Consider the following 115,343-nt stretch of genomic DNA (forward strand, 5'->3'; position numbering starts at 1 on the left):
GCGATGCGCTCATCGTTGCCACCGGCGCATCCGCCAAATATTTAGGTTTGCCAAGCGAAGAAACCTTTGCCGGGAAAGGCGTTTCCGCCTGCGCAACTTGCGATGGTTTCTTCTACAAAAAACAAGATGTTGCCGTAGTAGGCGGTGGCAATACCGCTGTGGAAGAAGCCCTCTACCTTGCCAATATCGCCAACACCGTTACCCTGATTCACCGCCGCGACAGTTTCCGTGCCGAAAAAATCATGGTGGATAAACTGATGCAACGCGTCGAAGAAGGCAAAATCATCCTCAAGCTCAACAGCTCGGTTGATGAAATCTTGGGCGACGAAAGTGGCGTTACCGGTGCACGCCTGAAACACAATGACGGCAGCACTGAAGAAATCGCTGTAAAAGGCGTTTTCATCGCCATCGGCCACAAACCCAACACCGATATCTTCAAAGGCCAACTCGATATGGATGAAACTGGCTACCTGAAAACCAAAGGCGGCACCGGTGACAATGTCGGCGCAACCAATATCGAAGGCGTATGGGCGGCAGGCGACGTCAAAGACCATACCTACCGTCAAGCCATCACCAGCGCAGCTTCCGGCTGCCAAGCCGCACTTGATGCCGAACGTTGGCTCGACCGCCACGGCGTATAAGCCTCTAAGCTACGCCCTATTCTTTAAAACATAATAAAAGGCCGTCTGAAATCTCAGACGGCCTATAATCTATCTACCACACTCAAATATTCATTTTAAAAGCAAATTTATATCAAATAAGAACTTTTGCTTTATAATAACGACAAATACCCAACAAACAGGGAACAAACATGAAAAAAACACTAATGACACTTATCCTTTGCGCACTGACTCCTGCCGCCCTGGCTGCCGATACTTACGGCTACCTGGCCATGTGGCAAAACCCTGCCGACAGCAATGAAGTGCTGCAAATCAAAACCACCAAAGAAAATGCCACCCAACTGGATGCGACAGCCGAACTCGAAACATTCTGTAAAGGCCAAGATGCCTTAGCCGGTATCAGCGCAGGCCAAGCAACAGGCTGTAAAACGGTTGTCCCTCTGCACAACACCTGTATCGCTGTTGCCTATCCTAAAGCCATGGGCAAATTGACTGCTCAAAACGTAGTAGCCATTACCTCCCCTCGTTTCAAAACCGTGCATCAAATTGCCTTGAACCAATGTATCAAAAAATACGGCTCACAAGGACAATGTGCTTTAGAAACAGTCTATTGCACTTCCGAAACCTACTATCAAGGTACGGTCAAAACCCTTTGGGAAAAAATCAAATCCATTTAAGGCCGTCTGAAAATAAAACCGGCTTGCCCGATATTCTCTATCACGGCAAGCCGGTTTTTTATTCTGGCTTTTATTTGCTGTTTTTTTCCAACAATTTGGCCACAACGCCTTCAGCCTGTTTCACCAAATCAGGATTGGTTCGGAAGTGGTTTTCATCATTCAAAGAGTAGCTGACAGTCGAAACCGCGTACTTCGTGCTTCTCAACACAAATACACCTTTACGCAAGATTTCATTATTGCCTTTGGTTTTATAACGTAGATTATACGGGCAAGAAGAATCATACAGTTTGCCACGGTTATCCGCTGTCACAATCGTGCTGCCGATACCGCGTTTTGCCAAAGCTTTAGACAAAGCACGATCCAAATCATGCGGCCTTACTTTTGCATTTTGAATGATGCAGACATGTTTGATGCTGGTCAGCTCTTCAGGTTTCAATACTCGTTGTTCCGTAGTGGAACACGCACCCAACAACAATACGGCAGAAGCCACCGCTAAAATCATAGTTTTCATCTGTTTTCCTTTTTAAAATTTTCAAACAATAAATATTCAGACGGCCTTTATAAAAAGGCCGTCTGAAAAAATCAACGTACGTTTTTCATTAAACGCTGTTTCTCACGCTTCCAATCCGCTTCTTTCAGGCTTTGGCGTTTGTCATGCTGTTTCTTACCCTTAGCCAAACCGATTTCCACTTTGATTCTACCTCGGGTGTAATGCAGGTTTAAGGGCACAATCGTATAACCGGCACGTTCGGTTTTGCCGATTAACTTGTTGATTTCCGATTGTTTCAACAACAACTTACGCGGACGGACAGGATCGGGTTTGACGTGTGTCGAGGCAGTGGGCAATGCGGTAATGTGGCAACCCACCAAATAGAATGCGTCTTTTTTCCAGTAGATATAGCTTTCTTTTAATTGAACGCGTGCAGCGCGGATGGCTTTGACTTCCCATCCCTCCAATACTATACCGGCTTCGATTTGGTCTTCGATAAAGAAATCGTGAAAGGCTTTTTTATTATTGGCAATACTCATTGTGCTGATTCTTTACAAACTTTTCAGACGGCCTATTTTATCAGGCATGCTTAAAAAATAAAACGGCAAACGGTTTTGAAACGTTTATTCGCTTAAAACATGGCGGCGGTAAAAGCGGTCGATATCAGCAATCGCTTTTTCATCTTCAGGGCGCAAATCCAGTTTCAAATCGGCAAGGCGGATCAAGATTTGGTCTTCACGCTCGGCAACGGCGCAGCTGACCTCGCCTTCGCTGCGAAAATGACGGATAAGCTCGTCCAACTGGTTTAAAGCATTTTGATAAGATGAATTTTGATTCATAATTTTTGCCCCGAACACCCATAAAAAATGGCGGGAAACCCCGCCATGATTTTACGGCTTACGCCACGCATTTGATTAAGCAGCTTGAATGTTAGCAGCTTGTTTGCCTTTAGGGCCGGTGGTTACGTCGAAAGATACGCGTTGACCTTCTTTCAGGGTTTTGAAACCATCCATGTTGATCGCTGAGAAGTGAGCGAACAAATCTTCGCCACCTTCATCAGGAGTGATGAAACCAAAACCTTTAGCGTCGTTAAACCATTTTACGATACCGGTTGCCATTAGAAACTTCCTATACTTAAAAATTAACAAAATTAGCAAAACAAGGCATACAGCAAACTAAAACGTTCAGCGTTTCTCCCCCGTATTGTATACGCGGTCGAGTGCCAACTTCTGCTTAACCGTCTTTTTACATTTGTTAAGACAAAACGTCAAGCTATGTTTTCAAAAAAGTGGGAAAATAGAAAAAAATTGCCGAAATACAACAGAAAACGGTTTACACTCTAAAACAGGCCGTCTGAAAACTGAAACCTAAGATTATGAACCATCCGAATACCGACCACCAATCCGATACCCTGCTCAGCGATATCAACACACAGCCGCCGAAACGTTACGGCGTATTTTTATTGAACGACGATTACACCACCATGGAATTTGTCGTCGAAATCCTGACCGAAGTCTTTATGCTTGCACAGGAACAAGCAGTGGCCGTCATGTTGTTGGTGCACCACGAAGGCAAAGGCCTGTGCGGCACCTACACGCGCGATATTGCGCAGACCAAGCAGCATCAGGTCATGGAACGTGCTAAAGCTGAAGGGCATCCGCTCAAATGTATAGTCGAAGAGGTTTAAATCATGCTTTCACCCGAATTGGAACACATCCTGCAACTGCTCTATCGTGAAGCACGCAACGCCCGCTATGAGTTTATCAGCTTGGAACACCTGCTTTTGGTGCTGATAGAAGAAGATGCAGCTGTGCCGAACGTCTTGAAACTATGTGGTGCGGATTTAAAAGTCCTGTCCGAGCAGCTTGCGGCCAGCGTTGCTGAAAACACGCCGCAAATTCCCGATCATCTTCTAGATACGGTCGAAACCCAGCCGACATTGGGCTTCCAACGCGTCATCCAACGGGCAATGGTGCATACCCAGTCTGCCGGCAAAGCCGCAGTAGAGCCTTTAGATATTTTGGTTGCCATGATGAGCGAATCTGAAAGCCATGCCGTTTATTTCCTCAAATTGCAATCCATTACGCGCTTTGAAGTCTTGCGTTGCATTGCCCATGGCTCGCCCGATGACGAGGATGGCAATGATTCAGACGGCCTGGGACGCGAGAGCGAGGAAGCGGAACAGAAAACCGGCTCCCTTTCCGACTACACCGTCAACCTCAACGCCGAAGTCAAAGCCGGCCGCATCGACCCCTTAATCGGCAGAAAACACGAAATGGAACGGCTGGTGCAAATCCTGTGCCGCCGCCGCAAAAACAATCCGCTTTTGGTCGGCGAAGCAGGCGTGGGCAAAACCGCGCTGGCGGAAGGCTTGGCGCATCAAATCGTCAACGGCGACATTCCCGACGCACTCAAAGATGCCGAAGTGTACGCGCTGGATATGGGTTCGCTTTTGGCGGGCACGAAATACCGCGGCGATTTTGAAGCGCGGGTCAAATCCGTCTTGAAACAGCTCGAAAAAATCCCGCACGCCATTTTGTTTATCGACGAAATCCACACCATCATCGGCGCGGGCAGCACCAGCGGCGGCACGATGGACGCATCTAACCTACTCAAACCTGCATTGGCGAAAGGCTCATTGCGCTGTATCGGCGCGACTACTTACGACGAATACCGCACCATTTTCGACAAAGACCACGCCCTAAGCCGCCGCTTCCAAAAAATCGACGTGGTCGAACCCACCGTCGCCGAAACCGTGCAAATCCTGCGCGGCTTGAAACCGATGTTTGAAGATTTCCACCAAGTCCGCTATACGCAAGGTGCACTTGAAGCCGCTGCCGAACTCTCTGCCCGCTACATCAACGAACGTTTCCTGCCCGACAAAGCCATCGACGTGATGGACGAAGCAGGCGCGGCGCAACGGATTTTGCCCAAATCCAAACAGAAAAAAGTCATCGGCAAAGCGCAAATCGAAACCGTCATCGCCAAAGTTGCGCGGATTCCTGAAAAAACCGTGTCGCACGACGACAAACAAGTGCTGCAATTCCTCGGACGCGATTTAAAAAACATGGTTTACGGTCAGGAAAACGCCATCGACGCGCTGGTTGCCGCCGTCAAAATGTCGCGTTCCGGCCTCGCCCTGCCCGACAAACCCATAGGCAGCTTCCTCTTCTCCGGTCCGACCGGCGTCGGCAAAACCGAAGTCGCCAAACAGCTTGCCTACTCGATGGGCGTACCGCTGCAACGCTTTGATATGTCCGAATACATGGAACGCCATGCCGTATCACGCCTCATCGGCGCGCCGCCGGGCTATGTCGGCTTTGACCAGGGCGGTCTTTTAACCGAAGCCGCCAACAAACATCCGCACTGCGTATTACTCTTGGACGAAATCGAAAAAGCCCACCCCGACATTTTCAACGTCCTCCTGCAAGTCATGGATGCAGGCAAACTGACCGACAACAACGGCAAGAGTGCCGATTTCCGCAACGTCATCCTGATTATGACCACCAACGCAGGCGCGGAAAGCCTCAGCCGACCCAGTCTCGGCTTTACCACCAAGCGCGAACGCGGCGACGAAATGCAGGCGATCAACAAACTCTTCACACCCGAGTTCCGCAACCGCTTGGACGCGATTATCCCGTTTGCGCCCTTGTCCGAACCCGTCATCGCCAAAGTCGTGGACAAATTCCTGCTCCAGCTCGAACATCAGCTTCTCGACAAAAAAGTCGAAGCCGAATTCACACCGGCATTGCGCAAATATCTGGCGGAAAAGGGTTTCGATCCACAAATGGGTGCGCGCCCGATGAACCGCCTGATTCAGGAAAAAATCCGCAAACCACTCGCCGACGAACTCCTGTTCGGCAAACTCGCCGAAGGCGGCTTTGTGCGGATAGACTGGGATACAGCGAAAGAAGAAGCCGTATTGAAGTTTAAGAAAAGCAAGGTCAAACCTGAAACAGAAACTGTTTAACCGACTGAAAAATAAAAGGCCGTCTGAAATTTCAGACGGCCTTTTTATCTCAATCAAAAATCTGATTTACAAAACGGATTTAACAGTGGCAACCACATTATCTACAGTAAAGCCGAATTCTTTGAACAGCAAATCAGCAGGTGCAGACTCGCCGAAGCGGTTAATACCAACCACTGCACCGTTCAAACCGACGTATTTATACCAACCGTCGGCATGTCCGGCTTCTACGGCTACGCGTGGCAAGCCTTCGGGCAGGACGGCGGCTTTATAGGCGGCGTCTTGGCGGTCGAAGACGTTGGTGGACGGCATGGAAACGACGCGGACGGAGATGTTTTGCGCGGCGAGGGCTTTTTGCGCTTCCAAGGCCAGCTCGACTTCGGAACCGGTAGCAATGACGACGGCTTGGGCGTTGCCTTGGGCTTCGCTGATGACGTAGCCGCCGCGTTTGATGTCGTTCAGTTGTTGCTCATCACGCGCTTGGAATTTCAGGTTTTGACGGCTGAAAATCAGGCTGGACGGATGATCGGCCGCTTTAACGGCTTCAGACCACGCTACCAAAGATTCAACGGTATCGCATGGACGCCATACATCCATATTCGGAATCAGGCGCAGGGTGGCGGTTTGCTCGATGGGTTGGTGGGTCGGGCCGTCTTCGCCCAAACCGATAGAGTCGTGGGTAAACACAAATACAGGGTTGATTTTCATCAGCGAAGCCATGCGCAAGGCATTTCGCTCGTATTCGCTGAACATCAGGAAAGTCGCGCCGAATGGTTTCACACCGCCATGCAGGGTAAGGCCGTTCATGATTGCGCCCATGCCGAACTCACGCACACCGTAGTGAATATAGTTGCCGCCGTGTTCGCGGGTAACGGAAACGCTGTTTGACCAGTCAGTCAGGTTGGACGGGGTCAAGTCGGCAGAGCCGCCCACCAATTCAGGCAGCTCTTTTGCCAAGATTTCAATGCTGTTTTGACTGGCTTTACGGGTGGCGATGGTTTCTGCTTTGGCACACACTTCTTTCAATGCAGCTTGAACGTAAGCGTCGAAATTGTCCGGCAGTTTTTTATCCATGCGGCGCACAAATTCTGCGGCTTCAGCAGGATATTTGGCTTGATATTGAGTGAAGAGTTTGTTCCATTCGGCCTCAAGTTTCGCGCCTTTTTCTTTTGCATCCCATGCAGCATAGATTTCTTGAGGAATTTCAAACGCAGGATAAGCCCAACCCAAATGTTTGCGCGTGGCTTCGATCTCGTCCGCACCCAAAGGCGCACCGTGGGTTTTATGGCTGCCTTCTTTGTTGGCACTGCCTTTACCGATTAAGGTTTTGCAGCAAATCAGGGAAGGTTTGCCAGTTTCGGCTTTGGCCGCTTCAATGGCCGTCTGAATGGCATCAGTGTCATGGCCGTTTACATTTGGAATCACATGCCAGCCGTAGCTTTCAAAGCGTTGCGGAATATTTTCGGTAAACCAACCGTCCACTTTACCATCGATGGAAATATTGTTGTCATCATATAAAACAATCAGTTTGCCCAAGCCCAAAGTACCGGCAAGCGAGCAGGCTTCATGCGATACGCCTTCCATCATACAACCGTCGCCCATGAAGACGTAGGTGTGGTGGTCAACGATATTCAAACTGTCTTTATTGAATTCGGCAGCCAAGATTTTTTCAGCCAAAGCCATGCCTACTGCGTTGGCAATACCTTGTCCCAATGGGCCGGTTGTGGTTTCCACGCCGTCGGTGTAGCCGTATTCAGGATGACCGGGGGTTTTGCTGTGCAGTTGGCGGAAGTTTTTCAGATCATCAATAGAAACGTTGTAGCCGGTCAGGTGCAACAGGCTGTAAAGAATCATGGAAGCATGACCATTGGAGAGGACAAAACGGTCGCGGTTGTAGAATTTCGGGTTGGCCGGATTATGATTGAGGAACTTCGTCCACAATACTTCCGCCATTTCCGCCATACCCATAGGCGCACCCGGGTGGCCGGAGTTGGCTTTCTGTACGGCATCGACTGAGAGGAAACGGATTGCGTTTGCCAGTTGAGACATGGTTTGACCTTCCTTGGACAAGATTGGAAATTTGAAAAAGTGTGCCGATTATCGCCTGAATCAGCAGTGCTTTCAAGAATAGCCTTTTATATTTGCATTGTCAGACGGCATGATTTCCAACAGGCCGTCTGAAACAGACGGGATAGATGATATTAACTGTTATTTCGTTTTGAAACAGTATGTTGTAAATTTTTTATCGGACAAATAGGAAATCACTATAAGCATAAACCTACGCTTATTCCGTAAGTCTTTGAATACTGCTCTTTTCAGACGGCCTTGTATGAGGCAGGAGTACCGCAACTATTGTTAAGGGCAAGCCCTGCTTTTGCTTTGCATAGAGTCAAATGTTATGATTTTATATGCACTCCAAAGGCCGTCTGAAAATACTCGCATCAAACTACTACCATGACAAAAGGCTTGTGTGCACTTCGATTAAGGAACACTGATTATGTCACCCGAAAACCAAGCTGAAAACACCACACCCTCAACAGAAAAAACGGCAAAAGCCACTCCGCCCAAACCTTCCAAACCCAAATCCAGCGTAATTCAAATTCATCCCGAAGGCGAACGCATCCATCCGAAAAAGGCAGAAGGACGCTTTGCCAAACTTCGTATCGCCGCCGTATTGGCGACCCAGTTTGTATTTTACGTAATTCCATGGTTTAACTGGAGTAACCGTCAGGCAGTTTTATTCAATATCCCTGACCGTCATTTTTTCATTTTCGGCCTGTCACTGGGCATGGGCGACTTGATTTATCTTGCCCTGCTGCTGATGATTTGCGCTTTCGGCCTGTTTTGGTGGACAACCATTGCCGGTCGTTTGTGGTGCGGCTACTCTTGCCCGCAAACGGTTTACACCGAAATCATGCTTTGGATCGACAACTTGGTTGAAGGCGACCGCAACAAACGTTTAAAACTGGAAAAATCGCCTTGGAACTTTACTAAAATCCGCATTAAGGCCACCAAATACCTACTGATTTTCCTTGTCTGTGCGTGGACAGGTATCACTTTTGCAGGCTGGTTTGTCCCTATCCGCCAGTTTGTTCCCGATTTATTCACCGGAGCAGCAGGCGGTGGCGCAATGTTTGCCGCAGCGTTTTACGGATTCATGACCTTCTTCTTTGCCCACATCATGCGCGAAAAAGTGTGTCTGCATATGTGCCCGTATGCACGCTTCCAAAGTGCGATGTTTGACAAAGACACGCTGATTATTTCCTACGATACCGAACGCGGCGAACCTCGCGGTGCACGCAAAAAAACCGCCAACAAAGAAGACAGCGGTTTGGGCGACTGCATCAACTGCACCATGTGCGTACAAGTCTGCCCCGTCGGCATCGATATCCGCGACGGCCTGCAATACCAATGTATCGGTTGTGCAGCCTGCATCGACGCTTGTGATGAAATCATGGACAAAATGGGCTACGAGCGCGGCTTGATCCGTTATACAACCGAAGGCGCGTTGGAACACGAATACCCTGAAAGCGACATCAAAAAACGCTTGAAACGTCCTCGCGTTGCAGGTTATGGTGCAGTATTGTTTGTGGTTATTATTGCTTTCTTAACCGGCATTTCTACCCGTAAAATGATCGAAGTGGATATTCTAAAAGACCGCGGTGTGATGGTGCGTGAAAACAGCCAAGGCTGGTTGGAAAATGCCTACAACCTGCGCATCATTAATAAGAGTGAACATGAACAGACCGTTACTGCAACAGTCAAAGGTTTTGATGATATCGCCTTGACCGGCTTGCCAGAAAACGGTATTAAAATTGCACCACGCGAAACCGTGACCATTCCGGTTCAAGTGTCCACCCTCCCTGAGTACGCCGAAAAAGGCAGTCAGCCGATTGAATTTACCTTCACATATCGTGAAACCGATGTCGCTGATGCCGAACCGACTGTCCTGAATGAAAAAGCAACCTTTATTGGAGAATAACAACGGTGTCCAAACCCAATCTCACTAAGCCTTGGTATAAACACATTTGGCCCTGGGTGCTGATGGCCGGCCCCATCTTCGTCGTTATTGCCAGCGTTTCCATGTTCTTTGTCGCAAAAGAACACACGACAGACTTGGTGTCTGACGATTACTACAAAGACGGCAAACACATCGAAATCCAACTTCACCGCGATGAAGAAGCCGTTAAACGGCAGATTCAGGTGCAGGTTTTAATCAGTCCGGACATGAATGCAGCCAAAGTATTCGTCAGTGGACAATTCGATCCCAAACAGCCATTAAACCTGCTTCTGATGCACCCGACACGCAAAGCTGACGACCAAACCGTTAAGCTGCGCGCCGTAACAGCCGAACCGCAAAACGGCCGTATGGAATACGAAGCCATCTTCAAACCTCTACCCCAAACCAACCATTGGTATTTGCGTGTTGAAGATACCTCAGGCGTGTGGCGTGTTGAAAACAAATGGATAGTCAGCCAAGGCAACGCAGTCAATCTGACGCCTATGGACAAATTGTTCGACAACGGCAAACAAGCCGCTTCAGAAGAACAATAAATCCCATGTTCAGGCCGTCTGAAACCTTTCAGACGGCCTGAAAATCTTTTTACCCTCTATCATTCTTTAAAATATGATTTTTTCCAATTGGCGCAGACTAACCGAAAATGAAATCCGTATGGCAAAACAGGTTTTTGCCGACGGCATAGACTTCAACCGCATTAAAATATATCGCGGCATTCCCTTCCTGCCCAACCCCAATACCGCTATCGCCCCCAATGGAAATATATATTTCCCACGCAAACACTGTCCAGATGATTTCACTCAAGCCGGCATCGCCTACAAAATCTGGCTGATTCATGAACTGACGCATGTCTGGCAACACCAGCTCGGTCACAAAGTTTGGTTATCTGGTTTATTCATTATGCTCAAAGGCGGATATAGGAAACGCAAAGCTTACGCCTATCCCATGCCTTTGCCTCACTTTAACCAACTCAATATCGAGCAGCAAGCTGACCTCGTTGCCCACTATTTTGCAGCCACTTACCTGCCCAAAAATATTTACACCCCTCAACAACCCATTTTTCAGACGGCCTTAACAGACTTCCTTCACAACCCGCATAACAAAGCCCTATGCCCACGTTACTTGTCGGCAAAAAAACAACACTCTAAAAAGCCCAGCGAGCAAATAAGCTATAATGGACAATCCGACACATCGTCCAAAAGGTCCCCAACCATGCCTTGGAACATACCTATTTTACTTACCTGGATGCGCGTCCTATTAATCCCCGTGTTCACCATCCTATTCTATTTACCGAACACATGGATTCAACCACAAACCGTCAACTGGACAGCTGCCATCATCTTTGCACTTGCAGCCATTACAGACTGGTTTGACGGCTTTTTGGCACGCCGCTGGAAACAAACCTCCGACTTTGGCGCATTCCTCGACCCCGTTGCCGACAAACTCATGGTTGCCGTTGCCCTACTCCTGCTCGTCAGCCTTGGCAGAACATACGCCATCTTCGCCATGATTATTATCGGCCGAGAAATCACTATTTCCGCCCTGCGCGAATGGATGGCACAAATGGGCAAACGCGGCAGCGTCGCCGTAGCCACTATCGGCAAATTCAAAACCACTGCCCAAATGATCGCCATCTTCCTTTTGCTTATCGGTACGGACAAATATAACGACCCTTTCTATCTCATTGGTAACATATTGATGTTTATAGCATCCGTATTGACCATCTGGTCCATGTGCTACTACCTGAAAATGGCATGGAAAGAATTCAAATAAAATTTTTAAAAAATAAAAACAAAACACTTGACGCACACGATTAAATCCATAATAATTGCGTCTTCTTCGATATTACGAAGCAACAAATATCAGAGCGGGAATAGCTCAGTTGGTAGAGCGCAACCTTGCCAAGGTTGAGGTCGCGAGTTCGAGACTCGTTTCCCGCTCCATCTTGATTACTTGTTGATTGTTCTTTTTCAATATGCGGGAATAGCTCAGTTGGTAGAGCGCAACCTTGCCAAGGTTGAGGTCGCGAGTTCGAGACTCGTTTCCCGCTCCAGTTTAATTTCAGATGCACTCAAATGCGGGAATAGCTCAGTTGGTAGAGCGCAACCTTGCCAAGGTTGAGGTCGCGAGTTCGAGACTCGTTTCCCGCTCCATTAAATCATGCATCCGAATACGCGGGAATAGCTCAGTTGGTAGAGCGCAACCTTGCCAAGGTTGAGGTCGCGAGTTCGAGACTCGTTTCCCGCTCCAGTTTCAATACTATAAACACTCCAAAGTAGTTTATTTGGCGAGATAGCAAAGTGGTTATGCAGCGGATTGCAAATCCGTCTACGCCGGTTCGATTCCGACTCTCGCCTCCATCCATTTCATGGCGGGGTGGCAGAGTGTTTATGCTATAAGGGGTGCAACCCTTATATAGGCCGGTTCAAATCCGCGCCCCCGCCTCCAATCTCTCGATTTATTGTCTACGCCCGGGTGGTGAAATAGGTAGACACAACGGACTTAAAATCCGTCGGCCCTAAACCGGCCGTGCCGGTTCGATTCCGGCTCCGGGCACCATTTACCGCTTTTAAGCGGTTATTTTTTTGTCTAGTACCCACGCCTAATAATAGAAAAGATAGCCCATTAACAGCTTTGTAGTTATAAGTACCCACTATTCTATCTAGGACAAGAAATTCATTTAAACCAGTCTATCTCCTTTCCAAACTCAAATCATCATATCATATGATTTCTATAAAAATTATATGCTAGTTTAAAACCCTTAAAAGGTTATAAAATAACGCCGTTTTAAATACTTATTACATATCTAAAAAATGTCTCGTCTACTTACCTACAAAAAAATTCTATGTAATTCTTTTTCATTATGGCTTTGCACTGTTCTAATTCTTTTTATTGAACGGTGTTTAATGTCACAATATTATCTATCAGATGATATCCGTAGTCGTTATTCCGAGGATATTATCCAGCTTATGCTCAAAGGGTTATTATTTGATATCAAAGCTGCTTCTGTATTAACGGCATTACCATTTTTACTGGGATTATTCAGCTTATTAAATTCAAAAACTGTTGTAGCATATGGACGGATTCAAGCTCTATTGTCTACAGTATTGTTATCTATCGTTTCTGCTCTGGCTATAGGGAATTGGTTTTATTATGGAGTCTACGAACGCCAATTCGATGTTTTTATTTTTGGTCTTGCAGAGGAAGATACTGTAGCCGTACTCAAAACTATTTGGTCCGATTTCCCAATTATTTGGGGATTAATTGCTTTAGCCATAGCAGTAACCCTTTTTTGGAAATGTTTTTCCCAAATTAACAGATACTCTTTTTCTGCTACTACTACAAGCAAAGCAACTTGGGTTGCTATCATAATGATACCTATCTTAATCTTAAGTATTGGTATACGTGGTTCGTTTGGTAAATTCCCTTTACGTCAAACTTCCATGCAAATTTCAACCTTACCGCAAATAAATAAATTAGTTCCCAATGCACTAATTTCTTTAAATTGGGCTTTTGCAGAACATCGAAACAGTAATAATTTTATCGAGGTTACCGATTCAGATGGTATTGAACTGATGAATCGTCTACAAAATCAAAAAGCTGATGCCAATTTAAATCGCTTATTTACACAAACTAATAAAAATTTGATTGTTGAACAACATAAGCCCAACGTTGTATTTGCTGTTATGGAAAGTATGAGCACTCACTTGCTTTCTCTAAATACGCCTGAACGAGATCTATTAGGTGAATTAGATAAACATTGGAAAGAAGATTGGGTTTATTCACGTTTTATCTCTGAGGGTGATGGCACTAGCGACTCACTACACCGTTTTTTTATTCGTAGCCCACGCCTTAACCTTAGCCAATCTGCTGCTAAAAATAAAACTTTTCCTGGAAACATGTTTAAACCATATCTTGATGCAGGATATCGTATTGTGTATATCACTGCCGGTAATGGGGGGTGGCGTGATTTTGATAGTTTTCTGCGTCATTTGGGTGTACATGAAATTATTGATGAAAATGCGATCAAAGCACGCTACCCTGAAGCCCAATCCAGCACATGGGGAGTACCTGATGAATTTATGTTCCGATATGCAGAAGACGAGTTGAAACAAGCAAAAAAAAATAATACCCCCGTATTCGTCATGATGCTATCAGTAACTAATCACCCCCCATATCAATTACCTAAACCTAACCCAACTAAAGATTTTCATCTCACTGAGCAAGAAAAACAGCGACTTTCCAGTCTAGCAACAGGAAAAGAATTGAATGAGATTTTTAACACATTCCGATATAGCAACGACCAACTTGGACGCTTCATTAGTCATACAAAATCTATTGCACCGGATACTATTATTGCTGCAACTGGAGACCATAATATGCGAGCAATCAGTTATCCTGCACCTAATGAAATTGCCCTTGGCCACAGTGTACCATTCTATCTTTATGTTCCACCTACTTACCGCTCCAATGCAGAATATCATCCTGAGCGGGCAGGCTCACATAAAGACATTTTGCCAACGTTATATAATCTTAGCCTATCAGAAATACCTTATTATCAAACCGGTTGTAATTTGACTGCACCTACTGTTGATTCCTCATGGTGTGGCTATGGTTATAATCCTGAAGTTTTAATCACCAAACATGGTTTTTATAATTTAAACAATCAGGAGTTTCATCGTTGGGATAATCAGGGGCTGCAAACAGCAGAAGCTGAAATCAGCCAACCACCTGCTGAAGATATACCTTTTATTGAACGAGGTAGTGTTTACACTCAATTTTTAGATTGGCAAATTAACCGTATTGCAACTACCCATCACTAAGAATACAACTAAATTTTTATACTATCTTAGTAAAATAAAACCGACTTACCCAAACAGGTAAGTCGGTTTTATTCTCAGACAACATTACTGTACTATTTATTAAACCAAGTTCTCCAGCATCCATTTAACGTAACGGCTGACACCTTGTTTTACATCCAAGAATTCTTCTTTATACCCGGCTTCGCGCAGCTTGGTGATATCCGCTTGAGTAAAGCTCTGATATTTGCCTTTAAGTGCATCGGGGAATGGGATATAACGGATAAGTTCTTCTTCAACCAACTCTTTCAAACTCATTTCAGGTTTGCCTTCGGCTGCACGGCAGGCGTTGACGGTTGCGGCAGCAAGTTCGTTAAATTGTTGGCTACGGCCTGTACCGAGATTGAAGATGCCTGAAAGCTCAGAATGGTCGAAGAAGTAAAGGTTAACTTTGGCCACGTCTTCTACGCTGACAAAGTCGCGTGTTTGCTCGCCGTTGCCATAGCCGTCATTGGCGCCAAACAGATTGACATAGCCATGCTCACGGTATTGGTGGAAATGATGGAAGGCGACTGACGCCATACGGCCTTTGTGTTGCTCCTGTAGTCCGTAAACATTGAAGTAGCGGAAGCCGACAACTTGGGCTGTCAGACCTTCCTTCATACGGCGGCGCAACACTTGGTCAAACAAGAATTTAGAGTAGCCATATACATTGAGTGGTTTTTCCAGTTCGCGCTCTTCGCGGAAGATTTCGCCCTTGCCGTACACTGCGGCACTGGAAGCATAAAGGAACGGGATACGTTCATCCTGACACCAGTCCAAGAGGTCGAGCGTGTACTGGTAGTTGTTGTCCATCATGTAAAGGCCGTCATGATTCATGGTATCGGAACATGCGCCTTGATGGAAAACGGCTTCGATATCTTCGTAAGGCAGAAGATGGCCGCGCACTTGGCGGATGAATTCGTGTTTGTCGAGGTAGTGGGCGATTTCGCACTCGGCAAGGTTTTTAAATTTTTCGCCTTTGCTCAAATTGTCGACGGCAACAATGTCGGTAATACCGCGCTGGTTAAGTGCTTTGACGATGTTGCTGCCGATAAAGCCGGCCGCGCCTGTTACGATAATGGTCATAATGAATTTCCTTTATTTTGATTTTTCAGACGGCCTTGAAGAAATCATGCCGTCTGAAAATAAAAACTTGTCTGTCTGGATTATTTTCCAACTCTATTTTCAGACGGCCTTTAGATTTTAAGGCCGTCTGAAACAGCAATTATTGCTCTTCCAATGCCTTGGTCAATTCGGCAAACGAGCAAACCGCCGTACCAAGTTTCGCCACGACAACACCTGCCGCAGTATTGGCAAGGTGCATGGCTTCGGGCATGGTATAACCAGCGGCCAAACCCAAGCCCACTCCGGCAATAACGGTATCGCCCGCACCGGATACATCATAAACTTCTTGGGCCCGTGTAGGCTGATAAATCGGCTCACCATCATTGAACAGGGTCATACCCTCTTCGCTTCGGGTCAACAAAATAGCGGTCAAGTCGAGATGGCGGCGCAGGTTTTGGGCTTTTTCGGTCAAATCATTTTCGTTTTTCCAGCTGCCCACCACTTCTTTCAACTCTGCGCGATTCGGAGTAATCAGCGTGGCGCCGGCGTATTTTTCGTAATCGTCGCCTTTCGGGTCGATTAAAACGGGTTTACCGGCCTGTTTCGCCCAATCGATCATATCGGAAATATGCGACAAACCGCCCTTGCCGTAATCTGAAAAAATAATGGCATCGTATTCAGGCAACACTTCTCGATATTGATGCTTGATTTGTTCCAACACCTCACGATGAGGCGATTCTTCAAAATCAAGGCGGATAAGCTGCTGGTTGCGGGCGACGACGCGCAATTTGACAGTAGTCGCAATTTGTTTGTCGCGCACCAGATAGGAAGAAACGCCGTCTTGCTCCATCAATGCGTCTAACGCATCTGCAGCTTCATCATCGCCGGTTACGGACAACAGCCCTACTTTACCGCCCAATGAGGCGATATTGCGCGCAACGTTCGCCGCTCCGCCCGCCCGCTGGTCGATACGGGCGATTTTCGCCACCGGCACAGGGGCTTCAGGAGAAATACGGGACACATCGCCAAACCAATAGCGGTCGAGCATCACATCACCGACAACAAGGACTTTGGCTTGTGCAAAACGGGATTTGAGGGTTTCTTGTTGGAACTTGGTTACCATACTGGCTCCATTAAAATCTCTGTGTAAGGCTTGTTATCAGATTATTGATCTAACAGCCTAAAAATATCTTGAGGCTCATATACCTGCATATGGTTTTTCGAGTACGACGCCTGTTCATGAGATGACAACAACGCCGCTTTCAGCATGGCTTGTGCCAATTTTTCGACAGCAAGCGGACGTTGGCTTTTCAGCATGCTGATGCGGTTGAGTACGCGAAAAATCCGTTCGGCAATTTTCTCACCCAATCGATCGCTATTCGGACGAATCAATAAGGGCGGGCGGAAAATAATAAGGTGCGGAAAATTCAAAGCGATAATTGCTTGTTCCAATTCGCCCTTCATCCGTTGATAAAACAGGCGCGAAGCAGAATTTGCACCGGAAGCAGAAACCAAAACCAAAGCATTGACGCCGTTTTGTCTGGCTGCTTTGGCAAATTCAAGATTCGCCTCATAATCGATTGCCCATTGCGCTTCTTTACTGCCAGCCGCTTTCAGAGTTGTTCCCAAGCAGGCAAACAATACATCGCCCTGCACTTCTTCGCGCCAATCATCAGGCTTAGAAAAATCAATCTGATGGCTATTTAGTTTTTGGTGGGTAAAATCAGGATGTCTGCGACCAAAACAGTCGATAGACCCAACCTCTGAACTGGCTGCAAGCAAAGGCAACAAAGATTTCCCTGTCGCTCCTGTGGCACCAATTACAATCGCCTTCATACTTCAGACGGCCTTAAGCGTTGGCTACTCGATTGACTTCACGCAATACGGCCACCGGATCGGCAGCTTTGGTTACCGGACGACCCATTACCAAATAGGTTGAGCCGGCAGCCAAGGCTTCGGCTGGTGTCATGATGCGGCGTTGGTCGTCATTATTGCCTGCAACGTCCAAGCGGATGCCGGGTGTTACCAAGACAAAATCCTGTCCCAATTCGCGGCGCAGCGGCGCGGCTTCTTGAGCAGAACAGACTACGCCGTCCAAACCTGAGCTTTGCGTCAGTTTTGCCAAACGGATGACTTGCTCTTCGGGAGCGATGTTCAAACCAATTTCTGCCAAATCGCTTTGTTCCATGCTGGTCAACACGGTTACGCCGATCAAGAGCGGCTTGGTTTGATATCCGGCAACGGCTTCTGCTGCGGCTTCCATCATACGGCGGCCACCAGAGGCGTGCATATCGACCATCCAAACGCCCATATCGGCGGCAACTTTACAGGCCTGAGCGACTGTGTGGGGAATATCGTGGTATTTCAAATCGAGGAAAAGTTTGAAACCTTGATTGATTAAGCTTTCTGCCAAACTACGGCCGGTTGCGGTAAACAGCTCTTTGCCGATTTTGATTTGACACAGTGTCGGGTCAAGATTGCGGACAAATCCGAGCGTATCTTTTTCGTTGGCAAAATCGAGGGCGACGATAACGGGAGTACGTTGTTGCTGAGTTTGGAAGTCGGAGATCAAAGGATTCATAAGATGCCTGCGGATAACGGTTATAGCTTCGATTTTAACAGCTTTTGTACACAAAAGGCCGTCTGAAAATATTTTTTCAGACGGCCTTATGATTTTACTTTGGCAAAACTTATTTGCCCAAACCTTTCAATACTTCGGCTTTCACGGCTTCTACCGGTTGAGTGCCGTCAACTTTGATGTATTTAGGCGCGTGTTCGCCTTCCAGTTTGCTGTAAAAATCAACCAAAACTTCGGTTTGCTCGTGGTAAACGGCAAGACGTTTTTTCACGGTTTCTTCTTTGTCGTCGTCGCGTTGAATCAAATCTTCGCCGGTTACGTCGTCTTTGCCTTCGACTTTAGGCGGATTGTAGGTAACGTGGTAAGTACGGCCGGAAGCCAAGTGTACGCGGCGGCCGCTCATGCGGTCGACAATCACGCTGTCAGGCACATCGATTTCAACCACGGCATCCAAATCCACACCGGCTTCAACCATGGCTTCGGCTTGTGCCAATGTGCGTGGGAAACCGTCAAACAGGAAACCGTTTTTGCAGTCGTCTTGGGCAATGCGCTCTTTAACCATGCCGATAATGATGTCATCGCGTACCAAACCGCCTTCATCAATGATTTTTTTTGCTTCCAAACCCAGCGGAGTGCCTGCTTTGATGGCGGCGCGGAGCATGTCGCCGGTAGAAATTTGAGGAATGCCGAATGCAGCAGTGATGAATTGAGCCTGTGTGCCTTTGCCGGCGCCTGGCGCGCCCAACAATAATACTTTCATGATGAGTCCTTTTGGTTGACGGATTTAATGTTCAGATAATTTTACACGGCTTGTGTTTATCGTTCAAAACTTCAGACGGCCTCTTTCTGGCCGAAATGCTTCCATGCATCGTCGTGCATTTCGATAAACCATGAGTCTTCCGGGAATCGCTCTATCGCGTCTTTCAAAGTGGAAAGCAAGTTTTGCGATAAGGCTTTCGCCAAATATTCTTCTTCATTGGCTTCGGCCGCTTTGTCAGGCTGCTGCGCCAAACCGATTGCACGGGTTTGATGGCCATGAGCCAAGTAGTTGAGTGCAATGATTTTTTGTGCCCAAAGCTGCGGAATATCGGGATTATCTTGCAGCAATACTGACAAAATTGATACAGCAACGGTCAAGCGTCCGCCGTTCATACGCAAGTCCAACGACTGATTGGGCGGCAAAGTGCTGAGCATTTCTGCCATGCGGAACCAAAACTCGCCGCTGGCCTGTTCCGGCGCCTCTATTTTAAGCATGTCATAGTTGAATTCTTGTTCGTCATCTCTTACCAGCTTCTCCACGTCGGCAAGCAATTTTTGTTCTTCACGGCTCAAATAGCGGAAATCATTCATGTCTTTTCCTTTCAGACGGCCTTAAGCTTTAAACGCAACACGTACTCTGTCCAAATCTTCCTGCGTATCCACACCGGCAGCAGGCGCTTCTTGGGTGATTTCAACAGCAATCGGATAACCGTGCCACAGGACGCGCAACTGTTCCAGCGATTCGATGGTTTCCAAAGGAGAAACATCCATTTCGGAATAGCGTTGCAGGAAGCCTGCACGATAGGCATAAATGCCGATGTGGCGCAAAACGGCTGTTTCGGAAGGCAATTCGCGTTTTTCGGCACGCATCACATCGCGCGGATAAGGAATCGGGGCGCGGCTGAAATAGATGGCGTTGCGGTTTTTATCAAGGATGACTTTGACGACATTGGGATTCATAAACTCGTCAAAATCGTGCAATTCATGGGCGGCGGTTGCCATTTGCACATTGTTTTCAACCAAAACTTCGGCTGTACGGTTGATGAGCTTGGGGTCGATTAAAGGCTCATCGCCTTGTACGTTCACAACAATCAGATGCTGCGGCAGTTTCAGCGTATTGGCCGCTTCGGCAAGGCGCGTTGTACCGCTTTCATGTTGATTGGAAGTCATGACCACTTCGACGCCATGCGCCTGACAGGCCGTCTGAATATCGGGATGGTCGGTGGCAACGACAACACGCGCGGCCTTGCTTTTCGCCGCTTGTTCGGCGACACGCACAACCATCGGTTTACCGTGAATATCGGCCAAAGCCTTACCCGGCAGACGTGAAGAATCCAACCGCGCCGGAATCAATACGACAAATTCGGTCATGCTTTCAGTTCCTCTTCGCTCAACGGGCGCGCTTCGTTTTCCAACATATAAGGGATGCCGTCACGAATAGGATAAGCCAGCTTCGCCTGACGGCTCCACAATTCCTGTTTGTCTTGATGGTATTCGAGTTTGCCTTTGGTCACAGGACAAACGAGGATGTCTAAGAATTTTTTTTCCATGGGGTTTACTTTCAGGTTTGATAGTTTTAGCGAAAATCACTTTGCTCGTTTTGGCGAAACTTGCTACGCTTGTTTTCAGACGGCCTCAAGCGGCATCATTTTTTCTGTGCCGTTTTCTTTGCTTGCCGCGTACAGACTTGGTCAGGATTTTTGCCGTTGCACATGATCTGACGGATTTCACGGGCTAAGTTTTCGTTTTGACTGGATTTTTCGTATTTTTCGGTGATGATACTCAATATTAGACAATATTAGATTCATTGTGATCTCAAAATAGCACGGCGTTTTAGTAAGTATAATTGCCCCACTGCCGTGCCGTAAAAGTCAATCAATCTATTGACTTCTTCCTGAGTATAAACCGCCTTTATACCGTCTAAAGCTGCTTTATGTACCTGGGTATTCTCTTGTAATGCATTAATTTCGTTAATTAATTGATTTGTATATTTTTTAAGGACCTCTTCTAACTGTGGACGCTTATCTTTGGGCACATCTTTCAAAAAATCCTGTATCTTCGGATCAGAAAGTACAATACCTCCAACGCTTTGGAGAGACTGGTCTAACAGAGCATCCATCTTCTGCACTTCAAACAACCGCTCCAGCGACGCATCACTGGGCGGCGCGGCAAACGCATTGGCACACAAGGCCAAAGCAGCAAAAGGCAACAATAAAGTTTTCAATTTCATTTTTTCTACCTACTTAATAAATATCAATATTTTCAGACGGCCTGCACATTATTTGTCACATTCCGAAGAATGTTTATTGCCCTTACACAAAATATCGCGCGTTTGCGCCTCAAAAGCGGGCGTATATTTCCTGCTTGCGTTGATATAGTTGTTGCTCATCGTCTTTTCAACAATCTCATCATTCAATTTGTCGAAACGTTCCATCTTTTCAAATGCAGACTTACCGGCCCCATGCTCAAATACTTTTACTATGCTATCCACGTCTGCTTGGCTCAGCACATTGTCAATATCTCCGCCATGCTGTCTGAGATGATTGATTTTTTTCAAAATACCCTTGCCCCGAGGGGAAGAGAAGAAGCTGTTGAGTACATCGACTTCTTCTTGTGTAAATACTTTCTGTACGGCACGCTTTTCTTCATCCAACCATTGCTTTTTCAACTCAGGGCGGCTCAAATCGTCTTGCATGTTTTCATATAACGGCTGATGACCGCCTTCATCTGCGCTTTTTGAGCTTTGGGCGTCATCGTTAACAAGCGCTCATTGTCCTCTTTATTCACCATCTCCAAAGAACGTTGCACTTTCTCGCTATAATTACTGCTTATCCCTTGAATCTCCAACCATTTCATTGCAGATTCATCACTTGGTTTAGCAGCTAAGCTTTGAGTGGATACAAATAAAGCTGCGCAAGCGACCAACAAATATTTTAACTTCATGATTTACTCCTATCGCGTAGTTTGAAGATCATCTTTAAAACATCTGTAAAACATCTATAAGCATTTAGATTGAAACATTCGCGGATACAAACGCCACCAAGTCCGGCTCAATTATCGCATAAACAGGCAAGACCCACACATGATTCAGGCCGTGGCCGTCTGAAAATTTGACTGCATCCTTTTCCGTGATAATCACCACATCTGCGTCCGGCAAATCCGCTGCCGTAATATCTGCATGATCAGGCAAGGCAACGGTTTGTTTCAAAGCAATATTCATGCTTTGCAACGTATTGAAAAAACGCTCCGGCTTAGCGATACCGGCGACGGCGGCGACGATTTGATTTCCTAAGCCCGCCAAATCCAATTTTTCAGACGGCCTGTTCAAACGGTAAATCTGCCCTGTTTCAATATGGCTGGCAAACATATTTTCAGACGGCCTGAATGCCATATCTGCTTGCCCCCCGCTGACGACGACCGCATCAACGGAAGCCAATCGAGACAAAGGTTCGCGCAGGCTGCCGTTGGGCAGTAAATCCAAATTGGTGCGACCAGTATCTGCCACTGGAAATACGGCAATTTCCATATCGCGTTGCAAGGCATAATGTTGCAAGCCGTCGTCGGCCACAATCAATTCAAGCTCAGGATGCGCCGCAAGCAATGCCCTGCCTGCGTCTGCACGGCTACTGCCTACCGCCGTCAGCGCACCGGTTTGACGAAACAGCAATAAAGGCTCGTCGCCTGCATCTGCCGCACTGCTGGCTGTATTCAATACATGAACCGCCTTGCTCTTGCGCCCGTAACCTCGGCTGATGATGCCGACCTTAACGCCCTTTTCCTGCAAACCCGACACCAGCGCGGCGACTATCGGCGTTTTCCCTGTTCCGCCTGCATGGATATTGCCGACCACCACCACAGGCACAGGTAATTTTTCGCTTTTCAGACGGCCTGAAACAAAATTATCGCGCCGTTTCGCCGCAATTTTGGCAAACAGCTTGGACAATGGTTTTAACAGCAAAGACAAAAACGGATTGGGGGATTGCCAATGGCGTTCGATAATTTGGTGGAGTTTGGGCATACGCACGGCTTTTGAAGCGAAAATCAAACGATAATATAACACAAGCTCGCCCAGACAAGGCCGTCTGAACATGCGGCTTTGATAATATTAAAACAAAGGGCGCAAGTTTCATGAAAACGAATACAACGAATGGCTCTAAAACCCTTATAATTCAGCTTTCCCAAATTTTTCCGTTTCGCAATGTCCGAACTTTTCTCGCCCTCCTCCATTTCCGTATCCGAGCTCAACGCCCTTGCCAAAGCCTTGCTGGAAGACCATCTCGCAGGCTTGTGGATTGCCGGTGAAGTATCCAACCTGACCCGTGCCGCCAGCGGACATTATTATTTCTCGCTCAAAGACAGCCGCGCTCAGGTACGTTGCGCGATGTTTAAGGGTGCGGCCATGCGTTTGGCGAAGCCTTTGAAAGAAGGCGACCATATCGAAGTATCAGGAAAAATTAGCATTTATGAAGCGCGGGGCGAATTTCAAATTACCGTAAATGAGGTGCGGCTCAAAGGTTTGGGGCAGCTTTACGAAGCCTATGAACGATTGAAGGCACAGTTGCAGGCGGAAGGCGCGTTTTCAGCGGAACGCAAAAAACCGTTGCCTGACCGTCCGCAATGTATCGGCATCATCACCAGTTTGGCTGCCGCCGCTTTGCGCGATGTTGTAACCACCTTAAACCGCCGAGCGCCCGAAATCCCCGTTATCGTTTATCCGACGCCCGTACAAGGCACAGGCAGCGAGTTGCAAATTGCCCAAGCGATTAAAACCGCTTCGCAACGTGCCGAATGTGACGTACTGATTGTCTGTCGCGGCGGCGGTAGCATTGAAGACTTGTGGGCGTTTAATGAAGAGCCGGTCGTACGCGCCATCGAAGCCTGCTCAATTCCCGTCGTCAGCGGCGTAGGCCACGAAACCGATTTCACGCTTGCCGATTTTGTTGCCGACGTGCGCGCACCGACACCAACCGGCGCGGCAGAGCTGGTCAGCCCCAACCGCCAAGAATCGCTACACCGCCTCGCCCAAGCCAAAGGCCGTCTGAAAACCGTTTTGGAACAACGCTATTTCGATGCCAGCCAAAAACTCGACTGGCTGGCGCGGCAAATCCGTCATCCGCGCCAAAAACTTGACGAGCAGCGTGCCTCAATCAGCAAGCTGGCGCAAACGCTGTCTTACTCGATGACGCAAAACCTCCGCACCCACACTGCCCGTTTTGAACGCCAAACCCAAACCCTGAAACATTGCCGTCCTGATGTTTCCGTTTACAAAAACAATATCGACCGCTTTCAGACGGCCTTGTCACATTCCTTCCGCCAGCTGCTTGCCCACCGCCGTCAAAGCCTGACTGCCCAAGCCGCATTGCTCGAAGCCGTATCGCCGCAACATATTCTGGAGCGCGGCTTTTCGGTCGTCAAAAATACACGCGGACAAGTTATCCGCAATGCCGATACGTTGAAACAAGGACAAAAACTGCATATCACTTTTGCCGACGGCGAAACCGACGTACGCGTGACCAAAGAGCAGGCGCAGGGCGAGTTGTTTGACTGACAAAATAAAGGCCGTCTGAAACTTTATGCGATTGAAGTGAAACTATGTCTGCCTTTTAAAAATCCTTAACCTGCCAATGCGGTATAATGCCTTATCTGCACACGCAGCATATACGGAAACATTATGGACAACTCACAAAATACAGAAAATCCGATTCCTCCACGCAACTCCATCCGCAAAAACAGCATTTACCTGCTGCCCAATTCCTTTACCATCGCCGCACTGTTTTGCGCGTTCTTCGCCATTACCCAGTCCATGCACGGACGTTATGAAACGGCGGCAATTGCAGTCTTCCTTTCCATGCTGCTCGACGGCATGGACGGACGCGTTGCCCGTTTGACCAACAGCCAGAGCGCGTTCGGCGAACAGCTCGACAGCCTTGCCGATATGGTCAGCTTCGGCGTGGCGCCTGCCCTGATTGCCTACAAATGGCAACTTTGGCAGTTTGGCAAAATCGGTTATTCCGTCGCCTTTATCTACTGCGCCTGCGCCGCCCTGCGTTTGGCGCTGTTTAACACGCTCATCGGAAAAGTCGATAAACGCTGGTTTATCGGCGTTCCAAGCCCGACCGCCGCTGCGTTGATTGTCGGCCTGATTTGGGTCAACCACAGCATCGAACGCTTCCCCGGCGTGCATTGGTGGGCATTGGGCATTACCCTGTTTGCCGGTATTTCCATGATTGTGCAGATTCCGTTTTGGAGCTTCAAAGAAATCAATATCCGCCGCCAAGTGCCGTTTATGGGCATGGTATTGGCCGTGTTGGTATTGCTGCTCATCAATTGGGAGCCTTCGCTCGTCCTCTTCTTGTTCTTCCTCGGTTACAGCCTGTCCGGTTATGTAATGGCAACCATCCGTTGGTTTAAAAAACGCCACAAAACTCACAAACACGACAAGGCCGTCTGAAATGTGGTCTTGGGACATCATCCTTTCCCTGCTCGCCGTCGGTAGCGCGGCGGGCTTTATTGCCGGACTATTCGGCGTAGGCGGCGGCACGTTAATTGTTCCCGTTGTCTTATGGGCGTTACAACTGCAAGGCATAGGCGGCCACCCCTATGCCCAGCATCTAGCCATCGGCACTTCCTTTGCCGTCATGGTATTTACCACCTTCTCCAGCATGTACGCCCAACATAAAAAGCACGCCATCGATTGGGCGAGCGTCCGCCGAATGACGCCGGGCATGATACTCGGCGTACTCCTCGGCGCGGTGTCGGCAAAATATATGCCGACGCTGGCTTTGCAGGTTTTCTTTATTGCATTTCTTGCCTTTATCGCACTCAAAACCCTGCGCGATTCCAAACCCAAACCTTCACGCACCCTGCCTGAACTCCCCGGTCTGACAGCCGTCGGCACGCTTTTTGGGGCGGCTTCAAGTTGGGTCGGTATCGGTGGCGGTTCGCTATCCGTTCCATTCCTGCTGTATTGCAACTTTCCGGCGCACCGTGCCATCGGCACATCTTCAGGTCTGGCATGGCCAATTGCGATTGCCGGCACCATCGGCTATTTTGCCAACGGTTTGCATATTGCCAACCTGCCTGAAAGCGCGGCAGGCTTTATCTATCTTCCGGCCGTGGCCATATTGAGCGTTGCCACCATCCTCTTTGCTCCGCTCGGCGTTAAAACAGCGCACAAGCTGCCCGCCCGAAAACTCAAAATCGCCTTCGGCATCATGTTGCTGCTGATTGCCGCCAAGATGGCTTGGAATTTGATACATTAAATCTTTCTTGTGAAAAAGGCCGTCTGAAAATCTTTCAGACGGCCTTTTAAATTGCAAAACAACAAACTAAATAAATCCCCTTTACCTTACCCGATTTGCCCCATTGCAAATACGGCCAAGCGCCATATCGCCCATCCTGCCACCAACAATCCGGCGCACAAACGAACCATGCGTTTTTGCAGAAAGGTTTTCAACTGCGCGGCAAATATGCCCATCGCAAGCAAGTTCGGCAAGGTCCCCAATGCAAACGCCAGCATATACAGCCCACCGTGCAAGGCATTGCCGCTGCCCAAAGCATACAAAGACGCGCTGTACACTAAACCGCAAGGCAGCCAGCCCCAAAGCACGCCCACGCCGAAACAGGCAGGCACTGATTTAATCGGCAGCAATTTATTCAGCAAAGGATTTAGGCGTTTCCATATCGGTTTGCCGATGCCTTCGATTTTGGTTGCAGCAGTTGAAATACCGGCAAGATAGAGACCGAGCAAAAGTAGCAAGATATTGGCGGCAATATACAAACCGTTTTGAACCGCGCGCGTATTGTCTAAGGAAATGCCGACCTGCCCGACCAAGCCGACCAACAGACCGATGACGACATAGCTGCTGATGCGCCCCAAGTTCAACAATACAATCAGCCCGATTCGGTTTAAATGTGGCGGCAGCTGCAAAGCGAATGCGCTGCTCAAGCCGCCGCACATGCCAACGCAATGCGTTCCGCCAAAAAAGCCGAGCAGAAAAAGAGTAAGAAATGTGATTTCTTGATTCATGGTTTTTAATGATTCAAACGAATGGATGAGGCCGTCTGAAACTTTTCAGACGGCCCTGAGAATGCAGGATAAGCTTTTCCGCCCACCCTCTTCACGCTTTAGAAAAGCAATTAACTGCGTGCGCGTACGTCAAATGCCTGACGCAAACCTTCGCCAATCATGACCAGCAAAAGCAGCATCACCGTCAGCGTGGCAACGGCAGACAGGCCGATCCACCACGCGTCCAAGTTGTCTTTGCCTTGCGCCAGCAACTCGCCCAAACTTGCCTGTGAAGCAGGTACGCCCAAGCCCAAGAAGTCCAAACTGGTCAGAGCGAGTACTGCACCTGAAATACGGAAAGGCAGGAAGGCCAATACCGGCGTTAAGCTGTTGGGCAGGATATGGCGCCACATGATTTCACGGTTGCCCACGCCCATCGCGCGCGCCGCCAAAACGTAATCGGTCTGGCGGTTTTTCAAAAACTCGGCGCGGACATAGTCAGACAAACCCATCCAGCCGAAAAGCGACAGCAACACCAGCAAAATCAACAGCCCCGGATTAAAGAACGAAGACAGGATAATCAGGAGGTACAGCTCCGGCATACCGCCCCAAACCTCGATAAAACGCTGCATCAGAAGGTCGGTTTTACCGCCGAAATAACCCTGCACCGCGCCTGCAACCACGCCGATTACGGTAGTCACCACGGTCAACACCAAGGCAAACAACAGCGAATCGCGGAAACCGTAAACCAAGCGCGCCAACAGGTCGCGGCCGCGGTCATCCGTTCCCAAGATATGCCGTTCGGACGGTTTGGCCGGATCGGGTGCCGTATCAAAATCGTTTAAGGTATCGGCATCGTAAGGATTGGGCAGGTAAAGGGCAAAATTGCCGTCTGAAGTAATGTTGTGGCGGATAAGCGGATCCAGATAATCCGCAGGCGTATCGAAATCGCCGCCAAATGTGGTTTCGTTATATTCGTTTACCAAGGGGAAGAAATACTCGCCCTGATAGCGTATCCACAAAGGTTTGTCGTTGCTCCACAAAGGCGCAAGCAAAGTGACGACAAACAAAACGGCCAAAATCCGCAAAGCCAACCAACCGCGCTTATGCTGCTTAAAGGCTTGCCAAGTAGGGTTTGAAGTAGATTTTTTCTTTTTCATGGTTCGAAACATTCTTTAATAATGGATTGAAGATATTTTCAGACGGCCTTATTTCTGTCCGCCAAAGTGAATACGCGGATCGACCCATGAATAAGAAATATCCGACACCAATTTAGCCAACAACCCCATCAGCGTGAACACATACAGCGTACCCATTACAACAGGATAATCGCGTTTCATCACTGCCTCGTAAGACAGCAAACCCAACCCGTCCAGCGAGAACAGCGTTTCAATCAACAGGCTTCCGGTAAAGAATGCGCCGATAAATGCGGCCGGGAAACCGGTAATCAGAGGAATCATGGCGTTGCGAAAAATATGTTTCCACAGAATCTGTTTCTCAGGCAAGCCCTTGGCTCGCGCGGTATAAACATATTGACGGCGGATTTCTTCAAGGAACACGTTTTTCGTCAATACGGTCATGACCGCCAAGTTGCCTGCCACCGAAGCGGTAATCGGCAAGGCCATATGCCACAAATAATCTTTGACTTTACCCGCCCAAGAGAGCGTATCGAAATCATCGCCGACCAAGCCGCCCTGCGGGAACCAGGCAAAAAAGCTGCCACCGCCAAACAACACCAGCAACACCAAACCCAAGACAAACGGCGGTACGGTATAGCCGACCAAAATGATCATACCCGTAACCGTATCAAACCGGCTGCCATCCCTGACCGCCTTGGCTATACCCAACGGAATACATATCAAATAAGTTAGGAAGAATGTCCACAAACCCAAACTCATCGATACCGGCATTTTCTCTTTTACCAACTCAAATACGGTTTGATGGTGGAAAAAACTCTCGCCCAAATCGAAACGGGCAAATTTCCATACCATATCGACAAAACGCGTTACAGGCGGCTTGTCGAAACCGTACAAAGCATTCAGCGCGGCCAAATCTTCCGCACTGATGCGGTTGCCGTTTTTGGCCAAAGTTCCAGGCATGCTGTGTCCTGCTGTTTCACCGCCAACTGCACCCTGCGTCAGCTGCTGAACCATCTGCTCCACCGGACCGCCGGGAACAAACTGAATCACGGCGAAGGTAATCGCCAAAATCCCCAACAACGTGGGAATCAAAAGGAGCATACGATGAAAGATATAACGCCACATGGTTAAGTGTTCCTCTATTTTTTTGATTTGAAGGCCGTCTGAAACTGCTGACTTCAGACGGCATAATAGTAACGGATTAATAAGCGTTTGGCCGATGATTTACTTCTCCAACGCCTCCTGCAATTTCTTCTCAATTAAATCCGCGTCAAACGATTTGGCAATCAATTCAAAGCGGGAATCACGGCGCCATGAAACTTGGTTTGCGCCCCATTGACCATCCACCCAGTTGAGCCACACCCATGTACCGAGCACTTGGAACACGCCTTTGGCGCGGACGAGGCCGTCTGTAAATTTAGGCAGGTCGTTAAAGAAATCAGTTAGTTTTTCGCCGTCGAAATCACGCCCGGCAGGGAAAGTGAAACCTTGAGACTGGAAGCCCATGGTGTTGTCCGGCAGGGCTTTGAGGCGGTAGCGCGATTTTTCGACAACGGGAATATCAAGCCATTGGATGTCGAGTTGCGCATTTTGAACTTCAACCACTTTGGCTTTAGGCGGGAACAGCTTGGACGCTTTATCGTGAAACTCGGCCAGCTGCTCGGGCGTGCACAAGTCGGTTTTACTGGCGACCAATACGTCGCAAATGCCGATTTGGTCTTTATACAAGGCTTGTTGCGCATAATCAGGATTAATGAATTGGCGCGGATCGACAACGGTAAAGACGGCGCCGATTTCCAGCATACTGTCAAGCGGTTTGGCTTTTAATTCGTCGATAACGCTGGCGGCGTGCGCCAGGCCGCTGGCTTCAATCATCAAGCGGTCGGGTTGGGCGTCGCGCAGCATTTTTTGTACGGTCGTACCCATTTGCGCGCCGGCAGTGCAGCACAAACAGCCGCCGGCGATTTCTGCCACGGGAATGCCGTTGTCGCTCAAGACTGCGCCGTCAATGCCGATTTCGCCAAATTCGTTGACGATGATGACCCATTTTTCATTCGGATCTTTTTGCGCCATCAGACTTTTGAGTGCGGTGGTTTTGCCTGTTCCGAGGAAGCCTGAAATCAGGTGGACTTTGGTCTTTTTTACTTCTGACATTTTTTACAAATTCCTGTTAAAACAACATGTTCTTCTTTTAATGAGAAACCGGTTTCGGCCACGCCTGCACGCAATGCCGCCCATTCTTGGCTCAAGGTCTGCTCGTCTGCCGTACCGCATTCGGTACAAACCAAAATAAACGCGCTGTGGTGCGCTTCGGCTTCTTCGTGGTCATGGCAATGGTCGTCACACTCGTGCTGCGCGTGGCTGCACAAAATATAGCCGTTGACCGCCGCCACTTTGTGCAAAACGCCCTGCTCCGCCCAAAAATCAAGGGCGCGGTAGGCCGTCGGCGGCGCAACCACGCCCTCGCTTTGCTGCTGCATCTGCGACAGAACGTTGTAGGCTTTAATCACGCCGCTTTGTTTCAAAACAATATCAAGCACTTGCTCACGCAATGCGGTTACCTGCACACCATCGCGCTGCGCTTGTTCTAAGATTTTTTGTTTGATTGCGTTCATAACTGAAACAGCCTTTCAGACGGCCTTGTTAATAAAAAATTACATTATAACGTGTTTGTTCAATTTCAGATAACAAAGAGGCCGTCTGAAATGTTCAGACGGCCTGATGCCGATTACTTAAACCAAGATTTAATTTTTCCAAACAAAGACATGCTTTGTTTTTCAAACGTTTCCTCCTTCATCGGAGCAGGCTCATCGCGGTAAACTTTCATGCCTGCGAAGGTCTGGGCAACCGGCATGATTTCGATGGAATTGACGTTCATCCGCGCAGGACGCTGATAGAGCCATAAAGCGGTATCGGCAATATCTTGCGGCTGGATAAACTCGACATTCTCATAAACCTCGGCCGCACGCTGATCGTCGCCTTTGAAACGGACGTTGGAAAACTCGGTATCGCCGCACAAGCCCGGTTCGATATTGGTAATGCGGATGTTTTTATCTGCCAATTCGGCGCGCAGGTTCATACTGAATTGGCGCACAAAAGCCTTAGTTGCACCATAGACATTACTGCCTGAATAAGCATAACTGCCGGCAATCGAACCCAAATTGATGATGTAGCCCTGTTTGCGCGCTACCATCTGCGGCAAAATCTGGCGGGTCAGAAAAGTCAGGCCGATGATATTGGTTTGAATCATGGTTTCCCAATCGCCAAAATCGGCTTTATCAGCGGAATCCAGACCTAAAGCCAAACCGGCGTTGTTGATCAGGCAATCGATTTCGGATAAATGCTCGGGCAGGCTGTTCAAAGTGTTTTGAATCGACTCCGTACGCGAAACATCCATTTCCAACGGGTAAAACTGCTCGCCCAATTCCTCTGCCAACTGCTGCAATTTGTCTTCACGCCTTGCCGCGCCGATGACATGATAGCCTGCCGCAACAAAGGTGCGGCACATCGCCGCGCCGAATCCTGCTGATGCCCCGGTAATCAAAATTGCCATATCGTTTCCTTTCTATACTCGTTTCAGACTTGGGTTTAAGGTATGATAACGCCTTATCAGACGGCCTGAGCGTTTGGCCGGCTGATTCTAAATTTAACGATAATCATATCATCACAATAGGACACACTCCATATGAAAACCCGTTTTATCCCTGTTGCTTTGGCAACAGTGGCGCTTACCCTTTCCGCCTGCGGCGGCAGCGGCGCGCCTTCCCAGCCTAAAGGCCCTATTTCCGAAGACCGTACGGCCGCGTTCAAATCCATGATGCCTGAGTTTACCCGCATGGGCAAAATGGTCAAAGACGAAGAACCTTACGACGTTGAAAAATTCAAACAAGCTGCAGCCACTTTTGCTGAAAACAGCAAAAAACCGTTCACCCTGTTTGAATCCGACCCTCAAGGCAACGGCCGCGCCCTGCCTGCCATCTGGACGGACACGGCAACCTTCAAAGCCGAAGAAGAAAAATTCGTCGCTGCTGTTGAGAAACTTAACGCCGCTGCCCAAACCGGCAAACTGGAAGAAATCAAAGCCGCTTACGGCGAAACCGGTGCAACCTGTAAATCCTGCCACGACACATTCCGCGGTCCGGAATAAGGCTTAAAACAATAAAGGCCGTCTGAAATATCATTTTCAGACGGCCTTTTCTTCAACTGACTTCAAACCTTTCTATATCGACTTTATATTTTGCATTTCATGTTTTTTGGACTTCATTTGAAACCGACGGCTCAATTCACATATCGCAATCAAATTTTCTTCTTCCGGCTGTTTAAATTCAATTAAATCTCCCTTCTTCTCGATCAACCAAATTCAAATTCAGACCTGCTTTATCTTTTCAGCCTGATTAATCATATGCAGGTGGGTTATCTTCTGAAACAAGAATCTGCTTTATTTTTTAACAAATAAAAACCATTATTAAAATATTTGTAAAGTTTAATAATATGTTATAAAGTAGCGACTTCGTTTCTGAGGTAACTATCATGAATCCGAATTTCAAATTAAATCTACTAACATTATCTTTACTGGCTATAACAAGTATCGCACACGCAGAAGACGAGGTTTCAACTCAAGAGCTTGATGAAATTCAAGTCAAAGGCAGACACATTGCCAAAGAGAAAAAAGTTTTTACCGAAGGCCAAGCCAAAAGTTCGCGTGAACGCGTTTATCAATCCAGCGAAAACATTGATACCATCGTTCGGAGCATGCCCGGCGTTTTTACCCAACAAGACAAGGGATCGGGGGTATTGGCGGTCAATATTCGTGGCGATAGCGGTTTGGGACGCGTCAATACGATGGTTGACGGCGTCACCCAAACCTTCTATTCCACTTCTGCCGATGCCGGACGCAGCGGCAGCTCTTCGCAATTCGGTACGGCACTAGATCCCAATTTTATTGCCGGTGTGGATGTAACCAAAGGCAGTTTCACAGGTGCCAACGGCATCAATGCCTTATCCGGTACAGCCAATTTCCGTACTTTACGGGTAGACGATGTGGTACACGGAAACAATACCTTCGGCCTCTTGACCAAAGGATTGACCGGCACAAACAGCACCAAAAGCAACTTTATGGCAACCGGAGCAGTACAAAAATGGTTTGACAGCGGTGCGCGCCTTGGTGCCTTATATGGTTACAGCCACCGTAATGTTGAGCAAAACTATAAAGTAGGCGGCGGCGGTCAGCGTATCGGTAATTTTGGCGAAGAATATTTGGACCGTAAAAAACAAGAATATTTTGAAAGCAACTTATTGAAATTCGACCAAGGGCAAAATCGTTGGGTTCGCGACTTTTCCAAGCGCAACGCAGTCGGTAAAAGCTATTGGGACTACCCTTTCTCCAAAAAATATAACGATCCTGAAGTTTTGCAAAGAGATTATGTCGATGATTTGGAAAGAAGCTGGAAAGAAAATTTGGCACCGCAATGGGACCTGACTCCAATCGACCCGACCAGCCTGCAACAACGCTCAAACAGCCATTTGGTCAAAGTGGAATACGAAAACGACAACAACAAGTTGGATCTTCAGCTTCGTACCATGAACAACCGTATCGGCAGCCGCAAAGTAGAAAACCGCAACTATCAAGCCAATTACAACTTAAACATTGGCGATTATGTCGATTTAAACGTATTGGCTGCCCATAATTTGGGAAAACAAAAATATCCGAAAAACTCACGTTTTTCAGGATGGGGACTGCTTGATTATTTGGAAACCAAAAATACAGCCAATCTTTTGGATATCAACAACGGCTTTTCTTTCAAACTTCCTCAAAAAACAGATTTAAAAGCCACTGTGGGTTTCAATTTCTTTAAAAACCAATACAGTAAAAACCGCTTTCCGGAAGAGCTGAGCCTGTTTTACGACGGCCCGGATCAAGATGCCGGCCTGTACAGCTTTTTAGGCCGCTTTAAAGGCGACAAAGGAATATTTCCTCAGAAATCAACCATATTGCAACCTTCAGGCCAGCAAAAATTCAATACGTTCTATTTTGATACTTCCTTGAAAAAAGGCATTTATCAATTGAATTACAGTGCCAATATGGTCAACTACCGCTACAAAGGCGAATATACCGACTACTTCAATACCCAAGAAGACTTTAAAAAAGCATTTGGAGAAGATTCTGAAATTTATAAACAGCATTGCACGCCAAGCTGCGACCTTTACGAACCGGTTTATACCAAATCTGGTAAAAAGCATGCGGTAAACCATTCGGTGGCATTAAACATCAATGTCAATGACTACTTTATGCCGTTTATCAGCTATTCTCGTACGCATAGAATGCCGAATATTCAAGAAATGTATTTTTCACAAATCGGCGACTCAGGCGTCAATACAGCCCTCAAGCCGGAACAGGCCAATACTTACCAAATAGGCTTCAATACCTTCAAAAAAGGGATTTTCAAGCCGGACGATGTATTGGGTTTCAAACTGGTCGCCTATCGCAGCAGGATAAACAACTATATTCACAATGTTTATGGCAAATGGTGGGATTTGGATCAAGCACCCAGCTGGGTAACCAGTACCGGCCTGCAATACTCTATCCAGCATCGAAACTACGCCAAACCTGTTCATAAAAACGGTTTGGAAGTGGAAATGAACTATGATTTCGGCCGCTTTTTTACAACCCTGTCTTACGCATATCAAAAAACCAACCAGCCGACCAATTATAGCGATGCCAGCGAATCGCCCCGCAACTCTTCTAAAGAAGACCAAATTAAACAGGGCTACGGCTTAAGCAAAATTTCCCGCCTGCCCCGAGATTACGGTCGGTTTGAATTAGGATCCCGATGGTTGGGCAACAAATTGACCGTCGGCGGCATTATGCGCTATTACGGCAAAAGTACACGGGCGACGACTGAGGAAGAATTTGTTGACGGTACAACCGGTGCCAATACCTACTCTTCACATCAAATGGGCAGAAGGGTGATCAAAAAAACAGAAAGCATCAACAGACAGCCGATGATTTTTGATTTCTATGCCAATTATGAACCGAAGAAAAACCTTATCCTTCGTTTCGACATTCAAAATGCGTTCAATAAACGCTATGTCGATCCTTTGGATGCCGCAAACGATGCCGCAACTCAACGCTATTTCAGCGTATTTGAAAGAAAAGGCGGTTTAGATGACGAAGAAGTCGAATGCGATGCCAACGGTTTATGCAATGGCAAATATGGCGGTACGACACGCTCCGTCTTGAACAACTACGCACGAGGCAGGACTTTACTGTTTACCATCAGTTATAAGTTCTAAACCTATCTATCTGCATTCTTAATATTGCACTGATTAAAAAGCCGGTAAACACAATGTTTGCCGGCTTTTTTCAATATATTCTCAAAATTTTCTTCATCTATACACAACAAAAAACCTGCCCTTTCGGGCAGGTTTTAATAATGACGGATTACAGGCCGCTCAGACGGGCTGTATCGTGTGCAATCATCAATTCTTCGTTGGTAGGAATCACAACGGCAACAGCTTTGCTGTCGGCAGTAGTAATTACACCGGCGTTACCGAAGCGGGCTTTCAGGTTGGCTTCTTGGTCGATGTGCAGACCGAGGAAGCCCAAGTAGCCCAATACGCGTTCGCGGATGATGTCGGAGTTTTCGCCGATGCCGCCGGTAAATACCAAGGCGTCCAAACCGCCGGCTGCTACTGCCATGCTGCCAATGTATTTAGCCAAGCGGTAGATGAACATTTCCAGAGCCAGTTTGGCACCCGGATGACCTTTGGCAGCTTCTTCTTCGATGGTACGGCAGTCGTTGGACAAACCGGAGATACCGAGCAGGCCGGATTTTTTGTTCAGCATGTCGGTGATTTGGGAAATGGTCATGTTGGCATTTTCAGCCAAGAAGCTGAACACTGCAGGATCGATGTCGCCGCTGCGGGTACCCATTACCAAACCTTCCAGCGGGGTTAGGCCCATGCTGGTATCGCGTGATTCGCCATTGGCGACGGCGGTAATAGATGCGCCGTTACCCAAGTGGGCAATCACCATGCGCAGGTCTTTTTTGTCTTTGCCGAGGAAGCGTGCAGTTTCGTCAGAAACGAAGCGGTAGCTGGTACCGTGCGCACCGTAGCGGCGCAAGCCGTATTTTTCATACAATTCATGTGGAACAGCATATTTGTAAGCGTGTTCAGGCATGGTTTGATGGAATGCGGTGTCGAATACGACAACGTTCGGTAGGCCTTTGAAGATGCTTTGTGCAGCGCGCAGGCCCAAAAGGTGAGCCGGGTTGTGTAAAGGAGCAAGTGGAATACATTTTTCGATACCAGCGATAACATCGTCGGTAACCAAAATGGATTCGCTGTACAATTCGCCGCCGCTTACCACACGGTGGCCGATCGCACCGATGCGGCTGTCGAGGCCGTGGGCTTTGAGTTCTTCCATCAGGGCTTCAACTGCGCCGGTGTGGTCGGGCTTGGCAGACAGGTCGACTTTGTGTTTTTCGCCGTTGAATTTGAAGGTGATGTAGGCATCGGGCAGATTGAGTTTTTCGGCAAGGCAGCTCAGCAATACTTCGCCGCTGTCGTTATCCAATACGGCACCTTTGAGGGAAGAGCTGCCGCAGTTCAAAACCAAGATTAATTTTTGTGTCATTTTATGCTCCTTGAGGTTTCAGACGGCATTTTTGTCGGGACCTTACTGCTGCTCCGGCTATGTTGCACCCCTTGTGGGACGTAGTGGGTAGCGGTCTGAACAGATTAACAAAGTAAACGCCGTATTGTAACAAAAAATGTAATCGGCTGCTTGACTTAATATTTGATGTAAAATGGACGGAATTTTATTTTAGGCCGTCTGAAAAAAATGACGGCGGTTTTGAAGATTTCCCGATATGCATTATTTCAGTATCCACACTCAAGACGGCGAACACGCCGGATTTTTTATTATGTTGGCAGACGATGAATCACAAAATCCGCCGCAAAGCGGACGCTTCGCAATCAAGTTGCAAAGCGAAGATGCAGCCGAAGCGGCAGTATTGTCTCCTTTTGAGCAAACCGATATCCCGCAATACTGGCGCGTGGTTAAAGACCGTATCGAATTGTTTTTTGACGATAAAAATATCGGTGCGTTGCGCAACGAATACCTGACCATCAGCGGCAAAACCTTTATCCTGACCGATTTGACCGGAGCGATGTAATGGAAAGTATGTTTATCCTTGTCCCCATCAGCATTATTTTGGCCTTTATCATCGGCTGGTTTTTCTGGTGGTCGGGTAAAAACGGACAGTTTGACGACCTTGAAGGCCCTGCGCACCGCATTTTGATGGACGACGACTCCACTGAAAAACTGATCGAAAAAGATGAAGATAAAGAATCCAAACAATGAGCCTTAAAAAAGATAATCTGAATTTCCACACGACCCGCCGTTTTGCGCCGCTCTTTGGGACGCAGTTTTTGGGCGCGTTTAACGATAATATGTTCAAAACCGCATTATTCGTGATGATCAGTTTTTACGGTTTGGGCAAAAACGACTTGCTGCCGCCCAGCCAAATGCTGAACTTGGGCGCAATGCTGTTTATCCTGCCCTACTTCCTGTTTTCCGCGCTCTCTGGGCAGCTGAGCAACAAATTCGATAAAGCAGTTTTAGCACGTTGGATCAAGCTGTTGGAAATCATCATCATGGCAGTGGCGGCGTATGGCTTCTACATCCAATCCGCGCCTTTGCTTTTAATCTGCCTGTTTTGCATGGGCACACAATCGACCTTGTTCGGCCCGCTGAAATACGCGATTTTGCCCGATTACCTCAACGACAAAGAGCTGATTATGGGCAACAGCCTGATTGAATCGGGTACGTTTATCGCCATTTTGCTTGGCCAACTTTTGGGCACGGCAGTCGCAGGCGTTCCACCGTATATTGTTGGCGGTTTGGTGTTATTGGTCGCCGTCGGCGGCACGATGACCAGCCTGTTTATGCCGTCTGTCCCCGCTAAAATGCCGGATACAAAAATCGAATGGAATATCATCAAAGGCACGAATTCACTGATTCGTGGAGCGGCGGCCGACCGTCCCGTATTTACTTCCATTATCGGTATTTCATGGTTTTGGTTTATCGGCTCGGTTTATACCACCCAACTGCCGACGTTCACGCAAATCCATTTGGGCGGCAACGATAATGTGTTCAACCTGATGTTGGCGCTGTTCTCCATCGGCATTGCCATCGGCTCGGTGTTATGCGCCAAACTCAGCCATGAGCGCCTGATTTTGGGCTTGGTTACCATCGGCACTCTGGGTCTGACCGTCTGTGGATTATTGCTGGTGTGGCTGACCCATGGCCAACGCTTTACCGAATTAAACGGCATCATCTGGTTTTTATCGCAAGCCCAAGCGTATCCGATTATGCTCGTGATGTCTGCCATCGGCTTTTTCGGCGGTTTCTTCTCCGTACCGCTTTACACTTGGCTCCAAACCGCCAGCAGCGAAACCTTCCGCGCCCACGCCGTCGCTGCCAACAACATTATCAACGGCGTGTTTATGGTGTCAGCCGCCATTTTGAGCGCGGTTTTGCTGATGTTGTTCGACAGTATTACGTTGCTGTATTTAATTGTTGCCGTGGGTAATCTTCCGTTGATTATTTACCTCATCAAACGGGAACCAAAATTTATCGGAGATTTGACCGCTTCGTTGAAAATCAACAAATAAGGCCGTCTGAAAAGTATCCCCACCATGCACATTTTCCCTGTTCAATCTCGTGGACAGCCTGTGCATAAATCAGATTACTGTCTGATTTAACATTAAAAAACACATCTGCCTAAATTTTAAGCACCATTTTACCACCAAACAAAATGCACATTTTCCCCAAACAAGCGTGTGCAAAGGCTGTGAATAAGTAAGCTTAATGATTGATATTTCAAATTAAAAAGATATTTGATTAGTTTTTAGGCAGTTTATTAAAGGCCGTCTGAAACCTTTTTCAGACGGCCTGAGAGTATAATAACCACCTACCTTATAGTTCCCAAACGATATGATTTATCCATGGCATGAAACCCAATGGCAACAGCTCGCCGCCCATTGGCAAAACCGTCCTAACGCCTGGCTGTTTACCGGCAAAGAAAATACCGGTAAAACCGAGTTTGCCCGCTTTGTCGCGCAGGCATTGCTGTGCGAATCGCCCAAGTCCGGTCATGAACCCTGCGGCGAGTGTGCTTCGTGCCATTTGTTCAGCCAAAACACCCATCCCGACTTTTACGAACTCACGCCGGAAATTCCCGAAGGCGAGGCAACGGGACGCAAACTCCTACAAATCAAAATTGATGCCGTGCGCGATATTGTGGAAAACATTTACCTGACCGCTGTCCGCGGCGGCCTGCGCGTAGTATTGGTGCATCCGGCTGAAAGCATGAATACACAGGCGGCAAACGGTTTGTTGAAAGCTCTGGAAGAGCCGCCGCAACACGTCGTTTTCCTGCTCGTTACCCATGCGCGCGACAAACTCCTGCCCACCATCAAAAGCCGTTGCCGCCAGATGGTGCTGCCCTCGCCTACCCATGAGCAGGCTGCGACATACTTGCGCCAACAGGGTGTGGAAAATGCCGAAGCCTTGTTGGCATTCCACAGCGGCGCGCCTTTATTCACGCCGACTCCCGAATTGGACGCATTACGCGAAGAGTTGCTAACGCTGCTGGCTGCCCCGCGCCTGTTGGCCATACTCGACTACGCCGCCGCGTTCGACAAACAAAAGCAACCACTGGCCGTTTTCATCGACTGGCTGCAAAAGTGGCTGATGGATGTCGGCTTGGCACAACAAAGCATGGCACCGCTTTATTATCCGCACCATGCCCAAGCCCTGCTTCAGACGGCCTCTAAAACCGATTCACGCAAGCTGTTTGCCCTATTGGGCCGTCTGAACGCGCTCAACCCTTACGGATACCATACCTTGAGTGTTAAAATGCAGCTTGAGTATCTGCTTATCGAATATTTAGATTTTTGGCAAAACAAACCCTAACAGGTAATAAATGATGAATAAAAAAGACATTCCGGCGAAGATGTTGGTCTTGCAACTCAAAGACCCAAATCTGCTGTACAACTGCTATATGCCGTTTTTAGAACACGGCGGTCTGTTCGTACCGACCGATGACGTACTCTCCCTAGGTGAAGACATCCTCTTGGCCGTAGAAATCGCCGACTACCCCAAACGCTTCCTGCCCACCAAAGTCGTTTGGATCAATCCGGCTCGCACTTCAGCCCACCGCCCCAAAGGCGTAGGCCTTGCATTCTCCGAACACGAAAGCTGCCTGCAGGCCAAAAACCTGATCGAAGCCGAGCTTGGCCCGCGCCTGCGCAGCGACCGCACTACTTTTACCCTGTAATACCATGTATTTAATCGATTCACATTGCCATCTCAACTTTGACGGCTTAAAAGACCGCTTGCCCGAAGTCTTTGCCAATATGGAAGCGCAAAGCGTCAAGCAAGCGCTTGCCATCAGCGTCAGTAAACAAAGTTTTGCCGAAGTATTCGACATTGCTCAAGCAAACGACCACATCTACTGCACCATCGGCATACATCCCGACAGCCAAGAAGCGGAAGAATTTACCATTGCCGAAATGGTAGAAGCGGCCAAGCATCCGAAAATCGTCGGTATCGGAGAAACAGGTTTGGACTATTACTGGTGCAAAGGCGATTTGTCATGGCAACATCAACGCTTTGCCGACCATATCCAAGCTGCCAACGAAAGCGGCCTGCCCGTTATCGTTCACACGCGCGATGCTGCCGAAGACACGTTGCGGATTTTAAAAGAATGCCACACCAACTCCGGCGTGATTCACTGCTTCTCTGAAGACGTCGCCTTTGCCAAAGCCGCTTTGGATTTAGGCATGTACATCTCCTTCTCCGGCATTGTGACGTTTAAAAACGCGCCGCTGATACAAGAAGCCGCCAAATACGTCCCTGCCGATAGAATCTTGGTAGAAACCGATGCACCTTTCCTCGCGCCGGTTCCCAAACGCGGCAAACAAAACGAGCCTTCCTACGTCCGCTATACGGCCGAGTTCTTAGCTAATCTGCGCGGCGAGAGCTTGGAAACATTGGCACAAAACACCAGCGACAATTTCTATCGCCTGTTTAACAAAGTACCTGATGGCCGTCTGAACAACGGTTAAGCCTAAAGCTTCTATCATCGGCTCTGCCAATCCGTCATCCGGATTCTGCCTCAAATACAGCAGTAAACTCGAAATGGCTTGAGACAGAAACGCAATCGGCTTGCGCTATCTTCCGAACGGCAGACTTTTAAAGAATGGGAATTTTCCCATCAACACAATAAGTAAGTTTAAATTCAAAATATTGCTTTCCTAAGCCCAGTAAAGCGCAAGGCCGTCTGAAAGTATTTTCAGACGGCCTCTTGCTTATTTTACCGATAGGATGTAAAACCTACCCTTCGAAATAAACGGTTCATCGAAACCGTACATCAATCGACACAATATGGACACAAACTCCGAAATGCACACCCACCCTAATTTTTACGCTATGCTGACTGCAGCCTGCCAAAAAAACGGTAAAGGCACGGTCATTTTCAACGACAAAGAAAAAATCAGCTATTCCTCCCTCAAACGCGAAGTAGAAACCGTCGCCGCCTATTTGCAACACCAAGGCGTACAATATGGCGACAGGGTCGCCCTTGTCGTTTCCAACTCCCCCGAATTTATTGCCGCCTATTTCGCCATTACTTCCATCGGTGCGGTAGCCGTCCCACTCAATGTCTTTTTGAAAAGCGAAGAATTTTCCTACATCCTTAATGACTGCGGCGCACGCTTTATGTTCGCCTCTGCGCCGTTGGCCAAAGAACTCAAAAACATCAAAGCCAAAACCAAAGTCAATAAAATCATCTGGATTGGCGAAACCAAAGCCGCCAGTGGTGATGACAGCTATTTCGATGCCGCGCGTACATTCCCCGGCAAGCCGAATCTGAGCCGTCAGCCGTCAGCCGACGATTTGGCGCACATTATCTACACCTCCGGCACAACCGGCCACCCCAAAGGCGCATTAATCAGTTATAGCAACCTGTTTTCCAACCTTTCGGGCATCGAACAAATTTTCCAAATTTCGCAAAAAGACCGCTTCGTCGTCTTCTTGCCCATGTTCCACAGCTTTACGCTGACTGCCATGGTTTTGCTGCCGATATATCAAGCCTGCTCGATTATTTTGGTCAAATCCGTCTTCCCGTTCTCCAACGTGTTGAAACAGGTTTTGCTCAAACGCGCTACCATTTTCCTCGGCGTACCGGCTATTTACACTGCCATGAGCAAAGCCAAAATCCCTTGGTATTTCAGATGGTTCAACCGCGTCCGCCTGTTTATCAGCGGCGGCGCGCCTCTGGCCGAACAAACCATTGACGACTTCAAAGCCAAATTCCCGCGTGCCAAATTGTTGGAAGGCTACGGCTTGAGCGAATGCTCGCCCGTTGTTGCCGTCAATACGCCCGAACGCCAAAAAACCGCCAGCGTCGGTGTTGCCCTGCCCGGCTTGACCGTGAAAGCCGTCGATGACGAATTAATCGAAGTGCCGCGCGGCGAAGTGGGCGAACTCATCATCAAAGGCGGCTCAGTGATGCAAGGCTACCTCAACATGCCTGACGCCACAGATGAAACCATTGTCAACGGTTGGCTAAAAACCGGCGACTTCGTCACCATAGACGAAGACGGCTTTATCTTCATCGTCGACCGCAAAAAAGACCTGATTATCTCCAAAGGCCAAAACGTCTATCCGCGCGAAATCGAAGAAGCCATTTACAAACTCGAAGCTGTGGAAGCCGCCGCCGTAATCGGCGTGAAGGACCAATACGCCGATGAAGAAATCATTGCCTTTATCCAACTCAAAGAAGGCATGAAACTGGAAGAAGCCGAAGTCCGCAACCACCTGCGCGGCCTGTTGGCAAACTTTAAAATCCCCAAACAAGTCATCTTCCAAGACGAGCTGCCGCGCAATGCCACCAGCAAAGTGTTAAAACGCAAACTCAAAGAACAGTTTCAAGACTAAACCGCTGTTTCAGACGGCCCCTTGATTCATGCAGGCCGTCTGAAAACCTGTCATCAACAAACTTTTCAGACGGCCACGACCATGACGACACCTATACTCGAAATCGAAAACCTAAACGGCTCCTTTCCGAGCAAGCAAGTCCTGCACGATATCAACCTGACCTTGCAACCCGGCCGCAAACTGGCATTGGTCGGCGAGAGCGGCAGCGGCAAAACCGTATTGTCGCAAGGCATTATGCGCCTGAATCCGATGGTTACCTTTGAAGGCAGTCTGAAATATTGCGGAACCAATCTGCTGACCCAGCCCGAACGCGCCCTGCAAAAACTACGCGGCCGCGAAATCGGCATGGTGTTTCAAGAACCCATGACCGCCCTCAACCCCGTCATGCGCGTCGGCGAACAAATCGCCGAAGTCCTGTCCCTGCATTTGGGTTTGGATAAAAAACAGGCATGGGCGCGCGCTATCGAACTCCTGGACGAAACCGGCATCCACCAGCCCGAGCAAAAAGCCCAGGCCTACCCTTTCCAACTTTCCGGTGGCCAACGCCAACGCGCCATGATTGCCATGGCTGTATCAGCCCAGCCCAAGCTCCTGATTGCCGATGAACCGACCACCGCTTTGGACGTTGCCGTCCAAGCCCAAATCCTCGACCTGCTCTCACGCCTGCAGGAAGAACACGGCATGACCATGCTCTACATTACGCACGACTTGAACCTTGTACGCCGTTTTGCCGATGATGTCGCCGTTATGCGCAACGGCCGTATCCTCGAAACCGGCAAAGCAGCCGAAGTCTTTGCCAATCCGCAGCACGAATACACCAAAATGTTGCTCAACGCCGGCACAACGCGACGCGTGGCTCCTTTGCCTGAAAACCCTGCCACCGTCCTTAAGGCCGAACAAATCGCCTTCTCCATCAAAGAATCAGACGGCTGGTTTAAGAAACGCGACAAAACCATTCTCAACCCCGTTTCTTTCGATCTCAAATCGGGGGAAACATTGGGCATCATCGGCGAAAGTGGCTGCGGCAAAACCACGCTGGCAAAAGCCGTTATGCACCTTATCAACTCCGAAGGCAGCCTGCACATCAACGGCGAGCCATGGCGACACGAATTGCGCCGAGAAATCCAAATGGTGTTCCAAGACCCGTTCGGCGCATTCAATCCGCGCATGAACGTCTTCGATACCGTTTCCGAAGCCTTACGCGTACACGAACCTGAAATGCCGCGCGAAGAAATGCGCCGCCGCGTCGAAGAAGTCCTCAAACAAGTCGGCCTGCCCGAAGATGCACTCGAACGCTATCCGCACGCCTTCTCCGGCGGTCAACGCCAACGCCTCGCCATCGCCCGCGCCATCATTGTCCGCCCGAAAATCCTCGTATTGGACGAACCAACCAGCGCGCTTGATGTCCAATGGCAACAACAAATCCTTGAATTGCTCAGCGGCCTGCAAAAAGAATACGGCCTCGCCTTCATCATCATCAGCCACGACCTCGCCGTCATCCGCGCCATTTCCCACCGCGTGATGGTGTTGAAAGACGGCAAAATCGTTGAAGAAGGCGAATGCGAAAATGTGTTTGCCAATCCAAGCAGCGACTATACGTGCCATTTGATTGCCCACTCCGGCCACATGGTTCAAGAGGCCGTCTGAATCTTTAAGGATTACGATAGACGCATTTCAAAAAAACTATTGCCAGGTGGCGGCACTTGAAATTTTCCCTGTCTGCCACTATTCTGAACAACATCTTTATTAATCCCGATTTGAAAGGAAATAACATGAGCAGCGAATTGATTATCCATACCAGCGATGCCAGCTTCGAACAAGACGTTTTGAAATCCGACGTACCTGTATTGCTGGACTTCTGGGCACCATGGTGCGGCCCTTGCAAAATGATTGCCCCAATCTTGGACGACATCGCCTCCGAATTCCAAGGCCGTCTGAAAGTCGTTAAAATCAACATCGACGACAATGAAGCCACTCCTGCCAAATTCGGCGTTCGCGGCATCCCTACCCTGATGGTGTTCAAAAACGGCGAAAACATTGCAACTAAAGTCGGCGCATTGGCTAAAGGTCAACTGACTGCATTCGTTGAAGCTTCTATCGCTTAAAGCTTTAAGTATATAAAAAGGCCGTCTGAAAATTGTTTTCAGACGGCCTTTTTTGTATTCATTAAGCAGCCAATGGTTTCAAAGTCAGGCTGATATTGTCAGCTTTCACTTTAAACAGCAAATCAATATTCGGATGCTTACCCGGATTGGCTTCGGCATCAGCAACATGTTCGGCAAACCATGCCAAGCCGCGTTCTGCCGCCGCTGCGTCCAGCTTGCCGTCAAACTCTTGCGCCAAAGCATGGTAAAGCTTGAGCGAGCCTTGTTTGCCGGGCGCATTGGGAATGTGATGAACCACATTGCCCTCTTTATCGAGAATATTCAAGCCGCTCAAATGGTCGATGGCAGGCATGGTGGCCAGATTATCTTGGAAGCTCATGATTGTCCTTTCTGATGTGGGTTTTAAAGCAAACCATATAACAAGGCCGTCTGAAAGTTGATGTTTGACACTTTTCAGACGGCCTTAAACATTTCAATTAACGTGTACCGAAAATCTTATCGCCGGCATCACCCAAGCCTGGGATGATGTAGCCGTGTTCGTTCAAGTGGCTGTCGAGCGCGGCAGTGTAGATGGTTACATCAGGATGCGCGTCATTGACGGCTTTCACGCCTTCCGGAGCAGCAACCAATACCAATGCTTTGATATTGCTGCAACCTTTGGCTTTCAGCAAGTTGATGGTCGCAACCATAGAGCCGCCGGTCGCCAGCATCGGGTCGATAATCAGGGCAGGACGCTCGGCCATGCTGTCAACGAATTTCTCAAAGTAAGAAACCGGTTTCAGCGTTTCTTCATCGCGCTGCAAGCCGACAACGCTGATTTTAGCGGTAGGAATCAGGTCGAGTACGCCGTCGAGCATACCCAAGCCTGCACGCAAAATAGGGACAACGGTCAAGGTTTTGCCTTTGATACGGTCGCCTTCGATGGAGCCACACCAACCGTCGATGATGTATTTTTCGGTTTCAAAGTCGCGGCTGGCTTCATATGCCATCAGGCGTGCCAGCTCGGTAGTGAGCGTGCGGAATTTGTAGGTGCTGCATTCTGCCTCGCGCATCAAAGTCAGTTTGTGGCGGACGAGGGGGTGATTGATGACGGTAACGTTCATTTTCTGTATTTCCGAGTTTCGTTGACGGACTGAATTATACTTTTTTTCACGAAGGGCGGAAAGGGTATGTTTTGTGCGAAAGGCCGTCTGAATCAGGGTTTCAGACGGCCTTTGTCAACAATTTTACATTACGGAATATTGTGGATAATTAAGCTTTCAGCAATTCTTGCAGTTCGCCGGCTTCGTACATTTCCATCAAAATGTCGGAGCCGCCGACAAATTCGCCGTTAACGTACAGTTGAGGAATGGTCGGCCAATCGCTGTATTCTTTAATGCCTTGGCGTACGGCATCGTTTTCCAATACGTTGACGGTTACATAGTCGGTGCAACCTGCCGCATTCAGGATTTGTACGGCACGGGAAGAGAAGCCGCATTGCGGGAATTGCTTCGTGCCTTTCATGAACAATACGACGCGGTGGGTGGTAACGACTTCTTTGATTTGATCGTGGATAGAGGACATGGTGTGTTCCTTTTTACTAAATCGGTTGTTCGGGGAAAATCAAATTTCCCGCCATTATACGCAAATTGATGAAGTTGAGGGGCGTTTATCAACGTCGGATCTGACCGTTGCCGTTGATGTAGAACTTGGTCGAAGTCAGCGCTTCCAAACCCATCGGGCCGCGGGCGTGCATTTTTTGGGTGGAAATACCGATTTCCGCGCCCAATCCGAAAACAAAGCCGTCGGTAAACCGAGTGGACGCATTGACATAAACCGCCGCCGCATCAATGCTTTCTTGGAAAAACTCGGCATGGGCAATGCTTTGGGTCACAATCGCTTCCGAGTGATGCGTCGTGTGGCCGTTAATCCAATCGACGGCTTCTTCCACCGATTTCACTGTCTTGACCGACATAATATAGTCAAGAAACTCGATACTGTAATCTTCCTCGGTTGCCAAAACAGCATTTTTAAACATATGCAATGCTTCCTGATCGGCTCTAAATTCTACCGGATGTACTTTGGCAACGGCTTCTTCCAGTTTGGGCAAAAACGCTTCCGCTATCTTTTCGTGGACAACCAAAGACTCCGCGGCATTGCACACGCTCGGACGTTGCGTTTTGGCATTCACGACGATATCGACCGCCATCTCCAAATCGGCACTGTCATCCACATAAATATGGCAATTACCGACTCCTGTTTCAATGACGGGAACTTTCGATTTCTCTTTTACCGTATGAATCAAGCGCGCGCCGCCGCGCGGAATCAGTACATCAATATAATCGACTTCCTGCATCAATTCCTCGGCAGCGGCATGGCTGGTATCTTCGACCAGCTGCACCACATCGGCATCCATTCCCGCTTGTACCAAAGTCTGCCTGATGACGGCAATCAATGCGGTATTGGAATGGATAGCATCGCGACCGCCGCGCAAAATAATGGCATTGCCGGTTTTAAAGGCCAGAGAAAACGCATCGACCGAAACATTGGGGCGGCTCTCAAAAATCATGGCAACCACGCCCAAAGGCACGCGTTTTTGAACAATCTTCAAACCGTCCAAATTGGTATAGCCGCGGACAACCTGCCCAATCGGGTCCTGTAAATCGGCAACCTGCCCAACGCCTTCTGCAATGCCTTTGATGCGTTCATGATTCAAGCGCAGCCTGTCGAGCATAATGTCCGAAATGCCGTTTTCTTTTGCAGCGGCCAAATCGCGGGCATTTTCTGCCAAAATCACCTCAGCCTGTTCAACCAAATCCTTTGCAACCTGACGCAGTAGATTGTTTTTTTCTACGCTTCCCAAGCTGATTAACGTTTTACTGGCTTTTTGGGCACTCTTGCCCAACTGTTCGATATAGCTCATCAAACCTCCCTATTTCTCTTGTGCAAACCACGTTCCGATAGGCGCGCCATCTAAAACCTGAAGGATATCGCGCGGATTGGCGCTGTTCATCAACACCATCTGGCCATGATGTTCAAACATCATCTGCGCGCTCTTAATCTTACTGAGCATGCCGCCCGTACCAAACTTACTGCCCGATCCGCCGGCAGAAGCAATAATTTCTTCGGTAATATCGGCAACATGGTTGCGTAGCTTGGCATCGGCGTGAACAGCCGGATTTTTATCAAACAAACCGTCAATATCGGACAACATAATCAGCAAATCGGCTTTAACGATTTTCGCCACAACTGCCGACAAACGGTCGTTATCGCCAAATTTGGTGGTATGGTCCATCTCGTCCACGCTGACCGCATCGTTCTCATTGACAATGGGGATAACGCCGATGGAAAGCAGGGATTCAAAAGCATTGGTAACGTTTGCCAAACTTTCCGGATATTCGACCACATCGCGCGTCAGCAGGATTTGCGATACCGTCATTCGATAATGGGAAAAAATCTGCGAATAAAGACTCATCATGGCCACTTGGCCGACGCTTGAAACAGCCTGCTGCTGCGCCATTTCCACCGGACGTTTTTCCATGTTGAGGACATTCAGCCCAAAACCCATCGCGCCGGAAGACACCAGCACAATTTCTTTGCCCTTACTGACCAAGCTGGAAATGACAAAGGCCAGTTGGTCGATTTTTGCCAAATTGATTTTGCCGTTTGGCAACACCAAAGAACTGGTTCCAATCTTAATGACAATGCGTTTTACTGCTTCAAAATCTCGTTTCATTATTCTCCTCTGCTTTCTATTTTTATGATTGCATGCGGCATTATTTTAGCCAAACGTATCTACATCATAACTGCGAAGCAATAGAAAATACAGACAAAATTAAAAAACGCCTCCTTTTAAAACCATATTTTCAGCTTTTATCCGAATCCGTTAACAACAAAACAAAAGGCCGTCTGAAGCCCAATTTCAGGTTTCAGACGGCCTTTTACCGATTATTGAGAACATGGCCTGCAAAGATAAATACAGACCGTTCTCTATAAATGTTTATTGGTGTTCAGAAATAATTTTCAGCATTTGCGCCAATACTTTAGGATTGGCCGCAACGATGTCGCCGCTTTCCAGCCAGCCTTCATCACCGGACATATCGGTAACGATACCGCCTGCTTCTTGGACAATCAATGCACCGGCGGCAATATCCCAAGGTTTGAGGTTGAACTCGAAGAAACCGTCCAAACGGCCGGCCGCAACGGCACACAAATCCAAAGAAGCCGCGCCTTCACGACGGCCACCGGCGGTTTTTGCCAAGAAATCTTTCAAAATCGCCAGATACTTGTCCATCATGCTTTGATCGACAACAGGGAAGCCGGTACCAATCAGGCAGCGGTTCAATTCAATGCGGTTGGAAACGCGGATACGGCGGTCGTTGAGCAACGCGCCTTTGCCGCGGGAAGCCATATATACGTCGTTGCGCTCAGGTGCGTACACCAAAGCTTCTTGCAACACGCCTTTGTGCAGGAGTGCCATAGAGATGGCGTATTGGGGATGGCCGTGGAGAAAGTTGGTTGTGCCGTCGAGCGGGTCGATAATCCATTCGTACTCGGCAGTGGCTTTACCGTGGGAGCCGCCTTCTTCGCAAGTGATTTTGTGATGCGGATAGGCTTCTTTGAGCGCTTCCACCAAAATCATCTCGGAGCTGCGGTCAACATCGGAAACGAAGTCGTTGAATGCTTTGCTGTCTACTTTGACGGCATCCAAATTGCCGGCGGCGCGAATCATCATTTGCCCTGCTTTACGGGCGGCTTTGAAAGCGGTATTTAAAAACGGATTCATGGTTTTCTTCCTAATTCAGGTAAAATACGCCCTAATGCGCCGAACATGGCACACAAGAGGCTGTTAATCGTTTCCGATGCTGTTAAAGAACATTTCAGACGGCATGGAAAAAGGCCGTCTGAAAACAAAAAGATGGCGCATTATACCTGATTCCCGTACAAACAGAAAACAAAACATGACTTCCGAAAAACCCGCCCTGCCCGCTTATCTGGACAACATCCGCATCATCCTCACGCGCACCAGCCATCCTGCCAATATCGGCTCCGCCGCGCGCGCCATGAAAACAATGGGCCTGCACAAACTGACCATCGTCGCCCCCAATCTGATGGCAACGCCGATGACGGAGAATCCGCCCGTGTTCGATCCGGAGCATCCGCAATCGTTTAAATTACCGGAAGAAAGCTTCATCCTCGCATCCGGTGCGGCAGACGTTTTGGAAAATGCCACCATCGCCGCTTCTTTGGACGAAGCCCTTGCCGACACCACCATCGCCTGCGCCCTGACCAGCCGCCGCCGCGAAATTACTGCGCCGCTGCAAACGCCGCGCGATTTGGTACCCGAATTACTACAGGCCGCCAACCGCGGCGAGAAAGTGGCACTGGTCTTCGGCAACGAAACTTTCGGCTTAAGTATCGAAGAAGTCCAAGCCTGCAACCGACTGATGACCATCAACGGTAATCCCGACTATTTCTCGCTCAACCTTGCCCAAGCCGTGCAGGTCGTGTGTTATGAAATCTTCAGCCAAACCGATTCGCCCATGACCCACCTGCAACAGGAAGACCACGCCGCGACCCACGAGCAAATCAAAGGCATGGTCGCACACATGGAAAGCGTGATGAACGATATCGGTTTTTTCAACCGCCGCAACGGCGAGCGCCTGATGCGCCGTATGCAGAGCCTGTTCGGCCGCGCCAACACGCAAACCGAAGACATCGATATCCTGCGCGGTTTTTTCAATACCGTCAGCCACCGTATCCATAAAAAAGACTGATTTAAGGCCGTCTGAAAACATTTCCAGCTTTTCAGACAGCATGACTGATATTCGGATAAACATGAATTACGCCCTAGACGCATTATGGTGGAAACTCACCAGCCAACCCGTCCGCGACCTCACCTCACTGCTGACTGCGCCGCCTTTATGGCAAAGCGGTTGCGAATTGAGCGTGCGCGAACTACTGGGAGAACACGGTTTCCGCTACCTTTTGGCATTGGACGCCGATCCCGCTCTGCTGAAGGAACACCTCGCCCAACGCGCCCCGTTCGGCCACCGTCTCGGCATTTATGCCGAAGAGCTGCTGGCTTTTTGGTTTGCCAACGCACCGCACGCCGAACTGCACGCATACAACCTGCCTGTTTTTTCAGACGGCCAAACTTTGGGGGCTGCGGATTTTGTCGCTTCCCTCAACCAACAGCCCTACCATATCGAGCTGGCGTGTAAATACTACGGCGGAGACCAAGTGCAAAACCTGCGCGGCCTCAATCCTAAAGACACACTGACGGACAAAGCCGCCAAACTGGTACAGCAATCCCAGCTGCTGCATACGCCGCAAGGCAAAGCGACCTTAGCGACACAAGGCCTGCCGGAGAATCCGCTTCCTGCTTCCATCGTGCGCGGCATCGGATTTTTTCCACACGGTTTCCATGCTTTTGAGCCGCCGCTTAATCCATACGGTTGGCGCGGCGTCTATATTCAAGATTGGGCGGAATACGGGTTTGAACGCCAAGAAGCCCGCTACCACCTGCTCGACCGTATGGCTTATCTTGCACCTGCTCGCGTCGCCGAAACCGAAACATTGAACGAAACCGAAATCCGCCGTATCGACCAAGGCTTGATTGCCGTTTTGGAATTACGGCCGGACGGCTTTTGGCACGAAATCGAACGCATCATGAAGGCCGTCTGAAACCATTTACCCACTTAAGAGAACCCATTACATTATGAACGCCGCACAACTCGACCATACCGCCAAAGTTTTGGCTGAAATGCTGACTTTCAAACAGCCTTCCGATGCCGTCCTATCCGCCTATTTCCGCGAACACAAAAAGCTCGGCCTCCAAGACCGCCACGAAATCGCCGAAACCGCCTTTGCCGCGTTGCGCCACTATCAAAAAATCAGCACCGCCCTGCGCCGTCCGCACGCGCAGCCGCGCAAAGCCGCACTCGCCGCACTGGTTCTCGGCAGAAGCACCAACATCAGCCAAATCAAAGACCTGCTTGATGAAGAAGAAACAGAGTTCCTCGGCAATTTGAAAGCCCGTAAAACCGAGTTTTCAGACGGCCTGAATACCGCCACAGAATTACCGCAATGGCTGGTGGAACAACTGCAACAGCATTGGAGCGAAGAAGAAATCCTCGCCTTCGGCCGCAGCATCAACCAACCTGCCCCGCTCGACATCCGCGTCAATACGCTGAAAGGCAAACGCGATAAAGTGCTGCCATTGTTGCAAGCCGAAAGTGCCGATGCAGAAGCCACGCCTTATTCGCCTTGGGGCATCCGCCTGAAAAACAAAATCGCGCTTAACAAACATGAGCTGTTTTTGGACGGCACGCTGGAAGTCCAAGACGAAGGCAGCCAGCTGCTTGCCTTATTGGTGGGCGCAAAACGTGGCGAAATCATTGTCGATTTCTGTGCCGGCGCCGGCGGTAAAACCTTGGCTGTCGGTGCGCAAATGGCCAACAAAGGCAGAATCTACGCCTTCGACATCGCCGAAAAACGCCTTGCCAACCTCAAACCGCGCATGACCCGCGCCGGACTGACCAATATCCACCCCGAACGCATCAGCAGCGAACACGATCCCCGTATTGCCCGACTAGCAGGCAAAGCCGACCGTGTGTTGGTGGACGCTCCCTGCTCCGGCTTAGGCACGCTGCGTCGTAATCCCGACCTCAAATACCGCCAATCCGCCGAGACCGTGGCCAACCTTTTGGAACAGCAACACAGCATCCTCGATGCCGCCTCCAAACTGGTGAAACCTCAAGGCCGCTTGGTGTACGCCACCTGTAGCGTGTTGCCGGAAGAAAACGAGCTGCAAGTCGAACGTTTCCTGTCCGAGCATCCCGAGTTTGAACTCGTCAACTGCGCCGAACTGCTGCAAAGCCTGAAGATTGATTTGGATACCGGAAAATACCTGCGCCTCAACTCTGGAGAACACCAAACCGACGGCTTCTTTGCCGCTGTATTGCAACGTAAGGATTAAGGTTGAAAAAAAGGCCGTCTGAAATCCTTTCAGACGGCTTTTTTGATAGATTTTTTACATTAAAATCATTAAATACGATAGTCGCGCTCTGCAATAATATACTTTAAGGCATGTATCTCGACCTTTTATCAGAATATTGTGAAAAGCTGGAAAAAATGCTTTATGCTTTGTAAATGTATGCGTTCTCGTTCAAAATTCGCCCGGTCATGCCTCAGGCGATACCCGATACAGACAACGATAATATATAAATCATTTGGTTAAAAATCATGTCGCATAGTTATTCTTCCCCCACAAAGCCCCGTTTCTTGTCATCGGCCGTTGCCGTCGCCTGCTGTCTGTTGCCGTTTCAGACGGCCTCTGCATACAGCCTGCAAGACATCCTCAGGGACGCTTTAATCAGCGACCCGATTGTGCGTGAAGCCAAAGCCACTCAAGAAGCAGCGCAAAGCACGACCAAAGCCACGCGTGCGCGCCATTATCCTGTCGTGACCCTGACCGGCACGAAAGTGCTGGCGCAACACAATAAATATTCCAGCAATGATATGAAAGACGGTGTTGGCGTGCGTGGCAGCGTAAACATCTACTCATGGGGAGCGATTGAAGCCGCCGTCCGCCGCGACCGCAGCCGCGAAGAATACTATCAACACAAATACACCGAAAGCCAAGAGCAGCTGGGCAGCGATATCGGCCGCCTCTATCTGAGCGCATTGCGTGCAAAAGAAACCCTGGTCCTCAACGAACAGACTTTGGCGCGCCACAACAACCTCTTAAAAGACTTGGACACCATCGTCAAATATGATGCCGGCCGCCGTTCCGAGCTGATTGAAGCGCGCGCGCGCCAACTGCAAGTGGCAAACATCATTGCCCAACAACGCCGCACCATGGATTTGGCACTGAGCCGCCTGTCCCGCTATACCTCGCGCCAGCTGACTGCCAACGACTTGGAAGATCCATTTAAAAACGACACGGCGAAATCCATCAGCGAACGCTTCAACAACCCCAACCGCAACAACAATCCGTCCTATCAGGCGCAATTGGCCGAGCGCGACAGCGTCCGTGCCGATTTGGACGCTTCCAAAGCCGAACGCCTGCCTGCCCTCAATTTGGAAGGCAGTGCAACGCGTAACACCAGACAGCTTTATTTAAACGTTGCATGGAATGTGTTGGATATTGCCGCAAGACACAATGTAGAACGCAATGCCAAATCATTGATCGCCGCAGAAGCCAAGTCCGAACAAATCCTGCGCGACATGAACGAACGCGTTAAAACATCCGCCATCGATATGCAGGAAAGCGAACAGCGTACCGTGCTGACGGCGCAACACATCGCCGCCCAAAAAGAAGTCATCAAAGTGTACGAATTGCAGTTTAAAATCGCCCGACGTACGCTGACTGACGTTTTGAGCGCATACAGCGAGTTATCCTCCATCGAGCAGGATTACGTTGCCGCCCGCAACGATTTCCGCGATGCGGCGCTCGACTATTTAAATACCCAGGCCAAAATCTCCGCTTGGGTCGGTTTGGCACAAAAATAAAGCCATATCCGCCGGTTAAACCAATAACATTACGCGAAAAAATATGAAAGCCATCATTGAACACATCGTTTTAGTGACCCGCCTTTTGGGTGCGCCCGTATCCGAAGCCGCTTTGTCCGCCGAAGTCGTACGCGACAAAAAGCTCAAAGTCAACTATCACTCACTGGTCGAAGTCCTGCGCAGCCACGGCTTTGAAAATACCTTATCCAAACGCAATCTGGAAGACATCCCCTCCCTCGCCGTGCCGGTCATGATTATCCTGCACAACGAAGAGGCTGCGGTCATCACCCAAATCAAAGGCTCCGGCCAAGAGCGCAAATACCATATCCGCCAGGTTGACGGTTTGGAACAGGAACTCAGCCATGAGCAGCTCTCCGGCCTGTATTTGGGCTACTGCTGGTTTATCAAACCCAAAATGGCGACCGATATGCGCTCGGAGTTGCCTGAATACCATCTGCCCAAAGCATGGTTTTGGAAAGTCATTTGGCGTTTCCGCAGCTACTACTACCAAGTCATTTTGGCCACCATCATCATCAACTTCCTTGCGCTCGTCAGCTCCCTGTATGTGATGAACGTGTACGACCGCGTGATTCCCAACCAGGCCTATGAAACCTTGTGGGTATTGAGCATCGGCGTAGTCTTGGCGATTTTGTTTGAATTTGCCGCCAAGATGATTCGCGGCCACTTGACCGATATTGCCGGTAAAAAAGCCGATTTGATCATCAGCTCCGCCCTGTTCCGCCGCGTGATGGCATTGCGTCTGGCAGACCGTCCTGCTTCTTCCGGTTCATACGCCAGCAACCTGCGCGAATTTGAAGCCGTGCGCGAGTTCATGACCAGTGCCAGCTTGTTGACTATTGTCGACTTACCTTTCCTGTTGCTGTTTATCTTCGTGATTTCCATGGTCGGCGGCAAACTGGCACTTGTTCCCCTGACCATCATTCCAATTGTCGTGATTGTCGGTTTTGTCGTACAACGCCCGCTCTCTCGCCACATCAACGAATCGATGAAAGAAGGTTCGCAACGTTCCGGCCTTGCCGTTGAAGCCATCGAAGGCATCGAAACCCTGAAAACCAACAACGCCACATCTTGGGCGCAACAACGTTGGGACGAATACACCGCTAAAACTTCCGCTTCTTCCATCAAAGTCAAAGACACCAGCAACTTCATGGTCAACTTCGCCGTTGCCATGCAGCAGCTCAATACCGTCTTTTTGGTCGTCGTCGGTACCTATCTGATTCATGCCGACAACCATGCGGAACGCATCACCATGGGTGCATTGATTGCCTCCGTGATTCTGTCCGGCCGCGCCTTGGCGCCGTTGGCACAAATCGCCGGTCTGGCGACCCGCTTCCAACAGGCCAAACTTGCCCTCAAAGGCGTAAACGATATCGTTACCCGCCCTATCGAGCGCAATCCGGAACGCAAATACATTACTTTAGACAACGTTCAAGGCAGTATTACCTTTGAAAACGTATCGTTCAAATATCAAGCCGACAACAACAGCGCCGTCGAAGATTTGCGCCTGACCATCAAACCGGGCGAAAAAGTCGGTATTTTGGGCCGCATCGGCAGCGGTAAAAGCACCATGCTCAAACTGGCCAGCGGTCTGTACGACACTGAAAAAGGCAACGTTACCCTTGACGGAGTCGATATGCGCCAGCTTGACCCCAACTTCCTGCGCGATCAAGTCCTGCTGCTGAGCCAATCGCCACGCCTGTTCCTCGGCACATTGCGTGAAAACATGGACTTGGCACGTACCGGCAGCTACTCTACCGACCAAGACTTACTGACTGCGCTCAACCGTTTCGGCCTCGACAAAATCATCCGCAACCATCCGCGTGGTTTGGATATGCCTTTGGGTGAAGACGGTTTGGGCTTATCCGGCGGTCAAAAACAAATCATCGCCCTGGCGCGCATGACCTTGCGCAACCCGAGAGTCGTCTTGCTGGACGAGCCGACCACCAGCCTGGATCAAGCCACTGAGCGTATGGCGCTCAATGCCATTGCCCAATGGGGCCGCAACCGCACCATGCTTTTGGTGACCCACCGTCCGCAAGTGCTGCAAATCGTCAACCGCATCATTGTAATGGACAATGGTAAAGTCGTGATGGACGGCCCGCGTGACCTGGTATTGCAAAAACTCATGCAAAACGAACAGGCCAAAGCAGCCAACGTCAAACAACAGCAACAAGCTGCTGCAGTCAAACAGCAGCAACAACAAGCTGCCGCCGCCCCTCAATCGGCAGCACAATAAAGCAAAGGCCGTCTGAAACCTACTTACCCTTTCAGACGGCCTGCCCTAATGGTTAAAATCCACCAAACACAATAAAGATACACGATTATGAGCCGCGAAAACAACGTCAAATCCAAAGACCTACACCTCATCAACGACCTCAATGCCGCCCTTCAAAAAGAAAAACACAGCGGCCAATTTTGGGTCATCATCCTATTCTTCCTTTTCCTGATTGTCTTCGTCGTCTGGGCATACAACAGCCCTGTCGAAGAAGTGACCCGCGGCAACGGCAATATCATTCCCAGCAGCCGTGAGCAAGTAATCCAAAGCCTCGACCCCGGCATCGTAACCGAAATCATGGTTAAAGAAGGCGACATGGTCGAGAAAGATCAGATTCTGATGAAACTCGACGACACGCGCAGCTCTGCCGTTTTACGAGAAAGCGAAGCCAAAGTCGAAAACCTCGAAGCCACTATTGCCCGCCTTAAAGCCGAAGCCTACGGCATCAAGCTCTCCTTCCCTGACAGCGTGGGCCCTGAGCTTCGCCGTCGCGAAATTGCCGCCTACAAAGCACGCCGTCAAGCCATGACCGATGCCGTCAGCGGCCTCTCCCAAAGCAAGGCCGCGCTTGACCGCGAAATCGCCATTACCGCACCGATGGTTGCCGAAGGCGTGGTTTCCGAAGTCGAACTTTTAAGAATGCGCCGCGATTCCGCAGACTTGGCCACCCAAATCTCCGAACGCCGCAACCGCTACAAAGCCGATGCCAACAACGAACTCTTGCAAGCCGAATCCGAGCTGGCGCAATCCAAAGAAAACGTTGCCATGCGTGCAGACCCGGTTGAACGCTCGCAAATCCGTGCGCCTATGCGCGGCATCGTCAAAGGCATAAAAGTCACCACCATCGGCGGCGTTGTGAATGCAGGCGAAGACATCATGCAAATCATCCCCGTTGACGACAAACTGCTGGTCGAAGCCTATATCCGTCCGCAAGACATCGCCTTTATCCGCGCAGGCCAACCTGCATTGGTTAAAGTCAGTGCCTACGACTACTCCATCTACGGCGGTTTGGAAGGCAAAGTTACCCTCGTCGGCGCCGATACCGTCAGCAACTCTATGCAAAACCGTGCCAACGACTTGAAACTTGACCCGAACCAAGTCTATTACCGTGTTCTCGTCCAAACTGAAAACAACTCCCTGAAAGACAAAAACGGCAAACCTATGCCGATTATTCCGGGCATGGTTGCAACGGTGGACATCAAAACCGGTGAAAAAACCATCTTCCAATACCTGATCAAACCAATTACGCGTATGAAACAAGCGTTAAGCGAACGCTAATCGATAAAACGATAAAAGGCCGTCTGAATATTTTCAGACGGCCTTTTATACCCAATAATCCTTACAAAACAACGGTCGAATAAGAGCCAACAACTTTCACGAAGGAAGCGCGTTCGCCCAAAAGCTGCAAGGCTTTTTGGACATTTTCATCGCTTTGATGGCCTTCGATATCGATGAAGAACAGGTATTCCCACAAAACCGATTTGCTTGGGCGGCTTTCAAATTTGGTCATGGAAATGCCCAACTCGGTGAAGGGTTGCAACAAGGAAGTAACGGCACCGGCACGGTTGGGCGCAGATACGACCAAAGAGGTTTTGTCGTTGCCGCTGCGGCCGGTTTCTTGATGACCCATCACCAAGAAGCGCGTGGTGTTGTTTGGCTCGTCTTCGATACACTCGGCAGCAAAGCTCAACTGATAAATTTCCGCGGCGATACGTCCGGCAATAGCGGCCACATTCGGGCTGTCAGACTCGGCAACCAGACGCGCTGCTTCGGCATTGCTGGCTACGGCGATACGTTCCGCATTGGGCAGGTTGCGACCGAGCCAGTCATTGCATTGCGCCAAGGCTTGGGCATGGGCGAAAACTTTGGTAATGCCGCCGATTTCATGGCTGTCTTTACGCAACAGGTTGTGATGAATGCGGACAACCACTTCGCCGCAGGCTTTCAACGCAGTTACTGCTAACAAGTCCAAAGTGCGTCCCACCGAGCCTTCGGTCGAATTTTCTACCGGTGCCACCAAATAATCGGCTTGACGCGTTTCAACTTGTTTGAAGCAGTTGTCGATGGTGGTACACGCCATGGTGTGTGCGGCGTGGCCGAAATGTTTGATGGCTGCTTGCTGGGTAAATGTTCCCTTCGGACCCAAATAGGCAATCGTCAGCGGACGCTCCACTGCCAAACATTCGCTCATAATCTCGCGAAACAGCCGGGTGACCGATTCATCCGGCAAAGGGCCGCGGTTCAAATCCTGAATCCGGCGCAAAACGGCGACTTCCCGTTCAGGACGGTACACCGCGCCTGTCCCTTTCAATTCGCCGATAGCATGCGCATGACCGGCGCGCTCATTGAGCAAACGGAGGATTTCCGCATCGATGCCGTCGATGGCATTGCGGTGCGGCAATAATTGTTCGTCTATGGATAAAGGCATAAGCTGTCTCGCAATTTTGTGAGGGATATTTTCATTTTAACATTAAAGGCCGTCTGAATTCCGTTTTCAGACGGCCTCAACACTATCTTTATCTAACTTTATCGTCTATCAGGTTTGCAAACGCCGCCAATTCCATCATAATTAAGCCTTTTGAACGACAAGGCCTATTCCATGCACTCAAACGGACTGTATACCCGTTTTCTGCCCGATGAAGAAGCAACCCTGAAACTGGGTGAAGAATGGAGCAAGCAGCTTTCCGCTCCGCTGACCATCTATCTTGAAGGCGGGCTGGGTGCAGGCAAAACCACGCTGACACGCGGGATTTTGCGCGGACTGGGTCATACGGGCGCAGTTAAAAGCCCGACTTACACCATTGTCGAATCTTATCCGCTGGATACATTCACCCTCCACCATTTCGACCTCTACCGCTTTACCATGCCAGAGGAATGGGAAGATGCCGGTTTGGACGAATTGTTTGCGCCCGACAGCGTCTGCCTCATCGAATGGCCGCAGCAAGGCGGGGAATTCACGCCTCCGGCAGACATTACCATTACATTGACGTACACCGATAAGGGCAGAACCTGCACCTTTTCCGCCCACACAAACCAAGGCCGAAAAAGTTTAGAATCATGGTCAAATTAACTAGAAGACACATTCTCCGTCAAGGCATAGGACTATTTCTCACCCTCACGCCCGTTGGTGCCGCATTGGCCAAACCGGCCTCTCCTGCGCAATTCCTTGCCGTCCGCATTTGGCCGGCGCACGCCTACACACGCGTTACCCTTGAGAGCAACCACTCGATGAAATACCAACATTTTATGTTGGACAACCCCAGCCGGTTGGTCGTGGATATTCAAGGAGCGGAAATCAACAGCGTCCTGCAAGGCATTTCCAGCAAAGTACTGTCTAACGACCCTTTTATCCGCAGCATTCGCGCCGGTCAAAATACGCCCAGCACCGTGCGTATCGTTATCGACCTGAAACAAAGCACCCATCCGCAAGTCTTTGCACTCGCACCCGTCGGCAACTTCAAAAACCGCTTGGTTATCGACCTCTATCCGCATGGCGCAGATGCCAACGACCCGATGATGGCCTTGCTCAACGGCAATATCCCCAAACAACGTCCGAATACCAATATCGCATACGACACCCCTGCCCCTAAAAGCAATCGCGGCAGCGGCGGCAACCGCCGTCCTGTGATTATGATCGACCCCGGTCATGGCGGCGAAGACCCTGGCGCAATCGGCCCGAGCGGCCTCAAAGAAAAAAACGTCGTACTCTCCATCGCCCGCGAAACCAAAAAACGCCTCGAAGCCTTGGGTTACAACGTATTCATGACGCGCAACGAAGACATCTTTATCCCATTGGGCGTACGCGTTGCCAAAGGCCGTGCGCGCAATGCCGACGTATTCGTATCCATCCACGCCGATGCCTTTACCAGCCCGTCCGCTCGCGGTACCGGCGTGTATATGCTCAATACCAAAGGCGCGACCAGCTCGGCGGCAAAATTCCTTGCCCAAACCCAAAACAACGCCGACGCCATCGGCGGCGTACAAACCAGCGGCAACCGCAACGTCGACAATACGATTTTGGACATGACCCAAACCGCAACCCTACGCGACAGCCGCAAGCTCGGCCATTCCGTCTTGACCGAATTGGGCAAGCTCAACCAATTACATAAAGGCCGCGTTGACGAAGCCAACTTTGCCGTCCTCCGCGCGCCGGATGTTCCGTCTATTTTGGTGGAAACCGCCTTCCTCTCCAACCCTACCGAAGAGCAGCTGCTCGGCAGCGAATCCTTCCGCCAACAATGCGCCCAAGCCATTGCCACCGGTATTCAAAAATACATCAATACCGCCGTTTTACGACGTGGTTAAATGGCTTGATAAAACAAAGGCCGTCTGAAAATTTTTCAGACGGCCTTATCTTTTCAAGCAATCTATTTAACCGCACTTCCCTACCGCAGCCGGATAGACGGACACCTTCGTCTGCGTTAATGCAAACAGGTTTTCCAACTGTGTTTGCGCCTGACGGTTGGCATGTTCCAAAATCTCAGCCTTACACGCGCTTTGCAATACCTGCCGTCTCGCCTCTTCCTGCACCGTCTTAAATACAGATTTATCCATAGGCAGCAAATTAAACGAGCCAGTCTGAATATCGTACACTTCGATATTTTCCAAATCCACGCTCAAGATTTCCACCGCCGGCAGACTGATCAATACCTTGTCGTCTACAATATTAACATTGTCCGCGCCTAACTTATCCAAATCCAAACCGGCCAACACCTTACCGCGCACAATAAAAATACCGCTTTGCGAATCCTGCCACAGCCTGCGCCAATCCCCTTTTTTCTCCGTACGGATAATCGTATCGATATAAAATGCCGTACTTTCCAAGCGGTTCATCTGCTTAATCTGCATCAAAACCCCCTCACGGGACAAAACCTGATGTTCTTCGTTCTGACCATGCAGGGCATAAAACCAGCCGCCCGCAGCCGTCAGCGCACACAACACCAGCACGACCAATCCGCGCCCAAGCATTTTCATTTCAAACATCCCCCGTTAAAATAATCATCAAAACATTCCCTATATTCTCGCAAAACCGTCAATTTCAAGCCATACCCAGGCCGTCTGAAACATTAAAACTTATTACCAAAAAGTAATAAAAAAATCTCAACAAACAAGGTTTGCCTTTTAGTAAAGACAAGACTACAATTCATTACACACAATTCAATTTCATCTCATCATGAATACCACCGACCTGCGCCGCCACAACCTGCGGCAATGGATAACACAACACCACAACGGCCAGCAGACCAAGTTTGCCCAAGCCATCGCCATCAACCAAGGCGAGCTGTCCGCCCTGCTGAAAAACAAATCTTTCGGCGAGAAAAAAGCCCGAAAAATCGAGCAGGCAGCCAATATGCCTGACATGTGGCTGGATCAAGACCACCAAGACCGCCACGCCCCCACCATCAGCCAAGAAAGAAATACCATGTCCCACATCTCCACCATCCCCGAAATCCTAGCAGACATCAAAGCCGGCAAAATGGTCATCATCACCGATGCCGAAGACCGAGAAAACGAAGGCGACTTGCTGATGGCGGCCCAATTCGTTACCCCCGAAGCCATCAACTTCATGATCAAAAACGCACGCGGCCTGGTCTGCCTGCCGATGGACGGCGAAATGGTCGAAAAACTCGGCCTGCCCATGATGACCCAGAAAAACGGCGCGCAATACGGCACCAACTTTACCGTCTCCATCGAAGCCGCCCACGGCATTACCACCGGCATTTCCGCCGCCGACCGCGCCCTGACCATTCAAACCGCCGTTTCCCCATCCGCCAAACCAGAAGACATCGTCCAACCAGGCCACATCTTCCCACTGCGCGCCCAAAAAGGCGGCGTACTCGTCCGCGCCGGACACACAGAAGCCGGCGTTGACCTGGCACAAATGAACGGCCTGATTCCTGCCGCCGTCATCTGCGAAATCATCAACGACGACGGCACCATGGCGCGTATGCCCGAACTGATGAAGTTCGCCGAAGAACACAACCTCAAAATCGGCACCATTACCGACCTCATCGAATACCGCAGCCGCACCGAAAGCCTGCTCGAAGACATGGGCAACTCACCCGTACAAACCCCGTGGGGCGAGTTCCAACAACACGTTTACGTCGACAAACTCTCCGGCGAAACCCACCTCGCCCTCGTCAAAGGCACACCAACCGCCGACGAAGAAACCCTTGTCCGCGTCCACGAACCCTTCAGCGTAATGGACTTCATCCAAGCCAACCCGCGCCATTCATGGTCATTGCCCAAAGCCCTTAAGCGCATCCAACAAGCCGAAAGCGGCGTAGTCATCCTCTTGCACCGTACCGAAGACGGCGCCACCCTACTCGACCGCACCCTGCCCAAAGGCGCAAACCAAGCCTACAAATGGGACAGCAAAAGCTACGGCATAGGCGCACAAATCCTCGCCGGCCTCAACGTCAAAAAACTGCGCGTCCTCGGCCAGCCGTCATCCTTCACCGGCCTCACCGGCTTCGGCCTCGAAGTCGTCGGTTTTGAAGAAGCTGAAAAATAATCTTGCTTGATTGATTCTCAAAACAAATAAAACAAAAGGCCGTCTGAAAATTTTCAGACGGCCTTTTAAGTTTGGCCAGTTTAATTTGTCAGTATTTATGAATTGAATTTCAACATTGCCAATCTACCCTTAATCTCTTTTTCCAATTCGGCAGATTCCGCAAAGAGCTTGTCCAAATCTGCCGAAAATCCCGCCATTTTCTGCTCGAATTCCTCGGCGGAAATATCCACATAATCAATTTTTACTTCAAAATATTGACCTGCCGACAAGCTGTAATTCTTGGCTTTGATTTCATCGTAGCTGACCACCACGCTGAAATCTTCCACTGCCTGTTTGTGCGTAAAGGTATTGCAGATTTTTTGTTCTTCTGCGCGGGAGAGTACGGTTTTTTGATTTTTGCCGTCTTTGATTTTTTCGCCCAAGCCCGATGCGTCGATTAACACCACTTCGCCTTTATTGGCTTTGTCGATAAACAGGATAGAAACGTTGGTTCCCGTCGTGGCGAAAATATTGGAAGGCATGGACACCACGCCGGCGAGCATTTTGTTTTCCACCAAATGTTCGCGGATTTTTTTGTCGATGCCCGATTGGGCGGTGATAAAGCCCGTCGGCAACACAATCGCCGCTTTGCCGTTTTCTTTCAGGCTAAACAAGATATGCTGGATAAAAAGCTGGTAGATTTCCATCTTATCCGTATCTTTCGCCTTGATTTTTGGGATACCGGCAAAAAAGCGTTCGTGGTTTTCCTCACCTTCCAGTTGGTCGCGATAACCGCTGAAATCGAGTTTAAATGGCGGATTGGAAACAATGAAATCAAATTTTTTCAGACGACCTGAAGCGTCTTTATGAGCAGGCGACAAAAGCGTATTGCCGTGAACCACATTATCCAAAGAATGCACCAAATTGTTCAAAATCAGATTCAGCCGCAAAAGATTGGATGATTTTTGCGAAATATCCTGCGCATAAATCATACATTTATCTTCGCCGATGGCATGGGCAACGTTCATCAACAGCGTTCCCGAACCGGCCGACGGATCGTAAACGTCCACGCTGCGGATTTGCCCGCGCACCGCCTCCGGCACCAAAATATCCGCCATAATCCGCGCCACTGCGTGCGGCGTGTAGTATTCGGCATATTGGCCGCCGGAATTGCTGTTGTAGTCTTTAATCAGGTATTCAAAAATCGTAGCAAAAAAATCGAATTTTTGCGCAAAAATCGCCTCGAAACTAAAATCCGCCAACTTAGAAATCAGCGCACGGCCAAAATTATCGCGTTTTCCTTCCTCAGCAATATATTTACTGATGATAGGCTCAAACAACTTGATTTTCTTCCCGCCTTCAGTTTTCACCGAAAGCAGTTCCTCATTCTGTGCAGCGATTTCGGTGAGCGTATCGTCAAAGAGTTTGGCAAAGTCCGCCCCGTTTTGTCGCTCGGACAGATATTTTATGGAATGTTCAGGCTTCAAAACCGCTGTTTTTCCCTCAATATCCATATTGACAAACTCAATCGGCTCGTCGGGCTTTTCTTTGCGGATTTTTTTTACTTCAAAATCGTATTTGTCGTTTAAGAATTTATACAAAAACGCCTGAATGATGATTTTAAAATCGTCGCCGCTATTGGCCAAACCACCGTTGGCACAAATGGTTTTTAAGCTGTCAATCAGGGCTTTAGTTTGTTCGGTAAAATGTTGTTCGGTCATTTTTTATCTCGTTCTCTTTATTGTATCGGTCGGATTCTCGAATCCGGCTTATTCCACCACAGAAACCTGCCCGTTCATCAGCATGGGAAGTAGGAAATCGCGGAGTTGGGTTAGTTGGTGGTTTTGTTTTTCATTTGACTCAATAAGTCCAACAGACAATGTAGTAATATCTGAAAACTTATTTATTAACTTTATGTTTGGCGTGAGAATTTTTATATTCTCAATTTGTGGTATTGTTAATTGCTTTTGTACAGAACCTGCGTTTTCAAAACTTGTTTGACTAAGAAATAACTCCAAAAATTTTATGAACTGACTATTCTTTGGTGTGACAGAAATTAGACGAATAATTGGAGTAAATGAATGATTTCTAATTTTAGTAAATCCTATTGTTCCTCTTGCTGAAATAGTAATGCTTGGTTCTGTAATAATTGCTTTTTTGCAATATCCATATAGTGCATTATCATTTAATCCGTTTGAATATATAGGAAATTTGTATTCTTGAGTTTGAAATCGGCTTATTAATTCTGGCTTATCTCCGCCTGCTTTAAGTGTAGCTATTTCCCCCAAACTTTTCACCTCCCACCCCTTCGGAATTTCCCGTTTCAAGGTTTCGTCAAACACCATTTCGCCGCCTGAGGATTTGTAGGGCTTGCCGTTGGCATCGGGAAAGTCGAACTGCACAAACCAATAGTCGTAGAGGGTTTTCGCCATCTCTTCCAAGCGCGCGTTGATTTGTTTGTTCAGGGCGATTTTTTTGTCCAAAGCGGAAAGGACGGCGGCGATGGATTTTTGGTACTTTGAGTCTGTAAACGCTTTAATTTTTAACGGATGCAGATGATTTCGGTTCATAGTTGGAACACCAGAACCAGTTTTATATTCATTTAATTTTAAATTTTTCAATAAGTAATAAATATAATGGACGTTATTACCCTTGAAATCTTTTACATACAATGCCGTATTATGCGGAAAAAAGTTTTTTGTTATTAAATGCGGAATCCCAACTGTCCCACTTCGTCCAATCGTGATTCCAGGTGCTTTAACCTTGTATTCATTGTGATAACCTAGAATTCCGTTTGAGGATTGAACAGGATATTCTCCTTTGACAAAAGAATCTTTTGGTAAATCATATCCACGTTGAAACTCTACTAAATCTCCTAAAATACAATCTTGTAATTCATTCATAAAAATTTATTTCTCTTTCAAGGGCCGTCTGAAAAACATTCCCAAATCCGACCGCACTTTTATTATCCACTTCGAACGTATGCAATACGCCCGTAAAGGCTACCTGAAAAACCACTTCCTCAAATCCGCCCGCTTTCTTTTAAATATTCTCGCACCAGCAGGCGGTTGATGGCTTGGATGTCTTGGGGTTGAACAGGAAATTGCTGTTCCGTTCTAAAGCGTTTTAATACAATGCCCTGCATTTGTTTTTCAAAGTAATTTTGGTTGTCCAAAATCTGCTCCATATCCAGCACTTTTTGGTCGGCATCGGCTTTGACGCCGTTTAGCGCGTTAAAAACTTTGAGTTTATCGCCATGGAGGACAGAGAAGGTTCTCAGCAGGTGTTTGTGAGTGCGGGCATACTTAGCGTCGCCGCCGTATTTGTGCCGCAAGAGGTCGTTTTGGCGGTTCAGTTCTTTGATTTTGGTATAGACGGTTTCGAGTGTGGCGATGTTTGCCTGCATTTCTTCCTGCCCAACTTCGGCGAGATTCTTTTTCTTAAAGATGCGTTCCAGTTCTTCGCGCAGGCTGATGTATTCGGGGTCTTCTTGGTCGAAGTTGCCCGCCAGCCCTTCGCGCACTTTGCGCATGATGTCTTTCAAATCGTCGGCAAGTTTGAGTTCAGCTTCGCCGATTTTGACGAACTGGAAGTAAACGTCTTCCAGTGCTTCATTGAGCAAATGGGCGGTATTGCCTTGCTGCAACTTTTCGGCGAGGTTTAAGGTATCCAGACGGGCAGCGGTTTCGCGGTACAACAGATTGAGCTTGTCAAAATCCAGATGCGCGAGAAATTCGTGGCTGCCTTGCAGGCGCAGGACGTTGTACAGCTCTTTGGCGGTTTGCAGGGCTTTTTTGAGGGCGAGAAGCTGTTTTTTGTCGTCTATTTGGTTGATTTGACTGCAAAATACTTCGGCGTTTTCAGTGTCGAAGTCAAACAGGGCGTTTTTGATGCCGGTGATTTCCTCTTCGATTTCTTCGACGGTTTTGAATAGCTGGCTGTAACTGCCGATTTCGTCGCCCAATTCGTTAGAAAGTTCGTCCCAATAGGCGCGATTGGTTTTGTCGAATTCGCGCTCGATGTCGGCAAAATCGACAACATAGCCGTAGCGGTAAGATTTGTAGGTACGGTTGACACGGGTCAGGGTTTGCAGAAGATTGTGGGCTTTGATGAGCCTACCCAAATAGAGCTTTTTCAGGTGCGGCGCGTCAAAGCCGGTCAAAAGCATGTTGTACACAAACAAGATGTCGATTTTGCCCGCTTTGAAATCTTTAACCCATTGGTCGCGTTCGTCTTTGGTGCCGACGTCGTGCAATATCAGCGCGGCGGTGAAATTGTGGTCTGAGGCCGTCTGAAAATGCTCAAAAAGCTGGCGTGCCTGTTCTGCGCTGTCACAAACGACCATGGCGCCGAGGCTTTCGTCTTGGTTGGTTTTTCTGAATTTGGCGAAGTCGTCCAAGATGTAGTCAAGCATCGGGCGGACGAAGTGCGGATGGGCGTAGATTTCTTTGCGGTCAAAGCTGCCTTTTTCGACTTCAAGCTGCGCCAATGCAGCCTGCAATTCGGCTTTGTATTGGCTGCTGATGGCTTCGCGAATCAAGCGCAGGGTGTAGCCGTCGGCGATGGAGGCGTTGTAATAGTATTTATGGATGTAATCGCCGAAGAGTTCGCGGGTGTTGACGTTGCCTGCGGTTACGCCGATAAGCGGCGTGCCGGTCAGCCCGATTTTGACGGCGTTTACGTCGGATTGGTTGAGGTTGGCTAAAAATGAGCCTTTGGGGTTGTAGCTGCGGTGTACTTCATCGAGAAAATAAACGCGCTGGATGGCGAGGTCGTAGTCGTTACGGGCGACGACATTGGGGTCGTCTTTGAATTTTTGGATGTTAACAACGGTGATTTCCGCTTTGCCTGCGTGGTTGTGCAGGGTTTGGGCGGATTTGATGTCAGCAGCAAAGGCTTCGCGGCTGTCGATGGTATGGACGATTAAGTCGCGGGCGGTAAATTCGCGCTGCGCCTGTTTCAATAAATCGAGCCTGTCCACGATGAAATAGAATTTCGGCACGATGCCCTGTTTGGCGTAATAGTGGGTCAGATAGCGGGTGTTGTAATAAGCAAGCGCGGTTTTGCCGGAGCCTTGGGTATGCCAAATTACGCCTTTTTTGCCACCATCTGCCAGATGTTTTTCAATGGCAAGGGTGGCAAATAGCTGCGGATAGCGCATGATGTGTTTTTGCAGCGTGCCTTGGTTACTTTTAACGTACGTCAGCCCATGTTGCAGGATAAAGGCGAGGCGCTCGCGGCAAAGCAGCGAAGTCAGGATGCAGTTGGTCGGTGTTTCGGGCGATTTATTGCTAATAAATTCAGGGCTGTGTTTGATAACGGGCAGGTTATTGTCTTGCAGGACTTTGTTTTCGAGGTCGTCTGAAAGCGTGTTCAATAATTCGGCAAGATTTAATTTGTGCTCTTCGCGGAAATAGTTAAACACGGGCTTGCCGTAAGCAGACGAAGCGTAAAACGCGCCTTGCGCCGGCTCGGTCGCGCCGTCGTCGTATTCCATGTTGTTGGAAAAAATCATGAATTGAGTGATATTGATGAAACGGCGGAATTTGGGATTTTTCGCACGTTTGCCCATGCGCTCCCGCTCTTCGCCGATTCCGCCTTTGTTGTTGGGCTTTTTGACTTCGATAAATACCAAAGGCATGCCGTTTACCAGCAGGGTAATGTCGGGGCGGAATTCTTCATCGCCGTTAATGCAGGGCAATTCGGTTACAACGTGGAAACTGTTGTTATTGAAATTTTGAAAGTCGATCAGTTTCTTGCCACCGGATTGATTGGTGAGGCGTTCGTAAAATTTTTGCCCCAAGTCTTCGTTGTCTAACTCAATAGTAATGTCGGTCAGCAAACGGCGTGCATCGTCCGGCGATAAATCGGGATTGATGCGACAGAGGCTTTCTATGAAGATTTCGGGGAAAATATTGGTTGATTTATCCCAATTTGCATTTTTTAGTGAAAGATAATCATAGCCCAAACGCATTAGGTGCAAAATGGCGGGAATCTTGACGCGGGAATTTTCGTTGTGAGTTTGGGACATAAACGTAACCAACCATAAATATAATTATTGAAACAGATTATAACACCTGAAAAAAGCCGATACACCTTCCCAATGTATCGGCTTTCGCTATCTGCTCAACGCTTAATTCCTGCCGGGCAATTCTTTTTCGCTCAATGGTTTGATGTACCAAATATCGCGGCAGTAGTCGACGATGGAGCGGTCGGATGAGAAGAAGCCCATGTTGGCGATGTTGATCAAGGCTGATTTGCGCCATGCGGATACGTTGCGGTAGTGTTCGTCCGCTTTGTATTGCGTGTCGATGTAGCTGCGGAAATCAGCCATCAGTTGATAGAAGTCGCCGTATGGTTGCAACACGTCGTTGTAGCGGTTTGGCTCTTCCGGAGAGAAAGTGCCTTGGCTGATCTGGTTGACGACGCGGCGCAGGTCGCTGTCTCGCTCGATATAGCTCAACGGGTCGTAACCGTTGCGACGGATTTCTTCGACTTGTTCTACGGTGTTACCGAAGATATAGCAGTTGTCCGCACCGACTTTTTCCAAAATTTCGACGTTCGCGCCGTCCAGTGTACCCATACAGATTGCGCCGTTGAGGGCAAATTTCATGTTGCTGGTACCGGATGCTTCCGTACCTGCCAGTGAGATTTGTTCGTGCAAATCGGCGGCAGGAATGATGATTTGGGCGAGGCTGACGCTGTAGTTCGGGATGTAAACGACTTTAATCAGGTCGCGGATTCGGGTGTCGTTGTTGATGACTTTGGCAACGTCGTTGATCAGACGGATGATTTTCTTCGCCATGTAATAGGCGGATGCGGCTTTACCGGCAAAGATGAACACGCGCGGCTGCCAATCAAAATCGGGGTTTTCCAGGATTTTGTTGTAGCGGTCGACGATGTGCATCACGTTCAATGCTTGACGTTTGTACTCGTGGATACGTTTGATTTGGATGTCGAAAAGTGCATCGGTATTAACTTTGATGCCCAGTTCGGTTTCGATGTATTTGGCAAGGCGCTCTTTGGCGGCTTTTTTTACTTCGCCGAATTCTGCCTGTACGGAGGCATCGTCCACTTTGTCGTTTAGCTTGGCCAGGTTGTCCAAATGCAGACGCCAGTCTTCATTACCCAGATGTTTGTCCAAGAATTTGGTCAAGCCCGGGTTGGCAATGTTGATCCAGCGGCGCGGGGTTACGCCATTGGTTACGTTGGTAAAGCGTTCCGGGAATATTTTGGCAAAGTCGGCAAAGATGGATGTGGTCATTAAATCGGAGTGGATTTTTGCCACGCCGTTGACTTTGTGCGAACCGATCACAGCAAGCCATGCCATGCGGACACGGCGGCCGTGGGTTTCATCAATGATGGATACGCGGCGGACAAAGTCGTCGTCGAAGTTGCCAATGGCGCGTAAGGCATTGAGGAAGTAGGCGTTAATTTCAAAGATGATGTCCAAATGGCGCGGCAGCAGACGGCCCATCAGGTCAACCTGCCAAGTTTCCAAGGCCTCGCTCATCAATGTGTGGTTGGTGTAAGAGAAAATCTTACAGCACATATTCCATGCTTCAGTCCATGCGATACCCTCTTCGTCAATCAGGATGCGCATCAATTCTGGAATGGCGAGCACCGGATGAGTGTCGTTCAAGTGGATGGCAACCTCGTCGGCCAAAGTGCGGATACTTGGGAAACGGCATTTATGGCGCGCTACGATGTCTTGTACGGATGCGGAAACCAAGAAGTATTCTTGTTTCAAGCGCAATTCACGGCCAGATTCGGTAGAGTCGTTCGGATACAGGACGCGTGAGATGTTTTCATCGCTGTTTTGCGCACGGACGGCGGAAGCGTAATCGCCTCGGTTGAAGTCGGTAAGGTCAAACAGGTTGCCTGCGTGTGCAGTCCACAAGCGCAATGGATTGGCACATTCGCCGCCATAGCCCGGAATGATTTCATCGTATGCCCAAGCGGAAATTTCTTCGCTCGGCTGCCATTCTTTTTTGTCGCCCAAGTTCAATACTTGACCGCCGAAACGTACGGAATATTGTTTGTTCGGACGGGCAAACTGCCATGCCAAATCTTGGTCGAGCCACAAATCGGGTTTTTCAACTTGTTGGCCATCCACGATTTCTTATTTGAACATACCGTATTGGTAACGGATGCCGTAGCCCATAGCAGGAATGCGCAGGGTTGCCAAAGAGTCGAGGAAGCAGGCGGTCAGACGGCCCAAACCGCCGTTACCCAAACCCGGATCTTCTTCTTGTTCGCAGACATCGGCAAATTCTTTGCCCAGTTGTTTGAAAGCTTCTTCAAATTCGGCGTAAACACCTTCGTTAATCAGCGCGTTGACAAACGAACGGCCGAGTAGGAACTCCATAGACAGGTAATAAACCATGCGTTTGCCGTTGTCGATGTGGGCGCGGCGTGTTTTGAGGAAATCTTCCGCAATCAGGTCACGCGCGGCAAGCATGGCGGCGTTGAGCCATTGATGTGAAGTTGCCTCCTTCGGATCTACGCCCAAGATAAAAATCAGCTTGTAAACGATGGATTTACGGATGGTTTCGGCGTCCGGTTTAGGCATTACGTAATCGTAACCGGAGATAGGGAGTTTTTTCTTAGCCATGGAAGCCTTTCTCTAGCGTGAGGCACTGGACAACGCGCCTGATAGTTTTATTAAAAACAACGAAACTCGGTTTTCAGACGGCCTGACAACGGTAACAGGCCGTCTGAAAGGAATGACGCGTAGGTTTGTTACACAACAAGGAATTATAGCGGAAAGATTTAAAAAAAGGATATTTTTTTCTTTATAAAACATTTAATTAACAATTAAACCATTAATCATCTTATCGGCATTTCCGATTTATACCACGAAGCCAAAAATGAACAAATACCAATAAAATATCAAAGTGTTAATCAAACAATAGTTTAATTCCCATTTAATTTGTTTTATGCAAAATCCAAATCCCCATGTGCTCAACAACACATTTTCCTGTTTCTTCGTAATTTAATTTCTCTGATGGTACGCAAGAAATTTCCCAATTACCTTGAGGCAGATTAAATAACTGACGGCTACGTTTGGCATTTACCAACAGCAGCCACTCGTCATCCAAAACGATCTGAATCGCCTTGCTGCCCCTGTTGTGCCAACAATATTCGGTCATCGGGCTGCTATCAGCATTGAGCCATTGCACACGCTCTTTTTCCCACCAGCAATCATCTGTCAGCAGCTTGATTTGGCTGCGTACGCGTATCAGCTCTTGAGTGTAATCTTGCAACACATGAGACCCATTTTGCCAATCCAACCATGTAATCGGATTATCTTGGCAGTAGCTGTTGTTGTTGCCTTGCTGACTGTTGCCGAACTCATCGCCGGCCAACAGCATGGGCGTACCGTTGAATAAAAATAAAGAGGCAAGCAGCGCTTTGGAAGTGTATTCGCGGTTGAGCAAAACCTCTTCATCATCGGTTTCGCCTTCTACGCCGTGGTTGTAGCTGATGTTTTCATTATGCCCGTCGCGGTTGTTTTCACCGTTGGCTTCGTTGTGTTTTTCGTTGTAGCTGACTAAATCGCGCAGAGTGAAGCCGTCGTGTGCAGTAATGAAGTTGATGCTGGCAGACGGTCGGCGGCCGCTGTGGTTGAAAATATCGGACGACCCGGCCAAGCGTTCGGCAAATGCGCCCAAATTACCGCTTTCCCAAGACCAAAACGCGCGCATATCATCACGGAAACGGCCGTTCCATTCAGTAAAAGGTTGCGGGAAATTGCCCAAGTGATAGCCGCCTTCGCCGATGTCCCATGCTTCAACAATCAGCTTCAAACCGGCCAAAACCGGATCTTGATACAAGACTTGGAAAAAACGGCCATACGATTGGAAATCGGGCTCGCGTCCCAATACGGTTCCCAAGTCAAAACGGAAGCCGTCAACATGAAACTCTTCGGCCCAATAGCGCAGGCTGTCTGCCGCCCAACGGGTAACGTCGCGACGGACAATATTGAGCGTATTGCCGCAACCTGACCAGTTTTCATAGCTGCCGTAAGAGGTGTGCCAATACCATAAGGTGTTGTCGATACCGCGCTGACACAGCATCGGGCCTTTGTCGTCCTGCTCTGCCGTGTGGTTGTACACGACATCCAAAATCACTTCCAAACCTGCCTGATGCAAGGCTTTGACTGCCTGTTTAAACTCCGCCGCCGCACGCTCGGGATTATCGGCATAAGACGGCTCGACGGCACAATGGGAGTAAGTGTTGTAGCCCCAATAATTGCTCAAACCCATCTGCTGAAGATGGTATTCGTCCAGATGATAATGAATCGGCAGCAGCTCGACCGTCGTCACCCCCAATTCTTGCAGATAAGCCAAAAACCGTTTATCACTCAAGGCCTTATAAGTGCCTGCATATTTCAAATCGGGGAACTGCTTGGTAAACCCTTTGACATGGGCTTCATAAATAACGGTTTTGCCCCACGGTATCTCCGGACGGCAATCTTTGGCCCAATTAAATCGGCTGCGTCCGATCACGACGCTTTTCGGTGCAACGGCGGCATTGTCGCGTTCATCTTCCGGCCTGAACCATGCCATTTCTTCGGCGGTACGGTAGCTTGGTTTGCCGTCAATTTTTTTGGAATACGGGTCAATCAGTAATTTGTTGGGATTAAAACATGAGCTGTATTCTGCGTTTTCACGTCCATACACACGAAAACCGTATCGCTGCCCTGCCTTAACGTCCGGCACGAATCCGTAAAATACCGAACCGCGCCGCGAAGGCATCTCCAAACGGGTTTCTTTATCTTTATCAAACAGACACAATTCTACCTTTTCAGCATTGATGGAAAACAAGGTGAAATTCGCGCCCTTGCTTGTCAGGGTCGCGCCCATGGGATAAGGCTTGCCTTCCTCGATATGCCATGATTTGGCAGTCATAGAATGATTCCTTGGTATGTATTTGGTTTCGTGTCCAATATAAGGCCGTCTGAAAATCTTTCAGACGGCCTTGAGTCATATTGATGTCACTATCTTTTAATTTTCAGCTGATTAGGCCGGCATAATGCCCACCCTCAAAGTTGATTTACGCTTCGTCTTTGACTGCCGCCTGATACAGGTAAACGGTTGCCAACGGCAGTACGGTAACAGACAGGGAATTTGGTTTGCCATGCGACCAAACTTCTGCTGTCTCCACCGTTGCGCCGGCAGAAACGCCGCTGCCTTTGTAATGCAGGTCGTCTGAATTGAGGATTTCGCGGTATTCGCCGGCAGAATTCACACCAAAACGGTAGCCTTCACGCACCACAGGCGTGAAGTTGCTGATGACGATAACGCGGTTGCCTTCGCGGTCGCGGCGCTCGAAGACGAATACGGAATTGTCGCCGTCATCGGCAACCAGCCACTCAAAGCCTTCAGGCCATTGGTCTAATTGGTAAAGCGGCGCAGTGTCTTTATAGACATGGTTCAACTCGCGTACGAAGTCTTGCACGCCTTTGTGCCAGCCGCCCTCTTGCTCCAGCAGGAACCAATCCAGTCCTTCGTTGTAGTTCCACTCTCTGCCTTGCGCGAACTCGTTGCCCATAAACAAAAGTTTTTTGCCGGGGAAACCGTACATGAAGCCGTAGTAGGCGCGCAGGTTGGCGAATTGCTGCCAGCAGTCGCTGGGCATCCGTCCGAGCAGCGAGCGTTTGCCGTGTACGACTTCGTCGTGCGAGAGCGGCAGGACGAAGTTTTCACTGTATTGGTACATCATGCCGAAGGTCATTTTGTTGTGATGGTATTTGCGGTTGATGGGGTCTTCCATCATGTAACGCAAAGTATCGTTCATCCAGCCCATATTCCATTTGAAGCTGAAGTTCAAACCTTCTTGGCGGGTTACATTGGCGAACGAAGTAGATTCTTCGGCGATTTCAGTCGCTGCCGGAACTTCCTCTTTCAACATGGTGTTGGTATCACGCAGGAAAGCGATGGCTTCAAGGTTTTCATGGCCGCCGTATTGGTTCGGAATCCACTCGCCGTCTTTGCGCGAATAGTTGCGGTAAATCATCGAAGCCACCGCGTCAACGCGGATACCGTCAAAGCCAAAACGTTCTATCCAATACAGGGCGTTGCCTTGCAGGAAGTTTTTCACTTCGTTTCTGCCGAAGTTGTAAATTAGGGTGTTCCAGTCTTGGTGGTAGCCTTCGCGCGGGTCGGCATGTTCGTAAAGCGCGGTGCCGTCAAACTTGGCCAGACCGTGATCGTCGGTCGGGAAATGGCCGACCACCCAGTCGAGGATAACGCTGATACCCTCGTCGTGCGCGGCTTTAATCAATGCGCGCAATTCTTCCGGCGAACCGAAACGGCTGGTCGGCGCATACAAACCGGTTGCCTGATAGCCCCATGAGCCGTCAAACGGATATTCGGAAACAGGCAGGAATTCGATATGGGTGAAGCCCATGTCTTTGACGTATGCCACCAATTCTTTGGCCAGCTCTTCGTAAGTCAACCAGAAATTATTTTCCGGATTGCGTTTCCAAGAACCCAAATGCACTTCATAAATGCTGATTGGCGCATCAATGGCGTTGGCACGGGCGCGGAAAGCCGGTTCTTCGACTTCGTCAGGCAAACCGCGCACGATAGATGCCGTGGTCGGGCGCAGTTCCGCACCGAAAACATACGGGTCGGCTTTTTCGCACACATCGCCGTTGGCATTGCGGATTTCAAATTTGTAGAGGGCGTTGAGTTTGACTGCCGGAATAAAGATGTCCCAAATGCCGTTGTCGCGGTGGAAACGCATCACATGGCGGCGGCCGTCCCAGTTATTGAATTCGCCGATAACGGAAACGCGTTGCGCATTTGGCGCCCATACGGCAAAGTGTACGCCCTTCACGCCGTCCAACTCGGCAAAATGCGCGCCTAAAGTCTCATAAGGACGCAGGTGCTTGCCTTCGGCCAACAGCCAAGAATCCATCTCTTACAACGCAGAGCTGAAATGATAAGGGTCTTCTTCAATCACAGGCTCGGAGTCTTCGGCATAACGGATACTCAAAGCGTAATCGGGCGCATCATCGGGCAAAACAGCCACAAAGAAACCGCGTTCATCAATTTTTTCAGACGGCATGATGAGTTCGTCGCTGCGGCGGTTCACAATATCCACGCTTACTGCGCCGGGAATCAAAACGCGCACTACTTCATCGCCCTCTGCAAGGCGGTGTCGTCCCAGATAAGCGAACAAGTCGCTGTGGGTGGCAAGAAACAGGCTTTCGACCGTATCGCGCTCGATTTGGTCAAGTTCATGATAAGCCTTGATTTAGCTGTTTGTTTTCATGCGTACCTCGTCAATAATGGCAAGTTGGCCACCCATGAGGCGGTGTTGTAGGAAATCTTCCAAAGAAACCGGCATTTTTTGCGCCCAGTTCGGATAACCGTCCGGCACGCCGGGGACATTCAAATTGTCAATGACGCCCAGCAGGTTTTCCAGTTGTACGGCGTAAAGCTTGCTGCGGCTCAATGCGCCGTATTTGTGCAAAGCCGCCAGCAAAGTTTCATCGGCTTTTGCCGGCATTTGCACGTCTGCACCCAGACAGCCGGTATATTTCAATTTGTCCAGCAAATCGGCTTTATCGTGTTCGCGCTCATCCAAGGCCGTCTGAAAAGCGGCTGCATCAGGCAAAGTACCGAGTTTGAACATCGTATCCAAATCTTTGCCCATCCAATAACCTGCCAGTGGCGCGACATCGTGGGTACTGATGACCGTAATCGCCTGCTCAGGGTATTCTTCAGGCAGTTGGAAACCGTTCCAGCCCTTGCTGAAATACATCACTTTGTAGGAGAACACTTGATAGCGGTTGAGCAGATAACGCGCTTGATCGGGTACCGTACCCAAATCTTCGCCAATGATGACGCAACGGTTTCGCTGGCTTTCCAAAGCCAATATGGCAAAAGTCACTTCGGCGTCGTAATGCACGTATGCACCGAAATCTGCTGTTTTATCGTTTAAAACCCACCACAAACGACACAGCGCCATCACATGGTCAATCCGCAACACGCCATACAGGCGCATGTTTTCGCGCAACAGATGGGCAAACTTTTCATAGCCCGTATGTTTCAACATCGACGGATTAAGCGGCGGCAAATTCCAATTCTGCCCTGTCGGCCCCAAAGGATCGGGCGGAGCACCAACAGATACGTCCATACAATAATCTTGGCGGTTTAACCAAGTATCCGCGCTGCCTCGCGCCACGCCAACCGCCAAATCGCCGTAAATACCGAGTTTGACACCGTATTCGACAGCGGCTTGGTTGACTTCGCGCAACTGCTCCGCACAAAGCCATTGCAGCCACAGATAAAAACGGATTTCCCGCTCATGGCCGCGCGCGAATTTTTCTACTGCTTCGCCATCAGGCTGATGAAATTCAGACGGCCATGACTGCCAACCCACTTGTCCGGGACGGCTGTAATACTGGTCCAAAGCCTCAAACAAACCGAAGCCCTGCAAAGCTTTGCCTTTTCCCGTAACAAATGCTTCAAATGCAGCGCGTTCATTTGCCGCAGCTTCGCAAGTATCTTGTTCAAATGCGTTAAACGCCATATGCAGCGCATCACGCTTGCATGCCCAAACCGCCGTATAAGTCACTGTTTCCGTAACACGCAAAGCGGCGATGCGCTGACGAATTTTCGATTGTGCCAGCCAGTTTTTCAGTTGCTCGTTATAAGTAAACGCACCGACTTTCTCGATATCCAAGTAAATCGGATTAAGCCATTCGGGCGAAGAAGGGCTATACGGGCTGGCAAAGGCAGGCTTGCTGGTAAACAAGGCGTGCAAAGGGTTAATACCGACAAAATCCAGCTTTTTCTCCGCCGCATATTTCATCAGGTTCAGCAAATCGGTAAAGTCGCCTATACCCCAGTTGCGCTCGGAACGCAGGCTGTACAAATGCATGGTCAAACCATTCATCCGACCACCATTGGCAAGCAGTTTGGGCTGGTAAACCGATTCAGGCGCAACAATCAGGCGTACAAGGCAACATTTTCCGCCGGTCTCGGCCGACAAAGTGTAATAACCGCAAGCCAGTTGGGGCAGCTTAATCCAAAGCGTATCGTTGTCGCCCGGATATAAAGTCAAGGTCTGGCACTCATCCGCCTCATCAATCAATACGACCGCTTCCGCACCATAAAATTCAGACGGCATCTGTAAAGATTCTTCGCCGTTTTCATGCGCGACCATCGTATTCAGATAAAGGCCGTCTGAATCCGGTTTGCTTTTGTCCAAAACAGCAACAATCGATTCCAAAACTTCAGGTTTGGTCGCATGATATGTACCGTTGATGTCGTGGTAGCCTAAATCAATACCGGCCGCTACGGCCTGCTGCTCCAATGTCTCACTCATTGCACTCTGCCTGTTTTACCAATATCTGAATCTTAATACAGATCTTGTCGCACCGTTACATGTAATTCATTGTAATCTCTAACAAAATCCATATTTCCCTGTTTGATTTGACCTGCGCCAAAATTTCCTATTTATCTGTCTTGTAAAAACTTAAAGGCCGTCTGGAAAGGAAGGTTTCATTCCTTTTCAGACGGCCTTTATCATGCTTCAAGCCTGATTAGTGGTGGTGATGACCGTGCGGGCCATGTACGTGGCCGTGGGCAATTTCTTCCTCTGTCGCATCGCGTACACCTTCAACAATCGCTTTGAACAATACTTTCATACCGGCCAAAGGATGGTTGCCGTCCACTACGGCTTTACCGTCGGCAACATCGGTTACACGATAAATCAATACATCGCCTGTTTCCGGATCATCGGCTTCAAACATCATGCCGACTTCAACTTCAACAGGAAATACGCTTACATCTTCAATACGTACCAGCTCAGGATCTTGCTCGCCGAAGGCATCATCAGGCGACAAAGCCACTTCAACAGTATCGCCTACATTTTTGCCGTGCAACGCTTCTTCCACCAAAGGGAAAATACCGTCATAACCGCCATGCAGGTAAGCAATCGGCTCTTCGGTTTTGTCCAACAACTGGTTGTTTGCATCGTACATTTCATAATGCAGGGAAACTACGGAATTTTTAACAATAGACATCATGTCGTCCTTAATCAATATTTAAAAGTCAGGTTCAGGCTATTCTATCACAGCTGTAACTAAACAATCGGTTTACCTTAAACAAATACTTTTGGCGAACACAACAAACCCGAAAAAGTCTATATAAAAAACAAAATTGAATGATTCCAATCCATAAAAGTTGCTTTTTCACAACACAAAGTTGCTAAATTACAAAAATTTCCCCAAACGCAAAAACATTCTAAATCCTTAAAACCAACAACAGTTAAAAATAATCAAATTATTGAATATAAACAACTTTTAAAATTTTCATTAATTATGAATATTTTTAGATGATTTTTTACCTGCCTCCCTGATTTACATTATTTTCGCTAATTTTGTATTGATTTTAGTCCGCAAACGGTTAAGCAACGTTGCATTGGCCTACCCCGTGGGGCATAATAACGAAAATTCAGCAATGAATTTCTACTGTACAGGCCGTTTGACGGCTATTTTTAGTTTAAATCGATTTAAAAAAGGTCCTCAAAAATGAAAAAATCTCTGTTCGCTGCTGCTTTGTTGTCTTTAGCTTTGGCCGCTTGTGGCGGTGCTGATAAAGCTGCTGAAACTGCCGCTTCTGCTGCTTCTGAAGCCGCTGCTTCTGCTACTGAAGCTGCTGCATCTGCTACTGAAGCTGCTGCATCTGCTACTGAAGCCGCTGCTTCTGCTGCTACCGAAGCTACTGAAGCCGCTGCTTCTGCTACTGAAGCTGCTGCATCTGCTACTGAAGCCGCTGCTTCTGAAGCTGCTAAATAATATTCTTTTGAATATAAGAAAAGCAGGATACCATTGTGTATCCTGCTTTTTTACATTTCTCACACTCCCCTTCCCGACTTTTCCGCCTGACTGCCATGCACCTTCACGACCGTTTTGCTGAGTTTCTTTCCGCCTCTGAAATCATCGAAGCCACTCCGGCCTTGTTAAACGACCAACGCCGCCGTTTTGTTTCTTCGCCGGATATTGTCTTACAGCCGAACTCCGTCGAGAGCGTGCAGAAAATCATGCGTTTCTGTTTTGAAAACCGCATCCGCGTAACCCCGCAAGGCGGCAATACCGGATTATGCGGCGCAACGGTAACCACCGAAGGCGTACTGCTCAATCTCTCCAAGCTCAACCGCATCCGCGATATCAACCTTGCCGACAACAGCATGACGGTTGAAGCAGGCGTGATTTTGCAGAATGCTCAAAATGTGGCAACCGAAGCGGGACGACTGTTTCCACTCAGCCTTGCCAGCGAAGGCTCTTGCCAAATCGGCGGCAATATCGCCTGTAATGCTGGCGGTTTGAATGTCTTGCGTTATGGCAGCATGCGCGATTTGGTATTGGGTTTGGAAGTCGTTTTACCAAACGGCGAACTGGTTTCCCACCTTCAGCCCCTGCACAAAAACACGACCGGCTACGACTTGCGCCATCTTTTTATCGGCAGCGAAGGAACATTGGGCATCATTACCGCCGCCACACTCAAACTCTTTGCCCAGCCCAAAACCAAAGCGACCGCATGGGTAGGTTTAGACGATATTGAATCCGCCGTCTCTCTTTTAACTGCGGTGCAAGGCCATTTTGCCGAGCGCTTGACCAGCTTCGAGCTGATCAGCCGCTTTGCCCTCGATTTATCTTCGGAATTCAGCCAACTCAAAAAGCCTGCCGATGCGGAATGGCATATTTTGATTGAACTTGCAGATTCCGTTCCCGATGCCGGACTGGATGAAAAGCTTGCCGAATTTCTCTATCAAAACGGATGGGAAAACAGCATCTTGGCGCAATCCGAACAAGAGCGATCCGACTTATGGACCTTGCGTGAAAATATTTCCGCTTCCCAACGCAAACTCGGCACCAGCATCAAACACGATATCGCCGTCCCTATCGCCCAAGTGGCCGCCTTTGTCCGCCAATGCGCCCCTGCCTTAGAAACCCGCTTTCCCGGCATACAGATTGTCTGCTTCGGACATTTAGGCGACGGCAGCCTGCATTACAATACATTCCTGCCCAACGTATTGAGCAACGAAGCCTACCAATACGAGGATGCCGTCAATACCATTGTTTATGAAAACATCCTTGCCTGCCACGGCACGATTGCCGCAGAACACGGCGTAGGCATCATCAAAAAACATTGGCTGCCCCGTGTGCGTACGCAGGCCGAACTCGTTCTGATGCATGCCATCAAAAATCAGCTTGACCCTTATGGCATTATGAATCCGGACAAACTCCTGCCTTCTTTGGATTAACCAATACGAAAAGGCCGTCTGAAACATTTCAGACGGCCTTTTATCTTATCCAAACTATTTCAATGCCGTTTTCCAATCCAATCCGCCCAAGGACGGTACCTGTATCACTTCGTTGGTATCCAAATTGACCGCCGTCAGCTCTCCGCCCCACAACGCGCCGGTATCCAAAGCAATGACCTGATCGGTATTAACGTAGCCCAATGACGACCAATGTCCGAACACGGTAATATAATCCAAATTCTGCCTATCAGGCGCTTTAAACCAAGGGCGCAGGTAAAGCGGCATTTTTTTCAGAGTGGATTTATATTCGTAATCCAATTCGCCTTTGTACGTCAGCGCACGCATACGGGTAAAGACGTTGATAATCATGCGTAGGCGCTCATAGCCTGTCAAATCGCCCGTCCACTCGGTTGGCTTGTTGCCGTACATTTTGCCAAAAAATTTCCTGTATTTTTTACCTTGCAATTCATCCTCAGCCTCACGGGCAAGGCTTTCGGCCTTATCAACAGACCACTGCGGCAAAATACCGGCATGCACCATCACATGCCTGTCGCCGCGCACCAACAGCGGTTGATGACGCAGCCAGTCAAGCATGGCATGACTATCGGGATGGGTCAAAATCGGCTCAACTGTATCACTGCGCTTGAGCGTTCCTTCACCGCAACCGACTGCCAAAAGATGTAAATCATGATTGCCCAAAACCATTTGCACACTGCTGTCATGCTCTTTGGCAAATTTCAGGGTTTCCAAGGACTTCGGGCCGCGATTGACAATATCACCAACCAGCCAAAGGGTGTCCGTACCATGATTAAAGCCGATTTTGGCAAGCAATAAAGTCAGCTCGTCAAAACAGCCTTGAATGTCTCCGATTGCGTAATGTGCCATTATTATTGTTTTCCGTTGTTCTTATTTTCAGACGGCCTCAAGCCCAGCCCAGGCCGTCTGAAAACATCAATTATGCATTTAAAATCAATACTGCTTCTGCTTCAACCTGAACGCCTTTAGGAAGACTAGCCACACCAACCGCCGCACGCGCAGGGAAAGGTTGTTCGATAAATTCAGCCATCACTTCATTGAATACGGCAAAGTTGGCCAAATCAGTCAAATAAGCATTGAGTTTGACGATATCGTTCAAAGAACCGCCTGCCGCTTCTGCTACGGCTTGCAGGTTTTTAAATACTTGCACTGCTTCGGCGCGGAAGTCGCCATCGCCGACCACAGTCATCGTAGCCGGATCCAAAGGAATCTGACCGCTCATATAAACCGTATCGCCTGCGCGGACTGCTTGGCTGTATGCGCCAATCGCGGCAGGGGCTTTGTCGGTATGGATAATGGTTTTAGACATGATATTCTCCTCAAATAGAAATGTCAGAATCAGGTGGAAGCTTCGAATTTTACTTTCAACAGAAATACGTTTCAATAAAAGCATTCAATTAATGCGTTTATTCCATCTTGTTCTTCCCCGATTTTAAACCTACAATCCCACACATTATTCATTTCAAAGCCGAAATTATCATGTTTTTTGTCTTATCCCCAGCCAAAAACCTCAACGAAAAAGACCCCTCCCCCGTCAGCAGCTTTACCCAGCCCGACCTTTTGCCCGAAGCAGAAATCCTGATGCAGGAGTTGCGTCAGCTTGCCCCTCAACAAATCGCCGAGCTGATGCATGTTTCCGACAAAATCGCCCTGCTCAATGCCGAACGCAATGCCGTATGGCACACGCCGTTTACCCCTGAAAACGCCAAACAGGCCGTATTTATGTTCAACGGCGACGTCTATGAAGGCATCGCCGCCGATACGCTCAAACCGGAACAAATCGACTACCTGCAACAACACGTCCGCCTGCTCTCCGGCTTATACGGCGTACTGCGCCCGCTCGACTTGATGCAACCCTACCGCTTGGAAATGGGCACGGCCTTTGCCAACTCGCGCGGCAAAAACCTCTACGAATTTTGGGGCGATAAAATCACCGACCTGCTCAATCAAACGCTGAAGCAGGCCGATAGCGACGTTTTAATCAACCTCGCCTCACAAGAATATTTCAAATCCGTCAACACCAAAAAACTCAACGCACGCCTGATTACGCCGATTTTTAAAGACGAGAAAAACGGCAAATACAAAATCATCAGCTTCTACGCCAAACGTGCGCGCGGTTTGATGGTGCGCTACGCGGCAGAACACGGCATTACCGAGCCTGAAATGCTCAAAAACTTCGACTACGAAGGCTATTCATTCAATGAAGCAGCTTCAAACGAAGCCGAATGGGTATTCATGCGTGAAGAACAATCTAAATAAAAACAGAATCCTAGATATTTTTTCTAAAATACCTCTTGGCAAAGGCCGTAAGTTCCATTAATATTACGGCTTCAAGAATGGAAGCGTGGCAGAGCGGTTTAATGCAACGGTCTTGAAAACCGTCGAGGGTTGATAGCCCTCCGTGAGTTCGAATCTCACCGCTTCCGCCATTCTTGATATTTTTTTATCTAGTGAAAATGAAATGCGAGACTTGATGATTCAAGTCTTTTTTATTTTCAAATCCAAAGAATTCCGTAAAGGCCGTCTGAAAATTTCTTTTCAGACGGCCTTTTCCTTTTCTACAAATCAAATGCGGCGTTAATCAAACGTTTGGTGTAATCGTTTTGCGGATGATGGAAAATCTGATCCGCGCTGCCGTACTCAACCATTTCGCCCTGCTTCATCACAATTACGTTGTCGCTGACGGCGCGCACGACAGACAAATCATGGCTGATGAACATATAAGTCAGGCCGTATTTCTTCTGCAAGTCGCGCAAAAGTTCGACTACTTTGGATTGTACGGAGCGGTCAAGCGCAGAGGTCGGCTCGTCTAAAAGAATGAATTTCGGGCGCAGGATAACGGCGCGTGCAATCGCGATACGCTGACGCTGGCCGCCGGAGAATTCATGCGGATAGCGGTTGAGCGCGTCAAGCGGCAGGGACACTTCCTTCATGACTTCCAAAACGCGCTGGATACGTTCTTTTTTAGTCATTTCAGGATGGTGAACCGTCAAACCTTCGCCAATAATTTCGCCAACGGTCAGGCGCGGTGAAAGCGAACCGAACGGATCTTGGAACACAATTTGCCGTTGCGATTTCAGACGGCGTGCTTCTTCGGCGGTATAGTTTTTCAGGTCTTTGCCTTCAAAGGAGATATGTCCTGTATAAGGCAGCATCTGCATGACGGCTTTGCCCAACGTGGATTTGCCGGAACCGGACTCGCCGACGACGCCCAATGTTTCGCCTTCTTTAATTTTGAGGCTGATGCCTTTGACAGCGTCAAAAGTTTTGAGCGGTTTACCGAAAAAGTTTTGCTTCAATACGAAAGAAACATTGACATTGTCGGCATCGATTAACACACCGGCGTTGTTTTCTTCCGGCTCTTTCATGCCTTTGGGAATGGCATTGATGAGTTCGGCGGTATATTCGTGTTTCGGATGGGCAAATACTTCTTTGATTTTGCCGCGCTCGACAATTTCGCCGTTACGCATGACGCAGACAGTTTTGGAATAGTGTTCCGCCAAACCCAAATCGTGAGTAATGAAGATAATCGCCATGCCCATTTGCTGTTGCAAATCGTGGAGCAAATCGAGAATCTCGGCTTGAATGGTCACATCCAAAGCCGTGGTCGGTTCGTCGGCAATCAGCAGGTCAGGTTCATTGATGAGCGCCATGGCAATCATAATGCGTTGCAGCTGACCGCCGGAAAACTCGTGCGGATATTGTTTCATGCGGCGTTCGGCTTCTTTGATGCCAACCCACTCCAGCAATGCTAATGCTTTTTGTCCTGCTTCTTTTTTGCCGAGCTTTTTATTGTGCACACGCGCCGCTTCAATCAGTTGCGCACCGATACGCATAAACGGATTGAGCGATGTCATCGGCTCTTGGAAAATCACGCTGATGCGGTTGCCGCGCAAATCACGCAGGGTTTTCTCATCGGCATCCAAAATGGAAATACCGTCAAAAGTAATGCGCGAATCTTTGCTGTATCGGGCAAATTTCTCAGGCAGCAGGCGCATGACGGACATAGACGTTACAGACTTGCCCGAACCGGACTCGCCGACCAAAGCCAATGTTTCGCCCTCTGCCACTTTAAAGCTGACATTACGCACGGCGTGCACGTTCTTTTCATGCAATTCAAAATTGATGTCCAGATTTTCTACAACCAGTAACTGTTTTGTCATTTTGATTATCCTTTTGGTTGTGGTTTAGCGGTCTTTCGGGTCAAGCGCATCGCGCAGGCCGTCGCCGATAAAGTTGAAACAGAACAAAGTGGTTACCAAGAAGAAACTCGGCACGAGCAGCTGCCATGGTGCAGCTTCCATAGAAATCGCACCTTCTTGCAACATCGAACCCCAACTGGTCATCGGCTCTTGCACGCCCAAGCCCAAGAAGCTCAAGAAGGATTCAAACATAATCATGCCCGGCACCAGCAAAGAGGCATACACCATCACCACGCCCAAAACATTCGGAATAATGTGGCGCGTCACGATTTTACGTTTTGCCACGCCGCTCACACGCGCCGCTTCGACAAACTCTTTATGCTTCAAGCTCAAAGTTTGACCGCGCACGATACGCGCCACGTCCAGCCAAGACACCAAACCCACGGCGGCAAAAATCAAAAGCAGATTGCGGCCGAAGAACGTGGTCAGCAGAATCACGAAAAACATAAACGGAAACGCGTTCAAAATTTCCAAAAAGCGCATCATCAGCGAATCGAGCTTACCGCCGATAAAGCCGGCAATCGCACCATAAAGCGTACCGATGACAACGGCCACCAATGCGCCGGCCACACCGACCAGCAAGGAAATACGTCCGCCGGTTGCCGCACGAGACAGCAAATCGCGGCCGAGCAAATCCGTACCCAGATAGTGATGGGTAGAAAAGGACGGCGGAATCTGCATATTATCCCAGTCGGTGAAGTCGTAGGTGTAGCGGACAATCCATGGTGCCACAATCACAAAAATACTGATCAACAACAGGATGATAATGCTGTACACCGCCGCTTTGTTCTGTTTAAAACGCCGCCATGCGTCGCTCCACAGGCTTTTGCCGTGTACTTGGGCGTATTCTGCTGCCTCTGCAAGGGCCTGAGTCTGCTTCTTTTTGAATAACATAATATTCTCTCTCGCTTTTTATTCTTTCTTCAGGCCGTCTGAACGTTTCAGACGGCCTTTGCGCAAATGGGATTAATAACGGATTTTCGGGTCAATAATGGCATACAGAATATCGAGGATGGCGTTGAACAAAATGGTCATGATGCCGACCAAAATCGTCAAACCCAAAATCATGCCGTAGTCGCGGTTGAGCGCGCCGTTGACAAACAATTGTCCGACGCCGGGAATACCGAACACGTTTTCAATCACAATGGAGCCGGTGATGATGCCGACGAATGCCGGGCCTAAGAAAGAAACAATCGGCAACATGGCAGGACGCAACGCATGGCGCAGGATGATGCGGCTCATGGGCAGGCCTTTGGCGCGTGCCGTACGGATAAAGGGACTGTTCAATACTTCAATCATCGCGCCGCGCGTAATCCGCGCGATACTGGACACATAACCGATGGACAAAGTAACGACAGGCAGGATCAAGTTCATCAGTGCGCCATCGTTCCAGCCGCCCGCAGGCAGCCATTGCAATCTGACGGCAAACACCAGCACCAATACCGGCGCCATCACAAAACTGGGAACAACAATACCGGTCATCGCACCACTCATCAGCGAATAATCCAGCCAGCTGTTTTGTTTTAAGGCGGCGATGATGCCGATAAACATGCCGAAGATGGCGGCAATTAAAAAGGCGTAGAAGCCAAGTTCTGCCGATACCGGCAGGGATTGGGCAAGCAACTCATTAACGCTGAAATCTTTATATTTGAACGACGGCCCCAAATCACCCTGCGCCAACTGCTTGAGGTAGTGGAAATATTGGAGGTACATCGGATCATTGAGGTGGTATTTGGCTTCGATGTTGGCCATGACCGCAGGCGGCAAATTGCGTTCGCCTGTGAACGGGCTGCCCGGTGCAAGCCGCATCAGGAAAAACGATACGGTAATCAACACCAGCATGGTCGGGATGGAAGCACATATCCGTTTGATGATGAATTTCAACATAATCAGGCTGTCCTGTCTGAACATACCGGACTCGTGAAAACAAAGCTGACCTGAAGCGGAAATCGGATGAATGGCAGCAGGCGTCTGTAACGTCGCCGCGCCGGTTTCTCTCTCTATTCCGACCGGGTTATTGTTTTTATTCGGAGTCGGGTAAGGTTTTTTTAGTTTTTAGATAATTGTTGTTATAAGGCCGTCTGAAACTTTGTATCCGCCGTTTCAGACGGCCTTTCACGTTAACGCGCCAAAGGTTCGGTGCGTTCAATCAGCCATGCTTTGGCCGCGCCTTCTGTCAAAGGCTCGAGACGGCGGCGCACTTCGGCGTGATATTGGTTCAGCCATTCTATTTCGCTGCCGGTCATCAGTTTGGTATCGATCAGACGCGTATCGATTGGGCAGAGGGTAACGGTTTCAAAATACAGGAATTTGCCGAACTCGGTTTCCTCTGGGTTTTCGACCGGACGGTTGATTACCAGGCTTTCGATACGGATGCCCCATTTGCCCGGACGGTAAAGACCCGGCTCGTTGGAAGTCAGCATGCCTGACTTCATCGCGTGATGCGGTTGCGGCACGGCGGCAACGGCAATGCTTTGCGGGCCTTCATGCACATTGAGGAAATAGCCCACGCCATGACCTGTACCGTGACCGTAATCGCATTGCGCCTGCCAGAGCGATTTGCGGCAGATGGCATCAATCATCGGGCCTTTGATGTTTTCAGGGAAAATGGTCTCCGCCAGAGAAATATGCGCCTTCAACACCAAAGTGTAGTCGCGCTTCATGGCCGCACTCGGATTGCCGACAGGCACCACACGCGTGATGTCGGTCGTACCGCCCCAGTATTGACCGCCGGAGTCAATCAGCAGCATACCGTCGCCTTTGATTTTGCTGTTGTTTTCCGGCGTTGCACTGTAATGAGGCAAGGCGGCGTTGGCATTGTAGCCGGCGATGGTGTCGAAACTTGGCGAAATAAAGCCGGGACGTTGGCTGCGGTGTTTGTAGAGCATGCCGTCGATGTCCAGTTCGCTCAATTCGCCGCCGTCTGCCAAGATTTGTTCAAACTCGGCAAAGAAGCCGCACAATGCCGCGCCGTCTTCCGCCATGGTATTGCGGATATGGGCGATATCGGCATCGGATTTGACTGATTTGAAGAATGTGCTTGGGTGGATGGCTTCAATCAAACGGACGTCTTCAGGCAGGCGGCGCAAAGTGCCGATCGCGGTTTTGTTCGGATCAATCAGCAATGCGCCCTTAACGCCTGCCAAATAGTCCGCCGCTTGCGCATAAGGCAATACTTCAAAACCTGCTGCTTTCAAAGCTTCGGCAGATTCGGCTTTCAGACGGCCTGCATCGGTAAACAATACAGCTTTGTCTTGGCTGATAAACAAATGGGACAAGAACACGGGGTTGAACGGCACATCATCGCCGCGCAGATTGGTAATCCAAGCGATGTCGTCCAAAGAAGAAACCAAATGCGCCTCTGCGCCCTGCTCTTTCATGGCCGCACGGATACGGGCCAGTTTTTCGGCCGCCGTTTCGGAAACATAGTCGGGATGGTGAACATAGATTTCCGGAGTCGGCAATGCAGGACGGTCGTCCCACACTTCGCCCAACAAGGTTTCAGGATATTCGAGGCGGATGTTTTTAGCGGCAAGTGCCTGTTTCAAACCGCGCTCGCCACTGAGTGCGAACATATCGGCCGGCGCGCCGACCACTGCGCCCTCGGGCAGATTTTGTGCCAACCATTCGGTATAAGGCGCATCAACGCCCATTTTTTGCAACTCAATGCCGTTCGGCGCAAGCTGTTGGCCGGCCTGTTCCCAATAGCGGCTGTCCGTCCACACGCCTGCTTTATCGGCGGTCACCACCAAAGTACCGGCCGAACCGGTAAAGCCGGAAAAATCGCGGCGTGCCTGCCAATGCTCGGGCAGGTATTCGGAAAGGTGCGGATCGGCGGAAGGAATGACAAACGCGTCCACGCCATGTTTTTTCATGGCTTCGCGTAAAGCGGACAAACGTTGTTGTACAGATTTCATGTGTTATGTCTCCTATTGTTTCAGACGGCCTCTGTCATCAATGCCGTCTGAAAACTTGTGCTGTCTATAATCAATCTATTTTTTCGGTGCGAACGACCAGCTCTTGACCGTGTAGTTCCGCAAAGGGTCTTTGTCGGAATAGCCGATAATATCAGGTTTAACCATACGCACTTCAACCTGATGATACAGCGGAATCAGTGCAGCGTCTTCTTGAAGCTGCTTCTCCGCATCGGCATAGAGCTTGCTGCGTGCTTCCTTGCTGACACCATCTTTCAGCGTATTGTTCATAAATGTGTCAAACGCCGCGCTTTTGTAGCGGAATGCATTATTTGAGTTGTTAGATTTCAAGATATTGAGCATACCTGCTGGATCGTTGAAATCGGAACACCAGCCGCTGAACGAAACCTTGAAATTGCCTTGCGCGCGCGTATCCAAATAAGTTTTCCATTCCTCGTTGGACAAAGTCGGACGGATAAACGGAATGGCGGCTTTCCACACCGACTGCACGGCAGTAATTTGTTTTTTGGACGCTTCGCTGGTGCTGTACAAAATATCGAACTCAAGCGGATGGTCATCGTTGTAGCCTGCTTCGTTCAAGAGTTTACGCGCGGTTTCGATGCGTTTTTCAGGCGTCCACTCTTTCCACTCTGGATAAACAGGAATCACGCCCTGCATTTGCGGCGGCGTCAATTGGAACGCAGGCGTATCGCCGCGGCCGCCCACTTTGACGACAATGTCGCGGCGCGTCAGCATATTGAGCGCCTTGCGGACGCGTGGATCGTTAAACGGCGCCGCTTCGTGGTTCGGCTCCAAATACCAGCTACATAAAGAAGTTGTACGTTTCACTTGTCCCGGAAACTCAATATCCGCCACTTTGACCTGATCGCTGGGAATACCGTAGGTCACATCAATTTCATTGGCGCGATAACGGTTGTACTCACCGCTACCTGATAAGAAAACCGCCTTCGGAATGGCCACTTTGTCTTTATCGTAATAATTGGGATTGCGTTCCATATTGATGTGGCTATTGACTTTCCAATCCGTTAACAGATAGGCACCACTGGAAACATAATGACCGGGCTGCGTCCACTTATTGCCATATTTTTCGACAGTGGCGCGGTGAACCGGAAACGTGAATTGCTGAATCAGCATATCGGGGAAATAAGGCACGGGCGCAATCAGCGTAAATTGCAGGGTCTTCGCGTCCAACGCCTTGACGCCCAATGTCTCAGGCTTGGCTTTGCCGTTTAATATATCTTCCGCATTTTCCACTTGTGCATCGACCAAATAGCTGCCAAAAGGTGCGCCGGTGGCCGGATCGGCAAGACGGCGGAAGCTGTACACGAAATCTTCGGCAGTAATCGGATCGCCATTGCTCCATTTAGCATCACGCAGATGGAAGGTCCAAATACGCTCTCCCTCGCTCTCCCATTTTTCCGCCAAAGCAGGAATGGTTTTGCCTTCGGCATCCGTGCCGACCAAACCATCCATCAACTGACGGATAATCGCACCAGCCGCCATATCGCCGCTCATCTGAGGATCCAGCGTACCCGGCTCGACGCCGTTGCTGACCACCACGCGCTCATAATCGGTACGTTTAAACTCAGGAGCAGGCTTGACATCGCGGCTGCACGCCGACAACGCGAATACGGCAGCCAATGATGCAACCAACAGCGGATAGGTTTTTCCGGCCATATTTCATTCCTTCTTTTGGGTATTCTTCTTTTTCAGACGGCCTAATGATTCAAACTACACTCGACTACATTTATTTAGAATTTTTCCAGTGCAGTTAAATCGTCTATTTCAAGTCATGAAAATAGTGTTTTAAACCACATATTCCATCAGGATAATAGTGAGCCATCCAAGATTGTTGGCAAATTAACACAAAAATACGTAACTGAAAACTATTTTTCAATTTATCCTACGATAAATTACAAATGTATTGATTTTTTATAATTTGTCAAATAAGATTATCCGAATACCCCGTCCCCAATTAAGAAAAAGACATAAAAGGAGAACAAAATGAACAAGTTATCTTGTTTTGTTGCCATTACCCTCATCGGCTCTTCCATGAGCATCGCCCACGCCGAACCTAAAATGAGCGGTACCATATACATTATGACCGAGGTCGAACACAACAATAAAACCGGCGTCACCAATACAACCATTTCCGATAAAAGTTCCAGTCTTTATCTCTCCGATGAAGTACGACTCAACAACGACTTATGGCTGAAATGGCAACTTGGCTCCTTTATTTACTTCGATTCTGACCGCTGGAGCGGCTGGGGCACTGCCGACTCATACGTTGCGCTCAACAGCTACAAAAACCTTGGTACCGTCAAAATGGGTTACATCAGTACACCCATGAACAGCATTTATCTGAACCCGTTTGACACCAACAGCTCGATTTTGGAATTCGGCAAAATTTCCCGCTTCGGCCAACGTCGCGTTTCTATGGCTTATGAGTCTCCTTGGAAAAACGGTTTCCAATTCAAATTCAACGTTTCCCCAGGTTCCAATGCCGCACGCAACAACAACGACTGGAGTCCGGATAAAAAACGTGACGGCGACTGGGTTTTCGGCTGGGGTGTGGACTACAACCACCCAAACAACGGCTTTAACGCCCACTACGCTGCCGAATACGCACCCAACGACTCTCCGACCGAAACCAAAGACTTCCAAGCCCATGCATTCATGGCCGGATACAGCAAAGACAAAATCTCCGTCGATGCCGCGTTCCAATACGCCAAAAACACTTGCGACGGCTTCAGCTGCTGGGGCGTATGGAAAGATGCGGCAGGCAACGTAGCCGGTTCTTACGACAAAGAAATCAACAACACCAAAGAATTTATGGTGTCCGGCTCATACAAAGTAGGCAATTTCAAACCTCAAATCGGTTTCGCCTACGGTAAAAGCTCTGTCGGCGAAGACTACAAACACGTCGCCGTCAGCACCGATTACAGCTTCTCCAAACGGACAACCGCCACACTCGGCGCCGGCTGGTTGAAAGAAAACGTCAATCCGAAATACGACAAAGATTTGCCGAAAAAATCTTCTTACGCAGTGGGCATGGTATTTAAACACCGCTATTAATGCCTGACAGATTAAAGGCCGTCTGAAACAATTCGTTCAGACGGCCTTTTCTACATCCTATAAATAAACTTGCAGCCCACCTTAAAAATCATTACATTGCCCACACTCAAGCAACAAAAACGTCATCATGAACGCCCACCGCACCCTCATCATCTCCGTTTTTATCGTCGCCAGCTGCGGCCTCGCTTACGAGCTCATCATTGCCGCGCTCGCAAGCTATCTTTTGGGCGACAGTATTTTGCAGTTTTCCTCCGTCATCGGGCTTTATCTGTTTTCAATGGGTATCGGCGCACACCTGACCCAATACATTAAAGATAAAGACGTATTGCACCGCTTTATCGAAATCGAACTTCTGGTCGGCATCATCGGCGGCATTTCCGCGCTGGCATTATTTGTGGCCTTCGGTTTATCCGCTGCCCCGTTCCGCACCCTGCTCTACGCTTTTGTACTGATTGTCGGCATGGTTGTCGGCATGGAAATTCCTTTGGTCATGCGTGTGTTAAACCAAAAAGGGGCGGAATTTAAAGAACTCGTTTCCAAAGTCCTGACCTTCGACTATTTGGGCGCACTTGCCGTTTCCCTGCTCTTCCCGCTCCTGCTCGCCCCCAAACTCGGCATGGCACGTTCCGCCTTGTTGTTTGGCATTTTCAACGCCGCCGTCGCCTATCTGACCGCGCGTGTATTCAAATCCGAATTACCCCGCTACCACGCCATCTGCCTGCGCGCGCTGATTGTCTTGTCCGTCCTCGCCGCCGCCTTCGTCTACGCCGACCGTATCTCTTTCAAAGCCGAACAAAGCTATTTCGGCGACCCCGTCGTCTATCAAAGCCATTCGCCCTACCAACGGCTGGTCGTTACACGCTGGAAAGACGACACCCGCCTCTATATCAACGGCAACCTGCAATTCTCCTCACGCGACGAAGCACGTTACCATGAAGCACTCGTTCTGCCTGCCATGCAGATGGTGCCGAACGCCGAACGCGTCCTGATTCTTGGCGGCGGCGATGGATTAGCGGCACGCGAAGTCTTAAAATATCCGCAGATCAAAAATGTTACTTTGGTCGATCTCGACCCCGACATGACCGCCACCTTTAAAACCTCTGCCACCTTGAGCGCGCTCAACCAAGGTTCGCTGTCCCATCCCAAAATGCACGTCGTCAACGACGATGCCGCCAAATGGCTGGAAAGGTCGTCTGAAAAATTCGACGTTATCATCATCGACCTGCCCGACCCGTCCAATTTCTCGCTGGGCAAACTCTACTCCGTCCCCATGTACCGCCTCGTCGCCCGCCATCTTCAGCCGCAGGGCAAAATCGTCGTCCAATCCACCTCGCCCTACTTCGCCCCCAACGCCTACTGGTCGGTCGTTGCCACCCTCGAAGCGGCCAAGTTGAATACTGCGCCCTATCATGTTTACGTCCCTTCCTTTGGCGAATGGGGATTTGTGTTGGCAGGCTTCGACCAAAACTTCCCCATTCCGCAAAAATTCGATGTACCCACCCGCTATCTTAATGCCCAGACCGTTGCCGAAATGTTCCGTTTTCCGTCCGATATGGCAAGGCGCAAGGTTGAAGCAAATTATTTGAACAACCAAATTCTCGTCAGTTATTTTGAAAGTGATTGGAACAATGTGATGCGATAGAATATCTAAAGGCCGTCTGAAACATCTGCCTTCTTTATATCTCCGTTCAGACGGCCTCATCACCCGTTTACCCTTTTTCACACAGCATTTGCTTGAAAAAATAAGGTTTATCTTTATCTAGATAAAACACAATCGACACTATCCGTTGAATGAAGGAACAAACACTTATGCAGTATTTTGGAATCGGTTTTTTGGTTTTAATCTTTTTGGAAATCATGTCCATCGTCTGGGTTGCCGACTGGCTTGGCGGCGGTTGGACGCTATTTTTGATGGCTCTCAGCTTTATCAGCGGTATCTTTATGCTGCGCCATACCGGCATCTCCGGCTTATTGCTCGCAGGCGCAGCCGTCCGCAGCGGACAAAACATTTCCCTCTATCAGATGCTGTGGCCGATTCGCTATACTGCCGCCGCGGTTTTCCTGCTCAGCCCCGGCTTTATTTCAACCGCCGTTGCCCTGCTCTTGCTGATTCCATTTAAAGGTAACGCGGCCGTTTCTTCTACGCAGTCTTTCCAAAGCCGCCAGACTTACAGCTCCGCCAAAGATGATGAAGACATTATCGAAGGCGAATATACGGTTACGCGCACCAACAAAGCCGACAAACCGCAAGACTATATCGAACACAAACCCGATTGACGACTTCCTTCATAAAAGGCCGTCTGAATTAGGAATACCTCAAAAGTGTTTCATATTTCAGACGGCCTTAATCATTTCCTGGCTTTGAAAATGTAAATATCAGTTTGTAATTCGGTTATTCCGCATAATTCATTTAAAATAAGCAGTTATTTTGATTATAAAAACGACACGGTATCCAATGAACGTTCAACGTCTTTTCCCTCTCTCCCTCAGCTTGATTACCGCCGCTGTTTTATCGGCGTGCGCCACCCAAAACACACCGACTGCTTCGAATACCGAAACCGTCGTTCACCCTAAATCTACTTCTATTCCTTCACGCCGCGCCGACAGCGAATCCAAAATCCTATCCGATTACAGCCAATACCAAAGCGCCATCGATGCCGCCAAACGCGGCGACGATGCTTGGGTACAACAATTTTTATCCCAAGCCAGCGACAGCGCAATGGCTGAAAACGTCCGCAACGAATGGCTGAAAACCTTGGGCGCGCGCGGCCAATGGGATTTGTTCCGTCAAGAATTCAGTAAATTGAACGCCGCCGGCGTCGCACAAGAAGTGCAATGTTATGCCGATTTGAGCAGCGGCAATTACAGCAAAGCCGCCGAGCTGGTTCGCGTGACCGGCAAACTGCCTGCCGGCTGTACCCGCTTGGTTGAAAGCGCGGTAGCTTCAGGCCGTCTGAACACCAACGACGCATGGCGTCGCGTGCGCGGCTTGTTGAGCAACAGCCAAACCACAGATGCACGCAACCTCGCCGCCGCATTGGGCAGCCCCTTTGAAGGTGGCACGCAAGGTGCGACCGAATACAGCCTGTTGAGCGTGATCGGCAAAGATGCACGCAAATCCGCTTCTGCCGCCGCCACCCTATCCGACATGGAATCCGGCCTCAGCCGCGAACAACGCAGCTTCGCATGGGGCGTATTGGGCCACTACCATGCACAAAGCCAAAACATGCCGACTGCTTTGAGCTACTACGGCCGCGTTTCCGATCGCAAGCAACTGACCGACGAACAATTAGAATGGTACGCACGCGCCGCTTTGCGCCTGCAACGTTGGGACGAATTGGCAAGCGTGATTCAGCATATGCCTGAAAAACTGCAAAAAGACCCGACATGGCAATATTGGCTGGGCCGCAGCTTTGCCGCACAAGGCAAAAGCAGCCAAGCCAAAGAAATGTATGAAAAAGCTGCCGCTTCCGGCCGCAATTTCTACGCCGTAATGGCAGGTGAAGAATTGGGCCGCCGCATCAATACGCGCAACAACGTTTCCGATGCCGATGCCAGAGACGTCCGCCGCATGAGCGAAGACGGCGCCATCAAACGCGCATTGGTTCTGTTTAAAAACAGCCAAAGCAACGGCGACTCCAAAATGCGCCGTCAGGCACAGGCAGAATGGCGTTTTGCCACCCGCGACTTCAATGAAGACAACCTGCTGACTGCCGCACAAGTCGCTTTTGACAACCAGTTCTACGACATGGCAATCAACAGTGCCGACCGTACCGATCACAAACTCAACTACAAGCTGCGCTACCTCTCTCCGTTTAAAGACCTGACCGTCCGCTATGCCGCACAGGCAGGCGTTGACCCTGCATGGGTTTACGGTTTGATTCGCCAAGAGAGCCGCTTTGTCATGGGCGCGCAATCCAGCGTCGGCGCACAAGGCCTGATGCAGGTCATGCCTGCAACCGCCCGCGAAATCGCCGGCAAAATCGGTATGAGCAGTAGCGAACTCTACACTATGGACGGCAACATCCGCATGGGTACTTGGTACATGGCAGATGCCAAACGCCGCCTGCAAAATAACGAAGTAATGGCTACCGCAGGCTACAACGCCGGCCCCGGCCGCGCCCGCAACTGGCAGGCTTCTTCGCCTTTGGAAGGCGCAATCTATGCCGAGACCATCCCATTCACCGAAACCCGCGACTATGTGAAAAAAGTCATGACCAACGCAACTTATTACGCGTCATTGTTCAATGAGCCGCAGACTTCGTTGAAACAACGTATGGGTACGGTTCCCGGTCGTTATTAAAACCAAATAGGCCGTCTGAAAAGTGAGACAGAATCAAACGTTCAGACGGCCTGCAATCTTGACAGACTATCGGGTTTATAAGATAATCTCCCGATTGTTTCTGACCGAAAAGGTCACTTGCACGGCAAAAGCCGACTTGTTAGGAGGTGATGTTTACATCACGGCGCGTATCCCGCCCTGCCCTAGGCAAACCAGCGATACAACAACTACCCCATTATGACAAACCGTCCTCTATTTCTTAAAACGGTTTGATTAAACAAAATTTAAAGGAAATAAAATGCCTGCTATTCGTGTTAAAGAGAATGAACCATTTGAAGTTGCCATGCGTCGTTTCAAACGTGCCGTAGAAAAAACCGGTCTGTTGACCGAGTTGCGCGCCCGTGAAGCGTACGAAAAACCAACTACCGAACGCAAACGCAAAAAAGCTGCTGCAGCCAAACGTCTGCAAAAACGTCTGCGCAGCCAACAACTGCCTCCTAAAATGTATTAATTACAGGCCTGCCCTGTGATAAACAACACACCGCAAGGGCAGCTTTGCGGTGTGTTTTGTTTTTCAGACGGCATCTTTTTATATAAAGTGAGAACATTATGAGCCTAAAAACACAATTAACTGAAGACATGAAAACCGCCATGCGTGCCAAAGACCAAGTGTCTTTAAGCACCATCCGCCTGATTAATGCCGCCATCAAACAATTTGAAGTAGATGAGCGTACTGAAGCTGATGACGCCAAAGTCATCTCCATCCTGACCAAAATGGTGAAACAACGCAAAGACAGTGCCAAAATCTATGCCGAAGCCGGCCGTCAAGATTTGGCTGACAAAGAAAACGCGGAAATCGAAATCCTCAACCGCTACCTGCCTCAAATGATGTCTGCAGAAGAAATCAAGACTGTCGTTGAAGCAGCCATTACAGAAACCGGTGCATCAGGCATGGCCGATATGGGCAAAGTCATGGGCGTACTGAAAACCCGTCTGGCCGGAAAAGCCGACATGGGTGAAGTCAACAAGGTTTTGAAAGCCGCATTGACTGCTTAATCATCAATAATCAAAAAGGCCGTCTGAAATATTATTTTCAGACGGCCTTTCTTATTGTGCTCATCAAGCAGCGGTTACTTTACCTTCATGACGCAACAAAGTAATCAAATCGCTGATACGTTTTTTCATGGAACGACGATCGACAATTTGGTCGATTGCGCCCTTCTCCAACAAAAATTCTGCACGTTGGAAACCTTCCGGCAAGGTTTCGCGTACAGTCTGCTCGATAACGCGCGGACCTGCAAAACCAATCAGAGCATTCGGTTCTGCCAAAACCACATCGCCCAAGAAGGCAAAGCTGGCAGATACGCCGCCCATGGTCGGGTCGGTCAATACGGAAATAAACGGCAGACATTTTTCAGTCAGCAAATGCAAAGCCGCGCTGGTTTTCGTCATCTGCATCAAAGAGTTCAAACCCTCCTGCATACGCGCACCACCGGAAGCCGCCACGCAAATAAACGAACAATTATCTGCAACAGCACGGCGTACACCCTGCACGAAACGTTCACCCACTACCGAACCCATGGAGCCGCCGATAAAGCGGAATTCAAAAGCAGCCACCACGACAGGCAGGCCGTTCATGGTGCCTTTCATAACGACCAAAGCATCGTCCTCGCCGGTTACTTTACGCGCAGCAGTGAGGCGATCCGTATATTTCTTGCTGTCTTTAAATTTCAGCGGGTCTGTCGGTTTAATATTGGCTGCAATCTCTTCACGGCCTTCTTCATCCAAAAGCAGGTCCAAACGTTCGCGCGCAGAAAGCGGATTGTGATGGTTACATTTCGGACAGACTTCGCTGTTTTGTTTCAACTCGGTTGAGTAAACCGTTGCCGAACAAGACGGACATTTGTGCCACAGACCTTCAGGGACGCTGGACGAACTGCTTCGGTTTTTAATTTTCGGAGGAAGAATTTTATCTAGCCAGCTCATGAATGACTCCTTAGGATTCAGAATTCAGACGGCCTGTTGAACGTAAGGCCGTCTGAAACAATGGAATGAAAAAATTTAGCGAATCGCGTCTTTCAACTCTTTAACCAACGCGCCTACTGCTTCAGCCTCGCTACCCGCGAGGCTTTCAATCTCTTTGACGATACGGCTGCCGACAATAACGGCATCCGCCACCGCACCAATCTTACGCGCACTCTCCGCATTATTGATGCCGAAGCCGACACCAATCGGAATATCGATGTATTTGCGCAAAAGCTCTATTTTACGCGAAACTTCTTCAGTATCCAAACTTGCCGCACCGGTTACACCTTTGAGCGATACATAATACACAAAACCGCCGGCTACTTTGGCAATCGTTTGAATACGCTCCTCAGTTGTCGTTGGCGCAATAAGGAAAATACAATCAATACCTTGCGCTTTCAACGACTCATGTAAAGGAGCAATGGTTTCTACCGGAGAATCCACGGTCAACACGCCATCTACGCCTGCTTCGGCAGCTGCTTGCGCAAACGCCTGATAACCCATTTTATGTACTGGGTTCAAATAGCCCATTAACACAACCGGCGTTTTATCATTGGTTTGGCGGAACAAGCGCACTGTTTCCAATACGTCGCGCAAAGAAACATGATTTGCCAACGCCCTTTCAGCCGCACGTTGAATAGTCGGGCCATCCGCCATAGGGTCAGAAAACGGCACACCCAGTTCCAAAATATCAGCACCATTAGCCACCAAGCTATGCATCAATGCCAAGGTTATCTCAAGGCTGGGATCACCCACCGTAATATAAGGAATCAGTGCTTTTGCGCCATTGAGCGCTGAGAAAGTTTGTTGGATTCTGCTCATTTTCTGCTATCCATTTCATCGATTTGAATGTTGTCCGGCAGCCTGTTTGTTCTGCCGTTACATTTATTTTAAAAACCTCAGTCTGCCATGAAAAGGCGGCATCTATCCGCATTATCTAATGACTGTTTCTTCCCAATCGGCAAACAAGAGGCTAAGTATAACATTTACGGCTATTTCATAGAATCATTTGCAATCAAGATTCTGATATTTTGAAAGCAATATAAAACAATAAAGGCCGTCTGAAAATCATTCAAACAGCCTTTATTAGAATCAATTATGCAAATCTTTGTATGCCTTCGCACTTTTGATTAAACTTTCCCTATCGATTACAGCTCGACATGGTGATTTTGTTGTTCAGAACCCAGATGATGCTCCAAATCAGACAAAATCTGCATCAGACCATGACGCACTTCTTCCGCATTGGCGGCAGGATTGCCGTTTGCATCCAAAGCGCCACGGCTGAACGTATCAATATATGGTTCAAACGTATCTTTAAGCTTCAACAACTTAACCACATCTGAGCGCGTATATCGATCGCCACCGTATCCAATCACAACATTATTTTCATGTTGCCATTGGGCAAACTGAGCCGGACTGATTTGCACCAATTGGCACATCTCGTCCAACGTAAAATAACGCTTGGCAGGAATAACCGGATTATTGTTGCTTGTCATAGTAATGCTCCACCATGCCTTTGAGTTTTTGGCTGGCATGGAAAGTCACCACACGGCGTGCGGTAATCGGCACTTCTTCGCCTGTTTTAGGGTTACGGCCAGGGCGTTGAGGTTTGTCGCGCAATTGGAAATTGCCGAAACCTGAAATTTTAATTTCTTCACCACGCGCCAAAGTGCTGCGGATTTCTTCAAAAAAGAGCTCGACGATTTCTTTGGCATCATTCTTGGTGACGTTGCTGACTTTGTCGACCAAAATATCAGCCAATTCTGCTTTAGTTAGTGTCATGTGTTTACCTTCATTCAAACTGGTGCAATTATTACCAAAATTCTTTTAAAAATCAAGTCCTCACCAAAAAATCAAATATTATTGGCGATTTTTGGCGACAACTTTTGTCTTATGTTAAGCGCGAAGCTGTGCGTCTTTTTCAGCTGCCGCTTTAATCATTTTCGCAACCAAAGGCTCGATGACTTCATCTGTCAGCGTGTTTTCCATATCTTGCAAAATGATTTTGACAGCAACGCTCTTCATGCCTTCAGGCACGCCCGTACCGCGGTAAACGTCAAACACGCTGATTTCTTGAACCAACTTGTTCGCCGCCGCTTTCAGGGCATTTAACAAATCATCATGCGTCACAGCTTCAGGCATTACAAATGCCAAATCTCGGCGTGCAGGTTGGAATTTGGATACGGACTGATAACGGGTTTTCTCACGACCCAATACCGCATCCATATCGATTTCAAATACCAGCGGCGCTTGTGGCAAATCATATTTTTGCAGCCATTTCGGATGCAATTCTCCAAGAAAACCAACAATCGCATTATTCACAACGATGAATGCGCTTCTCCCTGGATGCAATGCAGGATGCGCATATTCCATGCTTTCTAAATATGGGATACCTTTTCCCGCTTCCTCCTGACCAACAAGATTGCCAACCATCCCACCAGCAATCCCTCCTGCTAATGTCCCACCAACGGTATTTCGTACTGCCTCACCAAGAGTTTTTTTCCCATCAAATACATCTATAAGACTGGATAGTCCTGTTGCCATACCACCTATAACAGCTCCTGCTTTTGCACCACTTACTGTATTCGCTTCAATATCAGTATTTTTCTCTACAATATTTTTCTCACGATATGTCGGCTTAGGGGAAAGATATTTCACATCTTTGTTTTTCAACAGATTTTCCACATCTGCCTTGATGTCGTAAAAATCCGCGTTGCGCGTTTTCTCGCCCCATTGTTCGGGCATCGCCGCGCCGTACCACAAGCCGCCGATGCGTTCGTTTTGCACAAACTGGCCGTCTGAACCTTTGCTGAACACGCGGGCAATTTCAAACACGCGTACACGGTTTTGCTTACGGTTCAAATTGTTTTGCAAAACTTCCACCAAACCGCCGATAAGCGTAGAACGCATGACGGCATACTGCGCTGCCAACGGATTTTGCAGACGGATAGGATTGGTATTCGCAGCAAAATCTTGCTCCCATTGCTCATCCACAAACGCATAGCTGACCACTTCGCGGTAACCGCGTGCCGCCATTTCGTTATAAACCGCAAAACGTGGGCGTTTGGTTTCAGGCAAAGCCAACATTTTCAGACGGCCTGAAGTATAGTCGTCAGGAATATTTTCATAACCGTAAACACGGCCGATTTCTTCAATCAAATCAGCTTCGATCTCGATATCGAAACGGAAGCTAGGAGAAGTAACACGGAAGCCTTCTGCGGTTTTCTCAGGCTGCAAACCCAAGTGTTGCAAGATAATTTCGACTTGCTCGGCAGAGATTTCAACACCCAATACCATTTTCAGACGGCCTAAACGCAATTCAACCTGTTTTGCCTCAGGCAATTTGCCTTGTGCCTCAACCATTTCACCGGCTGCACCACCGCAAATCTGCAACACCAATTCGGTAGCACGCTCAATAGCGTCAGCTTGCAAGCGGTAATCCACGCCACGCTCAAAACGGAAAGAAGAATCCGAACCAAAACCGTATTGACGGGATTTACCGGCAATAATCTCCGGAGCAAACCAAGCAGCCTCCAGTACAATATTTCGCGTGTCGTCTGAAACCGCGCTTGCCTCGCCGCCCATCAAGCCGGCCAAGCTCAACGCACCTTTTTCATCAGCGACCACCAGTGTATTATCAGCCAAAGTAACCGTCTTCTCGTTCAGGCACGCCAAAGTCTCGCCATTTTGAGCACGGCGGACAATTAAACTGCCTGACAGCTTGTCAGCATCGAAAACGTGCATAGGCTGACCGATTTCCAACATCACATAGTTGCCGATGTCCACCAATGCGGAAATGCTGCGGATACCGCTGCGCTCCAAACGTTGTTTCATCCAATCAGGGGTAGCCGCTTTCGCATTGACATTTTCAATCACGCGACTGATAAAACGGCCACAGTCAGCCGGTGCATCAATACGGACAGCCTGTTTTTTCTCACTGCCGATAGAGGCCGTCTGAATTTCAACAGGCGTAAACGCACATTGAGTCAACGCAGAAACCTCACGCGCAATGCCCTTAACACTCAAGCAATCAGCGCGGTTAGGCGTAATTTTCAACGTAAACAGCGTATCGTCCAAATCCAAGTATTCGCGGATATTAGTACCGACAGGCGCATCTTCAGGCAGAATATGCAGACCGTCTACACCATCATCAGGCAAACCCAGTTCATTGGTCGAACACAACATACCGTTTGATGGTACACCACGCATTTTAGTCGGCTTAATTTTGAAATTGCCCGGCAAAACGGCACCCGGCAACGAACACGGCACTTTAATACCCGGCTTGACATTCGGCGCACCACAAACAATCTGAACCAACTCACCCGTACCGGCATCAACTTGGGTAACGTTCAAACGGTCTGCATCAGGATGTTTCTCAACGGATTTCACTTCGGCAACAACCACACCACTGAAAGCAGGGGCAGCAGTATCGATTTCTTCCACTTCCAAACCGGCCATGGTCAAAAGATGTTCCAGTTTATCGGCAGAAAGATCAGGATTGGCTTGGGTTCTCAGCCATGAATAAGGAAATTGCATATTATTTTCTCTACTATCAGGCCGTCTGAAACAAATTTTTATCAGACGAAATCAGTAATATCTATTCACTTTTCAGACGGCCTATCAAAAGACCATCTGAAATTTATTTAAACTGCTTCAAGAAGTTCAAATCGTTATCAAAGAACAGGCGCAAGTCGTTCACGTTGTAACGCAGCATAGCGAAGCGGTCAAGACCGATACCAAAGGCGAAACCGGTATATTTTTCAGGGTCAATATTGACGTTTTTCAACACGTTAGGATGTACCATACCGCAACCGCCTACTTCCAACCATTTGCCATTTTCACCCATGATATCGATTTCAGCTGAAGGCTCAGTAAACGGGAAGAAAGACGGACGGAAACGCACTTGCAGGTCATCACGTTCAAAGAAGCGACGGATAAAATCAGTAAACACAGCTTTCAAGTCGGCAAAAGTCACACCCTCTTCTACCCACAAACCTTCAGCCTGATGGAACATAGGCGAGTGAGTGGCATCACTGTCTACACGGTAAACGCGGCCGGGGGCAATAATGCGGATAGGCGGCTCTTTTTTGTCGAGCATATAGCGGATTTGAATAGGCGAAGTGTGTGTGCGCAAAACGTCGCCGTTTTCAACGTAGAAAGTATCTTGCATCGCACGCGCTGGGTGATTTGCAGGAATATTCAAGGCTTGGAAATTATGGAAATCGTCTTCGATTTCAGGGCCGTCCGCTACTTCAAAACCCATACCGTGAAACAGCTCGACCACACGTTGCAAAGTTAAAGTAACTGGATGCAAACCGCCATGTTCTTGCGCACGGCCCGGCAAAGTAATATCCAATGCTTCTGCAGCCAATTGAGCTTGCAGCTTGGCTTCATTTAGGGTATCGCGTTTGGCATTAAAGGCCGTCTGAAACTGATTTTTGCATTCGTTGATGTGCGCACCTATGGTTTTACGCTCTTCAGGAGACATTTGACCCAAAGTTTTCAAAAGTCCGGTCAATTCGCCGGTTTTACCAAGATAGCGTGCTTTAATTTGTTCTAAAGCATTGAAGTCTTGCGCGGCTTCAATAGCGGCAATACCTTCTGCAACGATACGGTTTACATTTTCCATAGTGGTTTATCGTCTGTTTGTTGATGGCAGGCCGTCTAAAACAACAAAGCCGTCTGTTGGATTTGATTTCAAACCCGTTCAGACGGCCTTTTGTCTTACTGCGGCCAATCCGTTTGATAAGAGAGGCCTATTTTATCGCAAATTAGTATAAAAAAATAGAGTTTAAAGAAAGAAAATCAACTACATAGGATTTCTTTAAGAAAAGAAAAAAGGAAGCATAAGCTTCCTTTTTAAATAATCTTATCGAATTAAGCAGCCAAAGCAGCTTTAGCTTTTTCAACCAATTGTGCAAATGCAGCTTTGTCGAATACAGCCAAATCAGCCAATACTTTGCGGTCGATTTCGATAGCAGCGCGTTTCAGGCCGTTCATGAATTTGCTGTAAGACAGACCATTTTCACGGGCACCCGCGTTGATACGAACGATCCACAGTTGACGGAATTGACGTTTGCGTTGGCGACGGTCACGGTATGCGTATTGACCGGCTTTCATTACCGCTTGTTTGGCAACACGGTAAACGTTTTTACGACGACCGCGGTAGCCTTTGGCTAACGCGAAGACTTTTTGGTGACGAGCACGAGCGGTAACACCGCGTTTTACGCGTGGCATATTCTAAACTCCTTAAGCGTAGGGCAACATTTTAGCAACAGAAGCCAAATCGCGTGAATCAACCATAGCGGTGCCGCGCAATTGACGTTTAGTTTTAGTGGTTTTTTTGGTCAGGATGTGACTCTTGAACGCATGACCGCGTTTTACACCACCGTTACCCAGTACTTTAAAGCGTTTTTTCGCGCTAGACTTGGTTTTCATTTTAGGCATTGGAAAACTCCATTCGTTATTAGATAAGGTATAAGGGGTTTTGAAATAAATTTCAAACACTTGGAACCCAAAATACCACGTTTTTTGCCGCTAATTAAACCTTATTTCGAGCGGCAATCGAAATAAGGTTTGCATTATAGCTTTATTTTTTCTTAGGCGCAATCATCATCACCATTTGGCGGCCTTCCATTTTAGGGAAGGACTCGATTTGTGCCACTTCAGCCAACTCTTCTTTTACGCGCTCAAGCAGTTGGGCACCCAATTGTTGGTGAGCCATCTCACGACCGCGGAAACGTAATGTCACTTTGACTTTGTCACCATCGGCGAGGAAGCGGTTGATGTTGCGCATCTTGATTTGATAGTCGCCTTCATCAGTACCCGGACGGAATTTAATTTCCTTGATTTGTACCTGCTTTTGGTTTTTCTTGGCTTCGTCGCGCTTCTTGGCTTGTTGGTATTTGTATTTACCGTAATCCATCAGTTTGCATACGGGCGGTTTGGCAGTCGGGGAAATTTCTACCAAATCGACATCTTGCTCTTCGGCCATAGCCAGAGCTTCACGAACTGAAACGACACCAAGCTGATCGCCTGACTCACTGATTAATCGCACTTCTTTGGCGGTAATTTCACCATTGATTCGTGCTTCGCGTTCTTGAGCGATGATGAATACTCCTATAAAAATTAATGATTGACGAGGGCGTCAGTGATTTCTTGCTGCAATTGTGCAATAAAATCATCTACATTCAAAGAACCCAAGTCTTCTGCTTTGCGGCGTACCGCAACTTTGTTTTCTTGTTTCTCTTTATCGCCGACGACGATTTGATAAGGGAAACGGTATTGGCTGTTGTCACGGATTTTGTAACCGATTTTTTCGTTACGCAAATCCAATTCGACACGGAAGCCCGCTGCCTGTAATTTAGCAGCCACTTCGCGACAATAATCTGCTTGGTTCTCGGTGATATTCATAATCACCATTTGAACCGGTGCAAGCCACAATGGGAATGAGCCTGCATGGTTTTCAATCAAAATACCGATGAAGCGTTCCAATGAACCCAAAATAGCACGGTGCAACATTACAGGACGCGCACGATCGTTGTTTTCAGTTACATATTCGGCATTCAAACGCTCCGGCAATACGAAGTCCAACTGCAGGGTACCGCACTGCCAAGAGCGACCCAAGGCATCTTTGACATGGTACTCAATCTTAGGACCATAGAATGCGCCTTCGCCAGGCAATTCTTCCCACTCTACGCCGCAAGCGGTCAATGCATCACGCAGACCTTGTTCGGCTTTATCCCAAACTTCGTCAGAACCTGCACGTTGTTCTGGGCGGAGGGACAACTTCACGGCAACATCATGGAAGCCGAATTGTTTGTAAATGCGAACCAGCAATTCATTGAATGCACGTGCCTCATCAACGATTTGATCTTCAGTACAGAAGATGTGTGCATCATCCTGCACAAAACCGCGAACACGCATCAGACCATGCAACGCACCGCTTGGTTCATTGCGGTGGCAAGAACCGAACTCAGCCAAACGCATCGGCAAATCGCGATATGAGCGCAAGCCGTTATTGAAAATTTGCACATGACCCGGACAGTTCATCGGTTTAACCGCGTATTCGCGTTTTTCGGAACTGGTCACGAACATATTGTCTTTATAGTTTTCCCAGTGGCCGGATTTTTCCCAGAAGGTTTTATCCATAATCTGAGGCGTTTTCACCTCTTTATAACCGGCAGCATTCAGCTCTTTGCGCATATGCTGCTCAATCACTTGCCACAAAGCCCAGCCTTTAGGATGCCAGAACACCATGCCCGGTGCTTCATCTTGCAGGTGGAACAAATCCAATTGTTTACCCAGCTTACGGTGGTCGCGTTTTTCCGCTTCCTCGATGCGTTGGATATAGGCTTTCAATTCGTCTTTACTTGCCCAAGCCGTACCGTAAATACGTTGCAACATTTCATTGTTACTGTCGCCGCGCCAGTATGCGCCTGCCAACTTGGTCAGCTTGAAGTTTTTCAAGAAACGGGTATTGGGAACGTGAGGGCCGCGGCACATATCGACGTATTCTTGATGATGATACATACCCATTGCTTCCACTTCAGGCATATCTTCAATCAGACGCAATTTGTACTCTTCGCCGCGATCTTGGAAAATTTTGATGGTTTCTGCACGAGGCGTCATCACTTTAATAACGTCATAGTCTTGTGCAATCAACTCTTTCATGCGCGCTTCGATGGCGGCCACATCATCAGGCGTAAATGGTTTTTCAGTTGCGATATCGTAATAGAACCCGTCTTCAATTACCGGGCCGATAACCATTTTGGCATCAGGATAGAGCTGCTTGACCGCATGACCGACCAAGTGCGCGCAGGAGTGGCGGATAATTTCGACGCCTTCTTTGTCTTTAGGTGTAATGATTTGAACATGAGCATCTTCGGCAATCGGATCGCAAGCGTCCACCAATTTACCGTTAACCTTGCCCGCTACCGTTGCCTTTGCCAAACCTGCACCGATAGACGCTGCAATTTGCGCCACGGTAACGGGTGATTCATATTGGCGGACCGAACCGTCCGGCAAGGTAATGTTCAACATCAGAAAGCTCCAAAACATTAAAAAATAACGGCATAAAGCCGTTATGGAAATTTGGTAGGCACAATTGGACTCGAACCAACGACCCCCACCATGTCAAGGTGGTGCTCTAACCAACTGAGCTATGTGCCTTCATCTAAGTCGCTTATTGTAACGAAGCGTGTTCCCTTTTGCAAGCATCTGTAAATACTTTTCAGACGGCCTGAATATTTTTGTTTGATTTATACCTCATTTTCTATCTCCTCCGTGATTCAGGCCGTCTGAAGCATTGTTTTGACAAAGATAAAATCCAGCCGTCAACCAACGAAAAATCCTTTATAATCTGCCCTTTCATTTCGCACACACGCGAACGTCCAATCTATTATTACTATGCTCAAATTTACCTTACACAAAAAAGACGGTCATGCCCGACGCGGCACTTTGGAACTGAACCACGGCAAAATCGAAACGCCGGTATTTATGCCGGTCGGCACTTACGGTTCGGTCAAAGCAATGAACCCGCAAAACCTGCATGACATCAAAGCGCAAATTATCTTAGGCAACACTTATCATCTGTGGCTGCGCCCAGGTTTGGAAGTCATCGAACAATTCGGCGGCCTGCACGAATTTATTGGTTGGGATAAGCCGATTTTGACCGACTCAGGCGGTTTCCAAGTATTTTCGTTATCCGATATGCGCAAGCTGACCGAAGAAGGCTGTACATTCCAAAGCCCGATCAACGGCGACAAACTGTTCCTCTCGCCCGAAGTGTCGATGAAAATCCAAACCGTATTGAATTCCGACATCGTGATGCAGCTGGACGAATGCACCCCGGGCGAGGCAACGCACAGCCAAGCGCAAAAATCGCTGCAAATGAGCCTGCGCTGGGCGGAACGAAGCAAAAAGGCTTTTGAAGACCTGAAAAACCCAAATGCACTGTTTGGCATTGTACAAGGCGCGATGTATGAAGATTTGCGCGAAGAATCGCTGAAAGGCTTGGAAGAGCTCGACTTCCCCGGCTTAGCCATCGGCGGCTTGTCCGTTGGCGAACCCAAGCCCGAAATGTACCGTATGTTGCGCGCTGTCGGCCCTATCCTGCCGGAACACAAGCCACATTATTTGATGGGCGTCGGCACGCCTGAAGACTTGGTGTACGGCGTGGCTCACGGCGTGGATATGTTCGACTGCGTTATGCCTACCCGCAATGCGCGTAACGGCTGGCTGTTTACCCGTTTTGGCGATTTGAAAATCAAAAACGCCAAACACAAACTCGACAAGCGTCCGATTGATGAAAGCTGCACCTGCTACGCCTGTCAGAATTTCAGCCGCTCCTACCTGCACCATCTGCACCGTGTCGGCGAAATCTTGGGCGCACAGCTCAACACCATCCACAATCTGCACTTCTACCAAGTCATCATGGCAGAAATGCGCGAAGCCATCGAACAAGGCAAATTTGCCGATTGGCAGGCACAATTCCATGAAAACCGTGCCCGCGGTGTGGATTAATCCTTTTAAAGGCCGTCTGAAATCAGATTTAATTCAAACTGCTTTTCAGACGGCCTCAATATTCTTAATTAATAAAGCACAATCATGTCCCGTTTCCATACCGAACCACCCTTAGCCTACACCGCACAAAACCGTACCGCCGTCCTGCTGCTCAACCTCGGCACGCCTGACGCGCCCACTGCTGCCGCAGTCAAACCTTACTTGAAAGAATTTCTGTCCGATCAACGCGTTGTCGAACTGCCTAAGCTCTTATGGCAACCGATATTGCGTGGCTTAGTATTGACTTTTCGCCCGAAAAAAAGCGCGCATGCCTATGAAAAAATTTGGTTTAAAGAAGGTTCGCCGCTTGAGGTTTACACACACCGCCAAGCAGAAGCCCTGGCCAAACATTTGCCCGATGTCATCGTCCGTCATGCCATGACTTACGGCAATCCAAGCGTTGCCGACGTTTTGGCGGAACTCAAAGCCCAAGGCGTGGGCAAATTGCTGGTCATTCCGCTCTATCCGCAATATGCCGGTTCTTCTACCGGCGCGGCTTTGGACAAAGTGTTTCAAGAGTTATTGCTGCAACGCAACCAAATGAGCGTCCGCACCGTCTCCCGTTATTACGACGATGCCGCCTATATTCAAGCCATGAAGCAGCATATTGAAGCCTATTGGGCTCAAAACGGACGCAGCGAAAAACTGATGTTGAGTTTCCACGGCATTCCGCAAAAGCATCACGACGACGGCGACCCTTATCCTGACGAGTGCCACCATACCGCCAAGCTGTTGGCGCAAGCATTGGGCTTGTCCGAACAAGAATACATCGTTTCTTTCCAAAGCCAGTTTGGCAAATCCCAATGGGTCAAGCCCAGCACACAAGCCCTGTTTGATCAGCTACCGAAACAAGGCACAACCAAACTCGACGTATTCTGCCCAGGCTTCCTGGCCGACTGCCTCGAAACCATGGAAGAAATCGCCATTATGGGACGCGAACAATTCCATGCTGCCGGCGGTAAAGAATACCGTTACATCCCCTGCCTCAACGATTCCGCCGACTGGATTGCCGCACTTGCACAATTAAGTCGGGCCAATCTGCAAGGTTGGATTTGACCTAAACCAAAGGCCGTCTGAAAAATCTACTTTCAGACGGCCTTTAGCGTTATCATCAAGCTATTAAAACGCAAACCAAGCGTGTGGCCATCAAAAACACCGCTCAAAAAGGAATACATCATGACTGCACTCCGCCCTATCCTGCTCCTTCTGACCGCACTCAGCCTCCCAACTGCTTTTGCCGCTGATGCCTCACTGATAAGCAAAGGACAAAAAATTTACGAAACCAACTGCGCCGCCTGCCACGGTAAAAAAGGCGAAGGCCGGGGTGCCATGTTCCCGCCTTTATTCCAGTCCGACTATATCAATAAAAAACCGCAAGCCCTGTTGCAAAGCATGACCAAAGGCATCAACGGCCCGATTAAAGTAAACGGCAAATCCTACAACGGCTTCATGCCTGCTACCGCCATCAACGATGCCGATGTCGCCGCCGTTGCCACTTACATCATGAACGCCTTTAATAATGGTGGCGGTACGATTACTGAAGCAGATGTCAAAAAATCTCACGGGAAAAAATAAAACGTCTCTCCCCTAAAGGCCGTCTGAACATTTCAGACGGCCTTTTCGATATGGAACACATTTTTGTTTCTATATTTATGGTTACGCAACATCAACAAACATACGCAAAAAACCGTCAAACCAAAAAAAGCATATGCGTTTTGTGTTAAAGTAAACATTATTGATCGGCTGTTTTGCGTCCAGGCCGTCTGAAAGGTTTTATGTCATGAACTTTTTCCGCAAGACTGTTTTATTTTTAGTCGTCCTCTCTATATTTGCCGCCTGCGGCTCCTTTATTTCACAATACGTTTTGGGTATGAACCCGTGCGTATTGTGCATCCTGCAACGCTTGTGCGTATTGGCTGTCGGGCTGTTGGCCATTGTTACAGCATTCAGTTCTCAATCTTCCAAATTTGCCCGCTCGTTCTCGGCATTGTTGATTGCCGCTCCGGCCGTTTACGGCGCAGGTGTCGCCGCCTATCAAATTTGGCTGCAAAGCCTGCCGCCCGGCACCGCCCCTTCTTGCGGCGCACCTTGGACTTTCCGCCTGCGCGACTGGCCCTTGTTCGATTGGTTTGAACCCATCGTTCGCGGCTTTGGCAACTGCGCCGAGCCGGACTATCTATTCGGTATTGCCCTACCGGTGTGGAGTATTTTGTATTTCGGCTTTGTCGTATTGCTGCTGCTTTGGGCTTGGTTGAAAACCAGAAAAATCTGATTGGTTTCGATATAAAAAGGCCGTCTGAAATTTCAGACGGCCTTTTGTTCTTTAAACTCTTAGTCCAGATTTAACACGGCAGAAGTGTAAACGTCTTGTACGTCGTCCAAATCTTCCAATGCGTCAATCAGTTTTTGCATTTTAACTGCATCTTCGCCGCTCAACTCGGTTTCGTTTTGGGCGCGCATGGTAACGTCGCCGTCAACAGATTTATAACCTGCCGCCTCCAAAGCCGATTTCACACCGGCCCAGTCGTTCGGCGCGGTAACCACTTCGATGGAACCGTCGTCGTTGGTGATCACGTCTTCCGCACCGGCTTCCAAAGCCGCTTCCATCAGCGCATCTTCATCAACGCCCGGTTCAAACACCAAATAGCCTTGATGAACGAAGTTGAACGCTACGCAGCCGTCGGTACCCAAATTACCGCCGTTTTTAGTGAACGCATGGCGCACATCGGCAACAGTACGGGTTTTGTTGTCGGTCAAACAGTCCACCATCAAAGCCGCACCACCGATGCCGTAGCCTTCGTAACGCAACTCGATGTATTCCACGCCTTCCAGATTGCCCGTACCTTTGTCGATGGCACGTTGCACGTTGTCTTTAGGCATATTGTTTTCAGCGGCTTTTTCCAAAGCCAGGCGCAGGCGTGGATTTGCGCCGGGGTCGCCGCCGCCCATACGGGCAGCAACGGTAATTTCTTTAATCAGACGGGTGAAGATTTTGCCGCGTTTGGCATCTTGTCGGGCTTTTTTGTGTTGGATATTTGCCCACTTACTATGGCCTGCCATGTTGATTCCTTTCGTTTTTTCACGCGTTGAGGCGGAATTTGCTTCATTTGTAAGGCGTGCATTTTATCATAAGTTGCCTTTAGCCAAAATATTCAGACGACCCGAATATTTGCAAAAACAGGCCGTCTGAAAACAAAGAAACCTTTTTTAAATAAAGAAGCACATTGGCGGCAAACCTTTGTCAGTTTTTCGTTTTAATTCACGAAGGTTTACGGTATGATGACAAAATCGGTCAAAATTGTTAACAACTTAACCGGTATCGAATGGCAAAACGGCCTGCTCGCCGATATTGCCAAACGCGAAAAATGAGTGGGAGTAGTTACCCGTATCATTTTATTTTTATTGTTTTTATTAAAGGTTTTATTATGGAAGAAATATTGTCTGCTCTGGTGGGTGCAGTCAATCTGGTTCTTTGGGACTACCTGCTGATTTATGCCTTAATCGGCATCGGCCTGTTTTTTACCCTGTACTTGGGCGCACCGCAAATTACCAAATTAGGGGCGGGTTTCAAATCCGTTTTCGGCGGCTTGTTCAGTAAAAAAGACAAAGACCACGAAGGCAAATCCCTGTCTCAATTTCAAGCGCTTGCCGTAGCGATTTCCGCGCAAATCGGTACCGGTAACGTTGCCGGTGTCGCCACTGCAATTACTGCCGGCGGCCCGGGTGCCATTTTTTGGATGTGGTTGTCTGCCATTTTGGGCATGTCTACCATTTTTGCAGAAGCCGTTTTGGCGCAAAAATACCGCGTGGTCAGCCACGGCAAATACATCGGCGGCCCTGCGTTTTACATTACGCACGGCCTAACTCCGAAAATCGGCCGTAGCGCGGCGCGTTTCCTGTCCGGCTTTTTCTCCATCGCCTTGATTATCGCGCTGGGTTTCATCGGTAACGCGACCCAATCCAACTCTATCGCCTCGGCCATAAATTTGGCTTTCGATATTCCTCCGATGGCTGTCGGCATCGCTTTGGCGGTATTCGCCGGCCTGATCATCATCGGCGGCATCAACCGCATTGCTGGTATCGCGCAATTTGTCGTGCCGTTTATGGCGGTGATTTACATTTTGTGTGCGGTGATTATTTTGTTCAAATTTTCCGACCACATCATCCCGATGTTCCACAATATTTTTGTCGCCGCCTTCAATCCTGAAGCGGTATTGGGTGGTGCGGCCGGTATCGGTATGCGCGAAGCAGTCCGCTTCGGTGTGGCACGCGGCCTATTTTCCAATGAAGCCGGTATGGGTTCGACCCCGCACGCTCATGCGACCGCCAACGTCAAACACCCTGTACAACAAGGTATGGCCGCGTTTATCGGTATTTTTATCGATACGCTGATGGTTTGCACGGCAACCGCGCTGATTATCCTGCTGACCGACGCCAACCTGTCCGGCGAAACCGGCGCTGCGGTTACCCAACTGGCGTTTAACAAAGCCTTCCCGGGTTTTGGTTCGCAACTGCTCGCCGTCTGTCTGACCTTCTTCGCCTTTACCACCATCATCGGCTGGTACTACTTCGGTGAATCCAATATCCGCTTCCTGTTCCGCGGCAAACACTTGGGCATCTACCGCGCACTGGTTTTGGTGGCCATCGTATTGGGTACATTGGGCAAAGTGGATTTGGTTTGGAGCATGTCCGATATGTTCAACGGCTTTATGGTCTTGCCGAACTTAATCGCCCTCTTCCTGCTGCGTAAGGAAATCCGTGCGGTTTACGACGATTATCTGGCGCAAACCAAAGCCGGCAAAGAGTTGACCTACAATTATGAATTCCACGAATTTCACGACAAAAATCCAGGTTAACGACAAACAAAAACCTCTCAGTCAAACTGAGAGGTTTTTTATTTCAGGCCGTCTGAAACTACAACACATAAAAATAAATGCTGATAAATTGCGTCAAACTGCCTGCCAAGACAAACAAGTGCCAGATACCGTGGCCATGGCGGATTTTCGTATCGTTGATAAACCAATAAATCCCCACGCTATACAATACGCCGCCCAACACCAGCCAAAACAACCCGCCGGCCGAAAGCGACTGTATCAGCGGCCACACCGCCACCACAATCAGCCAGCCCATCAACACATAAATCACCATCGACAGCAGCCGCTTCTCGCTTTTGCGCCCAATTGTCAGCTCTTGAACAATGCCCAACAAAGCCAGCCCCCATGACACGCTGAAAAGCGACCAGCCCCAGCCGCCATGAAGGGTAATCAGCGTAAACGGCGTATAGCTGCCTGCAATCAAAAGATAAATCATGCAATGATCGACCTTTTGCAAAATCGCCTTGGCCTTAGGCTGCGGAATACTGTGGTATAAGGTTGA

Annotated in this window: 100 protein-coding genes, 9 tRNA genes and 4 pseudogenes (2 of these 113 cut by a window edge); 53 read left to right on the plus strand and 60 right to left on the minus strand. The window is 48.9% G+C overall.

Annotated features, from left to right (window positions below; all coding sequences use genetic code 11):
• Positions 1 to 641: the 3' portion of a thioredoxin-disulfide reductase gene (gene trxB / locus O3660_RS04765; RefSeq protein WP_003685652.1), read on the plus strand. Its footprint begins 310 nt before the window's first position; only the last 641 of its 951 coding nucleotides appear in the window; its start codon lies off the left edge, out of view; the stop codon is at positions 639 to 641.
• A 170-nt stretch (positions 642 to 811) separates the two neighbouring features.
• On the plus strand, positions 812 to 1,297 hold the full coding sequence (locus O3660_RS04770) for a DUF4189 domain-containing protein (RefSeq protein ID WP_049352801.1): 486 nt from the start codon (positions 812 to 814) through the stop codon (positions 1,295 to 1,297).
• A 70-nt stretch (positions 1,298 to 1,367) separates the two neighbouring features.
• On the opposite strand, the gene O3660_RS04775 is transcribed toward O3660_RS04770, so the two are convergent.
• The 4 genes from O3660_RS04775 to O3660_RS04790 all read right to left on the minus strand — a co-directional run bounded on the left by O3660_RS04775 (position 1,368) and on the right by O3660_RS04790 (position 2,905).
• Positions 1,368 to 1,808 (minus strand): hypothetical protein, encoded by a 441-nt coding sequence (locus O3660_RS04775; RefSeq protein WP_371464608.1) that lies wholly within the window; start codon positions 1,806 to 1,808, stop codon positions 1,368 to 1,370.
• A 71-nt stretch (positions 1,809 to 1,879) separates the two neighbouring features.
• On the minus strand, positions 1,880 to 2,326 hold the full coding sequence (gene smpB, locus O3660_RS04780; RefSeq protein ID WP_003679566.1) for an SsrA-binding protein SmpB: 447 nt from the start codon (positions 2,324 to 2,326) through the stop codon (positions 1,880 to 1,882).
• An 84-nt stretch (positions 2,327 to 2,410) separates the two neighbouring features.
• Positions 2,411 to 2,626, minus strand: a complete 216-nt coding sequence (locus tag O3660_RS04785) for a hypothetical protein (protein WP_003679564.1) — start codon at positions 2,624 to 2,626, stop codon at positions 2,411 to 2,413.
• Between the two features lie 75 nt (positions 2,627 to 2,701).
• Positions 2,702 to 2,905 carry a cold-shock protein gene (locus tag O3660_RS04790; RefSeq protein ID WP_003682902.1) on the minus strand — a complete coding sequence of 68 codons (204 nt, stop codon included), beginning with the start codon at positions 2,903 to 2,905 and terminating at the stop codon, positions 2,702 to 2,704.
• 257 nt (positions 2,906 to 3,162) lie between these two features.
• On the opposite strand from O3660_RS04790, the gene clpS reads away from it, so the two are divergent.
• On the plus strand, positions 3,163 to 3,474 hold the full coding sequence (gene clpS, locus O3660_RS04795) for an ATP-dependent Clp protease adapter ClpS (protein ID WP_003679561.1): 312 nt from the start codon (positions 3,163 to 3,165) through the stop codon (positions 3,472 to 3,474).
• A gap of 3 nt (positions 3,475 to 3,477) precedes the next feature.
• The gene (gene clpA / locus O3660_RS04800; protein ID WP_371464610.1) at positions 3,478 to 5,757 is read left to right on the plus strand and encodes an ATP-dependent Clp protease ATP-binding subunit ClpA; all 2,280 of its coding nucleotides are present in this window, start codon (positions 3,478 to 3,480) and stop codon (positions 5,755 to 5,757) included.
• Positions 5,758 to 5,823: 66 nt separating this feature from the next.
• Here the strand turns inward: clpA and tkt are convergent, their stop codons facing one another.
• Positions 5,824 to 7,803: a transketolase gene (tkt, locus tag O3660_RS04805; RefSeq protein WP_049352809.1), complete on the minus strand. Its 1,980-nt coding sequence runs from the start codon at positions 7,801 to 7,803 to the stop codon at positions 5,824 to 5,826.
• Between the two features lie 448 nt (positions 7,804 to 8,251).
• Here tkt and ccoG point away from each other — a divergent pair, with 448 nt between their 5' ends.
• From ccoG to O3660_RS04860, 11 genes are all read left to right on the plus strand, one after another.
• The gene (gene ccoG / locus O3660_RS04810) at positions 8,252 to 9,736 is read left to right on the plus strand and encodes a cytochrome c oxidase accessory protein CcoG (protein WP_049352811.1); all 1,485 of its coding nucleotides are present in this window, start codon (positions 8,252 to 8,254) and stop codon (positions 9,734 to 9,736) included.
• Between the two features lie 5 nt (positions 9,737 to 9,741).
• Positions 9,742 to 10,308, plus strand: a complete 567-nt coding sequence (locus O3660_RS04815) for a FixH family protein (RefSeq protein WP_080974688.1) — start codon at positions 9,742 to 9,744, stop codon at positions 10,306 to 10,308.
• A 676-nt stretch (positions 10,309 to 10,984) separates the two neighbouring features.
• On the plus strand, positions 10,985 to 11,545 hold the full coding sequence (gene pgsA, locus O3660_RS04820) for a CDP-diacylglycerol--glycerol-3-phosphate 3-phosphatidyltransferase (protein ID WP_003679552.1): 561 nt from the start codon (positions 10,985 to 10,987) through the stop codon (positions 11,543 to 11,545).
• Between the two features lie 94 nt (positions 11,546 to 11,639).
• Positions 11,640 to 11,715 (plus strand) — tRNA-Gly (locus O3660_RS04825).
• A 34-nt stretch (positions 11,716 to 11,749) separates the two neighbouring features.
• Positions 11,750 to 11,825 (plus strand) — tRNA-Gly (locus tag O3660_RS04830).
• 24 nt (positions 11,826 to 11,849) lie between these two features.
• Positions 11,850 to 11,925: transfer RNA gene (locus tag O3660_RS04835), tRNA-Gly, on the plus strand.
• 21 nt (positions 11,926 to 11,946) lie between these two features.
• Positions 11,947 to 12,022: transfer RNA gene (locus O3660_RS04840), tRNA-Gly, on the plus strand.
• Between the two features lie 36 nt (positions 12,023 to 12,058).
• A tRNA-Cys gene (locus O3660_RS04845) sits at positions 12,059 to 12,132 on the plus strand.
• A gap of 10 nt (positions 12,133 to 12,142) precedes the next feature.
• A tRNA-Cys gene (locus tag O3660_RS04850) sits at positions 12,143 to 12,220 on the plus strand.
• Between the two features lie 21 nt (positions 12,221 to 12,241).
• A tRNA-Leu gene (locus O3660_RS04855) sits at positions 12,242 to 12,331 on the plus strand.
• 254 nt (positions 12,332 to 12,585) lie between these two features.
• Entirely contained in the window at positions 12,586 to 14,595 is a 2,010-nt protein-coding gene (locus O3660_RS04860; RefSeq protein WP_049351211.1) for an LTA synthase family protein, read from the plus strand.
• A 99-nt stretch (positions 14,596 to 14,694) separates the two neighbouring features.
• Here O3660_RS04860 and rfaD read toward each other — a convergent pair whose 3' ends face one another.
• From rfaD to lpxK, 12 genes are all read right to left on the minus strand, one after another.
• Complete coding sequence (gene rfaD / locus O3660_RS04865; RefSeq protein ID WP_049351210.1) at positions 14,695 to 15,699, minus strand: ADP-glyceromanno-heptose 6-epimerase; 1,005 nt, start codon at positions 15,697 to 15,699, stop codon at positions 14,695 to 14,697.
• Positions 15,700 to 15,838: 139 nt separating this feature from the next.
• Positions 15,839 to 16,801, minus strand: coding sequence for a D-glycero-beta-D-manno-heptose-7-phosphate kinase (gene rfaE1, locus O3660_RS04870; RefSeq protein ID WP_049351217.1), 963 nt, complete (start codon positions 16,799 to 16,801; stop codon positions 15,839 to 15,841).
• 41 nt (positions 16,802 to 16,842) lie between these two features.
• Positions 16,843 to 17,514, minus strand: a complete 672-nt coding sequence (locus O3660_RS04875; protein ID WP_371464612.1) for an NAD(P)H-binding protein — start codon at positions 17,512 to 17,514, stop codon at positions 16,843 to 16,845.
• Between the two features lie 13 nt (positions 17,515 to 17,527).
• Positions 17,528 to 18,259, minus strand: a complete 732-nt coding sequence (gene pyrF, locus O3660_RS04880; protein ID WP_049351208.1) for an orotidine-5'-phosphate decarboxylase — start codon at positions 18,257 to 18,259, stop codon at positions 17,528 to 17,530.
• A gap of 109 nt (positions 18,260 to 18,368) precedes the next feature.
• Complete coding sequence (gene adk, locus O3660_RS04885; RefSeq protein WP_003682888.1) at positions 18,369 to 19,016, minus strand: adenylate kinase; 648 nt, start codon at positions 19,014 to 19,016, stop codon at positions 18,369 to 18,371.
• Positions 19,017 to 19,087: 71 nt separating this feature from the next.
• Positions 19,088 to 19,606, minus strand: a complete 519-nt coding sequence (locus O3660_RS04890; protein WP_049351207.1) for a hypothetical protein — start codon at positions 19,604 to 19,606, stop codon at positions 19,088 to 19,090.
• Between the two features lie 21 nt (positions 19,607 to 19,627).
• Positions 19,628 to 20,386 (minus strand): 3-deoxy-manno-octulosonate cytidylyltransferase, encoded by a 759-nt coding sequence (kdsB, locus tag O3660_RS04895; RefSeq protein ID WP_049351206.1) that lies wholly within the window; start codon positions 20,384 to 20,386, stop codon positions 19,628 to 19,630.
• Positions 20,383 to 20,565, minus strand: a complete 183-nt coding sequence (locus tag O3660_RS04900; RefSeq protein ID WP_049329252.1) for a Trm112 family protein — start codon at positions 20,563 to 20,565, stop codon at positions 20,383 to 20,385. The genes kdsB and O3660_RS04900 overlap by 4 nt, the downstream gene beginning before the upstream one ends.
• A gap of 254 nt (positions 20,566 to 20,819) precedes the next feature.
• Positions 20,820 to 21,245, minus strand: coding sequence for a hypothetical protein (locus O3660_RS04905; protein ID WP_283126985.1), 426 nt, complete (start codon positions 21,243 to 21,245; stop codon positions 20,820 to 20,822).
• 48 nt (positions 21,246 to 21,293) lie between these two features.
• A complete protein-coding gene (locus O3660_RS04910; RefSeq protein WP_283126984.1) occupies positions 21,294 to 21,710 on the minus strand; it encodes a hypothetical protein in 417 nt (138 codons plus the stop codon).
• Positions 21,695 to 21,958 carry a hypothetical protein gene (locus tag O3660_RS04915; protein WP_283126983.1) on the minus strand — a complete coding sequence of 88 codons (264 nt, stop codon included), beginning with the start codon at positions 21,956 to 21,958 and terminating at the stop codon, positions 21,695 to 21,697. The genes O3660_RS04910 and O3660_RS04915 overlap by 16 nt, the downstream gene beginning before the upstream one ends.
• 64 nt (positions 21,959 to 22,022) lie before the next feature.
• Complete coding sequence (lpxK, locus tag O3660_RS04920; protein WP_049351205.1) at positions 22,023 to 23,033, minus strand: tetraacyldisaccharide 4'-kinase; 1,011 nt, start codon at positions 23,031 to 23,033, stop codon at positions 22,023 to 22,025.
• 180 nt (positions 23,034 to 23,213) lie between these two features.
• Here lpxK and xseA point away from each other — a divergent pair, with 180 nt between their 5' ends.
• From xseA to O3660_RS04935, 3 genes are all read left to right on the plus strand, one after another.
• The gene (gene xseA, locus O3660_RS04925) at positions 23,214 to 24,563 is read left to right on the plus strand and encodes an exodeoxyribonuclease VII large subunit (protein ID WP_049351204.1); all 1,350 of its coding nucleotides are present in this window, start codon (positions 23,214 to 23,216) and stop codon (positions 24,561 to 24,563) included.
• Between the two features lie 123 nt (positions 24,564 to 24,686).
• Positions 24,687 to 25,466, plus strand: a complete 780-nt coding sequence (pssA, locus tag O3660_RS04930; protein ID WP_049351203.1) for a CDP-diacylglycerol--serine O-phosphatidyltransferase — start codon at positions 24,687 to 24,689, stop codon at positions 25,464 to 25,466.
• 1 nt (position 25,467) lies between these two features.
• A complete protein-coding gene (locus tag O3660_RS04935) occupies positions 25,468 to 26,277 on the plus strand; it encodes a sulfite exporter TauE/SafE family protein (protein ID WP_049351202.1) in 810 nt (269 codons plus the stop codon).
• An 86-nt stretch (positions 26,278 to 26,363) separates the two neighbouring features.
• On the opposite strand, the gene O3660_RS04940 is transcribed toward O3660_RS04935, so the two are convergent.
• The 6 genes from O3660_RS04940 to O3660_RS04965 all read right to left on the minus strand — a co-directional run bounded on the left by O3660_RS04940 (position 26,364) and on the right by O3660_RS04965 (position 31,715).
• Positions 26,364 to 27,044, minus strand: coding sequence for a sulfite exporter TauE/SafE family protein (locus O3660_RS04940; RefSeq protein ID WP_049351201.1), 681 nt, complete (start codon positions 27,042 to 27,044; stop codon positions 26,364 to 26,366).
• Between the two features lie 110 nt (positions 27,045 to 27,154).
• Positions 27,155 to 28,195 carry an ABC transporter permease gene (locus tag O3660_RS04945; RefSeq protein WP_004520828.1) on the minus strand — a complete coding sequence of 347 codons (1,041 nt, stop codon included), beginning with the start codon at positions 28,193 to 28,195 and terminating at the stop codon, positions 27,155 to 27,157.
• 36 nt (positions 28,196 to 28,231) lie between these two features.
• Positions 28,232 to 29,287, minus strand: a complete 1,056-nt coding sequence (locus O3660_RS04950) for an ABC transporter permease subunit (protein WP_049351200.1) — start codon at positions 29,285 to 29,287, stop codon at positions 28,232 to 28,234.
• 99 nt (positions 29,288 to 29,386) lie between these two features.
• Positions 29,387 to 30,316 carry a GTP-binding protein gene (locus tag O3660_RS04955; protein WP_049351199.1) on the minus strand — a complete coding sequence of 310 codons (930 nt, stop codon included), beginning with the start codon at positions 30,314 to 30,316 and terminating at the stop codon, positions 29,387 to 29,389.
• Complete coding sequence (locus O3660_RS04960) at positions 30,304 to 30,777, minus strand: Fur family transcriptional regulator (RefSeq protein ID WP_049351198.1); 474 nt, start codon at positions 30,775 to 30,777, stop codon at positions 30,304 to 30,306. Before O3660_RS04960 ends, O3660_RS04955 begins: the two co-directional genes overlap by 13 nt.
• A 113-nt stretch (positions 30,778 to 30,890) precedes the next feature.
• Entirely contained in the window at positions 30,891 to 31,715 is an 825-nt protein-coding gene (locus O3660_RS04965; RefSeq protein WP_049351197.1) for an SDR family oxidoreductase, read from the minus strand.
• Positions 31,716 to 31,847: 132 nt separating this feature from the next.
• Between O3660_RS04965 and O3660_RS04970 the strand changes: the two genes are divergently transcribed.
• Positions 31,848 to 32,309 carry a cytochrome c gene (locus tag O3660_RS04970; RefSeq protein WP_049351196.1) on the plus strand — a complete coding sequence of 154 codons (462 nt, stop codon included), beginning with the start codon at positions 31,848 to 31,850 and terminating at the stop codon, positions 32,307 to 32,309.
• A 383-nt stretch (positions 32,310 to 32,692) separates the two neighbouring features.
• Entirely contained in the window at positions 32,693 to 35,455 is a 2,763-nt protein-coding gene (locus tag O3660_RS04975) for a TonB-dependent receptor domain-containing protein (protein WP_049351195.1), read from the plus strand.
• Positions 35,456 to 35,603: 148 nt separating this feature from the next.
• Here the strand turns inward: O3660_RS04975 and O3660_RS04980 are convergent, their stop codons facing one another.
• On the minus strand, positions 35,604 to 36,800 hold the full coding sequence (locus O3660_RS04980) for an acetate kinase (protein ID WP_049351194.1): 1,197 nt from the start codon (positions 36,798 to 36,800) through the stop codon (positions 35,604 to 35,606).
• Between the two features lie 235 nt (positions 36,801 to 37,035).
• Here O3660_RS04980 and O3660_RS04985 point away from each other — a divergent pair, with 235 nt between their 5' ends.
• The 9 genes from O3660_RS04985 (at position 37,036) to trxA (ending at position 45,277) form a co-directional block, all read left to right on the plus strand.
• The gene (locus tag O3660_RS04985; RefSeq protein ID WP_003681461.1) at positions 37,036 to 37,341 is read left to right on the plus strand and encodes a hypothetical protein; all 306 of its coding nucleotides are present in this window, start codon (positions 37,036 to 37,038) and stop codon (positions 37,339 to 37,341) included.
• Positions 37,341 to 37,529, plus strand: a complete 189-nt coding sequence (ccoS, locus tag O3660_RS04990) for a cbb3-type cytochrome oxidase assembly protein CcoS (RefSeq protein ID WP_003681462.1) — start codon at positions 37,341 to 37,343, stop codon at positions 37,527 to 37,529. The genes O3660_RS04985 and ccoS overlap by 1 nt, the downstream gene beginning before the upstream one ends.
• Entirely contained in the window at positions 37,526 to 38,842 is a 1,317-nt protein-coding gene (locus O3660_RS04995; RefSeq protein WP_049351193.1) for an MFS transporter, read from the plus strand. Before ccoS ends, O3660_RS04995 begins: the two co-directional genes overlap by 4 nt.
• A 322-nt stretch (positions 38,843 to 39,164) precedes the next feature.
• Positions 39,165 to 40,145 carry a DNA polymerase III subunit delta' gene (locus O3660_RS05000; RefSeq protein ID WP_371464613.1) on the plus strand — a complete coding sequence of 327 codons (981 nt, stop codon included), beginning with the start codon at positions 39,165 to 39,167 and terminating at the stop codon, positions 40,143 to 40,145.
• A gap of 10 nt (positions 40,146 to 40,155) precedes the next feature.
• Entirely contained in the window at positions 40,156 to 40,509 is a 354-nt protein-coding gene (locus tag O3660_RS05005; protein ID WP_049351191.1) for a PilZ domain-containing protein, read from the plus strand.
• A 4-nt stretch (positions 40,510 to 40,513) separates the two neighbouring features.
• Entirely contained in the window at positions 40,514 to 41,299 is a 786-nt protein-coding gene (locus O3660_RS05010) for a TatD family hydrolase (protein WP_003682946.1), read from the plus strand.
• 319 nt (positions 41,300 to 41,618) lie between these two features.
• On the plus strand, positions 41,619 to 43,172 hold the full coding sequence (locus O3660_RS05015; RefSeq protein WP_371464614.1) for a fatty acid--CoA ligase: 1,554 nt from the start codon (positions 41,619 to 41,621) through the stop codon (positions 43,170 to 43,172).
• An 81-nt stretch (positions 43,173 to 43,253) separates the two neighbouring features.
• Positions 43,254 to 44,819, plus strand: a complete 1,566-nt coding sequence (locus O3660_RS05020) for a dipeptide ABC transporter ATP-binding protein (protein WP_049351189.1) — start codon at positions 43,254 to 43,256, stop codon at positions 44,817 to 44,819.
• A gap of 125 nt (positions 44,820 to 44,944) precedes the next feature.
• A complete protein-coding gene (gene trxA / locus O3660_RS05025; RefSeq protein WP_049351188.1) occupies positions 44,945 to 45,277 on the plus strand; it encodes a thioredoxin TrxA in 333 nt (110 codons plus the stop codon).
• Between the two features lie 61 nt (positions 45,278 to 45,338).
• Here the strand turns inward: trxA and O3660_RS05030 are convergent, their stop codons facing one another.
• The 6 genes from O3660_RS05030 to O3660_RS05055 all read right to left on the minus strand — a co-directional run bounded on the left by O3660_RS05030 (position 45,339) and on the right by O3660_RS05055 (position 50,042).
• The gene (locus O3660_RS05030) at positions 45,339 to 45,656 is read right to left on the minus strand and encodes a DUF2322 family protein (RefSeq protein ID WP_049351187.1); all 318 of its coding nucleotides are present in this window, start codon (positions 45,654 to 45,656) and stop codon (positions 45,339 to 45,341) included.
• Positions 45,657 to 45,753: 97 nt separating this feature from the next.
• Positions 45,754 to 46,380: a uracil phosphoribosyltransferase gene (upp, locus tag O3660_RS05035; protein WP_049351186.1), complete on the minus strand. Its 627-nt coding sequence runs from the start codon at positions 46,378 to 46,380 to the stop codon at positions 45,754 to 45,756.
• A 148-nt stretch (positions 46,381 to 46,528) separates the two neighbouring features.
• On the minus strand, positions 46,529 to 46,840 hold the full coding sequence (grxD, locus tag O3660_RS05040; protein ID WP_003681608.1) for a Grx4 family monothiol glutaredoxin: 312 nt from the start codon (positions 46,838 to 46,840) through the stop codon (positions 46,529 to 46,531).
• Between the two features lie 88 nt (positions 46,841 to 46,928).
• Positions 46,929 to 48,179, minus strand: coding sequence for a glutamate-5-semialdehyde dehydrogenase (locus O3660_RS05045; protein WP_371464615.1), 1,251 nt, complete (start codon positions 48,177 to 48,179; stop codon positions 46,929 to 46,931).
• A 9-nt stretch (positions 48,180 to 48,188) separates the two neighbouring features.
• Positions 48,189 to 48,992 (minus strand): glutamate 5-kinase, encoded by an 804-nt coding sequence (proB, locus tag O3660_RS05050; protein WP_049351184.1) that lies wholly within the window; start codon positions 48,990 to 48,992, stop codon positions 48,189 to 48,191.
• Between the two features lie 264 nt (positions 48,993 to 49,256).
• Positions 49,257 to 50,042, minus strand: coding sequence for an inositol monophosphatase family protein (locus tag O3660_RS05055; protein ID WP_003681056.1), 786 nt, complete (start codon positions 50,040 to 50,042; stop codon positions 49,257 to 49,259).
• Positions 50,043 to 50,217: 175 nt separating this feature from the next.
• Between O3660_RS05055 and O3660_RS05060 the strand changes: the two genes are divergently transcribed.
• The 6 genes from O3660_RS05060 to O3660_RS05085 all read left to right on the plus strand — a co-directional run bounded on the left by O3660_RS05060 (position 50,218) and on the right by O3660_RS05085 (position 58,346).
• Positions 50,218 to 51,033: an RNA methyltransferase gene (locus O3660_RS05060; protein WP_049335615.1), complete on the plus strand. Its 816-nt coding sequence runs from the start codon at positions 50,218 to 50,220 to the stop codon at positions 51,031 to 51,033.
• Positions 51,034 to 51,094: 61 nt separating this feature from the next.
• The gene (locus O3660_RS05065; protein WP_318250356.1) at positions 51,095 to 51,943 is read left to right on the plus strand and encodes a DUF1853 family protein; all 849 of its coding nucleotides are present in this window, start codon (positions 51,095 to 51,097) and stop codon (positions 51,941 to 51,943) included.
• 34 nt (positions 51,944 to 51,977) lie between these two features.
• Positions 51,978 to 53,237: an RsmB/NOP family class I SAM-dependent RNA methyltransferase gene (locus O3660_RS05070; protein ID WP_371464617.1), complete on the plus strand. Its 1,260-nt coding sequence runs from the start codon at positions 51,978 to 51,980 to the stop codon at positions 53,235 to 53,237.
• Between the two features lie 305 nt (positions 53,238 to 53,542).
• Positions 53,543 to 54,772, plus strand: coding sequence for a TolC family protein (locus O3660_RS05075; protein ID WP_049351181.1), 1,230 nt, complete (start codon positions 53,543 to 53,545; stop codon positions 54,770 to 54,772).
• 43 nt (positions 54,773 to 54,815) lie between these two features.
• The gene (locus O3660_RS05080; RefSeq protein ID WP_049351180.1) at positions 54,816 to 57,029 is read left to right on the plus strand and encodes a type I secretion system permease/ATPase; all 2,214 of its coding nucleotides are present in this window, start codon (positions 54,816 to 54,818) and stop codon (positions 57,027 to 57,029) included.
• An 87-nt stretch (positions 57,030 to 57,116) separates the two neighbouring features.
• Positions 57,117 to 58,346 carry an HlyD family type I secretion periplasmic adaptor subunit gene (locus tag O3660_RS05085; RefSeq protein WP_049329225.1) on the plus strand — a complete coding sequence of 410 codons (1,230 nt, stop codon included), beginning with the start codon at positions 57,117 to 57,119 and terminating at the stop codon, positions 58,344 to 58,346.
• A gap of 61 nt (positions 58,347 to 58,407) precedes the next feature.
• On the opposite strand, the gene pheA is transcribed toward O3660_RS05085, so the two are convergent.
• The gene (gene pheA, locus O3660_RS05090; RefSeq protein ID WP_049351179.1) at positions 58,408 to 59,496 is read right to left on the minus strand and encodes a prephenate dehydratase; all 1,089 of its coding nucleotides are present in this window, start codon (positions 59,494 to 59,496) and stop codon (positions 58,408 to 58,410) included.
• A gap of 171 nt (positions 59,497 to 59,667) precedes the next feature.
• On the opposite strand from pheA, the gene tsaE reads away from it, so the two are divergent.
• A complete protein-coding gene (tsaE, locus tag O3660_RS05095; RefSeq protein ID WP_036490261.1) occupies positions 59,668 to 60,138 on the plus strand; it encodes a tRNA (adenosine(37)-N6)-threonylcarbamoyltransferase complex ATPase subunit type 1 TsaE in 471 nt (156 codons plus the stop codon).
• Positions 60,126 to 61,373 (plus strand): N-acetylmuramoyl-L-alanine amidase, encoded by a 1,248-nt coding sequence (locus tag O3660_RS05100; protein WP_049351178.1) that lies wholly within the window; start codon positions 60,126 to 60,128, stop codon positions 61,371 to 61,373. Before tsaE ends, O3660_RS05100 begins: the two co-directional genes overlap by 13 nt.
• 66 nt (positions 61,374 to 61,439) lie before the next feature.
• On the opposite strand, the gene O3660_RS05105 is transcribed toward O3660_RS05100, so the two are convergent.
• Positions 61,440 to 62,051, minus strand: coding sequence for a DUF4230 domain-containing protein (locus O3660_RS05105; RefSeq protein WP_080974638.1), 612 nt, complete (start codon positions 62,049 to 62,051; stop codon positions 61,440 to 61,442).
• Positions 62,052 to 62,241: 190 nt separating this feature from the next.
• On the opposite strand from O3660_RS05105, the gene ribBA reads away from it, so the two are divergent.
• On the plus strand, positions 62,242 to 63,582 hold the full coding sequence (gene ribBA, locus O3660_RS05110; RefSeq protein WP_049351177.1) for a bifunctional 3,4-dihydroxy-2-butanone-4-phosphate synthase/GTP cyclohydrolase II: 1,341 nt from the start codon (positions 62,242 to 62,244) through the stop codon (positions 63,580 to 63,582).
• A gap of 95 nt (positions 63,583 to 63,677) precedes the next feature.
• Here ribBA and O3660_RS05115 read toward each other — a convergent pair whose 3' ends face one another.
• From O3660_RS05115 to O3660_RS05145, 7 genes and pseudogenes are all read right to left on the minus strand, one after another.
• Positions 63,678 to 65,282: a class I SAM-dependent DNA methyltransferase gene (locus tag O3660_RS05115; RefSeq protein WP_371464618.1), complete on the minus strand. Its 1,605-nt coding sequence runs from the start codon at positions 65,280 to 65,282 to the stop codon at positions 63,678 to 63,680.
• 48 nt (positions 65,283 to 65,330) lie between these two features.
• Positions 65,331 to 66,464, minus strand: a complete 1,134-nt coding sequence (locus tag O3660_RS05120) for a restriction endonuclease subunit S (RefSeq protein ID WP_371464620.1) — start codon at positions 66,462 to 66,464, stop codon at positions 65,331 to 65,333.
• A gap of 119 nt (positions 66,465 to 66,583) precedes the next feature.
• A complete protein-coding gene (locus O3660_RS05125; protein WP_371464621.1) occupies positions 66,584 to 69,592 on the minus strand; it encodes a type I restriction endonuclease subunit R in 3,009 nt (1,002 codons plus the stop codon).
• A 102-nt stretch (positions 69,593 to 69,694) separates the two neighbouring features.
• A pseudogene (locus O3660_RS05130) lies at positions 69,695 to 72,175 on the minus strand (glycogen/starch/alpha-glucan phosphorylase).
• Positions 72,176 to 72,488: 313 nt separating this feature from the next.
• Entirely contained in the window at positions 72,489 to 74,474 is a 1,986-nt protein-coding gene (glgX, locus tag O3660_RS05135) for a glycogen debranching protein GlgX (protein WP_049329218.1), read from the minus strand.
• A gap of 145 nt (positions 74,475 to 74,619) precedes the next feature.
• Positions 74,620 to 78,906, minus strand: a pseudogene (gene glgB, locus O3660_RS05140) (1,4-alpha-glucan branching protein GlgB).
• Positions 78,907 to 79,123: 217 nt separating this feature from the next.
• Positions 79,124 to 79,606, minus strand: a complete 483-nt coding sequence (locus tag O3660_RS05145) for a peptidylprolyl isomerase (protein WP_049351174.1) — start codon at positions 79,604 to 79,606, stop codon at positions 79,124 to 79,126.
• 507 nt (positions 79,607 to 80,113) lie between these two features.
• On the opposite strand from O3660_RS05145, the gene O3660_RS05150 reads away from it, so the two are divergent.
• The gene (locus O3660_RS05150; protein WP_049351173.1) at positions 80,114 to 80,380 is read left to right on the plus strand and encodes a hypothetical protein; all 267 of its coding nucleotides are present in this window, start codon (positions 80,114 to 80,116) and stop codon (positions 80,378 to 80,380) included.
• A gap of 95 nt (positions 80,381 to 80,475) precedes the next feature.
• Positions 80,476 to 81,849, plus strand: coding sequence for an FAD-binding oxidoreductase (locus O3660_RS05155; RefSeq protein ID WP_049351214.1), 1,374 nt, complete (start codon positions 80,476 to 80,478; stop codon positions 81,847 to 81,849).
• Positions 81,850 to 81,903: 54 nt separating this feature from the next.
• Here the strand turns inward: O3660_RS05155 and O3660_RS05160 are convergent, their stop codons facing one another.
• Both O3660_RS05160 and O3660_RS05165 read right to left on the minus strand, forming a co-directional pair.
• On the minus strand, positions 81,904 to 82,734 hold the full coding sequence (locus O3660_RS05160; protein WP_049351172.1) for a symmetrical bis(5'-nucleosyl)-tetraphosphatase: 831 nt from the start codon (positions 82,732 to 82,734) through the stop codon (positions 81,904 to 81,906).
• A 70-nt stretch (positions 82,735 to 82,804) separates the two neighbouring features.
• Positions 82,805 to 83,194 (minus strand): RidA family protein, encoded by a 390-nt coding sequence (locus O3660_RS05165; protein ID WP_371464622.1) that lies wholly within the window; start codon positions 83,192 to 83,194, stop codon positions 82,805 to 82,807.
• Between the two features lie 170 nt (positions 83,195 to 83,364).
• On the opposite strand from O3660_RS05165, the gene yaaA reads away from it, so the two are divergent.
• Positions 83,365 to 84,144 carry a peroxide stress protein YaaA gene (yaaA, locus tag O3660_RS05170; RefSeq protein WP_049351213.1) on the plus strand — a complete coding sequence of 260 codons (780 nt, stop codon included), beginning with the start codon at positions 83,365 to 83,367 and terminating at the stop codon, positions 84,142 to 84,144.
• Positions 84,145 to 84,223: 79 nt separating this feature from the next.
• Positions 84,224 to 84,314: transfer RNA gene (locus O3660_RS05175), tRNA-Ser, on the plus strand.
• 129 nt (positions 84,315 to 84,443) lie between these two features.
• Here the strand turns inward: O3660_RS05175 and O3660_RS05180 are convergent.
• The 5 genes from O3660_RS05180 to O3660_RS05200 form a co-directional block, all read right to left on the minus strand.
• Positions 84,444 to 86,048 carry an ABC transporter ATP-binding protein gene (locus O3660_RS05180; RefSeq protein WP_049351170.1) on the minus strand — a complete coding sequence of 535 codons (1,605 nt, stop codon included), beginning with the start codon at positions 86,046 to 86,048 and terminating at the stop codon, positions 84,444 to 84,446.
• 24 nt (positions 86,049 to 86,072) lie between these two features.
• Entirely contained in the window at positions 86,073 to 86,981 is a 909-nt protein-coding gene (oppC, locus tag O3660_RS05185) for an oligopeptide ABC transporter permease OppC (RefSeq protein ID WP_003683112.1), read from the minus strand.
• A gap of 72 nt (positions 86,982 to 87,053) precedes the next feature.
• Entirely contained in the window at positions 87,054 to 87,974 is a 921-nt protein-coding gene (oppB, locus tag O3660_RS05190) for an oligopeptide ABC transporter permease OppB (RefSeq protein ID WP_036472303.1), read from the minus strand.
• Between the two features lie 233 nt (positions 87,975 to 88,207).
• The gene (locus tag O3660_RS05195; RefSeq protein ID WP_049351169.1) at positions 88,208 to 90,004 is read right to left on the minus strand and encodes an aminopeptidase P family protein; all 1,797 of its coding nucleotides are present in this window, start codon (positions 90,002 to 90,004) and stop codon (positions 88,208 to 88,210) included.
• A gap of 75 nt (positions 90,005 to 90,079) precedes the next feature.
• Positions 90,080 to 91,699: an ABC transporter substrate-binding protein gene (locus O3660_RS05200; RefSeq protein ID WP_371464624.1), complete on the minus strand. Its 1,620-nt coding sequence runs from the start codon at positions 91,697 to 91,699 to the stop codon at positions 90,080 to 90,082.
• A 327-nt stretch (positions 91,700 to 92,026) separates the two neighbouring features.
• Here O3660_RS05200 and O3660_RS05205 point away from each other — a divergent pair, with 327 nt between their 5' ends.
• The 6 genes from O3660_RS05205 to O3660_RS05230 all read left to right on the plus strand — a co-directional run bounded on the left by O3660_RS05205 (position 92,027) and on the right by O3660_RS05230 (position 98,435).
• Positions 92,027 to 93,097, plus strand: a complete 1,071-nt coding sequence (locus tag O3660_RS05205; protein ID WP_371464625.1) for a porin — start codon at positions 92,027 to 92,029, stop codon at positions 93,095 to 93,097.
• Positions 93,098 to 93,221: 124 nt separating this feature from the next.
• Positions 93,222 to 94,739 carry a polyamine aminopropyltransferase gene (locus O3660_RS05210; RefSeq protein ID WP_318250411.1) on the plus strand — a complete coding sequence of 506 codons (1,518 nt, stop codon included), beginning with the start codon at positions 93,222 to 93,224 and terminating at the stop codon, positions 94,737 to 94,739.
• A 167-nt stretch (positions 94,740 to 94,906) separates the two neighbouring features.
• The gene (locus O3660_RS05215) at positions 94,907 to 95,374 is read left to right on the plus strand and encodes an FxsA family protein (protein WP_049351167.1); all 468 of its coding nucleotides are present in this window, start codon (positions 94,907 to 94,909) and stop codon (positions 95,372 to 95,374) included.
• Between the two features lie 178 nt (positions 95,375 to 95,552).
• Positions 95,553 to 97,400: a lytic transglycosylase domain-containing protein gene (locus O3660_RS05220; RefSeq protein ID WP_049351166.1), complete on the plus strand. Its 1,848-nt coding sequence runs from the start codon at positions 95,553 to 95,555 to the stop codon at positions 97,398 to 97,400.
• A 277-nt stretch (positions 97,401 to 97,677) separates the two neighbouring features.
• Positions 97,678 to 97,890 (plus strand): 30S ribosomal protein S21, encoded by a 213-nt coding sequence (gene rpsU / locus O3660_RS05225; protein ID WP_003680926.1) that lies wholly within the window; start codon positions 97,678 to 97,680, stop codon positions 97,888 to 97,890.
• Positions 97,891 to 97,988: 98 nt separating this feature from the next.
• Complete coding sequence (locus O3660_RS05230; RefSeq protein WP_049351165.1) at positions 97,989 to 98,435, plus strand: GatB/YqeY domain-containing protein; 447 nt, start codon at positions 97,989 to 97,991, stop codon at positions 98,433 to 98,435.
• Between the two features lie 63 nt (positions 98,436 to 98,498).
• Here the strand turns inward: O3660_RS05230 and accD are convergent, their stop codons facing one another.
• The 12 genes and pseudogenes from accD to O3660_RS05290 all read right to left on the minus strand — a co-directional run bounded on the left by accD (position 98,499) and on the right by O3660_RS05290 (position 108,575).
• Positions 98,499 to 99,365 (minus strand): acetyl-CoA carboxylase, carboxyltransferase subunit beta, encoded by an 867-nt coding sequence (gene accD, locus O3660_RS05235; RefSeq protein ID WP_049351164.1) that lies wholly within the window; start codon positions 99,363 to 99,365, stop codon positions 98,499 to 98,501.
• Between the two features lie 75 nt (positions 99,366 to 99,440).
• Positions 99,441 to 100,226 (minus strand): tryptophan synthase subunit alpha, encoded by a 786-nt coding sequence (trpA, locus tag O3660_RS05240; RefSeq protein ID WP_049351163.1) that lies wholly within the window; start codon positions 100,224 to 100,226, stop codon positions 99,441 to 99,443.
• Positions 100,227 to 100,552: 326 nt separating this feature from the next.
• The gene (locus O3660_RS05245) at positions 100,553 to 100,900 is read right to left on the minus strand and encodes a hypothetical protein (RefSeq protein WP_049351162.1); all 348 of its coding nucleotides are present in this window, start codon (positions 100,898 to 100,900) and stop codon (positions 100,553 to 100,555) included.
• Positions 100,884 to 101,186: an integration host factor subunit alpha gene (locus O3660_RS05250; protein ID WP_003680933.1), complete on the minus strand. Its 303-nt coding sequence runs from the start codon at positions 101,184 to 101,186 to the stop codon at positions 100,884 to 100,886. The genes O3660_RS05245 and O3660_RS05250 overlap by 17 nt, the downstream gene beginning before the upstream one ends.
• A gap of 114 nt (positions 101,187 to 101,300) precedes the next feature.
• Positions 101,301 to 101,765 (minus strand): annotated as a pseudogene (locus O3660_RS05255) (phenylalanine--tRNA ligase subunit beta); the annotation flags it as partial.
• A gap of 294 nt (positions 101,766 to 102,059) precedes the next feature.
• Positions 102,060 to 103,940 (minus strand): annotated as a pseudogene (gene pheT / locus O3660_RS05260) (phenylalanine--tRNA ligase subunit beta); the annotation flags it as partial.
• A 103-nt stretch (positions 103,941 to 104,043) separates the two neighbouring features.
• Complete coding sequence (pheS, locus tag O3660_RS05265; protein WP_049351161.1) at positions 104,044 to 105,033, minus strand: phenylalanine--tRNA ligase subunit alpha; 990 nt, start codon at positions 105,031 to 105,033, stop codon at positions 104,044 to 104,046.
• A 248-nt stretch (positions 105,034 to 105,281) separates the two neighbouring features.
• The gene (gene rplT, locus O3660_RS05270) at positions 105,282 to 105,641 is read right to left on the minus strand and encodes a 50S ribosomal protein L20 (RefSeq protein WP_003675502.1); all 360 of its coding nucleotides are present in this window, start codon (positions 105,639 to 105,641) and stop codon (positions 105,282 to 105,284) included.
• A gap of 12 nt (positions 105,642 to 105,653) precedes the next feature.
• On the minus strand, positions 105,654 to 105,851 hold the full coding sequence (gene rpmI / locus O3660_RS05275; RefSeq protein WP_003675505.1) for a 50S ribosomal protein L35: 198 nt from the start codon (positions 105,849 to 105,851) through the stop codon (positions 105,654 to 105,656).
• A 142-nt stretch (positions 105,852 to 105,993) separates the two neighbouring features.
• The gene (gene infC / locus O3660_RS05280) at positions 105,994 to 106,515 is read right to left on the minus strand and encodes a translation initiation factor IF-3 (RefSeq protein WP_079453677.1); all 522 of its coding nucleotides are present in this window, start codon (positions 106,513 to 106,515) and stop codon (positions 105,994 to 105,996) included.
• A gap of 17 nt (positions 106,516 to 106,532) precedes the next feature.
• Positions 106,533 to 108,446 carry a threonine--tRNA ligase gene (gene thrS / locus O3660_RS05285; protein ID WP_049329260.1) on the minus strand — a complete coding sequence of 638 codons (1,914 nt, stop codon included), beginning with the start codon at positions 108,444 to 108,446 and terminating at the stop codon, positions 106,533 to 106,535.
• Between the two features lie 52 nt (positions 108,447 to 108,498).
• Positions 108,499 to 108,575 (minus strand) — tRNA-Val (locus O3660_RS05290).
• A gap of 237 nt (positions 108,576 to 108,812) precedes the next feature.
• Between O3660_RS05290 and tgt the strand changes: the two genes are divergently transcribed.
• The 4 genes from tgt (at position 108,813) to O3660_RS05310 (ending at position 112,239) form a co-directional block, all read left to right on the plus strand.
• Positions 108,813 to 109,928, plus strand: a complete 1,116-nt coding sequence (tgt, locus tag O3660_RS05295) for a tRNA guanosine(34) transglycosylase Tgt (RefSeq protein WP_003745960.1) — start codon at positions 108,813 to 108,815, stop codon at positions 109,926 to 109,928.
• 84 nt (positions 109,929 to 110,012) lie between these two features.
• Positions 110,013 to 111,023 (plus strand): ferrochelatase, encoded by a 1,011-nt coding sequence (gene hemH / locus O3660_RS05300; protein ID WP_049351159.1) that lies wholly within the window; start codon positions 110,013 to 110,015, stop codon positions 111,021 to 111,023.
• A 120-nt stretch (positions 111,024 to 111,143) separates the two neighbouring features.
• Entirely contained in the window at positions 111,144 to 111,542 is a 399-nt protein-coding gene (locus tag O3660_RS05305) for a cytochrome c (RefSeq protein ID WP_049351158.1), read from the plus strand.
• Positions 111,543 to 111,747: 205 nt separating this feature from the next.
• On the plus strand, positions 111,748 to 112,239 hold the full coding sequence (locus O3660_RS05310) for a disulfide bond formation protein B (RefSeq protein WP_371464626.1): 492 nt from the start codon (positions 111,748 to 111,750) through the stop codon (positions 112,237 to 112,239).
• A gap of 59 nt (positions 112,240 to 112,298) precedes the next feature.
• Here O3660_RS05310 and O3660_RS05315 read toward each other — a convergent pair whose 3' ends face one another.
• Positions 112,299 to 113,027 (minus strand): YebC/PmpR family DNA-binding transcriptional regulator, encoded by a 729-nt coding sequence (locus O3660_RS05315; protein WP_300481257.1) that lies wholly within the window; start codon positions 113,025 to 113,027, stop codon positions 112,299 to 112,301.
• A 365-nt stretch (positions 113,028 to 113,392) separates the two neighbouring features.
• Between O3660_RS05315 and O3660_RS05320 the strand changes: the two genes are divergently transcribed.
• Positions 113,393 to 114,823, plus strand: coding sequence for an alanine/glycine:cation symporter family protein (locus tag O3660_RS05320; protein WP_371464627.1), 1,431 nt, complete (start codon positions 113,393 to 113,395; stop codon positions 114,821 to 114,823).
• A gap of 58 nt (positions 114,824 to 114,881) precedes the next feature.
• Here the strand turns inward: O3660_RS05320 and O3660_RS05325 are convergent, their stop codons facing one another.
• Positions 114,882 to 115,343, minus strand: the 3' portion of a protein-coding gene (locus O3660_RS05325) for a hemolysin III family protein (protein WP_003684062.1). The gene runs 165 nt beyond the window's last position; only the last 462 of its 627 coding nucleotides appear in the window; its start codon lies off the right edge, out of view — the gene reads right to left on this strand; its stop codon occupies positions 114,882 to 114,884.

Origin of the sequence: Neisseria sp. 27098_8_139 (genome assembly GCF_041433195.1) — a bacterium.
Lineage (GTDB): Bacteria > Pseudomonadota > Gammaproteobacteria > Burkholderiales > Neisseriaceae > Neisseria > Neisseria subflava.

Coding starts and splice junctions, on each gene's coding strand:
- O3660_RS04960 (WP_049351198.1), bottom strand. CDS start 30,777: ATGAACGCAATCAAACAAAAAATCTTAGAACAAGCGCAGCGCGATGGT.
- smpB (WP_003679566.1), bottom strand. CDS start 2,326: ATGAGTATTGCCAATAATAAAAAAGCCTTTCACGATTTCTTTATCGAA.
- O3660_RS05220 (WP_049351166.1), top strand. CDS start 95,553: ATGAACGTTCAACGTCTTTTCCCTCTCTCCCTCAGCTTGATTACCGCC.
- trxA (WP_049351188.1), top strand. CDS start 44,945: ATGAGCAGCGAATTGATTATCCATACCAGCGATGCCAGCTTCGAACAA.
- O3660_RS05195 (WP_049351169.1), bottom strand. CDS start 90,004: ATGAAATCTGTACAACAACGTTTGTCCGCTTTACGCGAAGCCATGAAA.
- O3660_RS04770 (WP_049352801.1), top strand. CDS start 812: ATGAAAAAAACACTAATGACACTTATCCTTTGCGCACTGACTCCTGCC.
- O3660_RS04775 (WP_371464608.1), bottom strand. CDS start 1,808: ATGAAAACTATGATTTTAGCGGTGGCTTCTGCCGTATTGTTGTTGGGT.
- kdsB (WP_049351206.1), bottom strand. CDS start 20,386: ATGACCGAATTTGTCGTATTGATTCCGGCGCGGTTGGATTCTTCACGT.
- O3660_RS04955 (WP_049351199.1), bottom strand. CDS start 30,316: ATGTCAGAAGTAAAAAAGACCAAAGTCCACCTGATTTCAGGCTTCCTC.
- glgX (WP_049329218.1), bottom strand. CDS start 74,474: ATGACTGCCAAATCATGGCATATCGAGGAAGGCAAGCCTTATCCCATG.
- trpA (WP_049351163.1), bottom strand. CDS start 100,226: ATGAGCAGAATCCAACAAACTTTCTCAGCGCTCAATGGCGCAAAAGCA.
- O3660_RS05085 (WP_049329225.1), top strand. CDS start 57,117: ATGAGCCGCGAAAACAACGTCAAATCCAAAGACCTACACCTCATCAAC.
- O3660_RS05020 (WP_049351189.1), top strand. CDS start 43,254: ATGACGACACCTATACTCGAAATCGAAAACCTAAACGGCTCCTTTCCG.
- thrS (WP_049329260.1), bottom strand. CDS start 108,446: ATGTTGAACATTACCTTGCCGGACGGTTCGGTCCGCCAATATGAATCA.
- O3660_RS04890 (WP_049351207.1), bottom strand. CDS start 19,606: ATGAATGATTTCCGCTATTTGAGCCGTGAAGAACAAAAATTGCTTGCC.
- O3660_RS04975 (WP_049351195.1), top strand. CDS start 32,693: ATGAATCCGAATTTCAAATTAAATCTACTAACATTATCTTTACTGGCT.
- grxD (WP_003681608.1), bottom strand. CDS start 46,840: ATGTCCTCTATCCACGATCAAATCAAAGAAGTCGTTACCACCCACCGC.
- pgsA (WP_003679552.1), top strand. CDS start 10,985: ATGCCTTGGAACATACCTATTTTACTTACCTGGATGCGCGTCCTATTA.
- O3660_RS05055 (WP_003681056.1), bottom strand. CDS start 50,042: ATGAATCCGTTTTTAAATACCGCTTTCAAAGCCGCCCGTAAAGCAGGG.
- O3660_RS04905 (WP_283126985.1), bottom strand. CDS start 21,245: ATGAAATTGAAAACTTTATTGTTGCCTTTTGCTGCTTTGGCCTTGTGT.
- O3660_RS05005 (WP_049351191.1), top strand. CDS start 40,156: ATGATGAATAAAAAAGACATTCCGGCGAAGATGTTGGTCTTGCAACTC.
- rfaD (WP_049351210.1), bottom strand. CDS start 15,699: ATGACCATTATCGTAACAGGCGCGGCCGGCTTTATCGGCAGCAACATC.
- O3660_RS04980 (WP_049351194.1), bottom strand. CDS start 36,800: ATGACACAAAAATTAATCTTGGTTTTGAACTGCGGCAGCTCTTCCCTC.
- O3660_RS05205 (WP_371464625.1), top strand. CDS start 92,027: ATGAACAAGTTATCTTGTTTTGTTGCCATTACCCTCATCGGCTCTTCC.
- rfaE1 (WP_049351217.1), bottom strand. CDS start 16,801: ATGGTAACCAAGTTCCAACAAGAAACCCTCAAATCCCGTTTTGCACAA.
- O3660_RS05180 (WP_049351170.1), bottom strand. CDS start 86,048: ATGACAAAACAGTTACTGGTTGTAGAAAATCTGGACATCAATTTTGAA.
- yaaA (WP_049351213.1), top strand. CDS start 83,365: ATGTTTTTTGTCTTATCCCCAGCCAAAAACCTCAACGAAAAAGACCCC.
- oppB (WP_036472303.1), bottom strand. CDS start 87,974: ATGTTGAAATTCATCATCAAACGGATATGTGCTTCCATCCCGACCATG.
- O3660_RS05045 (WP_371464615.1), bottom strand. CDS start 48,179: ATGAGCTATATCGAACAGTTGGGCAAGAGTGCCCAAAAAGCCAGTAAA.
- O3660_RS05165 (WP_371464622.1), bottom strand. CDS start 83,194: ATGTCTAAAACCATTATCCATACCGACAAAGCCCCTGCCGCGATTGGC.
- O3660_RS05125 (WP_371464621.1), bottom strand. CDS start 69,592: ATGTCCCAAACTCACAACGAAAATTCCCGCGTCAAGATTCCCGCCATT.
- O3660_RS04935 (WP_049351202.1), top strand. CDS start 25,468: ATGTGGTCTTGGGACATCATCCTTTCCCTGCTCGCCGTCGGTAGCGCG.
- O3660_RS04910 (WP_283126984.1), bottom strand. CDS start 21,710: ATGCAAGACGATTTGAGCCGCCCTGAGTTGAAAAAGCAATGGTTGGAT.
- O3660_RS05200 (WP_371464624.1), bottom strand. CDS start 91,699: ATGGCCGGAAAAACCTATCCGCTGTTGGTTGCATCATTGGCTGCCGTA.
- pheS (WP_049351161.1), bottom strand. CDS start 105,033: ATGGAAAATGTAAACCGTATCGTTGCAGAAGGTATTGCCGCTATTGAA.
- lpxK (WP_049351205.1), bottom strand. CDS start 23,033: ATGCCCAAACTCCACCAAATTATCGAACGCCATTGGCAATCCCCCAAT.
- O3660_RS05000 (WP_371464613.1), top strand. CDS start 39,165: ATGATTTATCCATGGCATGAAACCCAATGGCAACAGCTCGCCGCCCAT.
- O3660_RS04915 (WP_283126983.1), bottom strand. CDS start 21,958: ATGAAGTTAAAATATTTGTTGGTCGCTTGCGCAGCTTTATTTGTATCC.
- O3660_RS05030 (WP_049351187.1), bottom strand. CDS start 45,656: ATGAGCTTCCAAGATAATCTGGCCACCATGCCTGCCATCGACCATTTG.
- O3660_RS04995 (WP_049351193.1), top strand. CDS start 37,526: ATGAGCCTTAAAAAAGATAATCTGAATTTCCACACGACCCGCCGTTTT.
- rpsU (WP_003680926.1), top strand. CDS start 97,678: ATGCCTGCTATTCGTGTTAAAGAGAATGAACCATTTGAAGTTGCCATG.
- O3660_RS04945 (WP_004520828.1), bottom strand. CDS start 28,195: ATGTTTCGAACCATGAAAAAGAAAAAATCTACTTCAAACCCTACTTGG.
- O3660_RS05145 (WP_049351174.1), bottom strand. CDS start 79,606: ATGTCTATTGTTAAAAATTCCGTAGTTTCCCTGCATTATGAAATGTAC.
- rplT (WP_003675502.1), bottom strand. CDS start 105,641: ATGCCACGCGTAAAACGCGGTGTTACCGCTCGTGCTCGTCACCAAAAA.
- O3660_RS05080 (WP_049351180.1), top strand. CDS start 54,816: ATGAAAGCCATCATTGAACACATCGTTTTAGTGACCCGCCTTTTGGGT.
- ribBA (WP_049351177.1), top strand. CDS start 62,242: ATGAATACCACCGACCTGCGCCGCCACAACCTGCGGCAATGGATAACA.
- O3660_RS04790 (WP_003682902.1), bottom strand. CDS start 2,905: ATGGCAACCGGTATCGTAAAATGGTTTAACGACGCTAAAGGTTTTGGT.
- clpA (WP_371464610.1), top strand. CDS start 3,478: ATGCTTTCACCCGAATTGGAACACATCCTGCAACTGCTCTATCGTGAA.
- O3660_RS05100 (WP_049351178.1), top strand. CDS start 60,126: ATGGTCAAATTAACTAGAAGACACATTCTCCGTCAAGGCATAGGACTA.
- O3660_RS05245 (WP_049351162.1), bottom strand. CDS start 100,900: ATGACAAGCAACAATAATCCGGTTATTCCTGCCAAGCGTTATTTTACG.
- O3660_RS05150 (WP_049351173.1), top strand. CDS start 80,114: ATGAAAAAATCTCTGTTCGCTGCTGCTTTGTTGTCTTTAGCTTTGGCC.
- O3660_RS05155 (WP_049351214.1), top strand. CDS start 80,476: ATGCACCTTCACGACCGTTTTGCTGAGTTTCTTTCCGCCTCTGAAATC.
- O3660_RS05305 (WP_049351158.1), top strand. CDS start 111,144: ATGACTGCACTCCGCCCTATCCTGCTCCTTCTGACCGCACTCAGCCTC.
- O3660_RS05065 (WP_318250356.1), top strand. CDS start 51,095: ATGAATTACGCCCTAGACGCATTATGGTGGAAACTCACCAGCCAACCC.
- O3660_RS05250 (WP_003680933.1), bottom strand. CDS start 101,186: ATGACACTAACTAAAGCAGAATTGGCTGATATTTTGGTCGACAAAGTC.
- O3660_RS04965 (WP_049351197.1), bottom strand. CDS start 31,715: ATGGCAATTTTGATTACCGGGGCATCAGCAGGATTCGGCGCGGCGATG.
- O3660_RS05310 (WP_371464626.1), top strand. CDS start 111,748: ATGAACTTTTTCCGCAAGACTGTTTTATTTTTAGTCGTCCTCTCTATA.
- O3660_RS04970 (WP_049351196.1), top strand. CDS start 31,848: ATGAAAACCCGTTTTATCCCTGTTGCTTTGGCAACAGTGGCGCTTACC.
- O3660_RS05215 (WP_049351167.1), top strand. CDS start 94,907: ATGCAGTATTTTGGAATCGGTTTTTTGGTTTTAATCTTTTTGGAAATC.
- O3660_RS05120 (WP_371464620.1), bottom strand. CDS start 66,464: ATGAATGAATTACAAGATTGTATTTTAGGAGATTTAGTAGAGTTTCAA.
- O3660_RS05010 (WP_003682946.1), top strand. CDS start 40,514: ATGTATTTAATCGATTCACATTGCCATCTCAACTTTGACGGCTTAAAA.
- ccoG (WP_049352811.1), top strand. CDS start 8,252: ATGTCACCCGAAAACCAAGCTGAAAACACCACACCCTCAACAGAAAAA.
- tkt (WP_049352809.1), bottom strand. CDS start 7,803: ATGTCTCAACTGGCAAACGCAATCCGTTTCCTCTCAGTCGATGCCGTA.
- O3660_RS04875 (WP_371464612.1), bottom strand. CDS start 17,514: ATGAAGGCGATTGTAATTGGTGCCACAGGAGCGACAGGGAAATCTTTG.
- O3660_RS05015 (WP_371464614.1), top strand. CDS start 41,619: ATGGACACAAACTCCGAAATGCACACCCACCCTAATTTTTACGCTATG.
- O3660_RS04860 (WP_049351211.1), top strand. CDS start 12,586: ATGTCTCGTCTACTTACCTACAAAAAAATTCTATGTAATTCTTTTTCA.
- pheA (WP_049351179.1), bottom strand. CDS start 59,496: ATGCCTTTATCCATAGACGAACAATTATTGCCGCACCGCAATGCCATC.
- O3660_RS05070 (WP_371464617.1), top strand. CDS start 51,978: ATGAACGCCGCACAACTCGACCATACCGCCAAAGTTTTGGCTGAAATG.
- pyrF (WP_049351208.1), bottom strand. CDS start 18,259: ATGAATCCTTTGATCTCCGACTTCCAAACTCAGCAACAACGTACTCCC.
- O3660_RS05320 (WP_371464627.1), top strand. CDS start 113,393: ATGGAAGAAATATTGTCTGCTCTGGTGGGTGCAGTCAATCTGGTTCTT.
- ccoS (WP_003681462.1), top strand. CDS start 37,341: ATGGAAAGTATGTTTATCCTTGTCCCCATCAGCATTATTTTGGCCTTT.
- oppC (WP_003683112.1), bottom strand. CDS start 86,981: ATGTTATTCAAAAAGAAGCAGACTCAGGCCCTTGCAGAGGCAGCAGAA.
- O3660_RS05105 (WP_080974638.1), bottom strand. CDS start 62,051: ATGTTTGAAATGAAAATGCTTGGGCGCGGATTGGTCGTGCTGGTGTTG.
- adk (WP_003682888.1), bottom strand. CDS start 19,016: ATGAAAGTATTATTGTTGGGCGCGCCAGGCGCCGGCAAAGGCACACAG.
- upp (WP_049351186.1), bottom strand. CDS start 46,380: ATGAACGTTACCGTCATCAATCACCCCCTCGTCCGCCACAAACTGACT.
- O3660_RS04940 (WP_049351201.1), bottom strand. CDS start 27,044: ATGAATCAAGAAATCACATTTCTTACTCTTTTTCTGCTCGGCTTTTTT.
- proB (WP_049351184.1), bottom strand. CDS start 48,992: ATGAAACGAGATTTTGAAGCAGTAAAACGCATTGTCATTAAGATTGGA.
- hemH (WP_049351159.1), top strand. CDS start 110,013: ATGTCCCGTTTCCATACCGAACCACCCTTAGCCTACACCGCACAAAAC.
- O3660_RS04900 (WP_049329252.1), bottom strand. CDS start 20,565: ATGGAAAAAAAATTCTTAGACATCCTCGTTTGTCCTGTGACCAAAGGC.
- xseA (WP_049351204.1), top strand. CDS start 23,214: ATGTCCGAACTTTTCTCGCCCTCCTCCATTTCCGTATCCGAGCTCAAC.
- O3660_RS04950 (WP_049351200.1), bottom strand. CDS start 29,287: ATGTGGCGTTATATCTTTCATCGTATGCTCCTTTTGATTCCCACGTTG.
- tsaE (WP_036490261.1), top strand. CDS start 59,668: ATGCACTCAAACGGACTGTATACCCGTTTTCTGCCCGATGAAGAAGCA.
- rpmI (WP_003675505.1), bottom strand. CDS start 105,851: ATGCCTAAAATGAAAACCAAGTCTAGCGCGAAAAAACGCTTTAAAGTA.
- accD (WP_049351164.1), bottom strand. CDS start 99,365: ATGAGCTGGCTAGATAAAATTCTTCCTCCGAAAATTAAAAACCGAAGC.
- O3660_RS04785 (WP_003679564.1), bottom strand. CDS start 2,626: ATGAATCAAAATTCATCTTATCAAAATGCTTTAAACCAGTTGGACGAG.
- pssA (WP_049351203.1), top strand. CDS start 24,687: ATGGACAACTCACAAAATACAGAAAATCCGATTCCTCCACGCAACTCC.
- tgt (WP_003745960.1), top strand. CDS start 108,813: ATGCTCAAATTTACCTTACACAAAAAAGACGGTCATGCCCGACGCGGC.
- O3660_RS05115 (WP_371464618.1), bottom strand. CDS start 65,282: ATGACCGAACAACATTTTACCGAACAAACTAAAGCCCTGATTGACAGC.
- O3660_RS05315 (WP_300481257.1), bottom strand. CDS start 113,027: ATGGCAGGCCATAGTAAGTGGGCAAATATCCAACACAAAAAAGCCCGA.
- O3660_RS05060 (WP_049335615.1), top strand. CDS start 50,218: ATGACTTCCGAAAAACCCGCCCTGCCCGCTTATCTGGACAACATCCGC.
- O3660_RS05230 (WP_049351165.1), top strand. CDS start 97,989: ATGAGCCTAAAAACACAATTAACTGAAGACATGAAAACCGCCATGCGT.
- O3660_RS04985 (WP_003681461.1), top strand. CDS start 37,036: ATGCATTATTTCAGTATCCACACTCAAGACGGCGAACACGCCGGATTT.
- O3660_RS05160 (WP_049351172.1), bottom strand. CDS start 82,734: ATGGCACATTACGCAATCGGAGACATTCAAGGCTGTTTTGACGAGCTG.
- clpS (WP_003679561.1), top strand. CDS start 3,163: ATGAACCATCCGAATACCGACCACCAATCCGATACCCTGCTCAGCGAT.